At 73.3% G+C, this 114538-nt stretch carries 100 protein-coding genes and 1 pseudogene (1 of these 101 cut by a window edge); 55 read left to right on the plus strand and 46 right to left on the minus strand.

Features of this window, described 5'->3' with window-relative positions:
* On the minus strand, positions 1-518 hold a 518-nt coding region (locus F9B16_RS03405; RefSeq protein ID WP_151538331.1), incomplete at its 3' end, for a sigma-70 family RNA polymerase sigma factor.
* 101 nt (positions 519-619) lie between these two features.
* Here F9B16_RS03405 and F9B16_RS03410 point away from each other — a divergent pair.
* Complete coding sequence (locus F9B16_RS03410; RefSeq protein WP_151538332.1) at positions 620-1471, plus strand: SCO6745 family protein; 852 nt, start codon at positions 620-622, stop codon at positions 1469-1471.
* On the opposite strand, the gene ftsH is transcribed toward F9B16_RS03410, so the two are convergent.
* Together ftsH and modA are read right to left on the minus strand one after the other, a co-directional pair.
* Positions 1468-3519, minus strand: a complete 2052-nt coding sequence (gene ftsH / locus F9B16_RS03415) for an ATP-dependent zinc metalloprotease FtsH (protein WP_225991316.1) — start codon at positions 3517-3519, stop codon at positions 1468-1470. The two genes, F9B16_RS03410 and ftsH, sit on opposite strands and share 4 nt — an antisense overlap.
* Before the next feature lie 159 nt (positions 3520-3678).
* Complete coding sequence (gene modA / locus F9B16_RS03420) at positions 3679-4476, minus strand: molybdate ABC transporter substrate-binding protein (protein WP_151538334.1); 798 nt, start codon at positions 4474-4476, stop codon at positions 3679-3681.
* 115 nt (positions 4477-4591) lie between these two features.
* Here modA and F9B16_RS03425 point away from each other — a divergent pair, with 115 nt between their 5' ends.
* Entirely contained in the window at positions 4592-5272 is a 681-nt protein-coding gene (locus F9B16_RS03425; RefSeq protein ID WP_151538335.1) for a uracil-DNA glycosylase, read from the plus strand.
* Between the two features lie 110 nt (positions 5273-5382).
* On the opposite strand, the gene F9B16_RS03430 is transcribed toward F9B16_RS03425, so the two are convergent.
* From F9B16_RS03430 to F9B16_RS03445, 4 genes are all read right to left on the minus strand, one after another.
* Positions 5383-6249 carry a 1,4-dihydroxy-2-naphthoate polyprenyltransferase gene (locus F9B16_RS03430; RefSeq protein ID WP_151538336.1) on the minus strand — a complete coding sequence of 289 codons (867 nt, stop codon included), beginning with the start codon at positions 6247-6249 and terminating at the stop codon, positions 5383-5385.
* Between the two features lie 43 nt (positions 6250-6292).
* Positions 6293-7957, minus strand: coding sequence for an MFS transporter (locus F9B16_RS03435; RefSeq protein WP_225991317.1), 1665 nt, complete (start codon positions 7955-7957; stop codon positions 6293-6295).
* 110 nt (positions 7958-8067) lie between these two features.
* Positions 8068-8622 (minus strand): GNAT family N-acetyltransferase, encoded by a 555-nt coding sequence (locus F9B16_RS03440; RefSeq protein WP_151538337.1) that lies wholly within the window; start codon positions 8620-8622, stop codon positions 8068-8070.
* 49 nt (positions 8623-8671) lie between these two features.
* Positions 8672-9217 (minus strand): CGNR zinc finger domain-containing protein, encoded by a 546-nt coding sequence (locus F9B16_RS03445; RefSeq protein ID WP_151538338.1) that lies wholly within the window; start codon positions 9215-9217, stop codon positions 8672-8674.
* A gap of 100 nt (positions 9218-9317) precedes the next feature.
* On the opposite strand from F9B16_RS03445, the gene F9B16_RS03450 reads away from it, so the two are divergent.
* Positions 9318-9596, plus strand: coding sequence for a hypothetical protein (locus F9B16_RS03450; protein ID WP_151538339.1), 279 nt, complete (start codon positions 9318-9320; stop codon positions 9594-9596).
* On the plus strand, positions 9593-9946 hold the full coding sequence (locus tag F9B16_RS03455) for a VOC family protein (RefSeq protein WP_151538340.1): 354 nt from the start codon (positions 9593-9595) through the stop codon (positions 9944-9946). The genes F9B16_RS03450 and F9B16_RS03455 overlap by 4 nt, the downstream gene beginning before the upstream one ends.
* A 33-nt stretch (positions 9947-9979) precedes the next feature.
* On the opposite strand, the gene F9B16_RS03460 is transcribed toward F9B16_RS03455, so the two are convergent.
* Positions 9980-11368 carry an aminotransferase-like domain-containing protein gene (locus tag F9B16_RS03460; RefSeq protein WP_151538341.1) on the minus strand — a complete coding sequence of 463 codons (1389 nt, stop codon included), beginning with the start codon at positions 11366-11368 and terminating at the stop codon, positions 9980-9982.
* Here F9B16_RS03460 and F9B16_RS03465 point away from each other — a divergent pair.
* Together F9B16_RS03465 and F9B16_RS03470 are read left to right on the plus strand one after the other, a co-directional pair.
* Entirely contained in the window at positions 11367-12419 is a 1053-nt protein-coding gene (locus F9B16_RS03465; RefSeq protein WP_151538342.1) for a DMT family transporter, read from the plus strand. The two genes, F9B16_RS03460 and F9B16_RS03465, sit on opposite strands and share 2 nt — an antisense overlap.
* Positions 12394-13419 (plus strand): hypothetical protein, encoded by a 1026-nt coding sequence (locus tag F9B16_RS03470; protein WP_151538343.1) that lies wholly within the window; start codon positions 12394-12396, stop codon positions 13417-13419. Before F9B16_RS03465 ends, F9B16_RS03470 begins: the two co-directional genes overlap by 26 nt.
* Positions 13420-13519: 100 nt before the next feature.
* On the opposite strand, the gene F9B16_RS03475 is transcribed toward F9B16_RS03470, so the two are convergent.
* Entirely contained in the window at positions 13520-13753 is a 234-nt protein-coding gene (locus F9B16_RS03475; protein WP_151538344.1) for a hypothetical protein, read from the minus strand.
* A 264-nt stretch (positions 13754-14017) separates the two neighbouring features.
* Between F9B16_RS03475 and F9B16_RS03480 the strand changes: the two genes are divergently transcribed.
* The 8 genes from F9B16_RS03480 (at position 14018) to F9B16_RS03515 (ending at position 24211) form a co-directional block, all read left to right on the plus strand.
* The gene (locus F9B16_RS03480; protein WP_225991318.1) at positions 14018-15082 is read left to right on the plus strand and encodes a glycoside hydrolase family 18 protein; all 1065 of its coding nucleotides are present in this window, start codon (positions 14018-14020) and stop codon (positions 15080-15082) included.
* A gap of 137 nt (positions 15083-15219) precedes the next feature.
* Positions 15220-15441 (plus strand): hypothetical protein, encoded by a 222-nt coding sequence (locus F9B16_RS03485; protein ID WP_151538345.1) that lies wholly within the window; start codon positions 15220-15222, stop codon positions 15439-15441.
* A gap of 270 nt (positions 15442-15711) precedes the next feature.
* The gene (gene dapA, locus F9B16_RS03490; RefSeq protein WP_151538346.1) at positions 15712-16650 is read left to right on the plus strand and encodes a 4-hydroxy-tetrahydrodipicolinate synthase; all 939 of its coding nucleotides are present in this window, start codon (positions 15712-15714) and stop codon (positions 16648-16650) included.
* Positions 16647-18332, plus strand: a complete 1686-nt coding sequence (locus tag F9B16_RS03495; RefSeq protein WP_151538347.1) for a ribonuclease J — start codon at positions 16647-16649, stop codon at positions 18330-18332. Before dapA ends, F9B16_RS03495 begins: the two co-directional genes overlap by 4 nt.
* Before the next feature lie 157 nt (positions 18333-18489).
* Positions 18490-21141, plus strand: coding sequence for an FtsK/SpoIIIE family DNA translocase (locus tag F9B16_RS03500; RefSeq protein ID WP_192808606.1), 2652 nt, complete (start codon positions 18490-18492; stop codon positions 21139-21141).
* A gap of 218 nt (positions 21142-21359) precedes the next feature.
* Positions 21360-22115 carry a helix-turn-helix domain-containing protein gene (locus tag F9B16_RS03505; protein ID WP_151538348.1) on the plus strand — a complete coding sequence of 252 codons (756 nt, stop codon included), beginning with the start codon at positions 21360-21362 and terminating at the stop codon, positions 22113-22115.
* A gap of 96 nt (positions 22116-22211) precedes the next feature.
* Entirely contained in the window at positions 22212-23627 is a 1416-nt protein-coding gene (gene rimO, locus F9B16_RS03510; protein WP_151538349.1) for a 30S ribosomal protein S12 methylthiotransferase RimO, read from the plus strand.
* Between the two features lie 8 nt (positions 23628-23635).
* Entirely contained in the window at positions 23636-24211 is a 576-nt protein-coding gene (locus tag F9B16_RS03515) for a CDP-alcohol phosphatidyltransferase family protein (protein ID WP_225991319.1), read from the plus strand.
* Between the two features lie 13 nt (positions 24212-24224).
* Here F9B16_RS03515 and F9B16_RS52400 read toward each other — a convergent pair whose 3' ends face one another.
* Complete coding sequence (locus F9B16_RS52400; RefSeq protein WP_264159681.1) at positions 24225-24572, minus strand: MOSC domain-containing protein; 348 nt, start codon at positions 24570-24572, stop codon at positions 24225-24227.
* Positions 24542-25006: an MOSC N-terminal beta barrel domain-containing protein gene (locus F9B16_RS52405; protein ID WP_225991321.1), complete on the minus strand. Its 465-nt coding sequence runs from the start codon at positions 25004-25006 to the stop codon at positions 24542-24544. Before F9B16_RS52405 ends, F9B16_RS52400 begins: the two co-directional genes overlap by 31 nt.
* Positions 25007-25094: 88 nt before the next feature.
* Between F9B16_RS52405 and F9B16_RS03525 the strand changes: the two genes are divergently transcribed.
* The 4 genes from F9B16_RS03525 to F9B16_RS03540 all read left to right on the plus strand — a co-directional run bounded on the left by F9B16_RS03525 (position 25095) and on the right by F9B16_RS03540 (position 28513).
* Positions 25095-25607, plus strand: coding sequence for a DUF1990 family protein (locus tag F9B16_RS03525; RefSeq protein ID WP_151538351.1), 513 nt, complete (start codon positions 25095-25097; stop codon positions 25605-25607).
* 522 nt (positions 25608-26129) lie between these two features.
* Complete coding sequence (locus F9B16_RS03530; protein WP_151538352.1) at positions 26130-27425, plus strand: CinA family nicotinamide mononucleotide deamidase-related protein; 1296 nt, start codon at positions 26130-26132, stop codon at positions 27423-27425.
* Between the two features lie 111 nt (positions 27426-27536).
* Positions 27537-27890, plus strand: coding sequence for a helix-turn-helix domain-containing protein (locus F9B16_RS03535; protein ID WP_151538353.1), 354 nt, complete (start codon positions 27537-27539; stop codon positions 27888-27890).
* Positions 27891-28045: 155 nt separating this feature from the next.
* Entirely contained in the window at positions 28046-28513 is a 468-nt protein-coding gene (locus F9B16_RS03540; protein ID WP_151538354.1) for a Dps family protein, read from the plus strand.
* Between the two features lie 199 nt (positions 28514-28712).
* Here F9B16_RS03540 and F9B16_RS03545 read toward each other — a convergent pair whose 3' ends face one another.
* On the minus strand, positions 28713-29597 hold the full coding sequence (locus F9B16_RS03545; protein ID WP_151538355.1) for a LysR family transcriptional regulator: 885 nt from the start codon (positions 29595-29597) through the stop codon (positions 28713-28715).
* 202 nt (positions 29598-29799) lie between these two features.
* Here F9B16_RS03545 and F9B16_RS03550 point away from each other — a divergent pair, with 202 nt between their 5' ends.
* On the plus strand, positions 29800-30378 hold the full coding sequence (locus F9B16_RS03550; protein ID WP_151538356.1) for a TetR/AcrR family transcriptional regulator: 579 nt from the start codon (positions 29800-29802) through the stop codon (positions 30376-30378).
* Positions 30375-30956, plus strand: coding sequence for a hypothetical protein (locus F9B16_RS03555; protein ID WP_151538357.1), 582 nt, complete (start codon positions 30375-30377; stop codon positions 30954-30956). The genes F9B16_RS03550 and F9B16_RS03555 overlap by 4 nt, the downstream gene beginning before the upstream one ends.
* Here the strand turns inward: F9B16_RS03555 and F9B16_RS03560 are convergent.
* From F9B16_RS03560 to F9B16_RS03585, 6 genes are all read right to left on the minus strand, one after another.
* Positions 30953-31741, minus strand: coding sequence for a DNA-formamidopyrimidine glycosylase family protein (locus tag F9B16_RS03560; RefSeq protein WP_151538358.1), 789 nt, complete (start codon positions 31739-31741; stop codon positions 30953-30955). The two genes, F9B16_RS03555 and F9B16_RS03560, sit on opposite strands and share 4 nt — an antisense overlap.
* Before the next feature lie 15 nt (positions 31742-31756).
* Entirely contained in the window at positions 31757-32221 is a 465-nt protein-coding gene (locus F9B16_RS03565; protein ID WP_151538359.1) for an RrF2 family transcriptional regulator, read from the minus strand.
* 462 nt (positions 32222-32683) lie between these two features.
* Positions 32684-34150, minus strand: a complete 1467-nt coding sequence (locus F9B16_RS03570; protein ID WP_151538360.1) for a glycoside hydrolase family 3 protein — start codon at positions 34148-34150, stop codon at positions 32684-32686.
* Positions 34147-35037, minus strand: coding sequence for a carbohydrate ABC transporter permease (locus F9B16_RS03575; protein ID WP_151538361.1), 891 nt, complete (start codon positions 35035-35037; stop codon positions 34147-34149). Before F9B16_RS03575 ends, F9B16_RS03570 begins: the two co-directional genes overlap by 4 nt.
* Complete coding sequence (locus F9B16_RS03580) at positions 35034-36005, minus strand: carbohydrate ABC transporter permease (RefSeq protein WP_151538362.1); 972 nt, start codon at positions 36003-36005, stop codon at positions 35034-35036. The genes F9B16_RS03575 and F9B16_RS03580 overlap by 4 nt, the downstream gene beginning before the upstream one ends.
* Before the next feature lie 90 nt (positions 36006-36095).
* On the minus strand, positions 36096-37370 hold the full coding sequence (locus F9B16_RS03585; protein WP_151538363.1) for an extracellular solute-binding protein: 1275 nt from the start codon (positions 37368-37370) through the stop codon (positions 36096-36098).
* Positions 37371-37622: 252 nt separating this feature from the next.
* Here F9B16_RS03585 and F9B16_RS03590 point away from each other — a divergent pair, with 252 nt between their 5' ends.
* Positions 37623-38846: an ROK family transcriptional regulator gene (locus F9B16_RS03590; protein ID WP_151538364.1), complete on the plus strand. Its 1224-nt coding sequence runs from the start codon at positions 37623-37625 to the stop codon at positions 38844-38846.
* Positions 38847-38978: 132 nt separating this feature from the next.
* On the opposite strand, the gene F9B16_RS53515 is transcribed toward F9B16_RS03590, so the two are convergent.
* The gene (locus tag F9B16_RS53515; RefSeq protein ID WP_264159682.1) at positions 38979-39113 is read right to left on the minus strand and encodes a hypothetical protein; all 135 of its coding nucleotides are present in this window, start codon (positions 39111-39113) and stop codon (positions 38979-38981) included.
* 232 nt (positions 39114-39345) lie between these two features.
* Here F9B16_RS53515 and secA2 point away from each other — a divergent pair, with 232 nt between their 5' ends.
* Positions 39346-41676 (plus strand): accessory Sec system translocase SecA2, encoded by a 2331-nt coding sequence (gene secA2 / locus F9B16_RS03595; RefSeq protein ID WP_192808607.1) that lies wholly within the window; start codon positions 39346-39348, stop codon positions 41674-41676.
* A 7-nt stretch (positions 41677-41683) separates the two neighbouring features.
* Here the strand turns inward: secA2 and F9B16_RS03600 are convergent, their stop codons facing one another.
* On the minus strand, positions 41684-46357 hold the full coding sequence (locus F9B16_RS03600; protein ID WP_151538365.1) for an ATP-dependent helicase: 4674 nt from the start codon (positions 46355-46357) through the stop codon (positions 41684-41686).
* 99 nt (positions 46358-46456) lie between these two features.
* Between F9B16_RS03600 and F9B16_RS03605 the strand changes: the two genes are divergently transcribed.
* Both F9B16_RS03605 and F9B16_RS03610 read left to right on the plus strand, forming a co-directional pair.
* Positions 46457-47764, plus strand: coding sequence for an alpha/beta hydrolase (locus tag F9B16_RS03605; RefSeq protein ID WP_225991322.1), 1308 nt, complete (start codon positions 46457-46459; stop codon positions 47762-47764).
* A gap of 9 nt (positions 47765-47773) precedes the next feature.
* Positions 47774-47968 carry a DUF3046 domain-containing protein gene (locus tag F9B16_RS03610; protein WP_151538366.1) on the plus strand — a complete coding sequence of 65 codons (195 nt, stop codon included), beginning with the start codon at positions 47774-47776 and terminating at the stop codon, positions 47966-47968.
* A 33-nt stretch (positions 47969-48001) separates the two neighbouring features.
* Here the strand turns inward: F9B16_RS03610 and F9B16_RS03615 are convergent, their stop codons facing one another.
* From F9B16_RS03615 to F9B16_RS03625, 3 genes are all read right to left on the minus strand, one after another.
* Complete coding sequence (locus tag F9B16_RS03615) at positions 48002-49159, minus strand: glutathionylspermidine synthase family protein (protein WP_151538367.1); 1158 nt, start codon at positions 49157-49159, stop codon at positions 48002-48004.
* A 2-nt stretch (positions 49160-49161) separates the two neighbouring features.
* A complete protein-coding gene (locus F9B16_RS03620; protein ID WP_192808608.1) occupies positions 49162-49479 on the minus strand; it encodes a hypothetical protein in 318 nt (105 codons plus the stop codon).
* A gap of 185 nt (positions 49480-49664) precedes the next feature.
* Positions 49665-50534 carry an ATP-grasp domain-containing protein gene (locus F9B16_RS03625; RefSeq protein ID WP_151538368.1) on the minus strand — a complete coding sequence of 290 codons (870 nt, stop codon included), beginning with the start codon at positions 50532-50534 and terminating at the stop codon, positions 49665-49667.
* Between the two features lie 244 nt (positions 50535-50778).
* Here F9B16_RS03625 and recA point away from each other — a divergent pair, with 244 nt between their 5' ends.
* The 4 genes from recA (at position 50779) to F9B16_RS03645 (ending at position 56119) form a co-directional block, all read left to right on the plus strand.
* Positions 50779-51921, plus strand: a complete 1143-nt coding sequence (gene recA / locus F9B16_RS03630; protein WP_151538369.1) for a recombinase RecA — start codon at positions 50779-50781, stop codon at positions 51919-51921.
* Positions 51922-52526: 605 nt separating this feature from the next.
* A complete protein-coding gene (locus tag F9B16_RS03635) occupies positions 52527-53117 on the plus strand; it encodes a regulatory protein RecX (protein ID WP_225991323.1) in 591 nt (196 codons plus the stop codon).
* A 438-nt stretch (positions 53118-53555) separates the two neighbouring features.
* A complete protein-coding gene (rny, locus tag F9B16_RS03640; protein WP_151538371.1) occupies positions 53556-55127 on the plus strand; it encodes a ribonuclease Y in 1572 nt (523 codons plus the stop codon).
* 53 nt (positions 55128-55180) lie between these two features.
* On the plus strand, positions 55181-56119 hold the full coding sequence (locus F9B16_RS03645; RefSeq protein WP_151538372.1) for a trypsin-like serine peptidase: 939 nt from the start codon (positions 55181-55183) through the stop codon (positions 56117-56119).
* A gap of 163 nt (positions 56120-56282) precedes the next feature.
* On the opposite strand, the gene F9B16_RS03650 is transcribed toward F9B16_RS03645, so the two are convergent.
* From F9B16_RS03650 to F9B16_RS03670, 5 genes are all read right to left on the minus strand, one after another.
* A complete protein-coding gene (locus tag F9B16_RS03650; protein ID WP_151538373.1) occupies positions 56283-58274 on the minus strand; it encodes a S9 family peptidase in 1992 nt (663 codons plus the stop codon).
* Between the two features lie 178 nt (positions 58275-58452).
* Positions 58453-59463 (minus strand): amino acid ABC transporter permease, encoded by a 1011-nt coding sequence (locus tag F9B16_RS03655; RefSeq protein WP_225991324.1) that lies wholly within the window; start codon positions 59461-59463, stop codon positions 58453-58455.
* Positions 59460-60143 carry an amino acid ABC transporter permease gene (locus tag F9B16_RS03660; RefSeq protein WP_151538374.1) on the minus strand — a complete coding sequence of 228 codons (684 nt, stop codon included), beginning with the start codon at positions 60141-60143 and terminating at the stop codon, positions 59460-59462. The genes F9B16_RS03655 and F9B16_RS03660 overlap by 4 nt, the downstream gene beginning before the upstream one ends.
* A gap of 106 nt (positions 60144-60249) precedes the next feature.
* Complete coding sequence (locus tag F9B16_RS03665; protein WP_151538375.1) at positions 60250-61119, minus strand: glutamate ABC transporter substrate-binding protein; 870 nt, start codon at positions 61117-61119, stop codon at positions 60250-60252.
* Between the two features lie 39 nt (positions 61120-61158).
* Positions 61159-61881 carry an amino acid ABC transporter ATP-binding protein gene (locus tag F9B16_RS03670; protein ID WP_225991328.1) on the minus strand — a complete coding sequence of 241 codons (723 nt, stop codon included), beginning with the start codon at positions 61879-61881 and terminating at the stop codon, positions 61159-61161.
* A 248-nt stretch (positions 61882-62129) separates the two neighbouring features.
* Here F9B16_RS03670 and miaB point away from each other — a divergent pair, with 248 nt between their 5' ends.
* Both miaB and F9B16_RS03680 read left to right on the plus strand, forming a co-directional pair.
* Positions 62130-63677 carry a tRNA (N6-isopentenyl adenosine(37)-C2)-methylthiotransferase MiaB gene (gene miaB / locus F9B16_RS03675; RefSeq protein WP_151538377.1) on the plus strand — a complete coding sequence of 516 codons (1548 nt, stop codon included), beginning with the start codon at positions 62130-62132 and terminating at the stop codon, positions 63675-63677.
* Positions 63678-63684: 7 nt separating this feature from the next.
* Entirely contained in the window at positions 63685-64437 is a 753-nt protein-coding gene (locus tag F9B16_RS03680) for a class III extradiol ring-cleavage dioxygenase family protein (RefSeq protein ID WP_151538378.1), read from the plus strand.
* On the opposite strand, the gene F9B16_RS03685 is transcribed toward F9B16_RS03680, so the two are convergent.
* Positions 64434-64646: an antitoxin gene (locus F9B16_RS03685; RefSeq protein WP_151538379.1), complete on the minus strand. Its 213-nt coding sequence runs from the start codon at positions 64644-64646 to the stop codon at positions 64434-64436. The genes F9B16_RS03680 and F9B16_RS03685 overlap by 4 nt on opposite strands.
* Before the next feature lie 126 nt (positions 64647-64772).
* Here F9B16_RS03685 and miaA point away from each other — a divergent pair, with 126 nt between their 5' ends.
* Both miaA and dapF read left to right on the plus strand, forming a co-directional pair.
* Entirely contained in the window at positions 64773-65663 is an 891-nt protein-coding gene (miaA, locus tag F9B16_RS03690; RefSeq protein WP_151538422.1) for a tRNA (adenosine(37)-N6)-dimethylallyltransferase MiaA, read from the plus strand.
* A gap of 30 nt (positions 65664-65693) precedes the next feature.
* Entirely contained in the window at positions 65694-66518 is an 825-nt protein-coding gene (dapF, locus tag F9B16_RS03695) for a diaminopimelate epimerase (RefSeq protein ID WP_151538380.1), read from the plus strand.
* Between the two features lie 268 nt (positions 66519-66786).
* Here the strand turns inward: dapF and F9B16_RS03700 are convergent, their stop codons facing one another.
* A complete protein-coding gene (locus F9B16_RS03700) occupies positions 66787-68751 on the minus strand; it encodes a sensor histidine kinase (protein WP_151538381.1) in 1965 nt (654 codons plus the stop codon).
* A 327-nt stretch (positions 68752-69078) separates the two neighbouring features.
* On the opposite strand from F9B16_RS03700, the gene F9B16_RS03705 reads away from it, so the two are divergent.
* The 4 genes from F9B16_RS03705 to F9B16_RS03720 are packed head-to-tail and all read left to right on the plus strand — an operon-like array spanning position 69079 to position 74703.
* Positions 69079-70080, plus strand: a complete 1002-nt coding sequence (locus F9B16_RS03705; protein ID WP_151538382.1) for an ABC transporter permease — start codon at positions 69079-69081, stop codon at positions 70078-70080.
* Positions 70077-70982, plus strand: a complete 906-nt coding sequence (locus tag F9B16_RS03710) for an ABC transporter permease (protein WP_225991325.1) — start codon at positions 70077-70079, stop codon at positions 70980-70982. The genes F9B16_RS03705 and F9B16_RS03710 overlap by 4 nt, the downstream gene beginning before the upstream one ends.
* Positions 70979-73024, plus strand: a complete 2046-nt coding sequence (locus tag F9B16_RS03715) for a dipeptide ABC transporter ATP-binding protein (RefSeq protein WP_151538383.1) — start codon at positions 70979-70981, stop codon at positions 73022-73024. The genes F9B16_RS03710 and F9B16_RS03715 overlap by 4 nt, the downstream gene beginning before the upstream one ends.
* Positions 73021-74703, plus strand: coding sequence for an ABC transporter family substrate-binding protein (locus tag F9B16_RS03720; RefSeq protein ID WP_225991326.1), 1683 nt, complete (start codon positions 73021-73023; stop codon positions 74701-74703). The genes F9B16_RS03715 and F9B16_RS03720 overlap by 4 nt, the downstream gene beginning before the upstream one ends.
* A gap of 13 nt (positions 74704-74716) precedes the next feature.
* On the opposite strand, the gene F9B16_RS03725 is transcribed toward F9B16_RS03720, so the two are convergent.
* The 5 genes from F9B16_RS03725 to aceB form a co-directional block, all read right to left on the minus strand.
* Complete coding sequence (locus F9B16_RS03725) at positions 74717-75421, minus strand: hypothetical protein (RefSeq protein WP_151538385.1); 705 nt, start codon at positions 75419-75421, stop codon at positions 74717-74719.
* 141 nt (positions 75422-75562) lie between these two features.
* Entirely contained in the window at positions 75563-76849 is a 1287-nt protein-coding gene (locus tag F9B16_RS03730; protein WP_151538386.1) for a (Fe-S)-binding protein, read from the minus strand.
* Positions 76850-78055 carry an FAD-binding oxidoreductase gene (locus F9B16_RS03735; RefSeq protein WP_151538387.1) on the minus strand — a complete coding sequence of 402 codons (1206 nt, stop codon included), beginning with the start codon at positions 78053-78055 and terminating at the stop codon, positions 76850-76852. It lies immediately after the preceding gene.
* Positions 78055-79503, minus strand: a complete 1449-nt coding sequence (locus F9B16_RS03740) for an FAD-linked oxidase C-terminal domain-containing protein (RefSeq protein ID WP_192808609.1) — start codon at positions 79501-79503, stop codon at positions 78055-78057. Before F9B16_RS03740 ends, F9B16_RS03735 begins: the two co-directional genes overlap by 1 nt.
* 80 nt (positions 79504-79583) lie before the next feature.
* Positions 79584-81191: a malate synthase A gene (gene aceB, locus F9B16_RS03745; protein ID WP_151538389.1), complete on the minus strand. Its 1608-nt coding sequence runs from the start codon at positions 81189-81191 to the stop codon at positions 79584-79586.
* A 234-nt stretch (positions 81192-81425) separates the two neighbouring features.
* On the opposite strand from aceB, the gene hflX reads away from it, so the two are divergent.
* The 6 genes and pseudogenes from hflX (at position 81426) to holA (ending at position 90434) form a co-directional block, all read left to right on the plus strand.
* A complete protein-coding gene (hflX, locus tag F9B16_RS03750) occupies positions 81426-82871 on the plus strand; it encodes a GTPase HflX (RefSeq protein ID WP_404800475.1) in 1446 nt (481 codons plus the stop codon).
* 572 nt (positions 82872-83443) lie between these two features.
* A pseudogene (gene hutI, locus F9B16_RS03755) lies at positions 83444-84657 on the plus strand (imidazolonepropionase).
* Between the two features lie 72 nt (positions 84658-84729).
* Positions 84730-85575, plus strand: a complete 846-nt coding sequence (locus F9B16_RS03760) for a DegV family protein (protein WP_151538390.1) — start codon at positions 84730-84732, stop codon at positions 85573-85575.
* A gap of 94 nt (positions 85576-85669) precedes the next feature.
* Positions 85670-86434 (plus strand): ComEA family DNA-binding protein, encoded by a 765-nt coding sequence (locus F9B16_RS03765; protein WP_151538391.1) that lies wholly within the window; start codon positions 85670-85672, stop codon positions 86432-86434.
* 860 nt (positions 86435-87294) lie between these two features.
* Positions 87295-89388: a ComEC/Rec2 family competence protein gene (locus F9B16_RS03770; protein WP_225991329.1), complete on the plus strand. Its 2094-nt coding sequence runs from the start codon at positions 87295-87297 to the stop codon at positions 89386-89388.
* Positions 89389-89483: 95 nt separating this feature from the next.
* Positions 89484-90434, plus strand: coding sequence for a DNA polymerase III subunit delta (gene holA / locus F9B16_RS03775; RefSeq protein ID WP_225991327.1), 951 nt, complete (start codon positions 89484-89486; stop codon positions 90432-90434).
* Positions 90435-91045: 611 nt separating this feature from the next.
* On the opposite strand, the gene F9B16_RS03780 is transcribed toward holA, so the two are convergent.
* Both F9B16_RS03780 and F9B16_RS03785 read right to left on the minus strand, forming a co-directional pair.
* A complete protein-coding gene (locus tag F9B16_RS03780) occupies positions 91046-91465 on the minus strand; it encodes an SRPBCC family protein (protein WP_151538393.1) in 420 nt (139 codons plus the stop codon).
* Positions 91405-92331, minus strand: coding sequence for a LysR family transcriptional regulator (locus F9B16_RS03785; RefSeq protein ID WP_151538394.1), 927 nt, complete (start codon positions 92329-92331; stop codon positions 91405-91407). The genes F9B16_RS03780 and F9B16_RS03785 overlap by 61 nt, the downstream gene beginning before the upstream one ends.
* A gap of 70 nt (positions 92332-92401) precedes the next feature.
* Between F9B16_RS03785 and F9B16_RS03790 the strand changes: the two genes are divergently transcribed.
* Positions 92402-92926, plus strand: a complete 525-nt coding sequence (locus tag F9B16_RS03790) for a hypothetical protein (RefSeq protein ID WP_151538395.1) — start codon at positions 92402-92404, stop codon at positions 92924-92926.
* On the opposite strand, the gene F9B16_RS03795 is transcribed toward F9B16_RS03790, so the two are convergent.
* Both F9B16_RS03795 and rpsT read right to left on the minus strand, forming a co-directional pair.
* The gene (locus F9B16_RS03795) at positions 92871-93404 is read right to left on the minus strand and encodes an RNA 2'-phosphotransferase (protein WP_151538396.1); all 534 of its coding nucleotides are present in this window, start codon (positions 93402-93404) and stop codon (positions 92871-92873) included. The genes F9B16_RS03790 and F9B16_RS03795 overlap by 56 nt on opposite strands.
* A 79-nt stretch (positions 93405-93483) precedes the next feature.
* Positions 93484-93753: a 30S ribosomal protein S20 gene (gene rpsT, locus F9B16_RS03800; RefSeq protein WP_151538397.1), complete on the minus strand. Its 270-nt coding sequence runs from the start codon at positions 93751-93753 to the stop codon at positions 93484-93486.
* A 287-nt stretch (positions 93754-94040) separates the two neighbouring features.
* Between rpsT and lepA the strand changes: the two genes are divergently transcribed.
* Entirely contained in the window at positions 94041-95882 is a 1842-nt protein-coding gene (lepA, locus tag F9B16_RS03805; protein ID WP_151538398.1) for a translation elongation factor 4, read from the plus strand.
* Positions 95883-95934: 52 nt separating this feature from the next.
* Here lepA and F9B16_RS03810 read toward each other — a convergent pair whose 3' ends face one another.
* The 3 genes from F9B16_RS03810 to F9B16_RS03825 all read right to left on the minus strand — a co-directional run bounded on the left by F9B16_RS03810 (position 95935) and on the right by F9B16_RS03825 (position 99095).
* Complete coding sequence (locus F9B16_RS03810) at positions 95935-96498, minus strand: DUF4870 domain-containing protein (protein ID WP_151538399.1); 564 nt, start codon at positions 96496-96498, stop codon at positions 95935-95937.
* Positions 96499-96627: 129 nt separating this feature from the next.
* The gene (locus F9B16_RS03815; RefSeq protein WP_192808610.1) at positions 96628-98070 is read right to left on the minus strand and encodes a hypothetical protein; all 1443 of its coding nucleotides are present in this window, start codon (positions 98068-98070) and stop codon (positions 96628-96630) included.
* 113 nt (positions 98071-98183) lie between these two features.
* Positions 98184-99095, minus strand: a complete 912-nt coding sequence (locus F9B16_RS03825) for a hypothetical protein (protein WP_151538401.1) — start codon at positions 99093-99095, stop codon at positions 98184-98186.
* A gap of 205 nt (positions 99096-99300) precedes the next feature.
* Here F9B16_RS03825 and F9B16_RS03830 point away from each other — a divergent pair, with 205 nt between their 5' ends.
* Together F9B16_RS03830 and hemW are read left to right on the plus strand one after the other, a co-directional pair.
* The gene (locus F9B16_RS03830) at positions 99301-99741 is read left to right on the plus strand and encodes an antitoxin YezG family protein (RefSeq protein WP_151538402.1); all 441 of its coding nucleotides are present in this window, start codon (positions 99301-99303) and stop codon (positions 99739-99741) included.
* A gap of 40 nt (positions 99742-99781) precedes the next feature.
* Positions 99782-100990: a radical SAM family heme chaperone HemW gene (gene hemW / locus F9B16_RS03835; RefSeq protein ID WP_151538403.1), complete on the plus strand. Its 1209-nt coding sequence runs from the start codon at positions 99782-99784 to the stop codon at positions 100988-100990.
* Positions 100991-101076: 86 nt separating this feature from the next.
* Here the strand turns inward: hemW and F9B16_RS03840 are convergent, their stop codons facing one another.
* Positions 101077-101889 (minus strand): DUF3097 domain-containing protein, encoded by an 813-nt coding sequence (locus tag F9B16_RS03840; RefSeq protein WP_151538404.1) that lies wholly within the window; start codon positions 101887-101889, stop codon positions 101077-101079.
* 187 nt (positions 101890-102076) lie between these two features.
* Here F9B16_RS03840 and hrcA point away from each other — a divergent pair, with 187 nt between their 5' ends.
* The 3 genes from hrcA (at position 102077) to F9B16_RS03855 (ending at position 105045) form a co-directional block, all read left to right on the plus strand.
* Positions 102077-103087 carry a heat-inducible transcriptional repressor HrcA gene (gene hrcA / locus F9B16_RS03845; protein ID WP_151538405.1) on the plus strand — a complete coding sequence of 337 codons (1011 nt, stop codon included), beginning with the start codon at positions 102077-102079 and terminating at the stop codon, positions 103085-103087.
* On the plus strand, positions 103088-104224 hold the full coding sequence (gene dnaJ / locus F9B16_RS03850; RefSeq protein ID WP_151538406.1) for a molecular chaperone DnaJ: 1137 nt from the start codon (positions 103088-103090) through the stop codon (positions 104222-104224).
* An 89-nt stretch (positions 104225-104313) separates the two neighbouring features.
* Positions 104314-105045 carry a 16S rRNA (uracil(1498)-N(3))-methyltransferase gene (locus F9B16_RS03855; RefSeq protein ID WP_151538407.1) on the plus strand — a complete coding sequence of 244 codons (732 nt, stop codon included), beginning with the start codon at positions 104314-104316 and terminating at the stop codon, positions 105043-105045.
* A 37-nt stretch (positions 105046-105082) separates the two neighbouring features.
* On the opposite strand, the gene F9B16_RS03860 is transcribed toward F9B16_RS03855, so the two are convergent.
* Together F9B16_RS03860 and F9B16_RS03865 are read right to left on the minus strand one after the other, a co-directional pair.
* Entirely contained in the window at positions 105083-105784 is a 702-nt protein-coding gene (locus F9B16_RS03860) for a hypothetical protein (protein ID WP_151538408.1), read from the minus strand.
* Positions 105781-106368 carry a SigE family RNA polymerase sigma factor gene (locus tag F9B16_RS03865; protein ID WP_151538426.1) on the minus strand — a complete coding sequence of 196 codons (588 nt, stop codon included), beginning with the start codon at positions 106366-106368 and terminating at the stop codon, positions 105781-105783. Before F9B16_RS03865 ends, F9B16_RS03860 begins: the two co-directional genes overlap by 4 nt.
* A 300-nt stretch (positions 106369-106668) precedes the next feature.
* Here F9B16_RS03865 and F9B16_RS03870 point away from each other — a divergent pair, with 300 nt between their 5' ends.
* The 5 genes from F9B16_RS03870 (at position 106669) to F9B16_RS03890 (ending at position 113847) form a co-directional block, all read left to right on the plus strand.
* The gene (locus tag F9B16_RS03870) at positions 106669-107013 is read left to right on the plus strand and encodes a histidine triad nucleotide-binding protein (protein WP_151538409.1); all 345 of its coding nucleotides are present in this window, start codon (positions 106669-106671) and stop codon (positions 107011-107013) included.
* Between the two features lie 196 nt (positions 107014-107209).
* Positions 107210-108283 carry a PhoH family protein gene (locus tag F9B16_RS03875; RefSeq protein ID WP_151538410.1) on the plus strand — a complete coding sequence of 358 codons (1074 nt, stop codon included), beginning with the start codon at positions 107210-107212 and terminating at the stop codon, positions 108281-108283.
* Complete coding sequence (gene ybeY, locus F9B16_RS03880) at positions 108280-108759, plus strand: rRNA maturation RNase YbeY (protein WP_151538411.1); 480 nt, start codon at positions 108280-108282, stop codon at positions 108757-108759. Before F9B16_RS03875 ends, ybeY begins: the two co-directional genes overlap by 4 nt.
* Positions 108756-110042: a hemolysin family protein gene (locus F9B16_RS03885; protein WP_192808611.1), complete on the plus strand. Its 1287-nt coding sequence runs from the start codon at positions 108756-108758 to the stop codon at positions 110040-110042. Before ybeY ends, F9B16_RS03885 begins: the two co-directional genes overlap by 4 nt.
* Before the next feature lie 163 nt (positions 110043-110205).
* Complete coding sequence (locus F9B16_RS03890; RefSeq protein ID WP_151538412.1) at positions 110206-113847, plus strand: protein kinase domain-containing protein; 3642 nt, start codon at positions 110206-110208, stop codon at positions 113845-113847.
* 35 nt (positions 113848-113882) lie between these two features.
* Here the strand turns inward: F9B16_RS03890 and F9B16_RS03895 are convergent, their stop codons facing one another.
* Positions 113883-114215, minus strand: coding sequence for a cytidine/deoxycytidylate deaminase family protein (locus F9B16_RS03895; protein WP_151538413.1), 333 nt, complete (start codon positions 114213-114215; stop codon positions 113883-113885).
* A gap of 109 nt (positions 114216-114324) precedes the next feature.
* On the opposite strand from F9B16_RS03895, the gene F9B16_RS03900 reads away from it, so the two are divergent.
* Positions 114325-114538: the beginning of an MMPL family transporter gene (locus F9B16_RS03900; RefSeq protein ID WP_151538414.1), read on the plus strand. Its footprint extends 1919 nt past the window's final position; 214 of the gene's 2133 nt are visible here — the first part of the coding sequence; its start codon is at positions 114325-114327; its stop codon lies beyond the right edge, outside the window.

Raw genomic sequence — 114538 nt, forward strand, 5'->3', positions numbered from 1 at the left:
CGGTCGCGCTCCGGGACGGGCGCCGCGCCCCGGACCCGGCGGCGGGCCCGGCTGGCGAGCTGGCGCGCCGCCTCCGGGGACCGGCCCACGATCGGCGCGATGTCCTCGAAGGGCACCGCGAACGTGTCGTGCAGCACGAACGCGAGCCGCTCGGCGGGCGACAGCGACTCCAGCACGACCAGCAGCGCGAGCCCGACGGAGTCGGCGAGCAGCGCCTCCTGCTCGGGGTCGGTGCCGGACGCCGGCGCGATCACCGGGTCGGGCAGGCGCTCGTCGATGGGGTCCTCGCGGCGGGACGTGCGGGACCGCAGCATGTCCAGGCACACCCGCCCGACGACGGTCGTGAGCCATCCGCCGAGGTTGGCGACCGCGCCGGCATCGGACCTGCTCAGCCGCAGCCACGCCTCTTGGACGGCGTCGTCCGCCTCCGTCAGCGATCCGAGCATCCGGTAGGCGACGGCCTTCAGATGCGTCCGGTGCTCCTCGAACCGGTGCGCCAGGAAGTCGCGCTCGTCCATCGTTCCCCCCTCGTCGGCCACGTTCCACAACACTGACGGATCAGCCGCGCCGGATGTGACCGGGTTGTCGCGCGCGGAACCGTGGCCTTAACGTTCGTCGGGTGGACGACTCGATCGCGCGCGACCTGTGGACGGTCCTGGAGCCGCTGCACGCGGTGACGTACTTCTCCCCGGAGTGCCTGGAGGCGAACAAGGACGTGGGGCTGAAGGGCTTCTGGATGGGGTACTTCGGCAGCCGCGGCGCCCCGCTCGGCGCGGTGCCGGCGGGCGTGGTGGAGGCGACGTTCTTCGGGTTCCATCCGTCGCGGGTGCGGCGGGCCGTCCCGGACGCGTGGCGCTTCGCCTCGCCGGAGAGCATCCTCGCGGTGCGGGGCGTGGCGGCGGCGCGGGCCCTCCGCAGGATCGTCCCGGGCATCGAACGGGCCGCCGCCGAGGCGGCGCCGCTGCTGCGCCGGGCGGTCGAGGAGGCGGACGCGGCGGGCCGCCCCCTGTTCGGCGCCAACCGCGACCTGGACGTCCCCGATGACCCCGTCGAGGCGCTCTGGCAGGCCGCCACGGCGCTGCGCGAGCACCGCGGCGACGGTCACGTGGCCGTCCTGACGGGCGAGGGCCTCGACGGCCTGACCTCGAACGTCCTCGCCGCCGCCGTCGGCGCGGTCGTCCCCGACCAGATGCTGGCGGCCCGGGGCTGGACGCGCGAGCAGTGGGACGAGGCGGCGGACGCCCTCGCGGCCCGCGGCCTCGTGGACGGCGGAACCGCGACCGGCGAGGGACGCGCCCTCAAGGCCCGCATCGAGGAGCGCACCGACGCGCTCGCCGCACCGCCCTACCGCGTCCTGGACGACCCGAAGGCCCTCTACGACCGCCTCGTCCCCGCGGCGCGGGCCGTGGCCGACGCGGGCGAGATGCCCTTCCCCAACCCGATCGGCCTGCCCCGCGTCGGCGCGGCCTAGCCGCGCGTGGGGGTCTTGGAGAGGTCGACCTCGGTGATGCTGCGGGTGATGCCTGCGGCGGAGTAGGCGGCCTCCTCGTCGAGGGTCTCGGCCTCCAGCAGCGCGGCGGCGAGCGAGTCGAGCTGGTCGCGGTGCGCGCGCAGGGTCTCGAGGGCCTCGGCGTAGCACTCGTCGACGATCCGGCGGGCCTCCAGGTCCACGGCGTCCAGGGTGCCCTGGGCGGCGTACTGGCCCATCGGCTCCATCCCGTCGGACGGCAGGATCGACAGCGGGCCGACCTTCGGCGACATGCCCCAGCGGCCCACCATCCCGCGGGCGATCTTGGTGACCTGCTCCAGGTCGCTCTCCGACCCCGTGGTGATCACGCCGAACACCAGCTCCTCGGCGGCCATCCCGCCGAGCGCGCCGATGATCCGGCCGCGCAGGTACCGCTCGTCGTAGGCGTAGCGGTCGCTGTCGGGCGTGGACACGGTGACGCCGAGCGCGCGGCCGTGCGGCACGATCGTGATCTTGCGGACGGGGTCGGCGCCCGGCTGCAGCATGCCGAGCAGCCCGTGCCCGGACTCGTGGTAGGACGTGCGGCGCCGCTCCTCGTACGGCATGACCAGCGCGCGCCGGGTACCGAGCTGCACCTTCTCCAGCGCGGTCTGGAAGTCGTCCATGTCGACCGCGCCCTTCTCCCGCTTGACGGCGAGCAGCGCGGCCTCGTTGACGAGGTTGGCCAGCTCGGCGCCCGTCATGCCGGGGGTCATCCGCGCGACCGAGAGGATGTCGGCGTCGCCGCCGAGCGGCACCTCGCGGGTGTGCACGCGCAGGATCGCGACGCGGCCGTCCAGGTCGGGCGGCGACACCGCGACCTGCCGGTCGAAGCGGCCCGGCCGCATCAGCGCCGGGTCGAGGATGTCGGGGCGGTTCGTGGCGGCGATGACCACGACGCCCTCGGAGCCGGAGAACCCGTCCATCTCGGTGAGGATCTGGTTCAGCGTCTGCTCGCGCTCGTCGTGGCCGCCGAGGCTGGCGCCGCTGCCGCGGGCCCGGCCGATCGTGTCGATCTCGTCGATGAAGATGATCGACGGGGCGGTCTTGCGGGCCTCGGTGAACAGCTCGCGGACGCGGGCGGCGCCGACGCCGACGACCATCTCGATGAACTCCGACGCGGCGGCGGAGTAGAACGGCACGTTCGCCTCGCCGGCGACGGCGCGGGCCAGCAGCGTCTTGCCGGTGCCGGGCGCGCCGGTGAGCAGCACGCCGCGCGGGACGCGGGCGCCCATCCGGCGGTACTTGCCGGGGTCCTTGAGGAAGTCGACGACCTCGCTGAGCTCCGCCTCGACCTCGTCGATGCCGGCGACGTCGGCGAACGTGGCGCGCTTCTCGTCGGGCGCGACGGGCTTCGGCGAGCGGCCGAAGCCGCCCATGAGGCCGCCGCCACCGCCGCCGGTCATCCGGCGCTGCAGCCACACCATGACGCCGATCCACAGGCCGACGAACAGCAGGGTCGGCAGCAGGGACAGCGCCAGGTTCGCGAGCAGGCCGCGGTCCTCGTTGACGGGCTTCGCCTCGACCTCGACGCCCTTGTTCACCATCTCGGTGTAGATCTTGTCGTCGGCGAACGCCGGGCGCAGCGTCTCGAACGCGGTGTAGGTCTTCTTCGGGTCCTTCTGCCCGGGCACCTGCTGCGCGCTCTTCAGCTTGCCCTGGATCTGGTAGCCCTTGGTGTAGACGTCCTTGACGTTCCCGGCCTGCACCTGCTGGGTGAAGGCGGTGTACGGGACGCTCACCTTGTCCTGCTGCCCGGTGTAGTGCATCGAGACGTAGCTCAGCCCGAACACCACGAGCAGCAGCAGCCAGAACAGGGACGTGTTGCGGCGGGGACGCCAGCCGCCGAAGCCGCCGCCGGCCTTCTTCGGCCGCTCGGGCACGCCCTCGGCGCGCCAGGGCCGGTCGGGGTCGTTGCGCGGCGGCACCGACTCGCGCCGGTCGCGCTCCGCGGAACCTGCACGCTGCGCCGCCGCCTCGCTCGGCTGTGGCGCGGGTTGCTTGGACGGCACGTCTGGCATCTCCCGGTACGCATCGCCCGCGGGTGGGCGGGCGATCTGCTTCAACGGAATCCCGGTTCGGGGCTCCGGGGAGGTAAACGGGATTCCCCTACGAGACGTTCCCGTGCCGTATCAGCGGTGGGCGAACGCACAGTCCGGGTGTGGCGCGGGTCACTGCGGCCCGGTGGGGGTGGTGAACCCGTACTTGTTGAAGAGCCGCTGCGCCTCGGGCGTGAGCAGCCAGGACACGAACTCCTCGGCGTCGCGGAGGTGGGGGCCGTCCTTGACGGCCGCCGCGGAGAAGGTCGCGGTGACGTTCTCGTCGGCCGGGATCGGCACGCTGCTGACCGCGACCCCGGCGGACCGCAGGTCGGTGACGTAGACCACGCCCGCGTCGGCGTCGCCGATCCGGATCTGGTCCAGCACGGCCCGGGAGCTGATCTCCTCGGCGCTCGTCCGGACGCTCACCCCCGCCTTCGCGAACGCCTGGCGGGTGTAGCGGCCGATCGGCACCGACGCGGCGCCGGCGACGACCCGCAGCCCGCGCCGCTCCAGGTCGTCCAGGCCGCGGACGCGCTTGGGGTTGCCGGGGCCGACGGCGATCGTGAGCGCGGTCGCGGCGATGGCGCGGCGGGGGCCGTCCAGGTACCGGCCGGCCGGGTCCAGGCCGGCGGTGTCCGCGGTCGCCAGCACGTCGCCGGGGTCGCGTTCGGAGAGCCGCTCGGCCATCTCCGTCGAGCCGCCGAACTCCGCCCGCACCCGGACGTCCGGGTGCGACTGGCGGTAGGCCGCGCCCATCTCGCCGAGCACCTCCGTGAGCGAGGAGGACGCCAGCACCGTCAGCGTCACCGGCCCGGACGACCCGCCGCACCCGGCGGCGAGGCCGAGCAGCAGGACCGGGACGAGCAGGGCGGACGCGCGGGCACGCCCGACGGCGCCGGTGAGGCGCGCTCGGGGGGAGTCGGGCATATCGCAGAATCCTAGGGAGGGGCCCGGTCCGTCCCTCGCATTCGGCCCCCAGCGTGTCGGTGCCCGGCGCTACTGTTCCCTCAACTGGAGATCACCTTCCCCGGAGGCACGGACGATGTCCCTCGACCTGATGGAACTGCTCCCCGCCGACTGGCGGCAGCGGCTCGACCCGCTGCTCGACCCGGTCGCCACCGCCGCGCTGGGCGCCTTCGTGGCGGGGGAGTACGACGGGCAGACCGTGTACCCGCCGCGCGAGGACCTGTTCAACGCGTTCCGGCACTGCCCGTTCGACCGGGCCCGCGTGCTGATCCTCGGACAGGACCCCTACCACGGCCCGGGCCAGGCGCACGGGCTCAGCTTCAGCGTCCGCGACGGCGTCCGGCTGCCCCCGTCGCTGCGCAACATCTACAAGGAGATGGCGTCCGACCTGGAGATCCCGCCCGCCGTGTCCGGCGACCTCACCCCGTGGGCCGACCAGGGCGTCCTGCTGCTGAACGCGGTGCTGACCGTGCGCGGCGGGGACGCCGGGTCGCACGCGGGCAAGGGCTGGGAGGACTTCACCGACGCCGCGATCCGCGCGCTGAACGACAAGACCGACCGCGTGGTGTTCGTGCTGTGGGGCGCGTACGCGCGCAAGAAGGCGCGGCTCGTCACCGGCCCGCAGCACACCGTGATCGAGTCCGCGCACCCGAGCCCGCTGAGCGCGAAGAAGTTCTTCGGGACGCGCCCGTTCAGCGCCGTGAACAAGGCGCTGGTCGACGCCGGCCAGCCCGAGATCGACTGGCGCCTCGCCTGACCGGCGCCCCCTGACCGCGTCCTGAGCCCGCCGTCCGCGCGTCCGCCTTTCGCGGGGACGGCGGGTTCCGGCGTGGCCGCTGCCGCCGATCCGGGCCGCGACGGGGCGGTTCAGAGCGCCAGGCCGACGGCGAGCAGCACGCCGTAGGCGATCTGGAGGCGGCCGGTCTCGCCCAGCACCGGGATCAGCGCGGGACCGGACGCGCCGCCGAGCACCTTCTGCGTCGGCGGGATCGACAGCGGCGCCGCGAGCAGCGCGATCAGCGCCCACGGGTGCGGCGCGGCCAGCACCAGCACGAACATGAACGGCAGCGCCGCGCACGCGGCGTACAGGATCCGGGTCCGGCGGTCGCCGAGCACGACCGCGAGGGTCCGCTTGCCGGACTCGCGGTCGGTGGGGATGTCGCGCAGGTTGTTGGCGACCAGCAGCGCGCAGGCGAGCAGGCCGACCGGGACCGCCGCCAGCCAGCCCTCCCACGGCAGCTCCTCGGCCTGCACGTACACGGTGCCGACGACGGCGACGAGGCCGAAGAACACGAAGACCGACACCTCGCCGAGGGCCCGGTACCCGTACGGGGTCTTGCCGCCGGTGTAGAACCACGCGGCGAGGATCGCGACCGCGCCGACCAGCAGCAGCCACCAGGTCGTGACGGCGGCGAGCACGAGCCCGGCCACGGCGGCGGCCAGGAAGCAGCCGAGCGCGGCGGCGAGGACCTGCTTGGGCGGCGCGACCTTCGACCCGACGAGGCGCAGCGGCCCGACGCGGTCCTCGTCGGTGCCGCGGACGCCGTCGCTGTAGTCGTTGGAGTAGTTCACGCCGATCTGCAGGACGAGCGCGACGAACGCCGCCAGCAGCGCCCGCCACCAGATGGCGTGGTCCGCGCCGATGGCGACGCCGGTGCCGACGACGACGGGAACGAGGGACGCGGGCAGGGTGCGGGGCCGGGATCCGGCGACCCATTGGTTCAGCGTGGCCACAGTTACCGCTCGATCTCGTGGGACGACAGGGGTGCAGGGGGTGTCAGCCGCCCTGGCGCTTCGATTCTTCCCGATGTCGATCAGTGCTCGGGCGCAGCCGCAGCGACAGGGCCAGCCCGGCGGCGAGGATCGCGGCGGTCGTCAGCGCGGCGTGCCTGGTCGCGACGGCGAGGCTCGCGTCCGCGGCGTGCGCCTCGACCGTCCGGCCCGGACTGTCGTGAAGATCACGTCCGTAGGTCCCGGCGCTCTCGCGCAGGTGCCGGGTCACCGACGCCTGCTCCGCCGGGCTCAGCGACGTCCCGGCGAGCCGGTCGCTCATCGCGTGCCCGAGGCTCGTGGCGAACACCGTCCCGATCAGCGCGATGCCGAGGGCCGCGCCGACCTGCCGCGCGGTGGACTGCGTGCCGGACGCCTGGCCGGCCTGCCCGGGCGGGACGTCCGCGAGCGAGACGTTCGTCAGCTGCGCCGACGTCAGGCCGAGGCCGAGGCCGTACAGCAGCATCCAGGGCGCGAGCCCGAACCCGCCGGTGGTCGCCGACACGGTGACGCCGAGGGCGAGGACGGCCGCGACCTCCAGCACCATGCCGATCTGCACGACGCGGTGCGCGCCGCGCTTGTTGGCGAGCCTGCCCGCGTACCCGCCGGTGAGGAACGCCCCGGCGGCCAGCGGCAGGATCGCGACGCTGATCTGCAGCGGGTTCGTGCCGTGCACGCCGAGGAGGAACAGCGGCAGGATGAACAGCAGCCCGAGCTCGCCGACGTTGATCAGGGACGAGGCGAGGTTGCCGTGCCGGAAGTTCGGGATCCGGAACAGCTCGAGGTCCAGCATCACCGGGCGGCCCGCCGCCGCCCGCGACCGCTCGACCACGATCAGCGCCGCGATCAGCACGGCGCCGAGCGCGATCACCACCGGGACGGGCGACAGCGCGGTGCCCGGCCAGTCGAACCCCGCCACCGAGAACCGCCGGGTGGCCGCCCACCAGCCGTACGTCTGGCCCTCGATGAGCCCGCACACCAGGGCGGCGAGCCCGAGCGCGGACAGCCCCGCGCCCGGCCAGTCGATCTCGCGCAGCGCCCCGTGCGCGGCGGCGCCCGCCGCGCGGGTCTCCGGCATCAGCCGGAACGCGCCGGCGATGAGCGCCGCGCCGAGCGGCAGGTTGATCCCGAACGCCCAGCGCCAGCCGCCGCCGGTCGCGACGGCGCCGCCGATCAGCGGCCCGAGCGCGGCCATCCCGCTGATCATCGAGCCCCAGATCCCGAACGCGATGGCACGGTCCCGCCCGGTGAACACCGCGTTCACCGTGGACAGCGTCGCGGGCAGGATCATCGACGCGCCGACGCCCTGCAGCGCCCGCGCCGCGACGAGTGCGCCTCCGCCGCCCGCCGCCGCGGCGGCCAGGCTGGCGAGCGCGAACACCGTCACGCCGAGCACGAACATCCGGCGCCGCCCGAACAGGTCGCCGGCCCGGCCGAACGGGATCAGCAGCGCCGCGAAGACCAGCGCGTACACCGAGGTGATCCACTCCGCGCCGGTGGTCGTCAGGTCCAGGTCGGACACGATCCGCGGCAGCAGCACGCCGACGATGGTGGCGTCCACCACGACCAGGGACACGCCCAGGCTGATGACGACCATGCCGAGCCAGCGGCGGTGGTCGGCGCGCGGCGGCGTCGCCGGGGCATGCGGCGTCAGGGAGGTGGACTCGGGCACGGCCTCCACGATATGGCCGGACGGCCCGTGCCCCTCACCGACCCCTCCCGAACAGCGCCGCCATCGAACGGCGCCCCGCCGTCGAACGGTCCGTGCCTTGGACGGTGCCGCTACCCGGCGGTGATGTCGGTGTGCAGCCTGACCTGCCGGACGGGCTCGCCCATGTCGAGGGTGCGGGCCGTCCCGTCGGGCGCCCAGCCGGCGCCGCCGAGGAACGCCCGGGTGACCTCGTCCTTCTCGAACGTCCAGGTGATCAGGGTGGTGAAGCCGTCGTCGCGGAGCAGGTCGGCGGTGGCGGCGAGCAGCCGGCTGCCGTGCCCGGCGCGGGCGTGCAGCGGGTCGACCAGCAGCGTGATCAGCTCCGCGGTGGTCGCCGCGTCCAGGTCGGGGTCCTCGGCGGGGGCGTGCGCGGCGAACCCCACGACCAGGTCGGACGCGACCGCGACGAGCAGCCGGTGCCGGGGGCTCGGCGGGTTCGCCGCCGCGTCCGCCCAGCGCTCCCGCCACGCCTCCAGCGCGTCGGGGCCGGTCACCCGGTCCAGGACGGCGGCGGGGAGCAGGTCGCGGTAGCCGTGCCGCCAGGCGCGCACCTGGATGTCGGCGACCGCGGCCGCGTCCGCGCGCCGCGCGCCGCGCACTCCCGCATCGGGCCCGCTGGCGGTCATGGGCGTCCCCTCCTGACGATCACCGCACAGCCTAGGGCCCGGGGCCGGCTCAGGCGCGGTTGCGGGCCCGGTAGGCGCGGGTCTTGGTGCGGTTGCCGCAGGTGCGCATCGAGCACCAGGACCGCGACCGGTTCTTGGACGTGTCGAGGAACGCCCAGCGGCAGGTGCCTTCCTGGCAGGCCTTGAGGCGCGGCCAGGTCCCGGCGGCGGCCGCGTCCATGATCGCGGCGGCGATGCGGGCGAGCCCGGCGGCGGCGGTCGCGGGCGGGTCGAGCGGGACGAGCGCGGGCCGCGGCCCGGCGAGGACGACCCGCAGCGGCAGCGCCGACAGCGCGTCGTCCAGCTCGCCAGGGAGGTCGGCGTCCTGCGGGCCGTGGTGGGCGGCCATGGCCTCGCGCAGCCCCTCGCGCAGGGTGATCGCGGTGCTCAGGTCGGCGGGGCCGGCGGGCGTCCCGGACGGGACGAGCCCGTGCCCGGCGAGCCATCCGGCCAGCGCCTCCGGCGTGGGGAGGCCGTCGGTGCCGGCGTCGATGTTCAGCGTGTTGACGAAGTCCTGCAGCAGCAGCGCGGGGTCGTCGTTCTGCGCGTCGGCCATCGGTCCCTCCACCCGTCCGTGAGCAGCGTACCAACCGTCGACACCAGTGAACGGGTTTTAGTGGTTGCATGATTCCGACACCATCGTTACGGTTTCACTGGTGTCAACGAAGGGAGGCGCGATGAACGCGCTGCCGTACCTGGCGGGTCTCGCGACCCGGCACGCCTGGGCCGAGCGGGAGTACGCGCGGCTGCACTCCGACCTCGTCGAGGCGCGGCTCGCCGCCGGCGTCCGGGCGAGGGAGCGCGCGGCGCGCGGGCGCGCCCGGCTCCGCGCCCTGCGTCCGGTGCGCCCGCTTCGCCGTCCCGAGCCTGTCCACTGCCGGCGCGCCGCCGCGCGCTCGGCCCGCATCGCCCGTCCCCTGGGAGGAACCCGATGACGCAGCTGAAGATCGGTGTCGTGGTCGACTGTGCCGACCCGAAGGCCCTGGCCGCGTTCTGGGGCGGGCTCCTCGGCGTGGGGACGGCCGCCGCCGAGGACGGCTGGCTCGACCTGGAGCCCGCCGGCGAGGGCGGCCCGGTCCTGTCGTTCCAGCGGGTCCCGGAGCGCAAGACGATCAAGAACCGGATCCACTTCGACCTGGACGTCCCCGACATCCACGCCGCAGGCGAGCGCGCCGCGCGCCTCGGCGCGACCCCGGCCGGCGAGCCGATGGGCGACCCGCGCGCCCCGTTCCGGGTGTGGCGCGACCCGGAGGGCAACGAGTTCTGCTTCTGCACCGCGCCCTGAGCACCGTGCGCGGCGCCGTCCTGGCCCGCGACGTCAGCGCAGCACGGTCGCGAGGCGCCGGACGCCCTCCGCCAGCTCCGCCTCCGACGCCGCGCTGCCGTAGCTCAGCCGCAGGAACGGCGCCGGGGCCTCGGCGGGGAAGAACGGCCGCCCGGCGCTGACCAGCACGCCCGCGCGCAGGGCGGCCTCGGCGACCGCGACGTCGTCGAGGCCGTCCGGCAGCCGGGCCCACAGGTGCAGGCCGCCCGCGGGACGGTTCGTCCGGAGCTCCGGCAGGTCCCGGGCGAGCGCGGCGCGCAGCGCGTCGCGGCGCGCCGGCAGCGCCGTCCGGAGCGCCCGCAGGTGCCGCGGCCAGCCGGGCGAGCTGACGAGCTCGAGCAGCGTCTCCTGCAGCGGACGGGCCGGGAAGAACTCCTCGACGAGCTGCGTCGCCCGGATCCGCTCGGCGACCGGGCCGCGCGCGATCACCGCGGCGATCCGCAGGCTCGGCGCGGTCGCCTTGGTGAGCGAGGCGATGTGCACGACCCGGCCGTCGGCGTCCTGCGCGATCAGCGGCGGCGGGGGCGGGTCGATGCCGAGGTGCCGCGCGTAGTCGTCCTCGACGACGAAGGCGCCGGCGGCGCGCGCGACGTCGAGGACCCGCCCGCGCCGCTCGGCGCTCAGCACCGCCCCGGTCGGGTTGTGGAACGCGGGCTGGCAGTAGAACGCCCGCGCGCCGCTCATCGCGAACGCCTCCGCCAGCAGGTCGGGGCGGACGCCGTCCTCGTCCACCGGAACCGGGACGGGCCGCAGCCCGCTCGCCCGCGCGACGGCGAGCACGCCGAGGTAAGTCGGCGACTCGACCAGGATCGGGGCGCCGGGCGGGAGCAGCGCCCGCAGCACGGTCGTCAGCGACTGCTGCCCGCCGTTGGCGATGGTCACGTCGGCGGGGGACACGCCGCCGCCGACGCCGCGGGCGAACCAGGCGCGCAGCTCGGGGATCCCGCCGATCCGGGGCATGTCCCAGGCGTTCGGCCGCCGGGCCGCTCGCGCCGCCGCGTCCGCCAGGGCGCGGACCGGCTGCAGGCTCGGGTGCGGGTAGCCGCCGCTCAGCGGGACGGTGCCGTCCGGCGGCGGGGTGAGCAGCCAGGACACGCCCGCCGCGTCCACCGCGCGGCCGGCGAGCGTCACCGCCTGCCAGCCGAAGTCGGCGGGCTCGGACGCGGGGGACGGCCGGCGCGCGGCGAACGCGCCCGCGCCCGGCCGCGTGACGACCAGCCCCTCGGCGGCGAGCAGCCCGATCGCCCGCGACACCGTGACGGGGCTGACGCGGTGCCGCTCGACCAGCGCCCGGCTCGACGGCAGCCGCTCGCCCGGGCTCAGCCGGCCGACCTCGGTGCGCAGCGCGTCGGCGAGCGCCGCCACACTGCTATCGTTTTTCATGAGGAACAAAGATAGCGCTACTGTCACCGGACCGGTAGCGGGCAGGCGACCGGGGATCGGCATCTGGTTCGCCGCGCTGGGCGTGCTGATCTTCTCTTTCACCCTCCCCGGCACCGAGTACGGGCTCGAAGGGCTCGACCCCTACCTGATCGGCGTCGGCCGGTCGGCCGCCGCGGCCGTGCTCGCCGCGGCCGCACTGCTATCGGTCCGGGCCCGCCGGCCGCGCGGCCGGGAGTGGGGCGCGCTCGCCGTCGCGGCCGCCGGGGTGGTCTTCGGCTTCCCGGTGCTGTCCACGCTCGCGCTCGACCAGGGCGCGTCATCCGCCCACTCGGCCGTCGTGGTCGGGCTGCTGCCGGCGGCGACCGCCGTCCTCGGCGTGCTGCGCGCGGGCGAGCGCCCGTCCCGCGCCTTCTGGCTGGCGAGCGCCGCCGGGGCCGCCTGCGTCACCGGCTTCGCGCTGGTCCGGGGCGCCGGCCGGTTCAGCGCCGCCGACCTGCTGCTGTTCGGCGCGCTGCTGGCGGCCGCCGCGGGCTACGCCGAGGGCGGCCGGCTCGCCCGCGACATGCCCGGCTGGCGGGTGATCTCCTGGGCGCTCCTGCTGGCCGCGCCGATCACCGTCCCGGTGACCGGCTGGCTGCTCGCCACGACGCACCCGCACTGGACGGGCCATGCCGTGCTCGGCTTCGGTTACGTGACCGTCCTGTCCGCCTACCTCGGCTTCTTCGCCTGGTACGAGGGCCTGGCGCGGGCCGGGATCGCCCGCGCGAGCCAGGTGCAGCTCGCCCAGCCGGTGATGACGCTCGCCTGGTCGTGGCTGCTGCTGGGCGAGCCGATCGACGCGGTGACCGTGCTGGGGGCCGCGGGCGTCCTCGTTTGCGTGGCCCTGACGCAGCGGACGCGGGTCCGCCGCGCCCCCGCCGCCCCCGCCGCCGTCCCCGCGGGGACCGGGCCGCGCGCGGACGTGACGGGGATGAGCACAATGGACGGTAGGGCGTCACAATACGGTGACCATCGAGGAGCCTTCCATGGCCGACAAGCCGACCGTTCCTGAGGGCGGGTTCTGGCCCGCCCCGGACATCCCGCAGCCGAACATCTACCCGATGGAATGGCGGGTCGAGACCGACAAGCTCGCCGCCATCTACGAGAAGTCGAAGCGCACGGTGTGGAACCCGGCCGACCTGCCGTGGGACGAGTTGCGCCCGGACGGCTTCACCCCGGAGCAGCGCCTCGGGCTCATGTACTGGTTCGCGGTGCTGGCGAATTTCGACGCCTCCGGGCCCGCGGTGTTCGCCCGCGCGACCATCCACGCGTTCGAGCAGCACGAGGAGGACCCGGTCCGCAAGTGCTTCTTCTCGATCACCCGCGACGAGATGAACCACGAGGAGTGCTGCCAGCGGTCGATCGCGCGGATCTGGCCCGGCGGCCCGCTGGACTGGACCCCGGGCACGGACCTGGAGAAGGCCGCGCACAACAACATCGGCTGGCTCTACCACAACGGCGGCCGCTACTGGCAGGGCTACAACACCGCCGTCCGCAAGTACTCGCTCGCCGTGCTGTTCACCAGCTTCATGATGGGGGAGATGGCCGCGTCGACGCTGTTCCGCGGCATGGCGTCCGGGACCCGGCACCCGCTGTTCGGCGAGATGTTCAAGCGGATCGGCCGGGACGAGTCGCGGCACCTGCAGATCTGCATGACGATCCTGGAGAACGAGTGGCCCGGCCTCACCGAGGACGTCAAGGGCCAGATCACCAAGCAGCTGCGGGCCGGCTTCGTGTTCCTGTCGATGATCCTCTGGGAGCCGCCCGAGGGCTTCTGGGATCTGCCGCCGTACTTCCTGCACAACCACCGCGTGCTGATGGACCACGCCCGCGACGCGGGGCTCGGCGTGCTGTCGTTCGACGAGCAGGCGGAGAACTGGCGGGTCGCGATCGCCCGCGTCCGCGCGATCGTGGAGCGCTGGGGGATCGAGTTCCCCGCGATCCCCGAGCTGGACATCTCCGGCGTCGACGTCACCGGCATCGAGGCGGAGGACATCATCCCGGTCTTCTGACCCCGTCTTCCGGCTCTTCGTCTTCCGGTTCTTCGTCGAGTTGCGGCGAGACGTCGCTTTGGAGCGGTCCATAACGGCGGATCGCCGCAACCCGGCGCCCTCAATCCTTGACGATCTGGGCCAGCAGGGTGACCACGCCGACGCCGACCCCGATCGGGATCGCGGCCTGCGGGGCCATCGCGGTCAGGGCGCCGGCGCCGATCGCCACGAGGACGATCAGCAGCGCCCGGGTGCTGACCAGCGCTTCCCGCGGGGGTACGGCCCCCCGCGCCCCGCGGGCCGGCTTCGCTGGAAGCAGGGGTGTCGGTTCGGCCTGGTCCGGTCGTGCTCGCATGTCCGTTCGACCTCCATCCCGGAATTCGGAACAGGATCGGGGCGGCCCCCATGCGAGACCCCGTGAAGACCAGGGGCCCGGCACCGCTGAGCCGCCTCGTCACCCAAGGGTTCCCCCGGTGTCAACGCTTGCCGCGCGCGACGCGCGGTCCCGGCGCAATCATGATCGACTCATGGCCGGCGCGTGGCCTCCGGCATGCCGCACGCGGAAGCGGGGGGACCGTGGCGCGCCCGATGTGCCGGGCCGATACGCGATCATTGCTGGATGACGGGGATGAGGCGTTCTGTGGGGATCCGGCGCGGGATCCGGCGCGGCGCGCGATGGGCGGGCTGGACGGCGGCGTACGCGCTCGGGCTCGTCGCGATCACCCTCGCCGGCGCCTGGACGTGGTGGCAGCCCGAGCCGGAGGCGCGCGGCACCGAGGCGAACGCGCTGTGGGCCAGGCACCAGTGGGTGGGAGAGCCGCACACCGACGCCGAATACCGCGGCCTCGCGGCGCTCCTCCAGGAGAACCGCATCACCGACGTGTTCTTCCACGCCGGGCCGTTCGAGGCGGACGGGACGGTCCCCGCGGCGAAGTACCGGTACGCGGGGGCCCTTGCCAAGGCGGTTCACCGGTACGCGCCGGGCGTGCGGGTCCAGGCGTACCTCGGCCAGATCCGCAAGGTCGAGGGGAAGGGGGGCATCGACCTGGACGACCCCGCCGTCCGGGACCGGGTGCTGCGGACCGACGCGGCCCTGCTCGACCTCGGGTTCGACGGCGTCCACTACGACTTCGAGCCGATCTACCCCGACGACGGCGCGTTCCTGACCCTGCTGGACGCGACCCGCGCGCTGACCCGCTCCCGTGGCCGCGTGCTGTCGGTGGCGCTGGAGCAGCCGACGCTGGTGGACGCGGCGCAGCCCGTCTACAAGGCGCTGCTCCCGCGCACCGGGCCGTGGCACTATCCGCCGCGTCCCACCGACGCGTTCCTGCGGAAGGTCGCCGCGCGCGTCGACCAGGTGGCGGTCATGGCCTACGACGTGTCGCTGCCGACGCAGTCGCTCGCCGGCTGGCACTTCGCCCGGCACACCCGCCGCACCCTGGAACTCATCGGCGATCAGGTCACGGTTTTCATGGGCGTTCCCACATACCGGCCCACGATGGACTGGGCTGAGAATCTCACCGTCGCGCTCCGTGGTGTAAGGCGCGGAATAGGCGAGCTCAAACGGCCGCCGAAGCGTCCGTACGGCGTCGGCGTGTACGCGGACTGGACCACCACACCGGCCGAATGGGCCCGATATCGCGCGACATGGCTGCCCCCGGCGACAGAAAAAGTTGGCCGCTGAGAAACCCGGCCGACTACGTACCGATTTCTTCGTATGCCCAGGTGGAAAGGGGTGTATAGCGCGGCACGCCCGGGGTAGGGACGGGTGCGGAGACCGGGTGGTACCGGCGGATGGCGAGGGAAGTGGGGACGAGGCCGATGCGCATTCAGCAGACCGCGTGGCATGACGCCGACAGGCTCGGCGAGCTGTCAGCCGAGTTCACCGGCTGGCGGATCGGGCGCGGCGGGTCCGGCCACTGGTGGGCCGTCCGGGGCAATGATCTCGTGCGCACGCCGGACGTCGAGGAACTGCGCGGCCGGCTGCGCGAACTGACCGGAGGGTCACGTTATCCAACCGAGTCCGGGAAGTGGCCGGACTGACCCCGTAACGAGGCATTTGCGTGCCACGATGTCGGGTGTGGGAGCCGCCGCCACGCGTACCCCCGAGCGTGTGGCGGCGGCTTCTTCCATGCCCGCTCCCGGCCCGCTGGAGGGCCGCTCCGCGGACGTCCGGCCCCCCGTCCGGGCACCCGCCCGGACCCCGGTGCGCGGGGCCCCGCGCGGGCCCGCCGGCACGCCCGTCCCGACCCGGCCGCGAAACCCCTCGACCTGCGGCTCCAAGCCGGCGGCCGGAACGGTACCGTTCGATACATGGCACCCAGCACAACGACCGACGCCCCGTTCGGGCGGATGCTGACCGCGATGGTCACGCCGTTCCTGCCGGACGGCGGAGTCGACTACGACGGCGCCGCGCGCCTCGCGACCCACCTGGTCGACGAGCGGCGCCACGACGGCCTGGTCGTCAACGGGACGACCGGCGAGTCGCCGACGACGAGCGACGACGAGAAGAGCACGCTGCTGCGCGCGGTCATCGAGGCGGTCGGCGACCGCGCCGTGATCGTGGCCGGTGCCGGGACCAACCACACCGAGCACACCCTGAAACTCGCGCGGCAGGCCGAGGCCGCCGGCGCGCACGGCCTGCTCGTGGTCACCCCGTACTACAACAAGCCCCCGCAGGAGGGCCTGCTCCGCCACTTCACGGCGGTGGCCGATGCGACGGGCCTGCCGAACATGCTGTACGACATCCCGGGGCGCGCCGGGGTGCCGATCCAGAACGACACGCTGATGCAGCTCGCCGAGCACCCGCGGATCATCGCCGTCAAGGACGCCAAGGGCGACCTGTTCGGCGCCTCCCGGGTGATGGCGCAGACCGACCTGGTCTGGTACTCCGGCGACGACGTGCTGAACCTGCCCTGGCTGTCGGTCGGCGCCGCCGGGTTCGTCAGCGTGGTCGGCCATGTCGTGGGGACCGAACTCCATGAGATGATCGACGCATACCGCGCCGGTGAGCATGGGCGGGCGCTGGAGATCCACCGGCGCCTGCTGCCCGTGGTCGCCGCGATCATGACCCGTACGCAGGGCGCCATCGCCGTCAAGGCAGCGCTGAACCTGCTGGGCCTTCCCGGGGGCGGCCCGCTGCGCGCCCCGCTGGTGGAGGCCACGCCTGAGTTCGCGGCGCGCCTGCGCGAAGACCTCACGATAGGGGGAGTCAAAGTGCCGGAGGTCGTCATTCCGGAGGTCGCCCGGTGAGTCATCCTCACCCGGAGCTCTCGGACCCGCCCGCGCCGCCCGAGGGCGGTCTGCGCATCGTCGCGCTCGGCGGGCTCGGGGAGATCGGCCGCAACATGACGGTCTACGAGTACGGCGGTCGCCTGCTCGTCGTCGACTGCGGTGTGCTCTTCCCCGAGACCGAGCAGCCCGGCGTCGATCTGATACTGCCGGACTTCGAGTACATCAGGGACCGCCTCGACGACATCGAGGCCGTCGTCCTCACGCACGGGCACGAGGACCACATCGGCGCCGTCCCGTACCTGCTGCGCGAGCGCCGCGACATCCCGCTGATCGGCTCGAAGCTCACGCTGGCCCTGCTGGAGGCCAAGCTCACCGAGCACCGCATCAAACCGGTCACCGACGTGGTGGCCGAGGGCGAGCGGCGCGCGTTCGGGCCGTTCGACTGCGAGTTCTTCGCGGTCAACCACTCGATCCCGGACGCGCTCGCGCTCGCCGTCCGCACGCCCGCCGGGCTCGTCCTGCACACCGGCGACTTCAAGATGGACCAGCTGCCGCTGGACGGCCGGCTCACCGACCTGCCCGGGTTCGCCCGGCTCGGCGGCGAGGGCATCGACCTGCTGCTGTCGGACTCGACCAACGCCGAGGTCCCCGGCTTCGTCACCAGCGAGCGCAACATCGGCCCGGTCATCGACGAGGTGTTCCGCACCGCGCAGGAGCGGCTCATCGTCGCCTGCTTCGCCTCGCACATCCACCGCGTCCAGCAGGTGCTGGACGCCGCGGTCGCCAACGGCCGCAAGGTGTGCTTCGTCGGCCGCTCGATGGTCCGCAACATGGGCGTCGCCCGCGAGCTGGGGTACCTGAACGTCCCCGAGGACGTGATGGTCGACCAGAAGGAGCTGGACGACATCCCCGGCGACCGGCTGGTGCTGGTGTGCACCGGCTCGCAGGGCGAGCCGATGTCGGCGCTGTCGCGGATGGCCAACCGCGACCACTCGATCCGCATCACCGACCGCGACACCGTGATGCTTGCGTCCTCGCTCATCCCGGGCAACGAGAACGCGGTGAACCGCGTCATCAACGGCCTCACCAGGTGGGGCGCGCGGGTCGTGCACAAGGGCAACGCGCTGGTACACGTGTCGGGGCACGCGTCGGCGGGCGAGCTGCTGTACGTGCTGAACGTGACCAAGCCGGGCAACTTCATGCCGATCCACGGCGAGTGGCGGCACCTGCGGGCGCACGCCAAGCTCGCCGCGCTCACCGGCGTGCCGGACGACAACATCGTCATCGCCGAGGACGGCGTGGTCGTCGACCTGGTCGACGGCCGGGCCAAGATCGTCGGCGCGGTCCCGGCCGGGTACGTGTACGTGGACGGCCTGTCGGTCGGCGAGGTCACCGAGACCTCGCTGAAGGACCGGCGGATCCTCGGCGAGGAGGGCTTCGTCTCCATCGTCGTCGGCATCGACTCGACCTCCGGCAAGCTGGTGGCCGGGCCCGAGGTGCACGCCCGCGGCGCCGGCATCGTCAACGAGGACTTCGACGAGGTCATCGAGCGGATCGAGGGCGTGCTGGCGGGCGCGGCCGGCGACGCCGTCAACGACCTGCACCAGATCAACCAGCTGATCCGCCGCACGGTCGGCAAGTGGGTGAGCGACAACTACCGCCGCCGCCCCATGATCATCCCGGTGGTCGTCGAGGTGTAGCCGCCGCCCGGGGCGGCCGTGCGCGCACCGCGCGCGGTCGTCCGGGCGGCGTCGTGCCCGGTCGTCCGGGTGGCGGTCGTGCCCGGTCGTCCGGTATGGGCAACACGCCCGTTCGCCGTCCCGGGAACCCCGGCGCTCCTTGGTTACTCTCATAACCATGGCCACACGTGCGTCCGGGGGAGCGAAGACCACCTCCTCGCGTACCGGGGGCAGCGCGGCTCGCAAACCCGCAGGGTCGGCCCCCCGGAAGCGAACGAGCGGCGGCGCGAAGGGCGGTGGAGCGCGCGGCGGCGCGAAGGGCGGCGGAGGCCGGGGATCCGGCCGGGGCCGCCCGCAGCAGAAGCCGGACCCGATCTCGCAGGCCGTCCTCGGCTTCTTCAAGCTGCTGTTCAAGCTGTACCTGCTCGCGGCGGTCGCCGTCGGCTCCATCTTCCGCGCCTACGGCAACGGCGCCCGCAGCCTCGACCCCGAGCACCGGCGCGACGGCCTCGGGCTCGCGCTGCTCGGGTCGTCGATCGTGCTCGCCTCGGTGACCTGGTTCCGGCCGGACGGGGTCGTCACGATCGCGCTGGAGAAGGTCGTGCGCGGCGGCATCGGCATCGTGGCGATGGCGCTGCCGGTGGTGCTGGCGCTGCTGGCGTGGCGGACGCTGCGCCACCCCGAGCAGAACGAGGAGACCGGGCGCGTCGTCATCGGCCTGACCGCGCTGACCGTCGGGGTGCTCGGCATCCTGCACATCGCGGCGGGCGTCCCGTCGCCGTCCAGGGACATGCCCGGCGTGCGCGACGCCGGAGGCGTCGTCGGCTGGCTCGTGTCGGCGCCGCTGGACGCCGCGCTCAGCGGCTGGGTGGCGGTGCCGCTGCTGCTCCTGCTGTCGGGGTTCGGGCTGCTGGTCATCACCGCCACCCCGATCGCGAAGGTGCCCGAGCGGGTCGGCGAACTGTGGGCCGTCGCGACGCTGCAGGGCCGCCCGGAGCGCCCGTCCGACGCGGCGGAGGAGGAGCGGGAGGCGCCGAAGAAGCGCCGCCGCAAGAAGAAGGCCGACGAGGCCGACGACGAGCTGGAGGTCGGCGAGCACTCCCGGCCGTACGACACGCCGCTGCTGGAGGACGAGCCGAAGCGCCGGGAGCGGCCGAGCCGCGACCTCGCCGACGAGCTGTTCGAGCCGGACCCGTTCGGCGGGGACGTCCCGCCGCCGGCGCCGCCCATCGACGACGTGCCGCCGCCGCCCGACCCGGTCCTGGAGGAGCCCGCGCCGCCCGACGAGCCCGTCCACGGCGACGTCCCCGACCCGACGCCGGCACCGCGCAGCTCCGAGCAGCTGCCGCTGTCGTCGTCGGGGGAGATCTACGTCCTGCCGGACCCGTCGGCGCTGCGGCCGGGCAGCGTGGCCAAGCCGCGCACGAAGGCCAACGACACGGTGGTGAACGCGCTCACCGGCGTGCTGGAGCAGTTCGACATCGACGCGCAGGTCACCGGGTTCACCCGGGGGCCGACGATCACCCGGTACGAGATCGAGCTCGGCCCGGCGGTGAAGGTGGAGAAGGTCACCGCGCTGACCAAGAACATCGCGTACGCGGTGAAGAGCGCCGACGTGCGGATCATCTCCCCGATCCCCGGCAAGTCGGCGATCGGCGTGGAGATCCCGAACACCGACAAGGACATCGTCAGCCTCGGCGACGTGCTGCGGTCCCCGGCGGCGACCAACGAGCACCATCCGATGGTGGTGGGGCTCGGCAAGGACGTCGAGGGCCGCACGGTGGTGGCGAACCTGGCGAAGATGCCGCACATCCTCATCGCGGGCGCGACCGGCGCGGGCAAGTCGACCTGCATCAACGGGCTGATCACGTCGGTGCTGATGCGGGCGACGCCGGACGAGGTGCGGATGATCCTCGTCGACCCGAAACGGGTCGAGCTGACCATGTACCAGGGCATTCCCCACCTGATCACCCCGATCATCACCAACCCCAAGAAAGCGGCGGAAGCCCTCGAATGGGTCGTCGGTGAAATGGACCGCCGGTACGACGACCTCGCCGCGTCCGGGTTCCGGCACATCGACGACTTCAACAAGGCGGTGAAGGCGGGCAAGCTCACCGCGCCGCCCGGCAGCGAGCGCGTCTACACGCCCTACCCCTACATGCTGGTGATCGTCGACGAGCTCGCCGACCTGATGATGGTCGCGCCCCGCGACGTCGAGGACTCGGTCGTGCGCATCACCCAGCTCGCCCGCGCCGCCGGCATCCACCTGGTGCTCGCGACGCAGCGCCCGTCCGTCGACGTCGTCACCGGCCTCATCAAGGCCAACGTGCCGTCCCGGCTGGCGTTCGCGACCTCGTCGCTGTCCGACAGCCGCGTCATCCTCGACCAGCCCGGCGCGGAGAAGCTGGTCGGGCAGGGCGACGCGCTGTTCCTGCCGATGGGCGCCAGCAAGCCGATGCGCATCCAGAACGCCTACGTGTCGGAGAAGGAGATCCACGGGATCGTCGACCACTGCAAGGGGCAGATGGAGGCGAACTACCGGGAGGACGTCGCCGAGTCCGCCGCGCCGAAGAAGGAGATCGACGAGGAGATCGGCGACGACATGGACCTGCTCGTCCAGGCGATCGAGCTGGTGGTGTCGACGCAGTTCGGGTCCACCTCGATGCTGCAGCGCAAGCTGCGCGTCGGCTTCGCCAAGGCGGGCCGGCTGATGGACCTGATGGAGAGCCGCGACATCGTCGGGCCGAGCGAGGGCTCCAAGGCGCGCGACGTGCTCGCCAAGCCCGACGACCTGCCCGGGATGCTCGCGGAACTGCGCGGCGGCGGCTGACCGGGCGTTCCCCCGCGACACTTACCGCGGGGGAACAACGGAATGTCCGCGCCGTTACCGTCATATGGCCACCGGACACCGGGAAGGGCATGGCGGAATGATGCGAAATCTTGCCCTGTTTCGAACGTGTTGGCGCTCGCCGAGCGGGCATTCCCGTTTCTAGACTGGTGTCGCATCAGCGTGGAACCAGCCGCGAACGCGCTCGAAGGAGGCCCGGCGTGAGCATCGGTGAGACCTTGGCCCAGGAGCGTCGGCAGGCGGGTCTCTCGGTGACGCAGGTCAGTCTTCAGACGCGGATCCGCGAGACGGTGATCCGCGGCATGGAGTCCGACGACTTCTCCGCCTGCGGCGGCAACTTCTACGCGCGCGGCCACATCCGCAGCGTCGCGCGGGTCATCGGCATCGACCCGGAGCCGCTGGTCAGCGAGTTCGACGCCGCGCACGGCGGCGCCCCGCAGCCGGTGTCGGCGACGGCGGCGTTCGAGCCGGAGCGCGCGATCCCGTTCCGCGAGCGCCGCTCGGCGAACTGGAGCGCGGCGATGGCGCTCGCCCTCGCCGTCGTGGTGATCGCCGGGGTGTTCCAGGCCGTCCGGCACGACGGCGGCCGCGAGCAGCACACCGCGCGGCAGGTCGCCGGGACGCCCGCGCCGCGCCCCTCGAAGCCGGCCCCCTCCGCGCCGCCCAAGTCCACCGACCCGGTGGCGGCGGCGCCGCGCACCACGGTCGAGGTCGCGGTCGTCGCCAAGCGGACGGTCTGGGTGAACGTCCGCGGCGACAAGGGCAAGGCGCTGTACTCCGGCGTGCTGCGCAGCGGCGACCAGAAGAAGTGGACCGCCAAGAAGAAGATCAGCATGGTGATCGGCATCGGCGGCGGCGTCCGGCTCACCGTGAACGGCAAGGACATCGGCACGCCCGGGAAGGGCAAGGGCGTCCAGCGGCTCACCTTCGACCGCAACGATCCCGCCGCGGCCTGAACCCCCCGGCCCGCCGGGCCCGGCGGCGGCTGACCGCTCGGTCACAGGGGCGGGGCGGCGGTCCGCGGCGCTGCCGGCGCCCATTACCTTAGGGGCATGTCGACTCGCCGCAAGGTCTCGCTCATCACCCTCGGGTGCGCCCGCAACGAGGTGGACTCCGAGGAGCTCGCCGCGCGCATGGAGGACGCCGGCTGGGACCTGGCGGACGGTGCGGACGGCGCCGACGTCGTGGTCGTCAACACCTGCGGCTTCATCGAGGCGGCCAAGAAGGACTCCATCGACACGCTGCTGGCGGCGCACGACTCCGGCGCAAAGGTCGTCGCGGCCGGCTGCATGGCCGAGCGGTACGGCAAGGAGCTGGCGGAGGCGCTGCCGGAGGCCGACGCGGTGATCGGCTTCGACGACTACCTGTCGATCGGGGAGCGGCTCGACGACGTGATGGAGGGTCGCGCGCGCGAGGCGCACACCCCGCGCGACCGCCGCACGCTGCTGCCGATCAGCCCGGTCGAGCGGTCCGCGTCCGCCGACGGCGTGGCGATCCCGGGGCACGGCGGTCCCGGTGATCTGCCGGACGGCGTGGCGCCCGCGTCAGGCCCGCGGGTGCTGCGGCGGCGCCTCGGCGGCGGCCCCGTCGCGCCGCTCAAGCTGGCGTCCGGCTGCGACCGGCGCTGCACGTTCTGCGCGATCCCGGCGTTCCGCGGCGCGTACGTGTCGCGCCCCCCGGCGGAGGTGCTGGAGGAGGCCCGCTGGCTCGCCGGGCACGGCGTCCGGGAACTGGTCCTCGTCAGCGAGAACTCGACGTCCTACGGCAAGGACCTCGGCGACCTGCGGGCGCTGGAGAAGCTGCTGCCCGGCCTCGCCGCGGTGGACGGCATCGAGCGCGTCCGGGTCAGCTACCTGCAGCCCGCCGAGACCCGGCCGGGGCTGATCGAGGCGATCTGCGGCACGCCCGGCGTCGCGCCCTACTTCGACCTGTCGTTCCAGCACGCCAGCGGCCCGGTGCTGCGTTCGATGCGGCGGTTCGGCGACCGCGTCCGGTTCCTGGAGCTGCTCGACCAGATCCGCGCGCAGGCGCCGGAGGCGGGCGTGCGGTCGAACTTCATCGTCGGGTTCCCCGGCGAGACCGAGGACGACTTCGAGGAGCTGGCGGAGTTCCTGTCCGCCGCGCGGCTGGACGCGATCGGCGTGTTCGGGTACTCCGACGAGGACGGCACCGAGGCCGCGAACCTCGACGGCAAGGTCGACCCGGACGAGATCGCCCGCCGCGTCGAGGAGCTGTCGGGGCTGGCCGAGGAGCTGACCGCGCAGCGCGCCGAGGACCGCGTCGGCTCGCGGGTCGACGTGCTGCTGGAGGACAAGGCGGACGGCGGGTTCGAGGGCCGCGCCGCGCACCAGGCGCCCGAGGTCGACGGGACGGTGCTGGTCCGCGGCGAGGGCCTGGCCCTCGGCGAGATCGTCGCCGCCCGGGTCACCGGGAGCGACGGGGTGGACCTCGTCGCGGACGTGTCATGATCGCGGGCATGCCCGAACCGGTCGCCGGGGCGCCCGATCCGCCGCCCGCGAGCGTCTACAACATCGCCAACGCGCTGACGCTGCTGCGCATCGCGCTGGTGCCGCTGTTCGTGTGGCTGCTGTTCATGGACGGCACCGGCTGGCGGATCGGCGCGTTCGCGGTGTTCGCCGCCGCGTCCGTCACCGACAAGATCGACGGTGATCTGGCCCGGTCCCGCGGGCTGGTCACCGACTTCGGCAAGATCGCCGATCCGATCGCCGACAAGGCGCTGACCGGCGCGGCGCTGGTCAGCCTGTCGGCGCTCGGCGAGCTGTGGTGGTGGGTGACCATCGTCATCATGGTCCGCGAGATCGGCATCACGCTGATGCGGTTCGTCGTCATCCGGTACGGGGTGATCCCGGCCAGCAAGGGCGGCAAGCTGAAGACGATGCTGCAGGTCTTCGCGATCGGCTTCTACATCCTGCCCGGCCCGCTCGACTACCTGCGCTGGGTGACGATGGGCGCCGCGCTGATCGTCACCGTGGTGACCGGCGCCGACTACGTCGTCCAGGCGTGGCGCCTGCGGCGTGCTCCCCGTAGCTGACCCTGGTCGCGGATCAGGACGCGGTCAACTCGTCGCCGACGCGGAGCGTGCCGAGCGCGCGCGGGATGCCGAGGCGTCCGAACACGATCTCGCGGGCGCCGTCGAAGCGCCCGGTGCGGTACCCGGCGAGCGCGCGCAGGGGAGCGGGGGACCGCTCGGCCGTCTCCTGGTCGGTGTTGATGATGACGCAGCGCCCGCACGGCTTGACGAGCTCGATCTCGGCGGCGCCGCGCAGCCGGGTCACCGCGTCCTCGCCGTAGGGGCCGAGGCCGCTCAGGACGATGTTGGGGCGGAACCGGTTCATCGGCAGCGGCCCGTCCATCCGGCGGTTCAGGTCGTCGAGCGACTCCCGCGACAGCACCGAGACCGGTAGCCGTCGGCGTACGCGAGCGTCCCGCCGCCGCGTCGCGTGGGGCGCGTCCCGGTGAAGCGGACGAGGCGGCACGGGATCCCGAGCGCGTCGGAGAACCAGGCGGCGGCGTCGTCGCCCTGGTCGATTCCCTGGCAGGGGCGCCGGTGCACGGTGACGTCGCGGGCCGGGCCGTCGGCCGCCGCGCAGACCAGCGGCGCGTCCGCGAGCGGCGAGGTGACGGTGAGCTTCGTCCCGTCGTAGGCGGGGTGGACCAGCGCGAGGCCGGGCACCTCCCGCTGCGACAGGTGCCGCCCGTCCGGGCGGACGAGCATGAACGCCCGGTCGTGGCGCAGCCCGTCCGGCGTCATCTCCGCCTCGGCGAGCGGGACGCCGGCCGCGCTCTTGACCGGGTACATGTGCAGTGCGGCGATGACGGCGATCATGAGGCGACGGTAGAGCGGCACCCGCGCGGGTGACCAGGAGAACCGGTGGTACCTGACACCGATTCGTCAGTTTGGAGGCCGGACGGCTATGAGCGGGCGGGACTTCACCTATCCGGAGGTCGGCGCGACGTGGGACGCCGAGCGTCCGGCGGGCTACCGGCACCTGCGGGTGCGGACGCTCGTCGGCGCGGGTCCGGCGGCGATGCGCAACGCCTCGGACGCGCTGATGGAGTTCTGGATGCACCGCGCGCTCCCCGCGCGCGTGCGGGCGTCGGCCCCGCGGGCGGAACCCGGCGTCAGCGTGGAGATGGGCGTCGGGCTCGGGCCGTTCCGGCTGCTGGCGCCGTGCCGGGTCGTGTGGACGCGCGAGGACGACCGCCGCGCCGGATGGGCGTACGGGACGCTGCAGGGCCACCCGATGGCGGGAGAGGAGGCGTTCGTCGTGCATCTGGACGACGAGGGCGAGGTGTGGCTGACCGTCACCTCGTTCAGCCGCCCGGCGACGGCGGCGGCGCGGCTGGCCGGTCCGCTCGCGCCGGTGGCCCAGCGCGCGTACGCGCGCCGCTGCGGGGCCGTCCTGCGGCGCCTGGCGCGTCCCTGACCACCGGGACGGCCCGCGACCGGGCGGGGACGAGCACGGCCGCCATGGCGGGCTGCGGGAGCACGCCCACCCCGGTCGTGCCCCGCAGCCCCGTTCATGGCGGCCGCACCGACAATTATCCCCGTGAATGGGGAGTGGTCGCGACATGGCAAATGAGTTCTGACTCACAAAATGACGGCGCGGTTGGCCGATGGTGGACCGTCGCCGCAATGGCGCAGGTCGGGGGCGGTGCGACGATGCGCGCCCTGGTCGCGTTCCCACTCGCGCGCAGTGTGCGGGGCCCCGCGGGTGTGTGACACAATGCACGGCTCACGTTTTTCCCGGCGAACGAAATGCGATATGCGGGACCGATCGGACGAGCGGGTGTAAGTCGAGCAAAGAGCTGTTCGTCCTGATTCGGCCACGCGTGCGGTCAACCCGGCGCCCCGTGCCGCCGTCGCCCGCAACCGCCCGCGCCGCGCCGCGCGGACCGTCGTCCCCCGCCGGTAGATTCGGGGGACCGGCGACGGGGAGGCGGAAGCGATGCGGGTCGAACTGCTCACCGTCGGGGACGAACTGCTCCTCGGCGACACGATCAACGGGAACGCGGCCTGGCTCGGCAGGCGGCTCGCCGAGCACGGCGTCGAGGTGACCCGCAGCGTCGTCGTCGGCGACGAGATGGACGTCATCGTCGCGGCGGTGCGGTCCGCGCTGGAGCGCGCCGACGCGGTCATCACCACCGGCGGGCTCGGCCCCACCTACGACGACGTGACCCGCGACGCGCTCGCCGAGGCCGCGGGCGTCGTGCTCGTCCGCGACCCGGCGCTGGAGCTGCGCCTGCACGAGCGGGCCGAGGCGGCGGGCCGCGAGCTCCAGCCGATGGCGTTCCGCATGGCCGAGGTCCCGAAGGGCGCCGGCCTGCTGCGCAACTCCGCCGGCACCGCGCCCGGCCTGCGCGTCGAGCTGGACGGCGGGATCGTCTACGCGCTGCCCGGCGTCCCGTTCGAGATGCGCACGATCATGGACGAGGTGGTGCTGCCGGAGCTGGCCGGGATCGCCGGGCTGCCCGCGGTCGCCCGCCGGACGCTGCGCACCGCCGGGATCTGGGAGTCGGTCGTCGCGACGCGGCTCGCCGAGGTCGAGGCGATGGACGGGGTGAAGCTCGCCTACCTGCCCGATCCGGCCGAGGTCAAGATCCGGATCACGGTGGCCGGCGCGGACCCCGAGGGCCGTCTCGCGGAGGTGGACAAGCGCGTCCGCGAGCTGCTCGGCCCCGTCGTCTACGGCGTGGAGGACGAGACGCTGGACCGCGTCGTCCACCGGCTGCTCGCCGAGCGGTCCGCGACCGTCGCGGTCGCCGAGTCGCTGACCGGCGGCCTCATCGGCGCCGAGCTGACCGCGATGCCTGGTTCGTCGGCGACCTACGCGGGCGGGATGGTGACGTACGCGACGGAGCTGAAGCACCGCCTGCTCGGCGTCTCCGACGTGCTGCTCGCCGAGCACGGCGCCGTCCACCCGGACGTGGCCGCGGCGATGGCGGAGGGCGTCCGGGACCGGCTCGGCGCGACGTACGGGCTGGCCGTGACCGGCGTCGCGGGCCCCGAGCCACAGGACGGCACCCCGGTGGGAACGGTCTATATCGGCGTGACCGGACCCGGGAATACGCGCACCGTGGTCAGGCCGAAACTCCCCGTGCCCGGCACCGGCCCGGAGATCCGCGCGGTGCTCCGCCGGATGACCGTCGTGCACGCGCTTGAGCTGCTCAGACGCGAGCTGCTGGGACTTGACGCCGAGGTCGAGACCGGGGACGCTCGGGAAGATCGGGAAGTTAGGGGCTGATTACAGCGTTACGTTCCGAGCGAACACGAAATCAACGGTCTGCCATGGCCACCGTCAAGCCGGGTACGGTGGAACCGGCAGATGGTCCGAACTGAGGGAGGGAGCGAGACGATGGTCCTGCTTCGCCAGCTGCTCGGTGACGTACTGCGGCAGCTGCGGCTGCGCCAGGGACGCACCCTCCGTGAGGTGTCCGCGGCCGCGCGGGTTTCCCTCGGCTACCTGTCCGAGGTCGAACGAGGGCAGAAGGAGGCCTCCTCCGAGCTGCTCTCGTCGATCTGCAAGGCGCTGGGCGTTCCGCTGTCGCACGTGCTCAGGGAGGTGGCCGACTCGCTGGCCCTCGCCGAGCTGCAGCACGAGCCCGTCATGGCGGGCGCGCCCGAGCACGAGCGGATCCCCGCCGAACGCATTCCGGAGACCCCCGAGGAGATCACCGGCGAGTTCCGCGGCGACATGGTCGCCGCCTAGTCGCCGGTACCGGCCCGCGGTGCGCGCCGCGGCGCCGGGTTCATGCCCCGACCGGGGCCGCGGGTGTGCGCGGTCTCACGCATGAGCTCGGCATAGGCGGGCAGCCTTCCCCGTTGTAACGGACATCCCGTAACGACGCGGAAGGAGCCCGAATCATGGCGGCCGTCAAGAGCCCGCTCTCGGACGAGGCACTGAAGGTCACCGGGCAGGCCCTGCAGGGCGCCCTCGTGGACCTCATCGATCTTTCGCTCGTGGCCAAGCAGGCGCACTGGAACCTGACCGGCCGTAACTTCAAGGTCGTGCACGAACACCTGGACGAGGTCGTGGACCTCGCCCGCGCCGGCCAGGACGACGTCGCCGAGCGCGCCGTCGCGATCGGCGTGAACCCCGACGGCCGTGCCCGCACGCTCGCCGACCGCACCGAGATCCCGCAGCTGGAGGCCGGATACCTGGCCGACGACAAGGTCGTCGCGGCGGTGACCGACGTGCTGGCGCAGATCATCGCGCGGTTCCGCGAGCGGATCGCGGCGACCGACGAGCCGGACCCCGTCACGCAGGACCTGCTCATCGGCATCGCGGCCCAGCTGGAGAAGCAGCACTGGATGTTCCAGGCGCAGACCTGATCGGCATAGATCGCGGATCCCCGCGCCGCCGCGATCCTCGGCGCGGACCCGGATCCGAGCGGAAAAGGCCCGGCCCCTCTCCTGGGGCCGGGCCTTTCCCTGTCCTGGGCGCGCTCTGCCGGCGGCGCGCGCTCTCTGGGCGCGCTCTCTGGGCGCGCTCTGCCGGTGGCGCGTGCTCTCCGGGGGCGTCCCGGCGGGGTCAGCGGCGCAGGTGCTCCAGGACGGTGTCGGCGAACTCGATGGCCAGCGGGCTCAGCGCGTCCCAGCGCCGGGCCGCCCAGCCCGCGGTGAGCGGCGGCAGGTCCGGGATCGGGATCAGCCGCACCTCGCCCCGGCCGCCGCCCCAGCCGGGCAGCGCCGGCAGGATCGCGTGGCCGAGGCCGAGCTCGGCGAGCAGCAGCGCGGTGTCCCAGTCGGCGACGCTGGTCGTGGACGTCAGCCGCACCCCGTGCCGTTCGAGATGCATCTCCAGGTGGACGCGGGACGTCGAGTGCGCGGGCAGCTCGATGTGCCGGATGCCCGCCAGATCGTCGAGGGCGATCGTCTCGCGGGCGGCCAGCGGGTCGCCGGTGTGGACGGCGAGCATCCACGGCAGCTCGCAGGACGCCCGCTGCTCGACGCCGTCGAGGGGCGGGCCGATCGTGACCCACGCCAGGTCCGCGGTGTGCGCCCGCACCGCCTCCAGGCAGCTGCGGCTGGACGCGGCGGTCTCGAACTGCAGCGCCGCCTCGGGATGGCGGGCACGGAACGCGGCCACCCCGGCGGCCATGAAATGCCGGACGGTGGTGGCGCCCGTCGCGATCCGGACCGTGCCGCCGACGCCGCGGCGCAGGTCGTCCAGGTGCCGCAGGGCCGCGTCGATCCCGGCGATGCCCTCGGTGGCGGCCTGGTGCAGGATCCGGCCGGCGCGGGTGGGCAGCACGCCGCGCGGGCGCCGCTCCAGCAGCACCAGCCCGGTCTCCCGTTCGAGCCGCTTGACGTGCTGGCTGACCGCGGACTGGCTGCACGACAGGTCGCGCGCGACGGCGCTCAGGTTGCCGGCCGCGCAGACGGCCACGAACACGCGGAGGTCGTCGAGGGTCACGCGCCCAAAGGTAGACCTGGGGGATCGATAAGAAAACCCGAGAATTGACTTGGAACGATCGCAATCGGAGGATGCTTCTGCGGGCGCAGGATCCGGCGACCCGCGATCCGGCGGCGACCCGTCCGCGACCTCGAGGCGCGGGACGGGCGCCGACCACTCCGATTTCATTTACGGATCGATCCGTTTCGTTTATGCTCGGGCCATGAACCGAGGCCGCCCCCGCTCCGGGCACGTGGACCAGGCCGTCGCGGACGCGGTGCGCGCGCTGCTGGCGGAGTCCGGCTATCAGGCGCTGAGCATCGACGGCGTCGCCGCGCGAGCCGGGGTCGGCAAGGCGGGCATCTACCGCCGCTGGCGGTCCAAGGCCGAGATGGTCTTCGCCGTCACCGTGCACGGCCCGCATCCCGTCGCGCCCGCCGACTCCGGTTCGCTGCGCGGCGACCTGGCCGCGCTCGCCGAGCACATCATCGACCTGCTGTCCGCCCCGCACGCGCGGCTCGTCCTGCCGGGCCTGGCGGCCGACCTGTCGGCCGACCCGGCGCTGGCCGCGCGCTTCCAGGCCGGAGTCATCGACGCCGAGCGCGCGCTCGTCGCCGAGATCCTCGACCGGGCCCGCGCGCGCGGCGAGCCGGCCGGCGGCGACCCCGCCTTCGTTCACGCGCTGCTGCTCGGCCCGATCTACACCTACCTGTTCCTGGCGGGCGGCGAAGCGCCGCCCGGCCTCGCCGACCGGCTGGCGAACGCGGCGGTCGCCGCGCTCGCCACGAAGGAGAGCCCGTGAAGCACCCGACCCCGCCCGCCACGCCCGCGTCCGCCGGGTCCCCGCTGCTGCTCGACCGCGTCCTGCCCGAGGCCGACTTCCGCTCCCGCTACACCCGCCGCGTCCGGGCCGAACCCGCCGCCGTCTGGGACGCCCTGACCACCCTGGCCGCCGAGGACCTGCCCGTGTCGCGCCGCCTCATGGCGCTCCGCTCCGCCGGGCGCACCCGGCTCAGCGGCCCCCTCGTCGAGACGTTCCCGACCCCGACCCTGCTCCGGGACGAGGGCACGGAGCTGGTCAAAGGCAAGATCGCCAAGTTCTGGCGGGTCCGCCCCGAGACGGCGCCGGTGGAACCGGGCGACCCCGCCGCGTTCACCGCCTTCGAGGACCCCGGCTGGGCGAAGGTCGCGATGTCGCTGCGCGTGGCGCCCGACGGCCCCGGCTCCCTCCTGGCGTTCGAGACGCGGGTACGCGGCACGGACGCGTTCGCGCGCCGCGTTTTCGGGCCGTACTGGCTGCTCATCCGGGCCGGCGGCGCCGGCTTCATCCGGCTGGAGATCCTCGGCGCCGCCGCCCGCCGCGCCGAACGTGCGTCCTAACGGGCCGGCTGGCAGCGAGGGCACCAGAAGGCCGTCCGGTCGCCCACCCCGGACGTCTGCGGAGCGCGCTCGATCCGGGTGCCGCAGCGGCGGCACGGACGCCCCGCGCGGCCGTACACCCAGTGCTCCTGACCACGTCCCATGTTCCCCGTGGTGACATGGCCGTGCCGCGCCTTGTTGACGTCCAGGAGCCGGTGAGCGAGCTCCACGAGAGCGGGGAGGTCGGGGACCCCGGCCACAGGCGTCCAGGGGTGAACACCGCGCAGGAACAGAACCTCGGCCTTGTAGACGTTGCCGATCCCCGCGAGCCGCGTCTGGTCGAGCAGCGCCTCGCCGACCGCCCGGTCCGGCTGCTCCTCGAGCCGCGCGACGGCCCGCGCGGCGAGATCGTCGTCCCAGCCGGGATCGAGGAGGTCCGGGCCGAGATGCCCGACGGCCGCGTCCTCCTCGGCGGTGCGCAGCAGCTCGACCAGGCCGAGCGACTGCCCCACCGCCTGCCGTTCCGCGTTCGCCAGCACCAGCCGGACCCGATGATCGCGCGGCAACGGCCCGGCCGCCCGGATCTGCCAGCGGCCCTCCATGAGCAGATGCGTGTGGATCGTCAGGCCGCCCTCCACACGGATCAGCAGATGCTTGCCGCGCGACACGACCTCCAGCACCCTCCGGCCCCGCAGATCCGCGGTGGCGAGGCGCGGCACCCGGAACTGGGCACGCGTCAGCGGCCGCCCGGCGAGCGCCTCGTGCAGGCGCCGGGCGGTCAGCCAGACGACATCGCCTTCCGGCACGGTCCCGACCCGCCGCTAGATCAGGGAGGGGCTCTCCCAAGCGGACGGGTCCTCGGTGAGCTTGCGGACCCCCTCAGGCAGCTCGCCGGCGGCGATGTGCGCGAGAGTCACCCGCTCGAGGATGGCGCGCTCGCTCGCACGCAACGCGATCCACACCTCCTGCAGGGACCGGGCAGGGCCCTCGTAGCCGACGTGCTCGGGGCGCTCGCCCCGCACGCCGAGCAGCGGCCCGTCGATGGCGCGGATGATGTCGGCGAGGGAGATCTGCTCGGCCGGACGCGCCAGCCAGTAGCCCCCCTCAGGGCCGCGCTGGCTCCGGACGAGCCCCGACCGGCGCAGCTGACCGAGGATGTTCTCCAGGAATTTGGGCGGAATCTGCTGGGCCTCCGCGAGCTGGACCGCGGTCACCGGGTGACTCCCGGCCACCGCCAGCTCCGCGGCGGCACGCAACGCGTAGTCGACCCGGGCGGACAATCGCATGTAGGTATTATCCCTTGCCGATCGGACTGGTCGGGCTCTGCTTATGGCATTGCCCTTGGCGGTCGGGCGCTGGGCGCCCTCCCTTCGGCGGGCAATGCGTGCGATCGCTGCATCGCTCCGGCTCGGCCCTGGGGGCCTCGCTGCGCGATCAAGTTCTCGCAAGCTCGAACTTGGCTTCGCTCGCGATCGCGACGGTCGGGGTCGTCGCGTGGCTGGGCAAGGACGGCTAAGCTCCGTCTATCGCATTACCCCTGGCGGTCGGTTCTGGGGGCCCGCTGGGCGAAGCCGGATTCTCGCTTTGCTCGAATCCGGCTTCGCTCGGCGATCGCGAACGGTCTCGGTCGGTGCGTCGTTGGGCGAGATCAGTGCGGGGCTGTCTGGTCTTCCGGGTGTGTGGAACGTGGCGCGCCCGCTGGTACCGGGCCTTTGACCGGCGGGCGCGCCACGGCTCTCGGGCCGCGCTCAGGCGGCGGACACCAGCCCCAGGAGCTCGGCGGCGGCCTGGGCGTTGGCGGCGGCGGCGCCGTAGGTGGCCAGGTAGACGGCCGCGCCGGGCCGCCAGACCGGCAGGCCCATCTCCACGACCACCGCGTCCGGGCGGGCGGTGAGCAGGGCGTTCGCGAGCGCCCGCTGCGCCGCGTGCCGGTGGGCGTCCCGCAGCACGACCACCAGACCCCGCCCCCTGGCACGTTCCAGGACACCTTCCGCCTCTCCGGGCGCCCCCGCGGCCCGGACGGCGTCGGGCGCCCAGGGGTGCAGGCCCCAGGGCGTCGGCCCCACCGCGATGTTGCCGGTGGCCTCCGCCTCGACGACCAGCGGCGCCCCGTTCCAGCCGGGCAGCGCGCCGGTCACGCGGACGGCCCGGCGGGCCGCCTCCAGGCCGGCGGCGCGGTCCACTGCGGCGGGGCTGCTGCCGGCAAGCCAGTCGCGCAGCCGCCGGGTGCGCTCCGCCGCGTCGTGCAGCCGAGCCGCCGGCAGCCGCCCGGTCCGCACCGCCTCGTCGATCGCCGCCAGCGTCGCCCGGAGCGTCTCGGCGTGCTCGTTCGGGCCGAGGCACAGCAGGTCCGCGCCCGCGATCAGGGCCCGCACCGACGCCTCCGGGATGCCGATCTTCCCGCTCGCCCCCTGCATGTCCAGCGCGTCGGTGACGATCACGCCGTCGTAGCCGAGGTGCTCGCGCAGCAGCCCGGTGATCGCGGCACGGGACAGCGTCGCCGGCACCCCGCCGGTGATCGCGGGCAGGTTCAGGTGCCCGGTCATCACCGCGCGGGTGCCGGCCGCGATCGCCGCCCGGAACGGGACCAGCTCGCGGCGGTCCAGCAGCTCCAGGTCGGCGTCGACGATCGGGACGCCGAGATGCGAGTCGTCCACGGTCGCGCCGTGCCCCGGGAAGTGCTTGCAGCAGGCGGCGACGCCCGCCTCCTGCGTGCCGGTCACCGCCGCCGCCGCGTGCCGGGCGACGAGGTCCGGGTCCGCGCCGAACGAGCGCGTCCCGATCACCGGGTTGTCGTCGGCGGTGTTGACGTCCACCGACGGCGCGAAGTTGAGGTTGACGCCGACCTCGGCGAGCTCCGCGCCCAGCGAGCGGTAGATCCGCCGGGTCAGCTCCGGGTCGTCGACCGCGCCGAGCGCGGCGTTGCCCGGGTACGGGCTGCCGGTGGCGTGCCCGCCGAGCCGGGTGACGTCGCCGCCCTCCTCGTCGATCGTGATGAACGGGTCGCCCGCCTTGCGCATCTGCGCGGTCAGCGCGGCGAGGGACTCCGGGCTCGGCACGTTGCCGGTCAGCGCGAACAGCGTCACGCCGCCGAGGCCCGCCTCCAGCTCGTCCAGCACCCAGCGCGGCGCCGCCGCGCCCGGGAAGGAGGGCAGCAGGGTGCCCCGCGCCAGCCGGGCGATCTCGCCGGTGGTCGCGGTGTCGTCGGCGGTCACCCCTTCACCGCCCCGGCGGTCAGCCCGGACACCATGCGGCGCTGGACGAGCAGGAAGAAGGCGATGACGGGAATGGTGAGCAGCGTCGACGCTGCCATGATGGGCCCCCAGGCGGTGCTGCTGCGGCCGAAGAAGAACTGCAGCATGATCGGCAGGGTGTACTTGTCCTGGTCGTCCAGGAACGTGAAGGCGAAGATGAACTCGTTCCACGCGGTGATGAACGAGAAGATGCTGGTCGCGACCAGGCCGGGCGCGACGAGCGGGAGCATGACGGTGAAGAAGGTGCGGATGGGGCCGGCGCCGTCGATCGCGGCGGCCTCCTCCAGTTCCTTTGGGACGGCCGCGACGAAGCCGCGCAGCATCCAGATCGCGAACGGCACCGCGAACCCGATGTAGACGACCGCGAGGCCCGGCAGCGTGTTCAGCATGTCGAGCCGCTTGAGGTCCAGGAACAGCGGGATGACCAGCGACTCGCACGGCACCATCTGCACCACCAGCAGCATGACCAGGAACGTGGTGCGGAACCGGAAGCGGAACCGCGCCACCGCCGTCGCCGCCAGCAGCGCCAGCAGGCTCGACGCCACGACGGTGATCAGGGCCAGCAGGATGCTGTTGCGGAAGTAGGTCCAGAACGACACCTGCGCGATGCCGCCGTTCAGGACGAAGTCGAAGTGCGTCAGCGTCGGGTGCGTCGGCAGCGGCTTCGGCGTGGTGCTGAAGATCTCGCTGTTCGGCTTGAACGCGGTGGACGCCATCCAGAAGACGGGGAACACCGCCAGCACGAACACCAGCACGCCGAGCCCGTTGAGGCCGATCTTGCGGGCCCGCTTCCGCGCGGCCGGCCGGCCGCGCCGGGACCGTCCCGCCTTGAGGGTTGCCTGGGTCATCGGGTCTCCCCCTGACGCACCATGACCCGCACGTACAGCGCGGTGACGACGAGCAGGATCAGCGTGAGCACCGCCGCGATGGCCGAGCCCATCCCGAGCTTGGGGTTGAGCGCGCCGAACGCCTCGGAGTAGCCGTACAGCGACAGGTTGAACGCGTCGCGGTTGGCCATCCCGGACATGATGAACAGCTGGGTGAACACCTTGAAGTCCCAGATGATCGACATCACCAGGACGACGAGGAAGATCGGCTTGAGCATCGGGTAGGTGAGGCTCCAGAACGTCCGCCACGGGCCGGAGCCGTCCACCCGCGCCGCCTCGTACAGCTCGCTCGGGACGCTCTTCAGCCCGGCGAGCACCGACACCGCCACGAACGGGCACGCCTGCCACACCACGCAGACCGTCAGCACCGTGTAGGTGGACAGCGGCGTGGAGAACCAGTTGTAGTCGTTCCAGCCGCCGCCGACCAGCGCGTCCGGCAGCTTGTCGAGGAACCAGTTGACCAGGCCGCCGGTGGAGCCGAACAGCCAGCTGAAGATGATCGCGGCGGTGACCGGCGGGGTCGCCCAGGCGACCATCACGCCGCCGGAGACGAAGCTCGACATCCGCTTGCCGAGCTTGTTGAGCAGCAGCCCGACCAGCGTGCCGATCACCATGGTCAGGCTGACGGCGACGATCGCGAACAGCACGGTGTGCCGGAACGCCGCCCAGAAGAGCGGGTCCTTGAGGATGGTGTCGAAGTTCTGGGTGCCGACCGACTCGGCCGGCTCGCCGCGCAGCTGGCGGTTGCCGACCTTCTGGAACGACATGATCCCGATCTGGATCATCGGCCAGAACATCAGCACGGCGATCACGACGACGGTCGGCGCGATCAGCAGGTAGGGCCCGAATCGGGGCCGGCGGCGCGGGCGCCCGCGGCCGGACGGTCTGCGGCCCGGCGGCCTGCGCACCGCGGGAGCGGTGTCGAGCATGAACGCTTCCGATCAGCGGGGACGGGTGGCCTCACCGAGTCCGGCGGGCCCGCGGGGGACATGCGGCGCGGGCCCGCCGGACGCTCGGTGCTACTGGTTGAGCAGCTCGTTGGCCTGCTCGTTGGCCTTCTTCATCTCGTCGTCGGCCGACTTGCCCTGCATGATCGCCTTCACCGCGTTCGGCAGCACCTTCTTGGACTGCTCGAAGTCGCCCCAGCCGGCGCTGATCGGGGTGAACTTGGTGTTGGTCGCGATCTGCGTGAACGGCGCCAGCGCCGGGTCGGAGAACTGGACGTCCGACCGCATCGACGAGAAGCCGCTGATGTCGGCCCACTTCTTGGCGTTCGCGGCGTTGTTGAGGATCGTGATGTAGTCGAACGCGGCCTTCTTGGCCTTGCTGTCCTTCCAGACGGCGAGGTCGGAGCCGCCCGCCATGACCGGCGCGTTCCCGCCCGTCTTGGCCGGGATCGGGAAGACCGCCCACTTGTCGGCGTTCTTCGGGGAGATCTTCTTCATCTGCGCCAGCGCCCAGCTGCCGTCGATGTACATGCCGAGCTTGCCGAGCGCGAAGTCGCGCTGCGGGCCGTCCAGCTCGTTCTTGCCGACGTACTTCTCCGGCGCGACCTTCTCCTTGCTGACGAGGCCGGCGTAGAAGTTCACCGCCTCGACGGCCTGCGGCTGGTCGAGCTTGCCGGTCCACTTGCCGCCGTCCTTGACGGCGACCTCGCCGCCGTTGCCCCAGATGAAGCTGACCAGGGCGTTGGTCTGGTCGCTCGGGGCGCCGATGCCGGGCACCTTCTTGGCGTCCTGGACCTTCTTGGCGGCGGCGACCAGGTCGGCCCAGTTCGCGGGCGGCTGGATCTTCAGCTCGTCGAACCAGTCCTTGCGGTACCAGATGGCGCGGACGCCGCCGTACCACGGCACGGCGTAGGTCTTGCCGTCCGCCTGGTCGTTGGCGATGGCGGTCTTGTTCAGGGTCTTGTTGTCCGCCCAGCCCGACATCTCGTCGGTGACGTCGGCGAGGTTGCCCTGCTCGATGTGCGACTGGACGTCGGTGTTGCCGAGCTCGGTCACGTCCGGGCCCTCGCCGCCGGCGGCGGCCTTCTGGAAGGTGGTGGCGACCTGCGGCCACGGCACGTACTTGATCTGCACGGCCGTGTTCGGGTGCTTCTGCTTGAACTCCGTCTCGACGCCCTTGAGGAAGTTCGTCTGCTCGGTGGTCCCGTCGCCCATCATCCAGACCTTGAGCTGCGCCGGGTCCTTGCCCGCGCCGGAGTCGTCGTCCTTCTTGCCGTCTCCGCCGCCGCAGGCCGTGGCGGCCAGGGCGATCGCGGCCGCCGTGGCCGCAACCTTGATGTACTTCACTGGGGGTTCCTTTCCGGCATCGCCTCGCGGGGCCTTGTGGCCTGCGGTGCGAGTGGAGCACGCCCCGACCCTTTAGGGTCCGGGACATGCCCCGCTCGCCGTCGCGTCGCTCGCGGGCGCCCTGCTCGCCAGTCGGCGCTCTGCACGCCCCTCCCCGGATGAGGGGTCGGTCGGCGCTTGCGGGTAAACTAACAAGAAACTTTCCTAAACAAAACCGCCCGTTAGCGGATTGAGACATCGAGGGGTACCAGCATGGCCAGACGCCCGGGAACACCGCGGCTGCTGCGTGAGCTGAACGACCGCGCGGCGCTGGACCTGCTCGTCGAGCACGGCCCGCTGACGCGCGCGCAGATCGGCGAGCACACCGGGCTCTCCAAGGTCACCGCCTCCCAACTGCTGTCCCGGCTCGAGGAGCGCGGACTGGTGGCGGTCGTCGGGGAACAGGCCGGGGGCCGCGGGCCGAACGCCGCCCTGTACGCCGTGGTGCCGTCGAGCGCCTACGTCGCGGGTCTGGAGGTGGGGCCGGACGGTGTCACCGCGGGCGTCGCCGACATCACCGGACGCATGGTCGCCCAGGTTACCGTCGATCCGAACGGCGCTGACGAGCCCGTCAAGATGGTCCACAACGCGGTTGTCAAGGCGTGCCGCTCCGCCAAGGTCGCGCTGAACCGGCTGAGCGCCTTCGTCATCGGCACCCCCGGCGTCGTCGACCCGCGCTCCGGCGACGTGCAGTTCTCCTTCGACCTTCCCGCCTGGCACGAGGGCGTGCTCGCCGCCCTGCGCACCGACCTGCGCCGTCCGGTGACGATCGAGAACGACGTGAACCTCGCCGCGGTCGCCGAGCGCGCCTACGGCGCCGCGCGCGACACCGACGACTTCGCGCTGATGTGGTTCGACCGCGGCATGGGCCTTTCGGTGATGCTCGGCGGCCGGCTGCACCGCGGCCGGTCCGGCGGCGCGGGGGAGATCGGGTACCTGCCCGTCCCGGGGGCGCCGCTGCCGCTGAGCACCGCCCGCCGTGTCCCCGAGGAGGAGGGCGGCGTCACCGAGTCGACCTCGTGGGGCATCCCGACCCTCGCCGGCGGCTACGGCGCCCTGGTCGGCGCGGACGGGGTCCGCGCCCTCGCGCACGAGCACGGCATCACCGAGGCGACCGCGGTGGAGTGCGTCCAGGCGGCGGCGGCCGACGAGTCCCGCGGCGGGGCGTTCCTGGACGAGCTCGCCAACCGGTTCTCCTACGGCGTGACCTCGGTCAACATCGTCCTGGACCCGGGGCTGGTGGTGCTGTCGGGCAGCCTCGGACGGGCCGGCGGGGCGCCCCTCGCCACCCGCATCGAACGGGCCGTGGGGCGGATCAGCCCCACCCGTCCCACCGTCGCGGTGACGGAGGTGGAGGGCAACCCGGTGCTGCGCGGCGCCCTGCACGCCGCCCTGGAGCGCGCCCGCGACGAGGTCTTCTCCGCGGGCGAGGACTGACCCCGCCCCGCGCCGCGCCGGACCCGGCCGGGCGGCGGGACCTCATGTGGGCATGGCGAAGCGCCCCCGCCTGAAACGGGGGCGCTCACTCGTGTCCGGTCACCCGGCGCGCGCCGGGTGACCGGTCGGTTCTTACTTCCCCTGCGCGGCGACGGCCGCGGGCTGGTCATGGCGCCGCGGGTCGTTGAGCGCGCGGTCGATGACCGTCTGGCTGATGATCTGGCGCTTGCGCCGCTGCGCGGCGGCCCACCGTGCCGTAGGTGTCATGGCGAAACCCCGTTCCGCGGTGACGCTCTCCCCGTGGCCACCGCAACCCCGTAATGACTTCATGGTCTCAAACAAGGGGCTCGCGGGGATCCATCTTGGGGATGAATTCGAGGTCAGACCTCGTGCGGAGACCTCCCGGAGATCTTCCGGAGACCTTCCGCGGTGATCATGTGGAACGAGGGATCCGACCCGGCCGTTGGGGGGACCGTGACCGAGCCATCGAGGGGGCGTTATGGCGCTGCGTGACCGATTCCGGCGGCTCGTCCAGAAGCCCGGAAGCGTCGACCTCGCACCCTTCCGCGCCGTCGCCGAGGAGGCCGGACGGCGCGAGGAGCGGGTGCGCGGCCTCACCGACGCGGAGCTGACCGCCGCCGCGTCCGCCCCGGACCTGATCGCCGACCTGCCGGAGTTCTGCGCGGTCGGCCGCGAGGCCGCCCGCCGCGCGATCGGCGAGCGGCCCTTCGACGTCCAGCTCACCGGCACCCTGGCGCTGCTCGCCGGGCACGTCGCCGAGATGGCCACCGGCGAGGGCAAGACCCTCGCCGGCGCCCTCGCCGCCGCCGGATACGCGCTGCGCGGCGAACGCGTCCACGTCATGTCGGTGAACGACTACCTCGCCCGCCGCGACGCCGCCTGGATGGGACCGCTCTACGCCATGCTCGGGGTGACGGCCGCCTCGATCGGCCAGTCCTCCACGCCCGACGAACGGCGCGCCGCGTACCGCGCCGACGTCGTGTACGGGCCCGTCAGCGAGATCGGCTTCGACCTGCTCCGCGACCGCCTCGTCACCGACCCCGCCGACGCCGTGCAGGCCGCGGCGTCCGTCGCGCTGATCGATGAGGCCGACTCGGTGCTGGTGGACGAGGCGATGGTCCCGCTGGTGCTGGCCGGCGCCGCCGACCGCGACCCCGCCGACCCCCGGTACGCCGACCTCGTCCGGCGGCTGCGGCCCGGCCTGCACTACGCCACCGACGAGGAGGCCCGCAACGTCCAGCTAACCGCGGCGGGCACCCGCGAGGTCGAGCGCGTCCTCGGCCTCGACCTGTACGCCCCCGAGAACCTCGCGACCCTGACCGCCGTGAACGTCGCGCTGCACGCCGAGGTGCTGCTGCACCGCGACGTCGACTACATCGTCCGCGACGGCGCCGTGAAGCTGATCAGCGAGTCGCGCGGCCGGGTCGCGCTGCTCCAGCGCTGGCCGGACGGCCTGCAGGCGGCCGTCGAGGCGAAGGAGGAGCTGGCGGCGTCGCCGTCCGGGGAGATCCTCGACTCGATCACCGTGCAGGAGCTGGTCGGCCGCTACCCGGTCCGCTGCGGGATGACCGGCACCGCGATGGCCGTCGCGGGGCAGCTCACCGAGTTCTACGGGCTGCAGATCGCCGTCGTCCCGCCGAACCGGCCCTGCGTCCGCGACGACGAGCCCGACCGCCTGTACGCCACCACCGCCGACAAGGAGGTCGCGGTCGTCGAGGAGATCGTCGCGGCGCACGCCGCCGGGCGGCCCGTCCTCGTCGGCACCGGCGACGTCGCCGAGTCCGAGCGGCTCGCCCGCCGGCTCGTCCGCGCGGGCGTCGACCCCGTCGTCCTCAACGCCAAGAACGACGCCGAGGAGGCCGCGATCATCGCCGAGGCCGGCGCGCCCGGCGCGGTCACCGTCTCCACCCAGATGGCGGGCCGCGGCACCGACATCCGGCTCGGCGGCGGCCCCGGCGTACCCGTCCCCGGCACCGCGCCCGCCGACCGGGACGCGGCGCGCCGCGACCAGGTCGCCGACGCGGGCGGCCTGCTCGTGATCGGCACCGGCCGCTACCACAGCAGCCGCCTGGACGACCAGCTCCGCGGCCGCGCCGGCCGCCAGGGCGACCCCGGCGGGTCGGTGTTCTTCACCAGCCTCCAGGACGACCTCGTCACCCGCTACGCGCCCGACGAGACCTACAAGGGGCCCGCCGCGGACGACGGCCGCGTCGACGACAAGGGCGCGCACTGGATCGTCGGCCACGCCCAGCGCGTCGCCGAGGGCGTCGACCTCGAACTGCACCGCAACACCTGGCGCTACAACCAGCTGATCGGGCTGCAGCGCCGCGAGGTGCTCACCGAGCGCGACGCCGTCCTGACCGGCGACGCCGCCGACAAGGCCATGGCCGCCGACGCCCCCGGAAAGCACGCCGAGCTGGTGAAGATCGCCGGTGCGGACGCGGTCGCGGAGGCCGCCCGGCAGGTCGTCCTCTACCAGCTGGACCGCTGCTGGGCCGAGCACCTGGCCTTCCTCGCCGACCTGCGCGAGGGCATCCACCTGCGCTCCCTCGGCCGCGGCCTGGACCCGCTGGTCGAGTTCAACCGGGAGGCCGTCCCGGCGGGCAAGCGCCTCCTCGGCGACGCCCGGCGGCGGGCGGCGGCCGCGTTCGCGGACCTCACCGCGACCGAGGCCGGCGTCGACCTCGACGCCGCCGGCCTCAAGCGGCCGTCCGCGACCTGGACGTACCTCGTCCACGACAACCCGTTCGGCTCCCTCGACGAGCGCGCCCTCCGCGGCCTGATCTCCATGTTCAAGGGCCGCCGCTGAACCCCCGTCACGCGCGCAGGCGCAGGCCCCGGGGGGTGGGGTGGAAGCCCGCCGACTCCAGCGCGGCGGCGAGCGGCGAGTCGTTGATCGCCGCGCCGTCGGCGCGCTCGACGGTCAGCTTGCCGAGCGCGCCCTCGCGCACGGCGAGCGCGAGCGCGTCGACCGCGGGCTGCAGCACGTCCGGGTCGTCGTCCCAGGTCAGCAGCGTCTTGCCGCCGCGCTCCACGTAGAGGACGAGGCGCCCCTCGACCAGCACGACGAGGGCGCCCGCCTTGCGGCCCGGCTTGTGGCCGCTCGCGACCTCGTCGTCGCGGCCGGGCCACGGCAGCGCGGCGCCGTACGGGTTCGCGGGGTCGGCGGCGGCGAGCACCAGCGCCCGGACGTCCGGTTTGCGGGGCGTCTCCCAGAGCGCGGAGATGTCGTCGGGCGCCGCGGCCGCCGGACGCAGCGCGCGGAGCCGGTCGACCGCCCCGGGCAGCGCGAACTGCGCGGCGCCCAGGCCCTCGACGAAGTACCCGCGCCGGCACCGGCCGCTCTCCTCGAACGCGCGCAGCACCGGGTACACCGCGGAGAACCCGCCGGGCGTGCGCTCGGCCGCCACCGCGCCCCGGATGACGATGCCGTACCGCTCCAGCAGCGCCTCCGCCAGCGCGTGCGAGCGCAGCGTCGCGGTGGTCTCGCGCCCCGGCAGCGGCCACCAGCGGCCCGCGACCGTCGGCGGGCCCGTCCTGGACGGCAGGACGGGACGGCCGCGCCGGGTCGTCCGCGACCGGTGCGTGGGCCGGCCCGAGCCGAGCGCCGCCCGCAGCGGGGCGAGGGTGTCGTTGGTCAGGTGCCCCGCCCAGACCAGGTCCCACACGGCCGTGGCGAGGTCGGCGTCGGAGGTGGTGACCTGCGCGTTCACCCGGTCGGAGAGGGTGCGGAAGAACAGCGCGCCGCCGCCGTCGAGGGCGTCCAGCACGGCCTGGTGCGCGGGCGTGAGGGTGATCTCCGCGGGCTCCGGCATGAGCAGCGGCGCGGTGTCGGCCAGGTACAGCGCGACCCAGCCGTCGCCGCCGGGCAGCCCGCCCTGACCCGCCCAGACCACCTCGCCGGCGGACGTCAGCTCGTCCAGCATGGCGGGGGAGTAGCCCGCGACCCGCGACGGCAGCACCAGCGACTCCAGCGCCGACGCCGGGACCGCCGCGCCCTGGAGCTGCTCGATCGCCTGGACGAGCGCGTCGATGCCGCGCAGCCGCGACCCGCCCGCGATGCCGTGCCAGACGGGCAGGAACCGGCCGAGCGACTCCGGCGGCGACGGCTCCACCTCGGCGCGCAGCCGCGCCAGCGACCGGCGCCGCAGCGTCCGCAGCACCCCGGTGTCGCACCATTCGCTGGTCAGCGGGCCCGCGACGGCCTCGACGGGCAGGAACTCGCCCTCGACGACCCGGCCCGCGCCCGCCAGCCGGCGGAGCGTCTCGGCGACCACGGCCGCGCCGAGCCCGAAGCGCACCGCGACCTCGCCGGTCCGGAACGGCCCGTGTGTGCGCGCGTAGCGGGACACCAGGTCGCCGAGCGGGTCGTCCACTGGTTCCAGGAACGCCTCGGGGACGCCGACGGGCAGCGGCGCGCCGAGCGCGTCCCGGAGCCGCGCCGCGTCCTCGATCGCGGCCCACCGCTCCTCCCCGGCGACGCGGACGCGGATCGCCCGGCGGGTGGCCTCGAGCTCCTCCAGCCACCGCGACGCGTGGACAAGAACGTCCGGCGCCGCGGCGTCGGCATCGAGGGGGCCGGGTTCGCGATCCGGATCCGGGGCGGTGTCGGGTGCCAGGGTCGTTCGCAGAGCGACCTCGGTGGTCGTGAGCGGGCCGAGGGTGCGCAGCAGGTCGGCGACGCCTTCGAGGTCGCGGGCGCGGCGGTCGGGCGCCAGGCGCTGGAGTTCGCGCTCGATGTCGGCGACGGCGTCCGGGTCGAGCAGCTCGCGCAGGTCGGCCTGGCCGAGCAGCTCGGCGAGCAGCGCCGAGTCGAGCGCCAGCGCCTGGGCGCGGCGCTCCGCCAGCGGCGAGTCGCCCTCGTACATGAACGCGCCGACGTAGTGGAACAGCAGGGAGCGCGCGTAGGGCGACGGCTCGGGCGTCTCCACCTCGACGAGCCGGACCTTGCGGCCGGACATGTCGCGCATCAGCTGCACGAGGCCCGGGACGTCGAACACGTCCTGCAGGCACTCGCGCATCGTCTCCAGCGTGATCGGGAACGACGGGTACTTGCTCGCGACCGCCAGCAGTTGCGCGGCGCGCTGGCGCTGCTGCCACAGCGGCATCCGCTTGTCGGGGCGGCGGCGCGGCAGCAGCAGGGAGCGCGCGGCGCACTCGCGGAACCGCGCCGCGAACAGCGCGGAGCCGCCCAGCTCGTCCACCACGATCCGCTCGATGTCGTCGGCGTCGAACACCGCGAGGTCGAGGCTCGGGGGCTCGTCCATGTCGGGGATGCGGATGACGATGCCGTCGTCGGCGTGCATGGCCTGCGCGTCGACGCCGTACCGTTCGCGCAGCCGGCCCGCGATGGCCAGCGCCCACGGGGCGTGCACGCGCGCGCCCAGCGGAGAGTGGACGACCATACGCCAGTCGCCGAGCTCGTCGCGGAACCGTTCGACGACCATCGTGCGGTCGTCGGGGACGTGCCCGGTGGCCTCCCGCTGCTCGCCCAGGTACGACACGAGGTTCCCGGCGGCCCAGGCGTCCAGCCCGGCGGACGTGACGCGCTCGTGGGCCTCCTCGGCGGGCAGCCCCGCCAGCTCGCGGGTGAACGCGCCCAGCGCGCGCCCCAGCTCGGCGGGGCGGCCGAGCGCGTCGCCGTGCCAGAAGGGCAGCTTGCCGGGCTGCCCAGGCGCGGGCGAGACCAGGACGCGGTCGGGGGTGATGTCCTCGATCCGCCACGAGCTTGCGCCCAGGACGAACACGTCGCCCACCCGCGACTCGTAGACCATCTCCTCGTCGAGCTCGCCTACCCGGGACGACTTCTCCCCGACGAGGAACACACCGAACAGGCCGCGGTCGGGGATGGTGCCGCCGCTGGTCACGGCGAGGCGCTGCGCGCCCGGCCGGTCGTGCAGGACGCCGGTGACGCGGTCCCAGACCAGGCGCGGGCGCAGCTCCCCGAACTCGTCGCTGGGATAGCGCCCGGCGAGCATGTCGAGGGTCGCCTCCAGCGCCGACCTCGGCAGCGTCGCGTACGGGGCGGCGCGCTTGACGAGGGACTCCAGGTCGTCGACGGTCCACTCGTCCATGGAGACCATCGCGACGATCTGCTGCGCGAGCACGTCGAGGGGGTTGCGCGGGTAGTGCAGCTCCTCGATCTCGCCGCCGCGCATCCGCTCGGCCACCACGGCCGTCTGGACGAGGTCGCCGCGGTACTTGGGGAAGATGACGCCCTTGGACACCGCGCCGACCTGGTGCCCGGCGCGGCCGACCCGCTGCAGGCCGCTCGCCACCGACGGCGGCGACTCCACCTGGACGACCAGGTCGACCGCGCCCATGTCGATGCCCAGCTCCAGGCTGGACGTGGCGACGACCGCCGGGAGGCGGCCCTCCTTGAGCGCGTTCTCGATCCCGGCCCGCTCCTCCTTGGAGACGGACCCGTGGTGCGCGCGCGCGATCTCCTGCGGCGCGCCCCGGGCCGAGCCCGCCTCGGCCATCAGCTCGGCGGGGGAGTGGTTCTCCGGGAGAGGCTCGCCCGTCACGCGCTCATAGGCGAGCTCGTTGAGGCGGCCGCAGAGCCGTTCGGCCAGGCGCCGCGAGTTGGCGAACACCAGCGTCGAGCGGTGCGCCTGGATCAGGTCGAGGAGCCGGTCCTCCACGTGGGGCCAGATGCTGCGCTGCCGCGGGTCGGCCGTGCCGGACTCCGCGACGAACTGCCCCACCTCGCCCATGTCCTCGACGGGGACGACGATGTCGAGGTCGAACACCTTGTCCGAGCCCGGCTGCACGACCGACGCGGGCCGCGTCCCGCCGAGGAACGCCGCGACCTCCTCCGGCGGGCGCACGGTCGCCGACAGGCCGATCCGCTGGGCGGGCCGCTCCAGCAGGGCGTCCAGCCGCTCCAGGGACAGCGCCAGGTGCGCGCCGCGCTTGGTGCCCGCGACGGCGTGCACCTCGTCGACGATCACCGTCTCGACGCCGCGCAGCGACTCGCGGGCGCGCGAGGTGAGGATCAGGAACAGCGACTCCGGCGTGGTGATCAGGATGTCGGGCGGCTTCACGGCGAGCCGGCGGCGCTCGTCGGCCGGGGTGTCGCCCGACCGCATCCCGACCCGGACGTCGGGTTCGGGCAGGCCGAGCCGGCGGGCGGCGTGCCGGATGCCGGTGAGCGGTGCGCGCAGGTTGCGCTCCACGTCCACGGCCAGGGCCTTCAGCGGTGAGACGTACAGGACGCGGCAGCGGCGCAGCGGATCGGGCTTCGCCGCGGCGTCGGGCTCCCCGGGGCCCGGCGAGCCCGTGCTCGGCCGGGCCGCGGTGAGGCGGTCCAGCGACCACAGGAACGCGGCCAGGGTCTTGCCGGACCCGGTCGGCGCCACGACCAGGGTGTTGTCGCCGCCGGCGATCGACTCCCACGCCCCCGCCTGCGCGGGGGTGGGCGCGGCGAACGCCCCGGTGAACCATTCGCGGGTCGCCGGGGAGAAGCGTTCGAGCACGTCACCGCCCATGGCGCCATACTGCCTCGCGGGTCCGACAGAATGCGAAGGCGTGGCGCGCGTCACGTTGTAAGCAAGCGCTTGTATGGGCATGGTCTACCGGTAGGACGCATGCCGCCGAGAAGACTGCTGAGAGTCGCGATGCCCTACCTGCTGCTCGCCTTCGGGATCATCTTCGCCCTTCTGGCGGCCAACGCGCACGCCCCCAGGCGCAGCGCCCTCCTGCTGGTACCGAGCTTCTTCTCCGGCTGGCTCACCATCGAGATGGCCCCGCACCTGCTCGTCACCGAGATCGCCGCGCTCGCCCTCACCGCCGCGTACGGCGGGCTGGACGGCTGGGCCGGCTGGGCGGGCCTCGTCCTCGGCGTCCTCGCCGCCGCCGGGACCGCCGCCATCATCCTGGCGTCCCGCCGCACCGTCGTCACGCTCCGGGAGAGCGGAGCCCCCCTCGACCTCGACCCGGACGGCGCACCGCGCTTCCCGCTGGCGCCCCTGTTCGTCCCGCCCCTGTGCCTGATCCCGCGCAAGGGCGTGAAGGTGCAGCGCAACGTCGTCTACCACCAGGACGGCCGGCTCCGCCTGAAGCTGGACGTCTACAGCCCGGCGAAGGACGGCCCCGCCGACGGGCTGCGGCCGGGGCTCATGCAGATCCACGGCGGCGCATGGGTCATCGGCGACAAGCGCGAACAAGGGCTGCCCCTGCTCAACCACATGGCAGTCCAGGGATGGGTCGGATTCAACGTCAACTACCGGCTCAGCCCGCGCGCCACCTGGCCGGAGCACCTGATCGACCTCAAGCGGTTCCTGGCCTGGTACAAGGAGCACGCCGAGGAGTACGGCGCCGACCCCGACTTCCTGTGCGTGACGGGCGGCTCCGCGGGCGGCCACCTCACCGCCATGGTCGCGCTCACGGCGAACGTGCCCGACTTCCAGCCCGGCTTCGAGGACGTGGACACCACCGTCCAGGGCGCCGTCCCCTTCTACGGCGTCTACAACTTCGTGGACGCCGGCCCATGGCCCGTCCCCATGGGATCCACCCGGCTGGTGGAGAAGATGGTCGTCAAACTGCCGTTCGAGGAGAACCGCGAGGCGTACGCAAAGGCGTCACCCGTCACCTACATCCGCAAGGACGCGCCGCCCTTCTTCGTCATCCACGGAAGCCACGACTCGCTCATCCCCGTCCCGGAGGCGCGCCGCTTCGTCGAACGGCTGCGCGACGTCTCCGAGGCGCCCGTCATCTACGCCGAGATGAAGGGCGGGCAGCACGCCTTCGACGTCTTCCCCTCCTACCGGACGGCCCGCGTCGTCGAAGGCGTCGAACGCTACCTGACCGGCCTGCACCGCCAGTACCGCCAAGGGACCGGCCCCGCCGTCCCCGGCGAGGTCGCGCAGTCCTTGGACGGGCCGTCCGTCGGATAGCGTGGACGCGTGCGCCTAACAGTCTTCTGGGACCGGATGAACCAGCAATTCGGCGAGGCCTACGCCCAGAGCGTGGCCAAGGACTACGTCATGGCCGAACTGGGCGGGCGCACCATCGAGCAGGCCCTCGCGGACGGCGAGCCCGCCAAGCAGGTCTGGCAGGCCGTCGTCGCCACCTTCGACGTCCCCTCCAGGCTCCAGTAGCACCGCCGCTTCATCGCGCTACAGTTCACCGCGCTACAGCGCGATGCGGTGCGGGACGAACGACGACGTGTCATCGGTGATGAGCCCCGACGTCTCGCGGATGCCCACGCCCGCCGGCTCGTCCTCGATCACCCACGCGCCGAGCACCGGATGCTCGCCGTCGAACTCCGGCAGCGCGCAGAACTCCTGGAAGACGAAGCCCTCCGCGCCGTAGTCGCCCTGGGTCCGCTGCTCGCTGCCGTCCGGCGCGACGATCCGCATGCTCGCGCCCTCCCGGCCCAGGAGCGGCTTCTGCACGTAGGAGGTCAGGCCCGACGGCGTGTTCAGATACGTCGGCAGCAGGTTGGGATGCCCCGGGAACAGCTCCCACAGCAGCACGAGCAGCGCCTTGTTCGACAGGACCATCTTCCAGATCGGCTCTATCCAGGACGTCGGAGCACCCGGGATCTCCCGCCCGAACGGCTCCGCCACGATCCATTCCCACGGGTAGAGCTTGCAGAGCGTGCGGATCTCCTGCTCGTCCATGTCGACGAACCGGCGCCGCACCGGATCCCAGCCGATGTCCTCCATCGCGATCGCCACGCCCGGCAGGCCCGCCTCCTCGGCAGTCTCCTGCATGTAGGCGATCGTCATGACCTCCTCGCCGGTCTCGTCGTCCGTCGTCCATGCGAAGTGCGCCGGCCCGCCGCCGAGACGCGGCACGAGGTCCTTCCACCGGGCGACCATCCGCTCGTGGATGGAGTTCCACTGGTCGTCGTTCGGATACACGTCCTGCAGCCAGTACCACTGCACTACCGAACTCTCGACGAGCGCGGTCGGCGTATCGGCGTTGTACTCCAGCAGCTTGGCGGGACCATGGCCGTCGTAACGCAGGTCGAACCGCCCGTACAGGTGCGGGTCGCGCCGCCGCCACGACTCCTCGATGAGGGGCGCCACCCAGTCGGGTATGCCGAGCACGTGGTACCGGCCCGTGCTGACGACGTGCTCCACCACCTGCAGGCACATCCCGTGCAGCTCCTCGACGACCGCCTCGAGCGCCAGCACCTCGTCTATGTCGAAGACGTAGTGCACGGACTCGTCCCAGTAGGGGCGCGTCAGATGCTCGGGGTGCGCGGTCCGGTGGAACGCCAGCCCGTGCGCCTCGACCTTCTCGGCCCAGCCGTCCCTCGGCGTCGAACGCGTCCGGCGCACGGTCAGCCCCCGCTCTTGCCGCTGCCGCCGAAGCCGCCCCGGCTCAGCGTCTTCCCGCTCCCGGACTTGATCTTCCCGTCGCTCGGCCGGTACTGGCTGCCGCCCGAGACGAAACCGTTCGATCCCCGCTTGCCGCCGTAGTACCAGAAGTACCGGTTGTAGGAGCCGGTGCTTCCGTTGTCGATGTCGTCGACATCGCAGTAGCTGTCGGAGACCACCTTGTAGCCGCCCTTGCCCGACGGCGCGTTGCGGTCGACGCACCGCGCCGTGGTGGAGCTGGAACCGCAGGCGACCAGGGTCAGCGACAGGGCGCTCACCATCCCTACCTTGACGCTGCGGGAACTGAGCCGGCGACCGGGCTCCTGAGGAGGCAAGGCGAACACGTCCTTCGCAAGGGGGCTGAACAGCGGCCACAGCCTAGGGGCGGCCCAACATGGGACGGAAGAGGGCATATGCCGGTTCCGTCACGCCTCGGGCACATGCCGTGCGGAGCCCCGGCCGTACGTCAGTCCGGGACGGGCAGGTGCGCGTACAGGTCCATCGCGTCCACCGACGCGGGCAGGTCGCTGACCTGGCCGTCGCCGACCTCCACCACCCGCCACTCGCCGTCGGTGCGGCGCGCCAGATCGGTCGTGATGAAGCGGCAGCCCAGCGCCCGGACCGCGTGCGCGACCGCGTCCAGCTCCGGATCGGGCTCCACGCCCGGCGTGTCCGGATGCGGCCCCACCAGGGCGGGCTCCCCGTCCACCCACCACACGCGCGCCTCGCCCTCGCCGTCATAGGACTCGAACTCGCGCACCACCAGGCCGCCCGCCAGGTACTCGTCCTGCAGGGCGATCATCTTGGCGGCGATGTCGCGCAGCTGCGCGAGGTTCTTCACGTCCGGGACGAAGCACGCCTCGTCCCACTCGTGCTTGCGCGACTTCACGTAGTCCTTGACCACACCGGGGCCGGGCCGCAGCGGCCGGACGAGCTCGGCGAGCGCGTTCAGGTCCCCCGGATCCTGCCCGGGGGAGAGGGGGCGCCACACGCTCTGCGGTGTCAGCCCCGCGAACGTGTCGTGCCAGCCGGGCAGCTCGTGCGCGCGCGTGTAGTCGTCGGGATGCGTCAGCAGCACCGTCCCGCGCCGCTTCAGGACACCGGCCATCGCGGCGTACTCCGGGCCGGTGACCATCCAGCCGCGATACCAGACGGGACCCAGGTCCGCCGGCACCGCGCGCACCGCGGCCTCCACGTCCCCGCGCCGCAGCGCGTCGTGGTCCAGCAGCGCCGTCTCGCCGTAGTGGTCCCGCACGGCCGCGGCCTCGCGTGCATAGTGGGGGTCAACGCGCCGGGGGTGGATCGGATCGACGCAGAAGAGGACGGTCAGCGTCATGATGGAACCCTCCGTTGACGGCGCCAGCGTACGGGGTCCGGACCAAGGCGCGCACGGTGATTCCCACCCGAATCGGCACACCGGGCGATGATCGAACGAGTGTTCGGTAAGCTGGCCCCGGCCGGTGTCGTCGTCCACAACCGCGCCCGCATCTCGAAAGTGTCGGTGGCCCGCCGTAACGTCGCCCTCGACATCGCAACCAGCGGCCGAGAGCCGACAAGTCACAACGCGAAGGACATCTCACATGGCAGCGAACGACCGGGAGAAGGCTCTCGAGACCGCACTCGCCCAGATCGAGCGGCAGTTCGGCAAGGGCTCCGTCATGCGGATGGGCGAGGAGGCGCGGGCACCGGTCGAGGTGATCCCGACCGGCGCGATCTCCCTCGACATCGCGCTCGGCATCGGCGGCCTGCCCCGCGGCCGGGTCGTCGAGGTGTACGGCCCCGAGGGCTCCGGCAAGACCTCCATCGCCCTGCACGCCGTCGCCAGCGTGCAGAAGAAGGGCGGCATCGCCGCGTTCGTCGACGCCGAGCACGCCCTCGACCCCGAGTACGCCAGCAAGCTCGGCGTCGACATCGACGCCCTGCTCGTCTCCCAGCCCGACACCGGCGAGCAGGCCCTGGAGATCACCGACATGCTGATCCGCTCCGGCGCGATCGACATCGTCGTCATCGACTCCGTCGCCGCGCTCGTCCCCCGCGCCGAGATCGAGGGCGAGATGGGCGACAGCCACGTCGGCCTGCAGGCCCGCCTCATGTCGCAGGCGCTGCGCAAGCTCACCGGCGCCATCAACCAGACCAAGACCACCGCCATCTTCATCAACCAGCTGCGCGAGAAGGTCGGCGTCATGTTCGGCTCGCCGGAGACCACCACCGGCGGCCGCGCGCTGAAGTTCTACGCCTCCGTCCGGCTGGACGTCCGCCGCATCGAGACCCTCAAGGACGGCACCGAGGCCGTCGGCAACCGCGTCCGCGTCAAGGTCGTCAAGAACAAGATGGCCCCGCCGTTCCGGGTCGCCGACTTCGACCTGCTCTACGGCCAGGGCATCAGCCGCGAGGGCGGCCTCATCGACCTCGGCGTGGAGCACGGCTTCGTCCGCAAGTCCGGCGCCTGGTACACCTACGACGGCGACCAGCTCGGCCAGGGCAAGGAGAACGCCCGCAACTTCCTCAAGGCCAACCCCGACATGGCCGACGGCATCGAGAAGAAGATCAAGGAGAAGCTCGGTATCGGGCCGAAGGTCGACAAGGAGGCCGAGCCGGCCGCCGTGCCGGTCGACGGCGCCGCCGACCCCGCCCCGGCCCCCGTCGCCGCCCCGGCCCCCGCCACCGGCCGGGCCACCGCGGCGAAGAAGGCCAAGGCGGGCAAGGCCACGGGTGATTCCTGACGGCGAATCCCCCGTTCCGGGTGACTCCTGACGAAGAGTGAGCGATGATCTCGTATGCAGGGCGGCGGCGCCCCACCGCGCACCGGCACGCCGATGCGCGGACCTTCCCCGACGGCGCCGTCGCTCTAGTTTTCTTGTATTGCCCTTGGCGGTCGGGCCTTGGGGGCCCTCCCTTCGGCGGGCAATACGTGCGATCGCTGCATCGCTCCGACTCGCCCAGGGGGCTCGCTGCGCGATCAAGTTCTCGCAAGCTCGAACTTGGCTTCGCTCGCGATCGCGACGGTCGGGGTCGTCGCGTGGCCGGGCACAAACATGCGCGTCCGTTGCGGTCCGCGGTCCTCGCTCGATCGTGAGTGCGCTGCTTCGCGGTGGCGTGTTGCGGGCGGGGCAGGTCGGCGCGTGGCTGGGCACGAACCTGCGTGTCCGTTGCGGTCCCTGATCCCTGCTCGGTCGTGAATGCGCCAGTCGAGTTCGGCGCATGGCCAGCTATGAACCACGGCGTCGGTCGCGGTGGCTGATTCTTGCTCGCTTGCGGGCGGGGTGCGGGGGCGGGTGTGGGCTTGCCTTGGGCACGGCGGCTTGGCTGGATGCGGGAGGTGAGGGGTGTGGAGGAGCGTAGGGCTGAGCGACGGCGGGGCCGCGGGGCTCGTGAGAAGGGCGGTGCGGGGTCCGGCGGGCGGGAGCCCGGGGATCCCGAGGCCGCGGCCCGGGAGGTGTGCCTGCGGCTGCTGGCGTCCTCACCGCGCACCCGCGCGCAACTCGCGGACGCCCTGCGGCGCAAGGACATCCCCGACGAGGTGGCGGAGAAGGTCCTCGGCCGGTTCACCGACGTCGGCCTCATCGACGACGAGGCGTTCGCACGGGCGTGGGTGCAGTCCCGGCATGCCGGACGGGGGCTGGCCCGGCGGGCGCTGGCCGCCGAGCTGCGCCGTCGCGGCGTCGCGGACGAGACCGTCAGCGACGCGGTGGAGGCTCTCGAACCCGACCAGGAGGAGCGGACCGCGCGCGCACTGGTCGACCGCAAGCTCCGCGGCACCAGGGGAGTCGACCCCGCCAAGCGCATGCGCCGGCTCGTCGGCATGCTCGCCCGCAAGGGCTACCCGCCGGGCCTGTCCTACCGGGTCGTCAAGGAGGCCCTCGCCGACGAGGGCACCGACCCGGACGCCTTCCCCGACGAGCCGCCGCCGTTCGACTGACCCGGCGTTCCGGTCGGGGCGACACGCCGGGAATGACGGGCAGGCTGACGGCGCGCCGTTCCTTCCCTGACTCCGGCGCCGGACGATCGGGCAGGTGGCGCGGGGTGCGGGCGGTCAGGGGAAGCGGTAAGGAAGGACTCACGCGCACGTTCGGTTAGTCCGGAATGCCCGGGGTTTGCTTGCTCATTACCTCCATGCCGCTTACCGTTACGGCAGTGAGGAGTTACTCCGCGTCTCGCGGATTGCCATACGACCGAGCACGTTCCAGCAGCTGAGAGGCATACAGGACACGTTCGTCGACCGGAACCGGCCGGAACTCCCGGGGCGCGCCCGCGGCCCGGCGGTGCCGTGTACCCGGCCGTCCGCCTGGCGCGAGTAAATCCTCGCTAGTCAGGGCCCCGATCCCGGGCGGGCCCGCGGCGAGGAAGGATCTGCCTCATGGAGAGCGTCCTGCTGGGTGCAGCGCTGCTGGTGACCCTGGTCGCTCTCGTCATCGTCATACTGTGGCGGCCCGGCGTGCCCGGGAAGGCGGCGGCGGAGATGGCCCGCGCGCAGAGCGAGGCCGACGGGATCCGGAGCCGGGCCAAGCAGGAGGCCCGGGAGGCGCGCGAGCAGGCCGAGGCGCAGGCGGACCGGATCGCCGCGTCGGCGCGCGCGGACGCCGAGGAGGAGGCCCGGGCCCTCCGGGAGGACCTGCGGACCGCCAGAGAGGATCTGGAGCGCAGGGAGACCCGGCTCGCGGAGCGGGAGCAGCGCCTGGACGGCGAGATGCGCCGGCTCCAGGAGTGGGCGGACCGGCTCGCCGAGACCAAGCGGTCCCTGGAGGCGCGCAAGAAGGAGCTCGCCGAGGTCGAGGACGAGCGCCGCAAGGTGCTGGAGCGCGCGGCCGGCCTGACCGCCGAGCAGGCCAAGGGCGAGCTCGTCGCGGCGATCGAGAACCAGGCCAAGCGGGAGGCCATCCCGATCACCCGGGAGATCGAGAACGCGGCGCGGGCGGAGGGCGACAAGCGCGCCCGCAAGATCGTGACGCTGGCGATCCAGCGGGTCGCCAGCGAGCAGACCGCCGAGTCGGTCGTGTCGGTGCTGCACCTGCCGAGCGACGAGATGAAGGGCCGGATCATCGGGCGCGAGGGCCGCAACATCCGCGCGTTCGAGACCACCACCGGCGTGAACCTCATCATCGACGACACGCCGGAGGCGGTGCTGCTGAGCTGCTTCGACCCGGTGCGCAGGGAGGTCGGGCGGCTGACCCTGGAGAAGCTCGTGCTGGACGGGCGGATCCACCCGCAGCGGATCGAGGAGGTCTACGACCGCAGCCGCAGCGACGTCGAGCAGCGGTGCGTGCGGGCCGGCGAGGACGCGCTCGTGGAGGTCGGCATCGCCGACATGCACCCGGAGCTGATCGCGCTGCTCGGCCGGCTGCGGTACCGGACGTCCTACGGGCAGAACGTGCTGAAGCACCTCATCGAGTCCGCGCACATCGCCGGGATCATGGCGAGCGAGCTGCGGCTGCCGGTGGAGGTCGCCAAGCGGTGCACGCTGCTGCACGACATCGGCAAGGCGCTCACGCACGAGGTGGAGGGCAGCCACGCGCTCATCGGGGCGGAGATAGCGCGCCGGTACGGCGAGGACGAGGACGTGGTGCACGCGATCGAGGCGCACCACAACGAGGTCGAGGTCCGCACGGTCGAGGCGGTGCTCACGCAGGCGGCGGACGCGGTGAGCGGCAGCCGCCCCGGGGCGCGCAGGGAGTCGCTGGAGGCCTACGTCAAGCGGCTGGAGCGGCTGGAGCAGATCGCCCGGGAGAAGCACGAGGGCGTGGAGAAGGTCTTCGCGATGCAGGCGGGCCGGGAGATCCGGGTGATGGTGAAGCCGGACTCGGTGGACGACATCCAGGCGCAGGTCATCGCCCGCGACATCGCCAAGCAGGTGGAGGACGAGCTGACCTATCCCGGGCAGATCCGGGTGACCGTGGTGCGCGAGTCCCGGGCGATCGAGTTCGCGCGCTGACGGGTGTGATCGTTCTCGTTGTGCGGGGGCGTGGAGATCGGTAGTTTTGCGCGATGCGCAATCGGTGGATGCGGTGGACGGCCGCGGGCGGGGCCTGCGCCGGCATCGTCGCGGCGGGGGCCGCGACGGTTTGGTACACGGAGGGCGACGCCCAGGGCCGCACGGTGGCCGACACGTCCGCGAGCATGCGGATCAGCGCGGCCGACGCCGGCGACGCGTCCCGCTACTGGACGGCGAAGCGGATGGCCGCGGCGACGCCCATCGACCGGCCGGGCGGCGCGGCGTCCGGGCGGACGCTGACCGCGCAGTCGATCGCGCAGTCCAAGGCGTTCGGCGGCGTGCCGACGATCGGCGCGCTGTTCTTCAACAACGGCCAGGGCGACCACTTCTGCACGGCGAGCGTCGTGCAGAGCTCGTCGCAGCGGCTGCTGATCACGGCCGCGCACTGCATCCACGGCGGCAAGGGCAAGCAGTACGCGACGAAGGTGGCGTTCGTCCCGAAGTACGACCAGGGGAAGCGCCCCTACGGCACGTGGACGGCCAAGATGCTGCTGGTCGACCAGCGCTGGATCACCAGCACCGACCCCGACCTGGACTTCGGGTTCATCGCGCTGAACGACCGGAGCGGCAAGACCATCCAGAAGGCGGTCGGCTACAACCGGCTCGCGATCAACCAGGGCGTCGGCAAGACGGTGAACGTGGCCGGCTACCCGAAGATCGCCTTCGACCCGCGCGACCGGCCCATCTACTGCCGGACGACGACGGCGCGGCAGTCCACGTACCAGATCCGGATGGACTGCACCGGCTTCTACGGCGGCACGAGCGGCAGCCCGTGGCTGCTGAACTACAGCTACACGACGCAGAAGGGCGACATCAACGGCGTGATCGGCGGCTTCCACGGCGGCGGCTGGACGGCGGACCGGTCGTTCTCGGCGTACTTCGACAAGGACGTCTACAACCTGCGCGCCGCCGCCGACAAGCGCGCCGCCTGACCCGCACCCGCCTGACCCGCACCCCGCCCGGCTCGCACTCGCTTGGCCTGCGCCCGCACGGCCCGGGCCCGCTGGGCCCGGCCTGCGCCCGTCCGGCCCGGTGTTCCGGAGCGCCTGTGCCGTCCGCCGAGGCCCGGAGGCCGCCGGCGGACGGGACGGGGGCTCAGGCCACCGTCAGGTCGATGGGAGCGACGCCCCGCGGCTCGAACCCGAGGGTCTGGCCGTAGAACGCCAGCTCGGCCTCCAGGCACCGGATGACGGTGTCGGCGCGGCGGAAGCCGTGCGACTCGCCCTCGAACGTCAGGTAGGCGTACGGCATCTTCTTGGCGGCCAGCGCGACCGCGAACCGCTCGGACTGGTCCGGCGGCACCACGGGGTCGTTGAGGCCCTGTAGGAGCAGCACGGGGCACGCCGTCCGGTCGGCCCGGTTGAGCGGCGAGCGCTCCTCGTAGGCCCGCTCGAAGCCGGGCAGCGGGCCGATCAGCCCGAACAGGTAGTGCGACTCGAAGTCGTGCGTGGCCGCGGCGAAGCTCTGCAGGTCGCTGATCCCGAAGTAGGACGTGGCGGCCTTGAACAGGCCGGTCTGGGTGGCGGCGGCGAGCGTCGTCCAGCCGCCCGCGGAGCCGCCGCGGATGGCGAGCCGCGCCGGGTCCGCTATGCCGCCGTCGACGAGCGCCTGGGCGGCGGCCATGGCGTCCTCTACGTCCACCACGCCCCACTGGCGGCGCAGCCGCTCGCGGTAGGCGCGCCCGTACCCGGTGGACCCGCCGTAGTTGACGTCGATGACGCCGATACCGCGGCTGGTGAAGTAGCACCGCTCCAGGTCGAGGTCCTTGGAGACGCGGCCGGTCGGGCCGCCGTGCACGAACACCACGTAGGGCGGCAGCTCCCCTTCCGGTGCGGCGGCCTCCGGGTTGGTCGGCGGGAACACGTACGCGTGGACGGGCCGCCCGAACGGGCCTTCGAGGCGCTCGGTGCGCGGCTTCGACAGGTACGCCACGTCGGGCAGTTCGGCGAGCTCGCGGCGGAGCCCCTCGACGCGGCCCGTGGTGGTGTCGACGCGGACCACCGACGTCGGCAGGTCCGGGCCGCCCGCGATGCCGACGATCGTGGTCCCGTCGGCGGACAGCTGCGGGTGCCAGTCCTCGTAGGGCACTTCCAGGTCGACGAGGTCGAGCGTCTCGGGGTCGTAGATGCCGAGCCGCATGTCGCCCTCGCCGTGCAGGACGGCGAGGCGCCCGTCCTCCAGCAGCGCGTACGGCATGCCGCCGAGCTGCCAGAGCGCCCCGGTGAACTCCTCCTCGGCCGGGTACAGCGCCTGCGGGGACTCGCCGTGCAGGCCGACCTGGTAGATGTTCCACCAGCCGGGCCAGTCGGAGATGACGTAGAGGGACTCGTCGTCGCGCCACAGCGGCGCGACGGCGGACTCGGTGAGGCCGCCCTTGACGGTGCGGGGCGCGACCGTCGTGCCGTCCTCGATGGCCGCCACGCGCAGCTCCGTGCCGTCCCACGGCATGCGGGGGTGGTTCCACTGCACCCAGGCGAGGTGCCCGCCGCTCGGGGACGGCGCCGGCGAGGCGTAGAAGTGCGCACCGGTCACGAGCTCGCGGATGGCCCCGGCGTCGTCGGCGGCGCTGCCGTCCAGGGGGACGGCGACGATCGCGCGGCGGATCCCGGCGGCGGTGTCCCCGCCCTCGGGCGGCTCGGCGATGTGCCCCTCGCACACGCACCAGATCTCAGTGCCGTCTGGGGACAGCACGTAGTCGGCGTAGCGCAGCCCCGCCTGGACGGCCGGTTCCGGGGTGAGCGGGTACGGCTTGGGGTCGCCCTCGTCCAGCCTGTGGAGGCGCTGGTCCTCGTAGTTGGAGAACACCAGGGACACGCCGTCAGCGGTGCGGACCGGCAGGTACGACCGCCCGCCGTACTCGTGCACGCGCGTACGGGCGTCCCAGGGAGCCTGGAGGACCTCGGTACGGTGACCGCCCTTCAGATGGATGACCGTCGTACGCCCGCCCTCCTCGGGACGGGTCTCCTGCCACCACACGTCATCACCCGCGACGGTGGGGAAACTGAGGCGCAGCCGGGCGCGGGCCACATCGGCCGCGGAGATGGGGGAAGGCCAGGAGCCGTAGGGGAGGGTCGCACGAGCGGTCATACCAGGAATCGTCCCGCATACGGGGATCGGTTGGGGCCATGACGGGCGCTTTGACTTCGGAAAGATATGTGCCGGTCACGGGTGATCGCCGACCCTCCGCCGCGCGCGCGGCGGCCGCCGGGAAAGCGGAGGGCGCCACCGGTGACCGGTGGCGCCCCGCGCCCTGCTGCGGCGCTGGTCAGATCGAGGCGGACCCCGTCCCGCCCGCCGTCCGGTCCTTGACCGACATCCCGGGCGCCGGCGGCGTGCCGACCCCGGTGCCGAGCGTCGTCCCGCCGGTCTTGCGGTTGCGGCGGCCGCGGCCCTCGAGCCACGTCGCGAACCGGCTCACCGCCATGTTGATCGCGATGTAGATGATCGCGATGACGATCCCGGCCTGGATCTTGTTGTTGTGGTAGTTCGCCGGGATCAGGTTGAAGCCCGCGTTGAGCAGCTCGCCGTAGGCGATGATGAACCCGAGCGCGGTGTCCTTGAGCAGGACGACGAGCTGGCTCACGATCGCCGGCATCATCACCCGGATGGCCTGCGGCAGCAGCACCAGCCGCATGACGCCGTTCTTGCGCAGGCCGATGGAGTAGGCGGCCTCCGCCTGCCCCTTCGGGATGGACAGCACGCCCGCACGCACGACCTCCGCCAGCACCGAGCCGTTGTACAGCACCAGGCCGAACACGACCGCGGCGAACGCCGGCACGATGATCGTCCCGGCGTTGATCTCCACGCCGAACAGCGAGAAGAAGTCGTCCACCAGCACCCGCTGCAGGGTGCCGAACTGCGAGTCGGCGATCGACGGGCTGATCTTGTTCGGCACGAAGAACATCAGGAAGATCAGGATCAGCAGCGGGATCGCCCGGAAGAACTCGACCACCGCGCCCGCCGGGATCCGGATCCACCGGTGGTCCGACAGCCGGCCGAGGCCGAACACGATCCCGAACAGCATCGCCAGCACGGCGGCGACCGCGGCGGCCTTCAGCGTGTTGCCGAGGCCGGGAAGGATCAGCTCTTTCCAGACCGTCCACTTCACGAACGGGCTCCACAGCTCGCCCGCGAACTGGCCCTTGTCGTTGAAGCGCCAGACCAGGGCCGCGAAGATCGCCAGGAGGACGACCGCCGACACGACGGTCATCACCCGGTTGCGCGCCTGCGCCCGCGGGCCGGGGGCGTCGAAGAGGACCGTCGCTTCCTTGCTCACCGCGCCACCGCCATCCGCTTGGCCAGCCAGCCGAAGAAGAACCCGGTCGGCAGGATGAGGATCATGAAGCCCACGGCCACCCCGATGAACAGCGGGATCGCGCCGCCGGTGAAGGTCGGCGCGTCCAGCAGCGTCTTGCTCACCAGCGCCACCTCGGCGTAGCTGGCCGCCGCCGCGACCGTCGTGTTCTTGATCATCGCGATGAGGATGCTGCCCATCGGCGCGATCACCGAGCGGAACGCCTGCGGCAGGATGATCATCCGCAGCGACTGGGTGAAGGTCAGCCCGATCGACCGCGCCGCCTCGGCCTGGCCGAGCGGCACCGTGTTGATGCCCGAGCGCAGCGTCTCGCAGACGAACGCGCCGGTGTAGCCCGACAGGCCCAGGACCGCCCACCAGTAGTACGTCGTCGAGGAGTTCGACGAGAACGTCAGGTGCAGCGTGTCGTTGAGCCCCTGGGCGCACAGCAGCAGCACCAGGGTCAGCGGCGTGTTGCGCACGATGTTGACGTAGCCCGTGCCGAAGGACCGCAGCACCGGCACCGGGGAGACCCGGAAGCTCGCGAGGAGCGTGCCGATGATCAGCGACAGCACCGCCGACGCCGCGGCCAGGCGGATCGTCGCCCAGAACCCCTGGAGGATCTCGTCGAAGTGGTCGAAGAAGGCGCTGAAGTCAAACATTGCTTAGCTGTTCCATAGCGTTCCAGCCGGTCGAGTCCACGCCGGTGCCTCCCCGGGGAGCGCGTCCCCGGGGAGGCACCGGCCGAGGGGGAGCCTCAGCCTGGGATCAGGCGCAGCCTTCCATCTGCGGGACGGTCGTGTTGAGCTTCAGGCCCGTGCCCGTGAAGTTCTTCTCCAGGTAGGTCTTGGCGCTGCCGTCCTGGTACATCTTCTGGATGGCGGCGTTGACCGCCTCGCAGGTCTCCTTGTCGCCCTTCTTGATGCCGACGCCGTACTTCTCGTCGGTGAAGGGGTCGTTGATGACCTTGAACTGGCCGGGCTGCTGCGCGGCGAAGCCGGCGAGGATCAGGTCGTCGGTGCTGACCGCGTCCAGCGCGCCCGACTTCAGCTTGCTGACGCAGTCGGAGTAGCTGTTCGCGTCGACCAGCGTGACGCCCTTGATGTTGAGCTTGCCGTCCGGCGGCGGCTCGGTGACGCGGCGGAAGGAGTTCGACCCGGCCGCGCGGCACAGCTTCTTGCCCTTGAGGTCCTGGGCCTTCTTGATGGAGGTGTTCTTGGCCTGGACCATCGTGTCCTGGTGCGCGACGTAGTAGGGGCCGCCGAAGGTGACCTGCTGCTTGCGCGCGTCGGTGATGGAGTAGGTCGCCACCACCAGGTCGACCTGGCCGCCGCCGAGGAACGACTCGCGGTTGGCGGAGGTCGTCTCCTTGAAGGTGATGCCGCTCTCGGGGACGCCGAGCTGCTTGGCGATGTACCGGGCGACGTCGACGTCGAAGCCGGCGAACGTGCCGTCCGGCTTCTTCAGCCCGAGGGCGGGCTGGTCGAACTTGATGCCGATCGTCAGCTTCTTGTCTTCCTTGGCCTTCTGGACGACCGTCTTCGCCTCGGTCTTCTCCTTGTCGCTGCCGCAGGCCGACACGGCCAGCGACAGGGCCAGGCCCGCGCCGATCAGAGCGCCGAAACGCTTGAATCGCATTACTCGTCACACCTCTGCTTCTCTGAGGAGCCCCGCGGCTCAGTGCGTGAGGATCTTGGAAAGGAAGTCCTTCGCGCGGTCCGTGCGCGCGTTGGTGAAGAACTCGTCGGGCGTGTTCTCCTCGACGATCTGGCCGTCGGCCATGAACACGACCTTCTGCGCGGCCCGGCGGGCGAAGCCCATCTCGTGGGTCACCACGATCATCGTCATGCCCTCCCTGGCCAGGCCGGTCATGACGTCGAGGACCTCGTTGACCATCTCGGGGTCGAGCGCCGAGGTGGGCTCGTCGAAGAGCATCACCTTCGGCTTCATGGCGAGGGAGCGGGCGATCGCGGCGCGCTGCTGCTGCCCGCCGGAGAGCTGGGCGGGGTACTTGGCCGCCTGGTTCGCGATGCCGACGCGCTCGAGGAGCTCCATCGCGTGCTTCTCCGACTCCTGCTTGCCCTGCTTGCGGACCTTCACCGGCCCCAGCGTGACGTTCTCGAGGATCGTCTTGTGGGCGAACAGGTTGAACGACTGGAACACCATGCCGACGTCCGCGCGGAGCCGTGCCAGCTCCTTGCCCTCCTTGGGCAGCTCCTTGCCGTCGACCAGGATCCGGCCTCCGTCGATGGGCTCCAGCCGGTTGATCGACCGGCACAGGGTCGACTTGCCGCCGCCCGACGGGCCGATGACGACGACGACCTCGCCGCGGTCCACGGTGAGGTTGATGTCCTTGAGCACGTGCAGCTCGCCGAAGTGCTTGTGGACGTGCTCGACCACGACGAGCGGTCCCGTGCCGGTTGCGGCGGCCTGCGTGATGGCGTCCTCCGGCCCTTGCCCCTTGGTCAGGTCGGGCCCGCCTTCGCTGTCCGTCATGCGGTCGGACTCTACGTCATGCGGTTGTACGCGTTGGTCCCGTCGCGGTACCGATCCGATCACGACTGCGCAGTTCGGCGGGTGGATCGGGCACCGCAGCGTGATCATCCGTGCCCGGCGCGCACCCTCCGGCGCGTACGCTTGGGACCGTCATGAGTGCGCCTATGGAGACGAGCCCCCGCACGTACGAGATCCGTACCTACGGGTGCCAGATGAACGTCCACGACTCCGAGCGGCTGTCCGGCCTGCTGGAGGCGGCCGGCTACGTGCGCGCGGGCGAGGCGGAGCCCGACGTGGTGGTGTTCAACACCTGCGCCGTGCGGGAGAACGCCGACAACCGGCTCTACGGGAACCTGGGGCATCTGCGGCCCGTCAAGGACGGTCATCCGGGCATGCAGATCGCCGTGGGCGGCTGCCTGGCGCAGAAGGACCGCGACACGATCGTGAAGCGCGCCCCCTGGGTGGACGTGGTGTTCGGCACCCACAACATCGGGGCGCTTCCCGCGCTTCTGGAGCGGTCGCGGGTGCAGAGCGAGGCGCAGGTCGAGATCGAAGAGTCGCTGGTGACCTTCCCGTCGACGCTGCCGACGCGCCGCGAGTCCCCCTACGCCGCGTGGGTGTCGATCTCCGTCGGCTGCAACAACACCTGCACGTTCTGCATCGTCCCGTCGCTGCGCGGCAAGGAGAGGGACCGCCGGCCGGGCGAGATCCTCGCCGAGGTCGAGGCGCTGGTGGCCGAGGGCGTCCTGGAGATCACGCTGCTGGGGCAGAACGTCAACGCCTACGGCTCGGGCTTCGGCGCGCTGTCCGCCGCGCCGGACGAGGTGCGCGCGATGACGGCGGACGGGTCCTCCGCTTTCGCGGGCCTGCTGCGCGCGTGCGGCAACGTGGACGGCCTGGAGCGCGTCCGGTTCACCTCGCCGCACCCCAAGGACTTCACCGACGACGTGATCGCGGCGATGGCCGAGACGCCGAACGTCATGCCGTCGCTGCACATGCCGCTGCAGTCCGGGTCGGACGCGGTGCTGCGGGCGATGCGCCGGTCGTACCGGCAGGAGCGCTACCTCGGCATCATCGAGAAGGTGCGCGCCGCCATCCCGGACGCCGCGATCACCACCGACATCATCGTCGGCTTCCCGGGCGAGACCGAGGCCGACTTCGAGCAGACCCTGCACGTGGTGCGCGAGGCGCGGTTCTCGTCGGCGTTCACGTTCCAGTACTCCAAGCGCCCCGGGACGCCCGCCGCCACCATGGACGGCCAGCTGCCCAAGGAGGTCGTGCAGGAGCGGTACGAGCGGCTGGTCGGGCTGCAGGAGGAGATCTCCTGGGCGGAGAACAAGAAGCAGCTCGGTCGCACCCTTGAGGTGCTCGTGGCCGAGGGCGAGGGGCGCAAGGACGAGGAGACCCGGCGCCTGTCGGGCCGCGCGCCCGACAACCGCCTGGTGCATTTCCAGGCGCCGGACGAGCCCGTCCGTCCCGGCGACATGGTCACCGTAGAGGTGACCTATGCGGCGCCCCACCACCTGGTGGCCGACAAGCCGGTCCAGAACGTCCGCCGTACGCGGGCGGGCGACGCGTGGGAGGCGCGCCAGGGCGAGGGCCCGAAGGGCGTCTCGCTGGGCATGCCGACCATCGGCCGTCCCGCGCAGAGCCAGGCCGCCGTGTCCGGATGCGCCGCCCCCGCTCCGACCCAGGCATGATCGTCCGGTGCTGATCTCGGCGGCGGTGTGCCCGCATCCGCCCATCCTCGTGCCCGCTCTCGCGGCGGGGGCCGCCCCGGAACTGGACGGCCTGCGCGCGGCCTGTGACGAGGCCGTCGGCCGGCTCGGGGCGCGCGACGCGGACGCGCTGATCGTCGTCGGCGGGGCCGCGGAAACGCGCGCCTACGGGGCCGGCGCCTACGCGACCCTCCGCCCGTACGGGCTGGACTGGACGAGCCCGGTCGACCTGGCGGACGGGTACGGCGGCGAGGCGCTGCCGCTGTCCCTCACCATCGGGTACTGGCTTCTCGAACGGCACGGCTTCGCCGCGGACGCGCGCTACCAGTCCGTCGCGTCCGACGCGGATCCGGACGCGTGCCTGCGGCTGGGCGCGGAACTCGCCGGTTCGGCGGCGCGGGTCGCGCTGCTGGTGATGGGCGACGGATCCGCGTGCCGGACGGAGAAGGCGCCCGGGTATCTCGACACGCGCGCGCAGGGCTACGACGAGGGCGTCGCGCGCGCGCTCGGCAAAGCCGACGCCACCGCCCTCGCCGCGCTGGATCCCGGCGTCTCCGCGGAACTCCAGGCGGCCGGACGCGCGGCGTGGCAGGTGCTCGCAGGCGCCGCCATGGCCATGGACGCCGAAGGCGCTCCGCCCGCCACGGCCGCGACGGCGGCCGCTTTACTGGCGGACGAGGCGCCCTACGGGGTCGGTTACTTCGTCGCTAGCTGGTCCATGGAAGGCCTCAGGACGTCCTAGCGGGGCTCGTTCGGGCCGGCCTCGCCACCGGTACCGCCCTCGCTGCTGCGGTCGATGTAGTCGTTCCCCTTGTCCTGGACCTTGTCGACCTTGTCGGCGTACTTGCCGCCGGTCTTCTGGTCGAACATGTCCCCGGCCTTGTCCACGCCCTTCTTGGCCTGGTCGGAGTGCTGGCCCAGCATTTCCTTGACCTTGTCGACGAAGGACATCGCGATTCCCCCCCGGATCCCTCGGCTCGGCGGCTCCCCGCGGCCTCGAGCGGCCTCGCGCGGAGCCCGTACAAGCAGGGCCATACCCAATCTGTTGCCACAATTGCAGGCGTGACCTCTCCAGATGTGATCGCGGTCGTGGGGGCGACGGCCGCGGGCAAGTCCGACCTCGCCGTGGAACTGGCGCTCCGCCTCGGCGGTGAGGCCGTCAACGCCGACTCGATGCAGCTCTACCGCGGCATGGACATCGGCACGGCGAAGCTGACGCCCGCCGAGATGCGCGGGGTCCCGCACCATCTGCTGGACGTCTGGGACGTCACCGAGACCGCGAGCGTCGCCGAGTACCAGCGGCTCAGCGCCGGCGCGATCACCGGGATCCGCGCCCGCGGGCGCGTCCCCGTCCTGGTCGGCGGGTCCGGCCTCTACGTGCGGGCCGCGCTGGACCGGATGGAGTTCCCCGGGACCGACCCGTCCGTCCGGGCGCGTCTCGAAGCCGAGCTGGAACGGGACGGGAGCGCCGCCCTGCACGCCCGCCTCCGCGAGCGGGACCCGGCGGCGGCCGAGGCGATCCTGCCGAGCAACGGCCGCCGGATCGTCCGCGCGCTGGAGGTCATCGAGATCTCCGGCCGCCCGTTCACCGCCACGCTGCCCGAGCACGCCTACCGCTACGGCTCCGTCGTCCAGGTGGGGCTGAGCGTCCCGCGCGAGCGGCTGGACGAGCGCATCGCGCTGCGCGTCGAGCGGATGTGGGACGCGGGGCTGGTGGACGAGGTCCGCGCCCTGGAGAAGCGGGGGCTGCGCGACGGCCTGACCGCCGGCCGCGCCCTCGGCTACGCGCAGGTCCTCCGGTTCCTCGCCGGGGAGTGGACGGAGGAGCAGGCCAAGGAGGAGACCGTCCGGACGACGCGGCGCTTCGCCCGCCGCCAGGAGTCGTGGTTCCGCCGCGACCCCCGCGTCCACTGGCTGCCCCACGACGCCCCCGACCTGCTGGAGCGGGCCCTCGGCCTCGTCGGATGAGCCGCCCGGCCGAGACCGTACGATCGGGGAATGCGGTTTGTTAAGGGGCACGGCACCGAGAACGACTTCGTGATCCTGCCCGACCCGGACGGCGCGCTGGAACTCACGGCGGAGGCGGTGGCGCGGCTGTGCGACCGCCGCGCCGGCATCGGGGCGGACGGCGTGCTGCGGGTCGTCCGGACGAAGGCGATGGACCTCGACGGCGCGGGACCCGACGATGCATTGCTCAGCGGCGCGGAGTGGTTCATGGACTACCGCAACGCCGACGGCAGCATCGCCGAGATGTGCGGCAACGGCACCCGCGTGTTCGCCCGCTACCTCGTCGACGCGGGCCTCGCCGCCCCGGGCGAGTGGGACATCGCCACGCGGGCCGGCCTCAAGCGGGTGACGCTCGGCGCGTCCGGCGAGGTGAGCGTCGACATGGGCGCGCCCGTGGCGCTCGGCCCGGGGGAGGCCTCGATCGGCGGCGCCGTCTTCCGCGGCGAGCGCGTGTCCATGGGGAACCCGCACCTCGCGTGCCGCACCGACCGGCCCGTCGCCGCGCTGGACCTCTCCCGCGCTCCGGACTTCGACCCCGCGGTCTACCCGGACGGCGTGAACGTCGAGTTCTACCGCCCTGTCGGGGACCGGCACCTGGAGATGCGCGTGTTCGAGCGGGGCTCCGGCGAGACCCGCTCCTGCGGCACCGGGACGGTGGCCGCCGCGGTGGCCGCCGCCGGCGAGTCCGGGCCCGGCGAGTGGACCGTGGACGTCCCCGGCGGGCGGCTGACCGTCACCCTCGACGGCCGCACCAGCCACCTGCGGGGCCCGGCCGTCCTGGTCGCCGAAGGCGAGACCCGGCCCGGCTGGATCTGACGAACTCGGCCCTGACCAGGGCAGACGGTGCTTCCGTCGCGGTCCCGGATCGATCGGGACAAGTGTCCCTCCGCAACGGGACCGCGCACCGCGTAAGTTCTCTCTTGCACACCCTCTGGTGAATGGCCCGTATGGACCGGGATGGGAGCCCCGGCGCCGTACGGAGCCCGAGGGCCGGTGGCGACCTTCTTGGCGGGGGGCGGTCACCGGCCCTCCCACCAGGAGAGGTACGGGACGTGGGAGAGGCACGGGACGGCCGGCGGGGGACTCAGCCGCGGGCGCCGTTGACCGGCAGCCGCGCGCGGACCAGCGTCCCGCCCTTCGGGCCGGGACCCACCGTGCAGGAGCCGCCGAGTTCCGCCGCGCGCTCGCGCATCGACGACATGCCGATCCCCGAACGCATCTGCGGGGGAAGCCCCACGCCGTCGTCGTCGACGGTCACGTGCAGATCGCCGTTCAGGTAAAGCCGCACCACCGCCGAGTCGGCCCTGGCGTGCCGGTGTACGTTCGTCAGGGCCTCCTGGACGATCCGGTACGCGGCGACCTCGGCGGCGGCGGGCAGCCGCTCCAGATCGCCCTCGACGTGGACGTCCACCCGGGGGCCGTCGCCCGTCGCGACGACGCCGCCGAGCGCCTGGATCGCGCCCGCGAGCCCGAGGTCGTCCAGCGCGGGCGGGCGCAGCCCGTACACCAGCTCGCGGATGTCGCCGATGGTGCGGCCCATCATCGTCCGCAGGTTCTCCAGCAGCGCGTCGGCGGCCTCGGGGTCGGTCTTCAGGGTGATGCGTGCCGCGTCCACCGTCATCGCGAGGCTGGCGAGCGTCGGGCCGAGGCCGTCGTGCAGGTCGCGGCGCAGGCGGCGGCGCTCCTCCTCCCGGGTGCGCAGGATGCGCTCGCGGGAGCGCGCCACGTCCGCGGTGAGCCGGGCGGCGTTCGCCAGCTCGGCGAGGTTGCGCGCCAGGATGCCCGACATCCGGGCGTCCGGCGGCCGGGAGACGCCGAACAGCAGCCGGCCCACCGGCTCGCCGTGCCACACCAGCGGGACGAGCTGCGGGCGGTCGCCGAGCACGCCGTCCTCCGCGGAGACCGTCCGGCCCTCGCGGTCGAGCACCTCGATCACGACGCCGGTGGCGTGCAGCGCGGAGCGGGCCACCTCGGCGGCGACCGCGAGCGCGGCGGCCGGGTCGACGGCGGTCTGGAGCCGCCGGTTCAGCCGGTCCGCGATCCGGTACGGGTCGCGCTCGCCGTGGATGAGCCCGTCCACGGCGCGCTGGAGCCGCCGCCGGACCGGCTCGAACACCGCGCCGGCGACGATCGCGCCCGCGAGCCCGGCGAGCGTCCCGTATCCGTGCGCGAGCAGGCCGGCCGCCCCGACCAGGGCGAAGTACACGCCGGTGATCACCACGACCAGCCCGGCGTAGACCAGCGTCCGGCTGACCACGAGGTCGATGTCGTACAGCCGGTAGCGGCGGATGGCGATCCCGATGCAGATCGGCACGGCCGCGATGCTGAGGTCGCGCAGCGGGTCGCCGATCGCGCTGTTCTCCCCGACGAAGATCACGGCCTGCGCGATCACGCCGGGGTAGACGACCCACGCGATCTGCCGCCGCACGTCCGGAGCGGACCGGGCGAACCGGACCACGAGCGACAGCAGGCCCCCGGCGAGCGTCCCGAGGATCAGGACGCTGATCGGGACCGGGATCTCCTCGAACGGGTACACCGACACGCCGTTGTGGAACCGGCGGGCGCCCGGGTCGACCGTCAGGTGGACGCACACGACGACCGGCACCAGCCAGGCGAGCCACAGCACGGGGCGGAACCAGCGCGTCACCACCCGCCCGTCCGGGAAGATCAGCGGCAGGACCAGCGTGAGCGCGTAGGTGTCGACGGCCCACAGCCACGTGCCGAGCCACCGCAGGAACGCGGCACCGGCCCAGCCGTGCAGCGTGAACCACGGCGCGAGGTTGAGGACCAGGACGTACACGGCCGCGCTGAACCCGGAGCCGAGCATCAGCCAGCCGACCCGCAGCCCGGCCCGCTTGCGCAGCAGCGCGGCGGCCACCGGCGTCCAGAACAGCGCGATGACGATCTCGGGGTGCCACCAGACCAGCCGCGTGCCGGCGGGCAGGCGGGTGCCGAGCAGCAGCGTCGCGGCGACGGCCAGGACCGCCGCCAGGGCGAGCGGGACCGCCGCGCGTGCCGCGTGCCCGCGGCCGTGCCCGGCGGTGTCCATGGCGGCTCCCCGAATCAAAAGTAATGGAATGTTAAAACGTCCGGCGCACCGTCCTGCACTGATGGCGGCGTCCGCCTCAGGACAGCGGGTCCGGCGCGCCGCGCGGCGGGGGCGCGCGTGCCGTGATGGTAGCCGCGGAACCCGGCACAGGGAACAGATGTCCCAGCTCAGGACACTCCGGACGGTCACGGGCGCGAGGGGGCGGCTCCGCGCCGGCGCCCGCGGCGGCGTCCGGTAACGGAAACGGGAACCGTCGGCGTTTCTCCCACGCTTCGCGTGATCGATCCATGACAGTGTGTGATCGGCGCGTGCGGCGGGAGGAGGGACATGGCGGCGTTCCTGCTGCGGCGGCTCGCGAACTACGCGGTGCTCGCCGTGGCGGCCACGAGCCTGGCCTACCTGCTCGCCGCCGTCGCGCTCGACCCGCGGTCCAACTTCGACGACCGCGCGCCCCGCCCGCCCGAGTCGGTCGTGGACGCGCGCCTCACCCGCCTCAACCTGAACGACCGCACGGCACTGGCCGTGCGGTACGGCACCTGGGCCGCGGGCGTCCTGCACGGCGACTTCGGCCGCACGTGGGAAGGGCGGCCCGTCAACGCGGAACTGTGGCGGCGGCTGGGAGTGAGCGTGCGGCTGATGTCTCCGGGCGCGGTGCTGGGGTCGGCCCTAGGGATCCTGCTCGGCGCCTACGCCGCGATACGGCAAGGACGTGCGGCGGACCGGTTCATCACGTTCGGCTCGTACCTGCTACTGGCCGTGCCGGTGTTCGTGCTGGCCGTGCTGCTGCAGATCGTCGCGGCCAAGGCCAACGACGCGATGGGGATGCACCTGTTCGCCTGGGTGGGGGAGACCAGTCCGGGAGCGGCCTACGGACCGTTCGGCGCGCTCGGCGGACTGGCGGACCGCGCACGCCACCTGTTCCTTCCGACCGTCACCATCGCCATGACGCAGATCGCCTTCTACAGCCGCTACCAGCGCGGCCTGATGCTGGACGTCCTGCACGCCGATTTCGTGCGGACGGCGAGGGCGAAAGGGCTGCGGCACCGCACGGCCCTGCTGCGGCACGGCCTGCGGACCGCGCTGATACCGATGACGACCTACTTCGCCTACTCGTTCGGGTTCCTCGTCCTGGGCGGCATGTTCTGCGAGCAGGCCTTCGGCTGGCACGGCATGGGCGAATGGCTGGTCGAGGCGGTCTCGCGCGGCGACGTCAACGTGGTCGCGGCGATCAGCTGCCTCGCGGCGTGCGGGGTCCTGGCCGCGGGGCTGGCGTCGGACGTCCTGCACGGCGTCCTCGACCCGCGCGTCCGGTCCGGGGCCGCCGCGTGACCACCGGACTCGCCGCCCGCACGGCACCCGGGCGACCGGCCGGGACGCCGTCGCCCGCCGGCCCGCCCCGGCTGCCGCGCCGCATCGCGCGCAGCAGGCGGGCCGTCGCGGGACTCGTCCTGCTCGCGGCCCTGTTCGCGGTCGCGTTCGCCGGGCCGCTGCTGTCCCGCTGGGGCTGGGACGACACCGACTTCACCGCGTTCCGGCAGGGGCCGTCCGCGCGGCACTGGCTCGGCACCACGCAGAGCGGCCGCGACGTCCTCGCCCTCACCCTGCGCGGGACCCGCCGGTCGCTGGTCATCGGCCTGTCCGTGGCCGTGCTGTCGACCGGGCTGGCGGGGCTGGTCGGCACCGTCGCCGGGTTCGCCGGCGGCCGGCTCGACCGGATCCTGATGTGGGGCACCGACCTGCTGCTCGTCGTGCCGTCGTTCCTGCTCGTCGCCGTGCTGGCGCCGCTGCTCGGCGGCGGGGCGCTGGTGCCGCTGCTCGCGGCGGTGCTGTGGATGGTCGGCGCGCGGTCGGTGCGGGCCATGACGGTCTCGCTGCGCGAGCGCGAGTACGTGCTCGCCGCCCGGTTCCTCGGCGCGGGCCCGGCGCGGGTGATCGTCCGGCACGTGCTGCCGCAGCTGGCGTCGCTGCTGGTCGTGGACGCGAGCGTGAACGTCAGCGTCGCGGTCGTCGCCGAGAGCGGGCTGTCCTACCTCGGCTTCGGCGTGCGGCCGCCGGACGTCTCGCTCGGCACGCTGGTCGCCGCGGGGCAGGGCGCCGCGCCCGCCTGCCCGTGGCCGTTCGCGGCGGCCGCGGCGATGCTCGTGCTGATCGTCCTGGCGGTGAACCTGCTCGGGGACGGGCTGCGCGACGTCCTGGACCCGGAGGCCGGCCCGCGGCGGGGGGACCGGTGACGCTCCTCGTGGTGCGGGACCTGACGGTCCGGTACGCACCGGGCGTGCCCGCCGTCCGCGGGGTGGGCTTCGACGTCGGCGCGGGCGAGGTCCTCGGCGTCGTCGGCGAGTCCGGGTCGGGCAAGACGGCGCTGGCGCTGGCGATGGTGGGGCTGCTGCCGCCGGACGCGCGCGTCACGGGCTCGGTCCGGCTGCGCGGCGAGGAGCTGGTCGGACGGTCCGACGCCGAGCTGTCCCGGATCCGCGGCAGGGACCTGGCGATGGTGTTCCAGGACCCGCTGTCCGCGCTGACGCCCGTCCACCCGGTCGGCGACCAGATCGCGGAGGCGGTCCGCATCCACTCGGGCGCGACGTGGCCGGCGGCGCGGGCCCGGGCCGTGGAGCTGCTCGACCTCGTCGGGATCCCCGGCGCCGCGCGGCGGGCCCGCGCCTGCCCGCACGAGTTCTCCGGCGGGATGCGGCAGCGCGTGATGATCGCGATGGCGATCGCCAACGACCCGGTCGCGATCGTCGCGGACGAGCCGACGACGGCGCTGGACGTGACCGTGCAGGCGCAGGTCCTGGACGTGCTGAAGGCCGCGAAGGAGGCCACCGGCGCCGCGATCGTGCTGATCACCCACGACCTCGGCGTCGTCGCCGGGTTCGCCGACCGGATCATGGTGATGCACGCGGGCCGGGCGGTGGAGTCGGGGCCGGTGGAGGAGGTGTACCGGCGCCCGCGGATGCCGTACACGATCGGGCTGCTGCAGTCGCTGCCGCGGATGGGCGCGGCCGGGGCCGCCCGCCCGGCGCCGGTCGACGGGGCCTCGCCCGAGGCGCCGGCGGCGGGCGGCGGGTGCGCCTTCCGGCCGCGCTGCCCCGTCGCGGTGGACGCGTGCGGCGGCCGGGACCCGGAGCCGGTCCTGGTCGGGCCGTCCGGGCACACGGCCGCGTGCGTCAACACCGAGGCGACCGCCGACCCGGACGCGGTGTTCCCGCTGCCCGACGCCGTGCCGCGGCCCGCGCGCCCGCCCCGGCGCGAGCGGCCCGTCGTCCTGGAGGTGGACGGCCTGGTCCGCCACCATCCGCTGTACCGGGGGACGCTGCTCAGGCGGCGCGCGGGCACCGTCCACGCTGTGGACGGCATCGGGTTCGACGTCCGGGAGGCCGAGACGCTCGCGCTCGTGGGGGAGTCGGGCTGCGGCAAGACGACGGCGCTGATGGAGATCCTGCGGCTGGCGCGCCCGCAGCGCGGAAGCGTCGCCGTGCTCGGGCAGGACACCGCCGCGCTGCGCCCGGCGCGCCGCAAGGCGCTGCGACGCGACGTCCAGGTCGTCTTCCAGGACCCGTTCACGTCCCTCGATCCCCGGATGCGCGTCGCCGACATCATCGCCGAGCCGTTCGCGGCGCACGGCCTGCGGGCACCGCGCGGGCGCGTCCGGGAGCTGCTCGACCTGGTGGGGCTGGAGCCGGCCCATGCCGGGCGGTACCCGCACGGGCTGTCCGGCGGGCAGCGGCAGCGCGTCGGCATCGCGCGGGCGCTCGCGCTGGAGCCGCGGCTCCTGCTGCTGGACGAGCCCGTCGCGGCGCTGGACGTGTCGGTCCAGGCGGGCGTCATGGACCTGCTCGAAGGCCTGCGCAACCGCCTCGGCATCGCGTACCTGTTCGTGGCGCACGATCTGGCGGTCGTACACCGCATCGCCGACCGCGTCGCCGTCATGTACATGGGACGCATTGTGGAGATCGGTTCCGTGGACGAGGTGTACGGACGGCCCGCCCACCCGTACACGCGCGCGCTGCTGGACGCGGTGCCGCTACCGGATCCCCGTCTGGAGCGCCGCCGACGTCGCGTCCCGCTGAGGGGAGACCTCCCCGACCCCACGGCTCCGCCCGCGGGCTGCCGTTTCCGGTCGCGCTGCCCCCGTTACGCGGCCTTGGGCGCGGTGGACGCCCGCCGATGCGAAGAGCACGACCCCATGCCCCGCCCTATGAGCACCGACCGAGAAAGCGATCAATGGGCCGCCTGCCATCACCCCCTCGCCGAAGCCGGAGCCGGTTCGTGAAACGCCCCTTGGGCGCCCTTCTGCTCGCCGCCGCGACCGCGGTCGCCGCCGGATGCGGCGGACCGGGCCCCGGAGAGGCGACGACCCGCGCGGCCGGCGGGCTGCCCGCGTCGGACGTCAACCCGACGCCGCGCGACCACGTCCGCAACGGCGGCACGCTCCGCTGGCCGCTCCCCGAGTTCCCGTCGCAGTGGAACTTCAACGATGTCAACGGGACGAAAGGCTCGGTCGAGCAGGTGATCCAGGGCGCGCTGCCCCACCTCATGCGCGCCGACGAGAAGGCCGTCCCGCACCCCGTGCCCGAGTACCTCCGCTCGGCGGAACTGCGGCGCAGCGGTCGCGGCCAGGTCGTCACCTACCGGCTCAACCCCGACGCGCACTGGTCCGACGGCCGGCCCCTCAGCTATCGCGACTTCGCCGCGCAGGCGCGCGCGCTGTCCGGCCGCGACCCCGGCTACGAGGTCTCCACCATCACCGGATACAAGGAGATCCAGCGCATCGAGCAAGGCGCGGACCCCCACACCGTCAAGGTGACCTTCGCGGGGACGTACGCGGACTGGCGGAGCCTGTTCAGCCCCCTCTATCCGGCGGTGGCCTACTCGACGCCCGCCGCGTTCAACACGGGCTGGATCGACCGCATGCCGGTCACCGCGGGCCCGTTCCGTCTCGAGAGGATCGACCAGACGGCCGAGACCGTCACGATGGTCCGCGATTCAGGCTGGTGGGGCCCGCCCGCCAAGCTCGACCGGATCGTCTACCGGGCGATGGACACCAGCGCGATGCCCGGCGCGTTCGCCGCCAACGAGATCGACCTGATGGACGTCGGCATGGACGCGGGCGCCCTGCGCCGCGCCGAGTCCGTCCCCGGGGCGGTCGTGCGCAGGGCCGGCGGCCCCGACTGGCGGCACTTCACGTTCAACGCCGCCGGGCCGATCCTGTCCGACCCGCGGGTCCGGCGCGCCGTCATGCTCGGCATCGACCGCCGCGCCATCGCCCGCTCCGACCTGTCCGGGCTGGGCGTGCCGATCCAGACGCTCGGCAACCACTTCTACGTCAACACCCAGGACGGCTACCAGGACGACTCGGGGGACCTGGGCGGCTACGACCCGGCGGCCGCGCGGCGGCTCCTCGACCAGGCCGGCTGGACCCGGCACGGCCGGTACCGCGCGAAGGGCGGCCGGACGCTCGCGCTGCGGTTCGTCATCCCCTCCGGCGTCCCGATCAGCGAGCAGGAAGGGGAGCTCACGCGCGCGCTACTGCGGCGCATAGGCGTCCGGGTGGACATCGACGCCGTCCCCGCCGACGACGTGTTCGACCACTACGTCACCCCCGGGAACTTCGACATCGTCCCGTTCTCCTGGCTGGGCACGTCGTTCCCCGTGTCGCCCATGAAAGCGGTCTTCGCGCGGCCGCACGGGGACCGCGTCCAGCAGAACTATTCGCGCACGGGAACGGCCGCCATCGACGCGGCCATGGACCGCGCGATCGCGGAGGTCGATCCTGCGAGGATTCACGTCCTTGTGAACGAGGCGGATCGGCTGGTCTGGCAGCAGGCCACCGTCCTGCCCCTGTACCAGCGTCCCCAGCTCGTCGCGGTGCGCGCCGACCTGGCCAACATGGGCGCCCGCGGCTTCTACGAGCCCGGCTACCAGGACATCGGCTTCACGAGCCCGGGGTGAGCGCGGCGCCCGGCTAGGGGAAGCCGATCTCGACGCCCTTGCGGTCGCTGGTGTAGCGGGCGTTCCACACGTACATCTTCAGGTCGCCGGCGGACAGCGCGTCCTTGACCGGCAGGTCCGTCGCGATCCGCACCAGGTAGGAGGCGCCCGCGGGCATCATCTGGTCGCCGTCGTCGTTGACCGGCGCCTTCGACCCGCCGAGCCGGGCGGTGATCTTGCTGTGGTTGGGCAGGGTGCACAGGTCGTCGGGGATGCCCGGCTGCGGCATGCAGCGGCCCTGCGCGTCCGCCGGGACCTGCGACTTCGGCATGAACAGGTCCGCCGGGAAGTCCAGCAGGACGGGCCTGCGCTGGCTGTTGGTGAGGACGTAGTCGGCGTAGGCGTACGTCGTGCCGGACGGCGGCGCCTCGGTCGCGCCGAGCGGCTGCCGGTCCGTCCCGGCCTTCACGGCGGCGAGGCTGTAGCCGTAGCCCTCGGGGGTGGTGAAGTTGACGGGCGGCCCGGTCTTCGGCAGCGGGGCGGCGCTCTGCGACCCGGTCTCGCCCTGGCTGGCGAGCGACGGCCGGCCGGTGCCGCCCGCGTCGCCGGACGGCCGGAAGTAGACGATCCCGGCGGCGACGGCGGCGATGCCCACGACGCCCGTGAGGGCGCCGGCGAGGCCGAGCCGGCCCGCGCCGCTCTTCCTTCTTCGGCGGTGTGAGTGGTAGCTGTTCGACACGTTCCTCGTGCTCCCTCGGGCCCGTTTCCTGCCCAGTAAGCGCGTCCTGCCTGCAGGGGCCAGTCACGATACAGGACGGCCGGAACCGTGGCGGCCGGGCCTCCCCGGCCGGGGAAGCGGCGGAACCACCTGGTCAGGACCTTACGAAGTGCGTCCGACAAGGGCGTCACGGCCGAGCCCGCGCAGCGAGGCGTCGAGCACCTGCGCGGTGTGCGCGACCGCGATGTGCGCGCCGCGGCGTTGCAGCGCTGTGGCGATCTGCATGGAGCAGCCGGGGTTGGCGGCGACGAGTAGTTCGGCTCCGGTGGCGTCCACGTTCACCGCCTTGCGGTCGCCCAATGCGGAGGCGGCCTCCGGCTGGAGGAGATTGTAGGTGCCGGCGGATCCGCAGCAGAGGTCCGGTTCGGCTATCTCCATGACGGTCAGCTCCGGGATGCCGCCCAGCAGGGCCCGCGGCTGGGCGCGGACGCCCTGCGCATGGGACAGATGGCACGCGTCGTGGTAGGCGAGCGTGACCGGAAGTGGCCGACGTTCCGCGCGGGGCCCGAGTTCCACGAGGAACTCGGCGAGGTCCCTGGTCTTGGCCGACAGCGCCTCGGCTCGGGCGGCCCACGCCGGGTCGTCGGCGAGCAGCGCCCGGTACTCCTTCATCGCCGAGCCGCAGCCCGCGGAGTTCACCACGATGACGTCGGCGGACTCGAAGGTCTCGACCGTCCGGCGGGCGAAGGCGCGGGCCTCGTCCTCGCGGCCGGAGTGCAGCGACAGTGCGCCGCAGCACCCCTGGTTCCCGGGGATGACCACGTCGCAGCCCTCTAGCGCGAGGACGCGCGCGGTGGCCGCGTTGACGCCGGGGAAGAACTCGCCCTGGACGCAGCCCGTCAGCATCCCGACCGTCGCGCGGCGCTTGCCGCGCGCGGCGACGAACTCGGGCAGGCGCGGCGCCTTGCCAAGGGGCGGCGCGAGACGTTCCATCGCCGCGACGGACGGCGAGATGCGTTCCAGGACGCCGCTGCGCCGCACCAGCCGGTCCAGACCCGACTTCTGGTAGGCACGCAGCGGTCCGCGGAGCGCGCGCAGACGCCGCCTGTACGGGAACAGGCGGAAGATCGCCTCGCGTATGGCCCGTTCCTTGAGCGAACGGGGATGCTCGCGTTCCACCTCCGCCCGCGTCGTCTCGATGAGCCGGTCGTACTGCACGCCGGACGGGCACGCCGTCACGCACGCCATGCATCCGAGGCACTGGTCGAAGTGCTGCACCATCGGCGCGTTGAGGGGCGCGCCCTCGGCGTGCTGCTGCATGAGGTGGATGCGTCCGCGCGGGGAGTCCATCTCCTCGCCCCACAGCACGTAGGTGGGGCACGTCGGCAGGCAGAAACCGCAGTGCACGCAGTCCCCGAGGAGTTTCGGGAGGTCGTCCTGGGCGCTCATTCAGATTCCTCCCACGAAGCGGCCGGGGGACAGCCGATGATCGGGATCGAACTGGTCCTTCACCCGGCGCATCAACGAGAGGGCCGGAACCGGCCCCCACGGATCGATTTCACTGCGCACATCCTGCGGCGCGTAGCGGACGACGGCGCCGCCCTTGTGGCGGCCTAGGACGTCGCGTAGTGCGCCGAGCGTTGCGGCCACTTCCTCGGCCGCCATCCCGGAGGGGAGACCGATCTGTCCGTGTCCGCTGCCGCTCCATGTCATCGCCACGTCGTGCTGTAGGCCGTCGACAAGGCCGATGAGTTCGCGGAGGGACGGCGGTGGTGCGGTCACGTCGATGAGGGTGGTGCCGTCCGGGTAAAGGCCCCAGCCGTCCGGCGCCTCCTCGGTGACCCGGGCATCGCCGCCGAGGAGCTTGACGAGCTGCCCAGCGCGCGCGGCGACACCGTCCGGGACGCCTTCCAGCAGCGCCGCGACCGTCCCAGGACCGATGTACTCGAGAGCACTCGGCGCAGTGGGGGAGTGCAGGACGGCCTGGACGGCCTCGTGCGCCTCCTCCGGGCCGCTCACCCGGCGCGTGACCCACGCCGCCGCGGCCGGCACCGGATGCAGGCGGAACGTCGCCTCCACGATGAGCCCGAGCGTCCCGTACGAGCCGGAGAACAGCCGCCCCAGGTCGTAGCCCGCGACGTTCTTGACGACCTTTCCGCCGGACCGTGCGATCTTCCCGTCGGCCCGGACGACCGTGAGCCCGATGACCAGGTTGCGCGGCGTCCCGAACAGCGTGCGTAGCGGGCCGGCGGCCCCGCTGGCGATCGTCCCGCCGACCGTGGAGCCGGGCAGCGGGACGTCCAGGGACAGCCGCTGCCCCTTCTCCGCGAGCAGCCCGGCCAGCGTCTCCAGCGGCAGGCCGGCCTCCGCGGTGGCGACGAGGTCGCCGGAGGCGTGCTCGACCAGCCTGTCCAGCCGGTGGGTGTCCACGAGCAGGTCGCAGCCCCGCGGAGGCGTCCCCCAGTCCAGCCGCGTCTCGGCGCCGCGCGGGACCACGGACAGGCCCTGCTCGGCGGCGACGCGCATCACCTCCGCGGCCTCCGCGACCGACGACGGCGCCGCCACCAGCGCGGGCTGCACGCCCAGCACGCCCTCCTCGGGCTCGCCGGCGCGGACGTCGTCGCAGACCTTCGCCAGAGCCTCCAACGGCCGCATCAGAAGATGTCCGCCTTTCCCTCGTACGGGTGCGGGCCCTTCCGCACGCCCGGGACCTCGCCGCACAGCCGCGGCGTGGGGAAGACCTTCCCCGGGTTGCACAGTCCCGCGGGATCGAACCCGCAGCGGACCATCTGCATCGTGTCCAGATCGGTGTCGGTGAACATCCGCGGCATGTAGCGGGACTTGTCGACGCCCACGCCGTGCTCGCCGGTGATGGACCCGCCGTGCTCGATGCACAGGTCGAGGATCGCGCCCGACACCTCCTCGGCGCGCTCCGCGGCGCCCGGCTCGGCGTCGTCGAACAGCACCAGCGGATGCAGGTTGCCGTCCCCGGCGTGGAACACGTTCGCGACCCGCACGCCCGACTCGGCCGACAGCGCGTCGATCCGCGCCAGCACCTTCGGCAGCGCGGTTCGCGGGATGACGCCGTCCTGCACGATGTAGGCGGGGCTGATCCGGCCGACCGCCGCGAACGCCGACTTGCGCCCCGTCCAGATCAGCGCGCGCTCCGCGTCGTCCGCCGCGATCCGGATCTCGAACGCGCCCGCGTCCCGGCACAGCCGCTCCACCTCGGCGAACTGCGCGGCGACCTCCGCGTCCGGGCCGTCCAGCTCCACGATCAGCACCGCGCCCGCGCCCGGCGGGTACTCGCAGCGCACCGCCGCCTCCGCCGCCTCGATCGACAGCGCGTCCATCATCTCGATCGCCGCCGGCACCATCCCCGCGCCGATGATCGCCGACACCGCCGTGCCGCCCGCCTCGATCGAGTCGAACGCCGCGAGCAGCGTCTGCACGGTCTCCGGCACCCGCGTCAGCCGCACCGTGATCTTGGTGGTGATGCCGAGCGTGCCCTCCGCCCCGACGAACACGCCGAGCAGGTCGTAGCCGGGGCCGTCCGCCGCCAGCTCCACCAGCTCGCCGTCCGGCGTGACGACCTCGCACGCGAGCACGTGGTGGGCGGTGAACCCGTACTTCAGGCAGTGCGCGCCGCCGGAGTTCTCCGCCACGTTCCCGCCGACCGAGCAGATCTGCTGGCTGGACGGGTCGGGCGCGAAGTAGTACCCGTACGGGCGGACGGCCCGCGTCACGTCCAGGTTGATCACGCCGGGCTCGACCACGGCCCGCTGCCCCGGGACGTCGATCTCCAGGATCCGCCGCATCCGGGACGTGACGATCAGCACCCCGTCCGCGCGGGGGAGCGCCCCGCCGGACAGGCCCGTCCCGGACCCGCGCGCCACGTAGGGGACGCCCGCGTCCGCGCACGCGCGCACGATCGCCGCGATCTCCTCGGCGGTGTCGGGCAGCACGACGATGCCGGGCGTCGACCGGTGGTTGGTGAGGCCGTCGCACTCGTAGGTGCGCAGCCGCACCGGGTCGGTGATCACCCGGTCGGGCCCGAGCAGCGCGTCCAGGCGCGGGCCCAGCGCCTTCAGTAGCGGTTCCATCCCCTCCACCATCCTCCCGGCCCCCCGCGAACGGCAAGATCGGACCGCCCGGTCCCGGGCGGCCCGATCGTCGCGTCAGATCACGGGAACTGCTGGTAGGCGGGGGTGGTGAGGAACTCGGAGTACTCGTCCGCGAGCGTGACCTCCTTGAAGAGGGTCACCGCCTGCGCGTAGCGCGGCTCGTTGTAGGCGTCGCCGAGCTCGGCGCGGATCTTGGCCAGCTCCTCGTCCAGGAGCTGCTCGACCCACTCCTTGGTGATCTTCTTGCCCTCGGCGGTGGAGACGCCGTTGTAGATCCACTGCCACACCTGCGAGCGGGAGATCTCCGCGGTGGCGGCGTCCTCCATGAGGTTGTGGATGGCGACGGCGCCGGAGCCGTTCAGCCAGGTGGCGAGGTAGCGCAGCGCGACGTCGACGTTGCCCCGCAGGCCCGCCTCGGTGATGTCGCCGGGGGTGGCCTTGACGTTGAGCAGGTCGGCGGCGGAGACGCTGACGTCCTCGCGGAGCCGGTCGCGCTGGTTCGGCTTGTCGCCCAGCACGCCGTCGAAGACCTCGCGGCAGACCGGGACGAGGTCGGGGTGGGCGACCCAGGAGCCGTCGAAGCCGTCGCCGGACTCGCGGGTCTTGTCGGCCCGGACCTTCTCCAGCGCGACCTTGTTGACCTCCTCGTCCTTGCGGGACGGGATGAACGCGGCCATGCCGCCGATCGCGTGCGCGCCGCGCTTGTGGCAGGTGCGGACGAGCAGCTCGGTGTAGGCGCGCATGAACGGCGCGGTCATGGTGATCGCGTTGCGCTCGGGCAGCACGAAGTCGGCGCCGCGGTCGCGGAACTTCTTGATCACCGAGAACAGGTAGTCCCAGCGGCCGGCGTTCAGGCCGGCGGAGTGGTCGCGCAGCTCGTAGAGGATCTCCTCCATCTCGAACGCGGCCGGGATCGTCTCGATCAGCACGGTCGCGCGGATCGTGCCGCGCGGGATCTCCAGGGCGTCCTGGGCGAGGTTGAAGGCGTCGTTCCAGAGCCGCGCCTCCAGGTGGCTCTCCATCTTCGGCAGGTAGAAGTAGGGGCCCTTGCCCTTGTCCAGCTGCCGGCGGGCGCTGTGGAAGAAGTACAGCCCGAAGTCGAACAGCGACCCCGACATCGGCTCGCCGTCGACGAGGAGGTGCTTCTCCTCCATGTGCCAGCCGCGGGGGCGCACGACGATGGTGGCCAGCTCGGCGTCGTCCTTGAGCGCGTAGGACTTGCCGGACTTGGCGTCGGTGAAGTCGATGGTGCGGTCGAGGGCGTCGCGCAGGTTCAGCTGCCCCTCGATCATGTTGTTCCACAGCGGGGTGTTGGCGTCCTCGAAGTCCGCCAGCCACACCTTCGCGCCCGAGTTCAGCGCGTTGATGGTCATCTTCCGGTCGGTCGGGCCGGTGATCTCGACGCGGCGGTCCTCCAGGCCCGGCGCCGGGTCGGCGACCCGCCAGGTCTCGTCCGCGCGGACGGACGCGGTCTCGGGCAGGAAGTCGAGCGTCCCGCCCTCCGACAGCTTGCGCTGGCGCTCCGCGCGGGCCGCCAGCAGCTCTTTGCGGCGCCCGCCCAGCTCGCGCTGCAGGGCGGCGAGCAGGCCGAGCGCCTCGGGCGTCAGGATCTCCTCGTACCGCTCCCCGAGAGGTCCGGCGACCTCGACACCTTCCAGTTCGGCCATCTGCTCGCCCTTTCGTCTGGTGAAATTCCACTTCTGTCTTATGGAGTAACGCTACTCGGCGGTACAGAGCCCGGTCAAAGCGGGGCCGCCCGCCCGCCGTGCCGTTGACCTCCCCGCGCGCGCGGCGGGTACGCACCTGTCTTGGCGTCCCTATAACCACGTGACCCGCGACGACGGCCCGTGAGACGATCCCGGGGAAGATACGGCCGCGCCGCGGCGTTCTACCGAGGACATATGACTCTTCCTTTCTCTGCAGACCAGACCCACGAGGACCGGACCTACGACGAGACCGACGCCGAGCCCATGACCGGCGAGCTCGACCTCGAGGACCGGCGGGCACTGCGCCGCGTCGCGGGACTGTCCACCGAGCTCACCGACGTCACCGAGGTCGAGTACCGCGCCCTGCGGCTGGAGCGGGTCGTCCTCGTCGGCGTGTGGACCGAGGGCACCGCGGCCGACGCCGAGAACTCCCTGCGCGAGCTGGCGCTGCTCGCCGAGACCGCGGGCTCCCAGGTGCTCGAGGGGCTCGTCCAGCGCCGGTCCCGGCCCGACCCGGCCACCTACATCGGCTCCGGCAAGGCCGCCGAGCTGCGCGACGTCGTCATCTCCACCGGCGCCGACACCGTCATCTGCGACGGCGAGCTGGCCCCGAGCCAGCTGCGGCACCTGGAGGAGACCGTCCAGGTCAAGGTCATCGACCGGACCGCGCTGATCCTCGACATCTTCGCCCAGCACGCCAAGAGTCGCGAGGGCAAGGCGCAGGTCGAGCTCGCGCAGCTCAACTACCTGCTGCCGCGCCTGCGCGGCTGGGGCGGCAACCTGTCCCGGCAGGTCGGCGGGCGCGCCGCCGGCGGCGTCGGCATCGGCGGCCGCGGCCCCGGCGAGACCAAGATCGAGCTGGACCGGCGGCGGATCCGCACCCGGATGGCCAAGCTGCGCCGGCAGATCGCCGAGATGTCCAAGGCCCGCGACACCAAGCGCGGCGAGCGGCGCCGCAACGAGGTGCCCGCCGTCGCCATCGCCGGCTACACCAACGCCGGCAAGTCGTCCCTGCTCAACGCGCTCACCGGCGCCGGGGTGCTGGTGGAGAACGCGCTGTTCGCCACCCTCGACCCCACCGTCCGGCGCGCCGAGACGCCCGGCGGCCGCGCCTACACCCTCGCCGACACCGTCGGGTTCGTCCGGCACCTGCCGCACCAGCTCGTCGAGGCGTTCCGCTCGACGCTGGAGGAGGTCACCGACGCCGGGCTGATCCTGCACGTCGTGGACGGCTCCGACGCCGACCCCGAGGCGCAGATCGACGCCGTCCGCGAGGTGCTCCGCGAGATCGGCGCCGACGCGATCCCGGAGATCGTCGTCATCAACAAGGCGGACGCGGCCGACGACCTGGCGATCGCCCGCCTGCAGCGGCGCGAGCCGCACAGCGTCGTCGTCTCCGCCCGCACCGGGTTCGGCATCGAGGACCTGCGGGAGGCCATCGAGGCCGACCTGCCCGGCCTGGACGCCGAGCTGCGCGCGCTCGTCCCGTACGAGCGCGGCGACCTGGTCGCGCGGGTACACGACCGCGGCGAGGTGCTCAAGCAGGAGCACGTCGCCGAGGGCACGCTGCTGCACGCGCGCGTCCCCGAGGACGTCGCCGGCGAGCTGGCCCGGTACGAGGTCGCGGCACAGATCGTCTGACCGTCCCGGTCTCCGGACCGCGATCCGCGCCGCGCCCACCGCGGGCGGCCGGACAGCACGATCGCCCGGGCTCGGGCCGTCCGAAAAGGACGGTCCGAGCCCGTCCGAATACCGGTCCCGGGCGGATCCTGGTCGCCGAACGGTGACAGCTTCCCCAATCGGCTTGACGGTTCGGTTGAAATCCGTACGGTCGAAGGGCTAGGGGGCGGGTGATGGCTGTCGATGGGCTGCGAACGCACACCACGGAGTGCGCGGACGGGCGTGCGGGCCGTGCCGGGCCGGCCGGCCGGCGCCGCGCAGAGCTTGTCGGCCGGGCCTTCAGTGCACTACCGTGACGAAACCGATATCTCCGGTCTCGTTGCCAGTGGTGGTCGCCCGATCACCCGGCCCTCCAACGGTGAATCGCCGGCACCCAGTCGGCGTTTCGGATCGAGAGCAGGTGGCCCCATCGATGGCAGGTGCGAACACCGGACGGCGCGCAGGCGGCCCGCTCCATCCCTCCCTGCTCCTCTCCCACACAGCGTCCGGTACCGCGCCGCGCGGCGCGTCGTCCCAAGCAGGTCGGTGACCCTATGACGGTACGGCTGTTGACGAACATCGGCAGGCTCTGGACGGGCACCGACGTCTGCAGCAACGCCGCCGTGCTGATCCACGACGACCGCATCGTGTGGGCCGGCCCCGCCTCGGACCTCCCGCAGAGCGTCCCCGGGATCATCGACGACATCGTCGACGTCGACCACGTGGAGAACCTCGGCGGCGGCCTCGTCACGCCCGGCCTCATCGACGCCCACTCCCACCCCGTCTACGCGGGCAACCGCTGGGCCGAGCTCGCGATGCGCACCAGCGGCTCCTCGCACTCCGCCATCGCGGCGGCGGCGGCGGCGTCAACTCCACCGTCACCGTGACCCGCGGCACCGACCCCTGGACGCTGTGCAACGGCGTCCGCGAGCGGCTCCGCCAGTGGATCCTCGCAGGCACCACCACCGTCGAGGCCAAGACCGGCTACCACCTCACCCGCGACGGCGAGCTCGCCGACATCCGGATGCTGCGCTCGCTGGAGGGCGAGCCGTCCATGCCGCGCATCCACGCGACGTTCCTCGCCGCCCACATCCTCCCGCCGGAGTTCTTCGGCCGCCGCCGCGACTACATCGAGGCCGTCCGCCTGTGGGCCGGCGACGCCGCCGTGGCCGGCGCCGACTCCATCGACGTCTACTGCGACGAAGGCCACTTCACCGCCGAAGAGGCCCGCGCCCTGCTGCTCACCGGCAAGCGCGCCGGGCTGAAGGCCCGCATGCACGCCTGCGCCAACGAGCGCATCGGCGCCGCGCAGGTCGCCGCCGAGGTCGGCTGCGCGTCCGCCGACCTGCTCACCCAGGCCAACGACGACGACATCAAGGCCCTCGCGCACGCCGGCGTCACCGCCACCGTCTGCCCCGGCAGCGCCCTCAACAGCAGCCGCGCCCCGGCACCCGTCCGGCAGATGCTCGACCGCGGCGTCACCGTCGCGCTCGGCACCGACCACAACCCCGGCCAGTGCGGCATCACGTCGATGCCGCTGGTCATCGGCCTGTCCGTGGCCATGTTCGGGCTGAGCGTCACCGAGGCGCTGCGCGCCGCCACCCTCGGCGGGGCCGCCGCCCTGCGCGTCGGCGACCGCGGCTCCCTCGCCCCGGGCATGCTCGCCGACATCGTGCTGTGGGACGCCGACCACGAAGGCGCGTTCGCATGGGCGTTCGGCCTGCGCGCGCTGCGCGTGTGGCGCGGCGGCGTCCCGGTCCAGCCCTGACGGGGCGTCTTCTTTACACGCCGATATGTCGCGGACATCCCCGAGTGGAGATCGGGGGGTAATGTCCCGTTCATGGGCAGCGCCGTCGCGGTCGTCACGGATTCCACCGCCTACCTCCCGCCGGGGCTCGCCGAACGGCACGGGCTGACCGTCGTCCCCCTGCAGATCTCCCTCGGCGGCGCCATGCGCGACGAAGGAGACATCAGCGGCGACGAAGCCGTCCGGGCGCTCCGGGACCGGCGGCCCGTCAGGACGTCCCGCCCCTCGCCCGGACGGTTCGCCCAGGCCTACGAGAGCGCCGCGGAGGCCGGCGCCGACGCCGTGGTGTCGGTGCACCTGTCCGCGGCCATGTCCGGGACGCTCGCCGCCGCCCGCCTCGCCGCCGCGGACGCGCCCGTTCCCGTCAGCGTCGTCGACAGCGGAACCATCGGCATGGGCCTCGGCCTCGCCGCCCTCTCCGCGGCCGCCGCCGCGATGGCGGGCGGGGACGCCGAGACCGTCGCGCGCGCCGCGGCACGCCGCGCCGGAATGTCCCGCTCCCTGCTCTACGTCGACACCCTCGAACACCTGCGGCGCGGCGGCCGGATCGGCGCCGCCGGGGCGCTCTTCGGCTCCGCCCTCATGGTCAAGCCGCTCCTGGACATCGCCGGCGGCCGGATCGTCCCGCTGGAGAAGGTCCGCACGTCCGCGCGGGCCCTGGCCCGGCTGGAGGAGATCGCCGTCGAGCAGGCGGGCTCCCGCCGCGTCGACCTCGGCGTCCAGCACCTCGCCGCCGCGTCCCGCGCCGACGCCCTCGCCGCCCGGCTCCGTGACCGCATCCCGCACGTCGAGGACGTCTACGTCGGCGAGGTCGGCCCCGTCATCGGCGCGCACGTCGGCCCCGGGATGCTCGGCGTGGTGATCGCCCCGCAACTCTGACGCGTATCCCCTGGTCAGAGGGGGTGTGGCGCGAGTTATCCACATTTTCCGCAGGCCCTGCTCGGGGCCGGGCGGCGCGCCTAACGTCGGCGTCATGACAGCCGACGACCGCCTCCACTCCCTCGCCGACCGGCTCAAGCCGCCGCCTGCACAGCCGCTGTCCGCGCAGCCGCCGTCTGCGCAGCCGCCGTCGGCGCGGCTGCGCTCTGTGCCCGAGAAGGCGAACGTCCGCGTCCTGGCCGTCATCGCGGTGATCGCCGCGCTGGTCGCCGGCGGCTACCTCTGGCTCGCCCGCCCCCGCCCCGACCCGGCGCCCGCCACCGCGGACGCCGCCGCGACCGAGGTCCCCGCCGCTTCCGCACCGTCCGGGCCGTCGCCTGCCGCCGTGCCCGCCGGCGCCTCCGGCCCCGCGTCCGTGGTCGTCCACGTCCTCGGCAAGGTCAGGCACCCCGGCGTCGTCACCCTGCCGTCCGGCTCCCGCGTCGAGGAGGCCATCAAGGCCGCGGGCGGCGTGCGTCCCGGCGCCGGCACCGGCACGCTCAACCTCGCCCGCAAGCTCGTCGACGGCGAGCAGATCCCGGTCGGCGTCCGCCTGCCCTCGCCCGCGCCCGGCGAGCCGCCACCAGGGCAGCCCCCGCCCGGGCCCGCGGCCTCCGGGGCGCCCGGCACGCCCGTCGACCTCAACACCGCGACCGCCGGCCAGCTCGACCAGCTCCCCGGCGTCGGCCCCGTCCTCGCCCAGCGCATCGTCGACTACCGCACGCAGCACGGCGGCTTCCGCTCCGTCGACCAGCTCCAGGACGTCGACGGCATCGGCGCCCGCCGCTTCGCCGACCTGAAGCCGATGGTGCGCGTATGACCCCCGACCTCCGCCTGGCCGCCCCGGCCCTCGCCGCCTGGATCACCGCCGCCCTGACGATCGGCTTCCCGCCCGCCCTCACCTGGACCGTGGCCGCCACCACGACCACCACCGCCCTCTACCTCCTCACCACCGCCCGCCGCACCCCACCCACCCCCGATGCCGCGCCCGCAGTGCTCGGAAGCCGAGAACCGACCGCCCGGGGTGAGCCTCTGCTGCCGGATGCGGCGCAGGGCCGAGCGCGGTTGGGGGACCAGTTCGCCGGGTCTTCGCTCGATAGCTGCCAGGGGCGAGACGGAGGAGTGCAGTGGGCGCCGTCAGGGCCCGGGTTCAGGCGCGGGCGTTCGACCTCTGCCCGGGATGAGCCTCTGCTGCCGGACGCGGCGCAGGGCCGAGCGCGGTCAGGGGACGAGTCCGCCGGGTCTTCGCTTGATACCTGCCAGGGGCGAGACGGAGCAGTGCAGTGGGCGCCGCCAGGACCGGGGTTCAGACGCGGGCGTTCGACCGCTGCCCGGGATGAGCCACTGCTGTCGGACGCGCCGGCGTGGAGATCGCAGGAGGCGGTCGGGGTCGGCGGGACTTCGATCGGGGCCGGTTTGGAGTCTGGTGGTGACGCGCGGCGCGCTTCGGCGGGACGGGCGGGTGCGCGGCGGACGCTCGCGGGACGGGCGGTTGCGCGGCGGACGCTCACGGGAGGGGCGGGTGCGGGGCGGACGTTGCTGAGACGGGCGGCCGAGCAGCGGGGGTTAACGGAAGCGCTCGTGGGGGGTGGGCGGCTCGCCATCGCCCGCATGACCGCGTCCCGGGCGAGAGGCGGCGCACGCGGGATCTCGGGGACGGTCAATCGGCGGTTGCTGGGGATGGTGCTGGTCTGCGTGGCCGCGTCCGCGACCGGGGTGGCGTTCCGGGCGACCGCCGTCGGCACGGGGCCGGTGTGGACGCTCGCACGGACGGGAGGGGCGTCGTCGGCCGAGGCGGTGCTGACCGGGGACCCGCAGGCCAGGAAGGCCGGCGGGCGGCCCCTGGTGATCGTCCGGGCGCGGGTCGAGGCGGTCGCGCGGGCCCGGGTGCGCGTGCCGGTGCTGCTGATCGCGCACGACCCGCGGTGGCTCGGGCTGCTGCCGAGCCAGCGGGTGCGGCTGCGCGGCCGGTTCGAGAAGCCGCGCGGCGCCGAACTGCTCGCCGCCGTGGTGATCGTCCGGGGCCCGCCCGTGCTCCTCGGCGGCCCGTCCGACGTCCAGCGGGCCGCCGAGGCCGTGCGGGCGCGGCTGCGCGCGGCGGTCGACCGGCTCCCGCCCGACCAGCGGGGCGTCCTGCCCGGCATGGTCGACGGCGACACCTCCCGGCTCGACCCGGCCCTCGCCGACGACTTCCGCACCGCGGGCCTCAGCCACCTGCTGGTCGTCTCCGGCGCCAACCTCGCGATCGTCATCGGCGCGGTCCTGTGGCTGTGCCGCGTCGCGGGGCTGGGCCGCCGCCGCGCCCCGCCCGTCGCTGCCGTCGCGGTGGTCGCGTTCGTGCTGGTCGCCCGGCCGGACCCGAGCGTCCTGCGGGCCACCGTCATGGGCCTGGTGGCGCTGCTTGCCCTGTTCACCGGACGCTCCCGGCAGGGCGTTCCCGCGCTGTGCGCGGCGGTGCTCCTGCTCGTCCTGATCGACCCGGAACTGGCGCGCTCGTACGGCTTCGCGCTGTCCGTGCTGGCGACGGCGGGCCTGCTCGTCCTCGCGCCGCCCTGGCGGGAGCGGCTCGCGCGCCGCCTGCCCGGCCCGCTCGCCGACGCCCTCGCCGTCGCGGCCGCCGCCGAGGTCGCCGTCGCCCCGGTCCTCGTGATGCTCTCCGGAGAGGTCGGTGTGGTGTCCCTGCTGGCGAACCTGCTCGCGGCGCCGGCCGTGGCGCCCGCGACGTTGCTCGGCGCGCTCGCCACCGCGATCGCGCCCGTGTCGCTGCCGCTCGCCCGCCTGACGGTCCGTCCCGCCGGCCTCGCCGTGGGCTGGATCATCTGGATCGCCCGCACCGCCGCCGCGCTTCCGTACGCCACCATCCCGTGGACGGGCGGCGGGCTCGGCGCGGTGACCCTGCTGCTGGCAGGCGGCGTCGCCGTCCTGATCCTGCGCCACCCCGGGCTGCGCATGGCGGCGGTCGCAGCGATGGCCGGGGTGCTGATCGCCGTCGTGGTGCTGCGGGTCACGGCTCCGGGCTGGCCGCCGCCGGGCTGGCAACTGGTCGCCTGCGACGTCGGCCAAGGTGACGCGCTCGCGCTCGCCGCCGGACCCGGGCGCGCCGTCGTCGTGGACACCGGCCCCACCCCCGCCCCGGTCGACCGCTGCCTCTCCCGCCTGCGCGTGAAGGACGTGCCACTGCTCGTTCTGACCCACCCGCATGCCGACCACATCGGCGGGACGTCCGGCGTCCGGCACGGACGCACCGTCCACGAGGTCGTGAGGACGCCCCTCACCGACGGCGCCGAGAACCGCTTCATCGCCGGGCTTCCGTCGCGTCCCGCGCTCGCCGGACGGGAATGGCGCGTCGGCGACCTGACCCTGGCGATCCTCGCGCCCCTCGGCACCGGCCCCGCCCTGTCACCACGGGACGACGGCACCACGATCAACAACGCCAGCGTCGTCCTCGTGGCCCGCCGACCCGGATTCAGCGCCCTGCTCGCCGGCGACGTCGAGACCGACGCGCAGCGCGCCCTGGAGACGAGCGTCCCGCGCGTCCAGGTCCTCAAGGTCCCGCATCACGGCTCCCGCAGCCAGGACCCCCGCTTCCTGGCCGCCGCCCACGCGTCGATCTCCCTGGTCTCCGTCGGCCGGGACAACGACTACGGCCACCCGGCCCCGTCCACCCTCGGCCTGCTGCGCCGCCTCCACACCCAGGTCCACCGCACCGATCAGGACGGAGACATCGCCATTGTCCGCACCAGAACCGGCATCGCCGCCGTCCCGCGCCATTGACCCGCGCTGCCGATCGGGAGGGGTGCCGGGTGCAGTGGCGTGGCGGGGCGGGCGACGTGGCGCGGGGACGGTGTCGGGCGTGGCATGCTGCAAGGGTGTCCGAGGCCATCACCCTGATCGTGGGAGACGAAGAGCTGCTCGTGGAGCGGGCGATCGGCGAGGTCGCCGCCTCCGTGCGGGCGCGGGACCCGGACGCCGAGGTGATCGACCTCGCGCCGGGCGGGCTGGAGCCCGGGCGGATCTCGGAGCTCACGTCGCCGTCGCTGTTCGGCGGCGGGAAGGTGCTCGTGATCCGGTCCGCGCAGGACCTCGGCAAGGACCTCACCGCCGAGGTGCTCAAGTACGCCAGGGACCCGGCGGACGACGTGGTCCTCGTGGCCGTCCACCACGGCGGCGCCAAGGGCAAGGCGCTGGTGGACGGGCTGACCAAGCTGAAGGCGCGCAAGATCGCCTGCCCCAAGGTGACCAAGATGGGGGAGCGCGTCGACTTCGTGCGCGCCGAGATCCGCCGGTCCGGCGGGAAGATCTCGCCGGACGCGGCGCGCGGGCTGCTGGACGCGGTCGGCAACGACCTGCGCGAGCTGGCGGCCGCGTGCAGCCAGCTCGTCGCCGACACCGGAGGGAAGGTCGACGACGCGGCCGTCGCCCGCTACTACCGCGGCCGCGCCGAGGTCAGCGGGTTCACCGTCGCGGACAAGGCGATCGACGGGCACCTCGCGGAGGCGCTGGAGCAGCTGCGGTGGGCCCTCGCGACCGGCGTGGCACCGGTGCTCATCGTCAGCGCGCTGGCCCAGGGCGTCCGGGGACTGGCCAAGGTCGGCGGCGCACCGCGCGGAGCCCGTGGCGCCGCGCTCGCCAAGGACCTGGGGATGCCGCCGTGGAAGATCGAGCGCGTGCAGAAGCAGCTGCGCGGCTGGTCGGGCGACGGGGTGGCGCGCGCCCTCACCGCGGTGGCGGAGGCCGACGCGCAGGTCAAGGGCGGCGCAGCCGACCCCGCCTACGCGCTGGAGAAGACCGTAGCCGACATCGTCGCCGCCCGCGGCTGACCCCCGCCCCCAACCGCCGCCCTGCGCTCAGCCGCGGCCCTGCGTTCGACCGCGGCCCTGCGTTCGACCGCGGCCCTGCGTTCGACCGCGGCCCTGCGTTCGACCGCGGCCCTGCGTTCGACCGCGGCCCTGCGTTCGACCGCGGCCCTGCGTTCGACCGCGGCCCTGCGTTCGACCGCGGCCCTGCGTTCGACCGCGGCCCTGCGTTCGACCGCGGCCCTGCGTTCGACCGCGGCGCGGTGCTCGACTGCGGCGCGGTGGCCAGCCGCGGCCCGGTGCTCAGGCGCGGCGCGGTGCTTGGCCGCGCGGTGCTTGGCCGCGGCCCTCTGTCCGGTGGACGTTCCGTGCTTGGTTGCGATCTTCTGCGCGGCCGTCGTTCTGTGCGCGGCGCCGGCCCCTGGTCGGCGGAAGTCCGTGGTCGGCCGCCCTGTGCTTGGCCGCCGCCCCTGTCCGGCGCGCGTCCCGTGTGCGGGGGCTGGCTCCTGTGTGGACGCTGGCCGCTGCGTGGGGGCGGCCGGGGGTTTGGAGGCTGGCCCGTGCTTGGTGAGTGTGCTGTGTCTGGGGGTGACGGCCTTTGGTGTTGTGGGTCGCGGCGTGTTTCTGGGGTGGGGTCAGGGGGATTCGGCTTTGGTTTTCAGGCCGTTGGCTTCCATGGTGACGTAGCGGCGGGTTCGGGAGCCCATGAGGAGGGCGAGTAGCGGGGCCAGGGGGCCGGTCTGGTCGAGGGTGAGGCGGACGGTGCTGCCGCCCGACGCGCCGGGGCGGACCTCGTGGCCGCCGGTCGTGGTGACGCCGGGGGAGCGGGACCGCCAGGTGAAGTTCTCGTTCTCGGTGAACGCGGTGACCGTCCAGACCGCGGCGGGCATGCCGGGCTGGTGGACGCGGGCGCGGGCGCCCTCGCGGAGGGGCCCGTCGAGCAGCTCGACGCGGTTGATCGAGGCGGTCATGTCCGGCCAGCGCTCGACGTCCGTCAGGAGGTTCCAGACGGTGTCGGGGGCGGCGTCGATGTCGACGGTGATCTCGAGGTGCACGGTGGGCTCCCGGTGGTCAGGGCGGTGCGGATCCTGGTCAGCAGGCCGGCGACGAGGGGATCGGTGTCGCGGCCCGGCAGGTGGACGGCGTAGTAGGGGACGGCGGGCAGGTCGGTGATCTCGCGGAGGACGACCCCCGGCGGCGGGACGACGCAGCCGTTCACGACGGCGAGCCCGGCGCGCAGGGACACGAAGTGCAGCAGCAGCGGCCAGCCCTCCGCCTCGACGGCGGCGGTCCACGGCACGCCGGCGGCGCGGAGGGCGCGTTCGAGGGCGACGCGGTGCGGACCGGCGGGCGGCGGGACGACCAGGGACGCGCCGGCGAGGTCGGCGAGGGTCAGGGTCCGGCGGGCGGCGAGCGGGTGGTCGTCCGGGACGGCGAGGGCCTGCGGGTACGCGGCCAGCGGGACGGTCGCGAGGTCGGCGGGCAGCACGTCGAGGACGGCGACGCCGAGGTCGGCGCGGCCGGTGCGGACGGCGGTGAGGGTGCGGGCGCGGTCGCCGTTGACGAGCCGGACGCCGTGCCGGACGGCGTCGCCGAGCAGGTACAGGTAGGCGCCCTCGCCGGCGGCGAGGACGGGCAGGCGGGCCGGGGCGGTGCCGTCGAGGTCGGCGAGGAAGGCGGCGACGCGGGCGTCGAGGTCGCGGGCGAGGCGGGCGACGGCCTCGCCCGCGGGGGTGAGGGCGAGGCGGCGGCCGTGCCGGGTGTAGAGGGGGCGGCCGAGGGTCTCGGCGAGCTTGCGGATCTTGACGTGCAGGGCCGGCTGGGAGATGTGCAGGTCCTCGGCGGCACGGGTGAAGTTGAGGTGGTCCGCGAACGCGGCGAAGGAGGCGAGCGCGTCGGTGGACAGGCGGCTCAGCTCCATAATCTGAAACTATAGACCGCCGGTCGATCGATAGTTCAGTTCTAGCCGTGGTGCGGTCAGGCTCAGAGGCATGGAACCTCGTCTCGGCATCGATTTCGGCCGCGTCATCCAGGGCGTCTCGGCTCCGGGGACGGCGGACACGGCGTTCCTCGGCGGCTCTTTCGCTGAGGCGCTGGCGTCGCCGGCGGCGGACGGCGTGTACGACGTGCTGCCCGGGCTGGTGGAGGCGTTCGGCGGCCGCGCGTGGATCATCTCCAAGTGCGGGGAGCGGGTCCGCGAGCGGACGCTGGCGTGGCTCGACCACCACGACTTCTACGGCCGGACCGGGCTGGCCAGGGGGAACGTGCGGTTCTGCCGGAAGCGGCCGGAGAAGGCGCTGCACTGCGCGGAGCTCGGGATCACGCACATGATCGACGACCGGCTGGACGTGCACCGGGCGATCCGCGACGTCGTCCCGTACCGGTACCTGTTCGGCCCGCAGAAGGGCGAGGTCCCCGACTGGGTGCGGCACGTCCCGGCGTGGGCGGACGCCGCCGTGATCAGCGCAGATATTCCGGCGGGACGGCGTCGGCCAGCCACACGCCGTTCGCGCTGACGCGGAACGCGTGCCCGTCGGCGGCCATCCGCCCCGCCTCGACGACGAGGACGACGGGCCGGCCGCGGCGGGCGCCGACGCGCCGCGCGGTCTCGGGGTCGGCGGACAGGTGGACGGCGTGCCGGTCCATGCGCAGCAGGCCCTCACGGCGGATCGCGGGTGCGGTGGCCTCGGTGGTGCCGTGGTACAGCAGCTCCGGCGGCGGGACGGCGGGCAGGCCGAGGTCGACGTCGATGCTGTGGCCCTGGACGGCGCGGATCCGGTCGCCGTCGAGGGCGTAGCGCCGCTTGTCGTTGACGGCGACGACGTGCTCCAGCTCGGCGCGCGTGATGGGGAAGCCGTGCCGGGCGGCGGCGTCGAGGAGGTCGTCGACGCGGGCCCAGCCGCCGGCGTCGAGGGTGAGGCCGATGCGCTCGGGGCGGTGCCGCAGGTGCTTGGCGAGGTACTTGGAGATCTTCACCGTGCGCCGTGCGTCCATGGATCCCCTGCCCGGGCATGCGTCAGGGCCGGTCGCGATGGACCGGCCCCGGGCGTGCGCGTCTAGCTGAGCGCCGTGCTCACTTCGCCTGCAGCGCGGCGGCCTGCTTGGCGATGGCCGACTTGCGGTTGGCGGCCTGGTTCTTGTGGATGACGCCCTTGCTGACGGCCTTGTCCAGCTTGCGGGCGGCGGCCTGCTGCGCCGCGACGGCGGCCTCGACCTCGCCGGACTCCGCGGCCTCGCGGAACTTGCGGATCGCGGTCTTCAGCTCCGACTTGACGGCCTTGTTGCGCAGCCGCGCCTTCTCGTTCTGCTTGTTCCGCTTGATCTGGGACTTGATGTTAGCCACGTCGTAGTGCCTCAGCCTTGGTTGCGATCATGGCCTGCCATGCCGGCAGGCGCGAACAGGATGTCTGACGGGGGCGGACGGTGCCCCCGGGGCACGACGCTACGCCACACGCAGTCGCACAGCCTACCAATCGGGCCCGTCCGCCGCGAACCGGCCTGGTGCGGGCGGGGGCGGGCCCGCGCCGCGGGGCCCGCACGCCGCAGGGCCTGCACGGAGCATCGCGTCCGGCATGGGACTATGGGACGTACAGATCCATTGTCCACCTGTGAGTTTGCGAACGGACCCCGGTGCCAGCGCCTGAGCCTGACAAGACCGATCCCGCGATCATCCGCAACTTCTGCATCATCGCGCACATCGACCATGGCAAGTCGACGCTCGCGGACCGCATGCTGCAGCTGACCGGCGTGGTCGAGGAGCGCCAGATGCGCGCCCAGTACCTCGACCGGATGGACATCGAGCGCGAGCGCGGCATCACGATCAAGAGCCAGGCGGTCCGGCTGCCGTGGAGCTCCGGCGGCACCGACTACGTCCTGAACCTGATCGACACCCCCGGCCACGTCGACTTCTCCTACGAGGTGTCGCGGTCGCTGGCGGCGTGCGAGGGCGCCGTGCTGCTGGTGGACGCGGCGCAGGGCATCGAGGCGCAGACGCTCGCGAACCTGTACCTGGCGCTCGAGGCGGACCTGCACCTGATCCCGGTGCTGAACAAGATCGACCTGCCCGCGGCGCAGCCGGAGAAGTACGCCGAGGAGCTCGCCGGGATCATCGGCTGCGACCCGTCCGAGGTGCTGCGGGTGTCCGGCAAGACCGGCGAGGGCGTGCGCGAGCTGCTCGACAAGATCGTGCGGGACGTCCCGGCGCCGGTCGGCGACCCGGACGGCCCGGCGCGCGCGCTGATCTTCGACTCGGTGTACGACACCTACCGCGGCGTGGTCACCTACGTCCGGATCGTGGACGGGCACCTGTCGCGCCGCGAGAAGAGCCTGATGATGTCGACGGGCGCCGCGCACGACACCCTGGAGGTCGGCGTCATCTCCCCGGAGCCGAAGCCCGTCCAGGGGCTCGGCGTCGGCGAGGTCGGCTACCTGATCACCGGGGTGAAGGACGTCCGGCAGGCGCGGGTCGGCGACACGGTGACCGGCGCGGGACGCCCGGCGCCCGAGGCGCTCGGCGGCTACCAGGACCCGAAGCCGATGGTGTTCTCCGGCCTGTACCCGGTGGACGGCGACGAGTACCCCGAGCTGCGCGACGCGCTCGACAAGCTGCGGCTGAACGACGCGGCGCTGATCTACGAGCCGGAGACGTCCGCGGCGCTGGGGTTCGGGTTCCGCTGCGGGTTCCTCGGCCTGCTGCACATGGAGATCGTCCGTGAGCGGCTGGAGCGCGAGTTCGGCCTGTCGCTGATCTCGACGGCGCCGAACGTGGTGTACCGGGTGGTCATGGAGGACGGGTCGGAGCACACCGTCACCAACCCGAGCGAGTTCCCCGAGGGCAAGATCGGCGCGGTGTACGAGCCGGTCGTGAAGGCGACGCTGCTGTCCCCGTCCGACCACATCGGCGCGATCATGGAGCTGTGCCAGGGGCGCCGCGGGGTGCTGCTCGGCATGGACTACCTGTCGGAGGACCGGGTCGAGATCCGCTACACGCTGCCCCTCGCCGAGATCATCTTCGACTTCTTCGACCAGCTGAAGTCGCGGACCCGCGGGTACGCGTCGCTGGACTACGAGCCGAGCGGCGAGCAGGAGTCCGACCTGGTGAAGGTCGACATCCTGCTGCAGGGCGAGTCGGTGGACGCGTTCAGCCAGATCGTGCACCGCGACAAGTCGCGCGAGTACGGGCTGATGATGACCGCGAAGCTCAAGGAGCTGATCCCGCGGCAGCAGTACGAGGTGCCCATCCAGGCCGCGATCGGGGCGCGCATCATCGCGCGCGAGAACATCCGCGCCATCCGCAAGGACGTCCTCGCCAAGTGCTACGGCGGCGACATCTCCCGCAAGCGCAAGCTGCTGGAGAAGCAGAAGGAGGGCAAGAAGCGGATGAAGACGATCGGCCGGGTCGACGTCCCGCAGGAGGCCTTCGTCGCCGCGCTGTCCACCGGCGGCGAGTCCACCGACAAGGGCCGCAAGTAGCGACGCCGGGGCCGGGCGGACGCACCGCCCGGCCTGGTTGTTCGACGGTCGGCTATTTGACGATCGGCCAGGCGACGACGACCGGGACCGTGCGGAACTCGCCGCGGTTCGCGGCCCGCGCCGCGTAGACGAGGAAGAACAGCACGGCCGCGGTGAACAGCAGCGGCACCCAGATCAGGACGTCGACGGCGAGCGCGAGCAGGCCCCCGACGATCCAGACGGCGATCGCCGCGAGGCCCATGTTCAGGCCCTGCGCGGCGTGCCGGCGGACGAACGGCGAGCGCGCCTTGCCGAGGTAGACGATGGCGGGCGCGATGGCGCCGACGAGGAACTGGCCGAGGTAGGCCATCAGCGACCACGTCTTCTCGTCGTCGCTGACCGGGCCGTAGTGGCCGGGCATCGGTGTGGTGCCGCGTCCCTGGGCCGGCTGCTGCCAGGCCTGGCCCGGGCCGTCCTGCTGGGGCGGCTGCTGCCACGCGCCACCGGGCTGCGGGGGCTGCTGCGGCTGCTGCCAGGCCGAACCGGGCTGCTGCCACGGGCTCTGCTGCTGGGGCGGCTGCTGCTGCCATCCGGGCTGCTGTCCCTGGCCGGGCGACGGGGGAGGCCCGTAGGCCATGGCGGGTGTCCTCTCCGGGTTCGCTGAGCGAGCTTTGGCGAAGTGTACGACTCCTAGGACGCACCCGGAGTTCGCCCGGTTTCCCGCCTTTCCTTCCCGCGCCGCCCGGCGTGCGGCGGGTACGGGCCGTCAGGGACGCCAGAGGACGCCCGATGGGTCGCCCGGCGTGAGCGTGACCGACCCCTTCCAGGTCAGGAACGACGGCTGCGGAAGGTACGCGGCGTCCAGGAAGAAGCCCCGGTTGAGCGAGGTGACGGTGGCGGGCGCGCCGTTGTCGCCGAGCCCGATGGGACGCCGGATCGCCTCGACGCTCGCGATGTCGGACGCCTGCGTGCCCGCGGGCAGCTCGACCGTCGTCGCGACGGGCCCGTCCCGGTCGATGGACCAGGTCGGCTGGTCATGGTCGGACCGGTAGAGCCGCGACGGGTCGGACTTCAGCCGCACCCCGAGCGCCACGCCCGGCACGGACCCCGTCCCGGTGGCGGCGCCGGTGGTCTTCGCGAACTCGACGAACAGGTAGGTGCGCTGGTCGCCGACCGCCGTCGTCGCGGGATCGGACGGGTTCTCGATCTTGCCTTCGCGGAGCATCTCCTGCGCCATGACCCGGTACGTCCACGGCTGCTGGTCCATGACGTACTCGCGGGTGCGGTCCTGCGGGCGCGTGGCGGTGACGTCCGGCATGAACCGCAGCGGCGAGTCAGGGGGCGTGACGGTGTCGCACATGTTGTTGTTCACCGTGCACGTCTGCAGCACCGGGTGGTCGGCCTCGTACTTGCCGGTGAACTGCAGCGTCGCGTGGTTGGGCGCCTGGTAGACGCCGGTGCCGTCGACCCGGTTCCCCTTGGCGTCGACCTCGACGCGGTAGATCCACTCGATGTCGGTGGTGCGGCCCCAGCGGGCCATGAGGGCGGGCGTGTCCGTCCCGCCGTCCTCGTTGCTCCAGACGACCGAGTATTCGAGGATCTGGTGGCCGGGGGTGGCGGCGGGCTTGGTCTCGTGCCACGCGATCAGCGGGGTGTCGGTCGTGGCGTTCTGGTAGGCGTCGCCGGTCACCGGGAGGGTCCGTCCCACCACGACGGGCGCGTAGCGCAGGACGAGCTGGTCGGCGGACGGCATCCGGACGCCGGTCCGCGTGAGCCGCACGCGCTGGGCGGCGGGGGCGCTGCCCTTGGCGAACCGGAAGGTGACCTTGTGGCGGCCCCGGTCGACGCGGCCGAGGGCGAGGCTGCGGGGCGTCGGGTCGGACGACGGGACGACGAGGTCGGTGACGTGCCGGCCGTCCACCGCGATGGACACCACGGCGGACTCGGCGCCCTTCTCCGCCCACGACACGCCGGGCGCGGACGCGGTGAAGCCGATCAGCGCCTCCCCGGCGCGGCCGGCGGTGAAGGTGAGCGTGCGGGCGGGCCCGCCCCGGCGGACGCTGATCGTCCGCCCGGCGGCGGTGGAGGCTTCGGAGGGAGCGGCTTGGGCGGGAGCGGCTTCGGCGGGGGCGGCGGCGAGGGCGAGGGGAGCGGCGGCGAGGGCGGCGGCGGACAGGGCGAGTGCTGTGTGACGCGCACGGCTTCTCATGATCGGGAAACCTAGGGCGGCCGGATTGCGCGCCGGTGACGGGCCGGTCCCCGGTGGGTGTCGGGATCGTTGCCGAGAGGACGATCTTCCGGACGCCCAGCGACCGCGGGGGTTCAGGCGTTGGTCCGGTGCGGGACGGACGGCGCCGGAGGCTGCATCGACACCGCCGCGAACCGCTCCTCCCCGCCGACCGACCGCCGCGCCGGGGCCGGCGACCGGCCGTCCGGCTCGTACAGGGTGAGGCCGAGCGCGGGCAGCCGCACCGCCCGTCCCCGCCGCACCACCTCGTGCCCCAGCTCGGTGAGGAGCGCGGTCACGTCGCCGGCCGGCTCGTCCAGCAGGTCGATCCCGTCGAGCCGGAACCGCATCTCCGGGTTGCCGCTCCAGCCGGGCCGCCGCGTCCCGCAGATCTCCGCGACCCGCTCCGCGCCCGTCCCGGACCGGTCCGTCGACAGCGACAGCACCCCGCGCCCCACCTGCACGCTGCGGTGATCGGCCCACCCGCACAGGAACTGCGCCCTCGGCGGCGGCGTCCCGCACCGCTCGGCGACCGCGGCGAGCGTCGCCCAGGCGTCCGACGCCGGCGTGCTGAACAGCAGGTGGGCGTCCGGGAGCAGCGCACCCCGCCCCGGCTCCAGCGTGACCACGAACGGCGCGACCCGGCCGGGGAACCGCGCCGGATCCGCCTCCCGCAGCGTGACGAGGCCCTCCCACTCCACCGGGTCGTCCACCGCGAACCAGGTGATCGCGGCCTCCGCGCCGAGGTCGCCGAAGGTCGCGTCGGTGAGCCGCTCGCCGATCACGGCGCGCAGCCCCTCGGCGGTCTCGCCGAGCCTGCGCCGCCACCACGGCGGCTCCGGGTCGGAGCGCCCGCCGGTCTGCCAGAGGGTGCCGGGACCGTCGAACGCGGTGCGCCGCTCCGCGCCCTTGTCGTCGACGACGACGTAGTGCCAACCGCCGGGGCCGCCGCGCAGCAGCACGCGCGCGGGCACACGCCCCCAGTCCACCGGCCCCTCGTTCCGCATTCGGACGACCCTATCCGCCCAAGAGGGGCGGCACGCATCATTGCGGCCCGTGCCGCCCGCCTTCCGCCCGGCTCGACCAAGATCGTCCCGGCTGGGCGGCGATCGCGGCCGGCGGTTTCGCCGCGACACGGCCGGCGCTCCTCGATCCGGGCCCGGATGTCGGTACGGTCGGGGGCAGTGCGTCGACGGTACCGGAGGTTCCAGCGTGACCCACTCCGAGCAGGTCCTGCGCTCCCCGCGGGAGCGCGAGACCGTGAACGGCGCCGTGCGCGCCCTGCGCTCGGCCGCGCCCCTGGGCTGGGAGCGGCTCGGCTTCGAGTTCCGCGCCACCGTCGGCATCGACAGCGCGTCCTTCGAGGTGGAGGACGCCGCCGGCGAGCGCCGCAAGGCGACGCCGCCGGGCCAGGCCGTCGGCAAGATGGACGAGCTGCGCCGCGTGATGTACCGGCGCGGCAAGGGCGCGTGGTTCACCGCCCGCCTGGAGATCGAGCGCTCCGGGCGGTTCAGCGCCGAGTTCGACTACGACGGCGAGCCCGAGTTCACGCCGCCGCTGACGCCGTCCGCCTACGCGCTGGACCTCGACCGCTTCCCCCGCACCGACGCGCACATCCCCGCCTGGCTCCGCCGCAAGCTCGACGAGGCCTGACCGGGCCGGACCATCCCGTTGCGGGCGGCAGACTGTGAGGGTGCCCTCTACGCTGCCCGATGGTGACCCCGTACCCGCCGACGGTGCGCTGCCCGGCAGCGCGCTGGAGGGCCTGGGCGCACGGCCGTTCGCGTTCTACGTACACGTGCCCTTCTGCGTGACCCGGTGCGGGTACTGCGACTTCAACACCTACACGGCCACCGAGCTCGGCCCGGGCGCGAGCCGCGACTCCTATGCGGACACCGCGATCGCCGAGGTCCGGATGGCCCGCAAGGTGCTCGGTGACGCGGACCTCCCCGTCCAGACGGTCTTCGTGGGCGGCGGCACACCGACCCTCCTAGCGCCCGACGATCTCGGACGCGTCCTCGCGGCCATCGACGCCGAGTTCGGGCTCGCCCCTGGCGCCGAGGTCACGACGGAGGCCAATCCCGAATCGGTGGACGAGGCCTACGTGGCGAAGCTCCGCGAGGTCGGTTTCACACGGGTCTCCTACGGCATGCAGAGCGCGCGCGAGCACGTCCTGGCCGTCCTAGAGCGGACGCATACGCCGGGCCGCGTTCCCCAGGTCGTCGAGTGGACGCGCAAGGCGGGCTTCGAGCACGTCAACCTCGACTTGATCTACGGGACGCCGGGGGAGACCGACGACGACTGGCGCGCGTCCCTGGAGGCGGCCCTCGCCTGCGAGCCCGACCACGTGTCCGCGTACGCGCTGATCGTCGAGGAGGGCACCCGCCTGGCGGCGCAGGTGCGGCGCGGTGAGCTCGCCGCCCCCGACGACGACGCCATGGCCGACCGCTACCTGATCGCCGACGAGCTCCTCAGCGCGCACGGCCTGCGCTGGTACGAGATCTCGAACTGGGCCTCCTCGCCCGAGGCCGCCTGCCGCCACAACCTCCTGTACTGGACGGGCGCGGACTGGTGGGGCGTCGGCCCCGGCGCCCACAGCCACGTCGGCGGGACCCGCTGGTGGAACGTCAAGCACCCCGCCGCCTACGCCGCGCGCCTCGCCGAGGGCACCACGCCCGCCTACGCGCGCGAGGTCCTCGACGCCGGCGACCGCCGCATCGAGCGGATCATGCTCGAACTCCGCCTCGCGGACGGCTGCCCAGCCGATCTCCTGGACGACGCCGCCGTCCGCCGCGCGATCGCCGCCGGCCTCATCGACCCGGCCGCCTACGAGCGGAGCCGCGCCGTCCTCACCCGCCGCGGCCGCCTCCTGGCCGACGCCGTCACCCGAGACCTGACCTGACCAACCTCAGCCACCGCCATACCTGACCGACCTCAACCGCCGCCTCGTCCGTCGTGACGGGGGTTCCAGGGGGTCGCCCCCCTGGGCTAACACGTGACGAAGTCGATGAGTTCTTCGACGCGGCCGAGGAGGGCCGGTTCGAGGTCGGTGTAGGTGGTGACGGAGCCGAGGATGCGCTTCCAGGCCGCGCCCGTCTCGCAGTTCCAGCCGAGCGCCTCGACGACGCCCTCCTTCCACGGGACGCCGCGGGGGACGCGGGGCCAGGCGGGGATGCCGACGGCGGCGGGCTTGACGGCCTCCCAGATGTCGATGAACGGGTGGCCCGTCACGAGCACGTGCGGGGACGAGACCCGCGCGGCGATCCGGCTCTCCTTGGAGCCCTCAACCAGGTGGTCGACCAGCACGCCGAGGCGGCGGCCCTCCTCGGGCGCGAACTCGTCGACGATCGCGGGCAGGTCGTCCACGCCCTCGAGGTACTCGACGACGACGCCCTCGACGCGCAGGTCGTGCCCCCAGATCTTCTCGACCAGCTCGGCGTCGTGGAGGCCCTCCACGTAGATGCGGCTCTCCTTGGCGACCTGGGCGCGCAGCCCCCGCACGGCGATGGACCCGGACGCCGAGCGGGCCGGCGCGGCGGGCGCCGCGGCGGGCCGGACGAGCGTGACCGGCTTGCCGTCGATCAGGAACCCGGCCTTGGTCAGGGGGAAGACGCGGCGCTTGCCGAACCGGTCCTCGAGGGTCACGCCGAACTTGTCGCAGGCCACCACGGCGCCGCAGAAGCCGCTGTCGGGATCCTCGGCGACCAGGCCCGGCTCGGCCGGGATCTCCGGGATCTGCCCCTTGCGGGGTCGGCGCCAGTCGCCGGCGAGGACGTCGTCTCCGTAGTTCTTGCTCCGCACGGTTCCGCACACTAACGGCCGGGATAAGATCGCGCAGCCGCGCGCGGCCCGGCGCCCTGCCGCGGCCCCCGGAACGTCCCCTCGGGGCCGTACACTTGGCACTCGGAAGTACGGAGTGCCAGCAAGGCCCTGTCGGCGGTATATCTGGACGTGAGGACCTGTGGAAGGTGCAGAAGGAGGTGACCGGGTGCTGGACGACCGGAAGCTCGCGGTGCTGCGCGCCATAGTCGAGGACTACGTCTCCACGAACGAGCCGGTGGGCTCCAAGGCGCTCGTGGACCGGCACAACCTCGGAGTGTCCTCGGCCACCATCCGCAACGACATGGCGGTGCTGGAGGAGCAGGGGTACATCGCCCAGCCGCACACCAGCGCCGGGCGGGTCCCCACCGACAAGGGGTACCGGCTGTTCGTCGACCGGCTGTCGACGATCAAGCCGCTGTCGGTCGCCGAGCGCCGGGCGATCGAGACGTTCCTGTCCGGCGCGTACGACCTCGACGACATCGTCGGCCGCACCGTCCGGCTGCTCGCGCAGCTGACCCGGCAGGTGGCGGTGGTGCAGTACCCGTCGCTGACCCGCTCGTCGGTGCGGCACGTGGAGCTGGTCCCGGTCGCCGAGGGCCGGCTGCTGCTGGTGCTGATCACCAACACCGGGCGGGTGGAGCAGCGGGTCATCGAGACGGGGAAGATCTCCGAGGAATCCGTGGGGCACCTGCGGGCGTTGCTCAATACATGCCTGGACGGGCTGGGCTTCGGCGACGTGCCGTCCGCCGTCGCGGACCTGCCGGACAAGGTGGGCCCGGACGAGCGGCCGGTGGCCGCCGCGGTCCTGTCGGTCCTGCTGGAGACCCTCGTCGAGAACCACGAGGAGAAGATCGTCTTCGCCGGCGCGGCGAACCTGGCCGCCGTCGACTTCTCGCCGAGCCTGCGGGAGGTGCTGGTGGCACTGGAGGAACAGGTGGTCCTCATGCGGCTGCTCGGCGAGACCGGCGACTCCTCTACTCTTACGGTGCGGATCGGTACCGAGAACCCCGATGAGGGGCTCCGTTCGACCTCGGTCGTCGCAGCCGACTACGGCGTCGGCGACCTCACGCTGGCCCGGCTGGGCGTACTCGGGCCGACACGCATGGATTACCCCGGCACGATGGGAGCGGTACGGGCAGTGGCACGCTACGTGGGACAGATCCTGGCGGGGTCGTAAGTGGCCAACGACTACTACGCGACCCTCGGCGTCCGCCGGGACGCCAGCGCCGACGAGGTCAAGAAGGCGTACCGGCGGCTCGCGCGCGAGCTGCACCCGGACGTCAACCCGGACCCGGAGACGCAGGAGAAGTTCAAGGAGATCACCCAGGCCTACGAGGTGCTCTCCGACCCGAAGAAGCGCGAGATGTACGACCTCGGCGCGGATCCGTTCGCGCCGGGCGGCGCGGGCGCGGGCGCCGGCGGGTTCGGCGGCGCCGGGTTCCCGTTCAGCGACATCATGGACGCCTTCTTCGGCACCGCGACGTCCCGGGGCCCCCGCTCGCGCGCGCGCCGGGGCCGGAACGCGACGCTGCGCGTCGAGCTGGACCTGGCGGAGACCGCGTTCGGCACGACCCGCGAGCTGTCCATCGACACCGCGGTCGCCTGCACGACCTGCGAGGGGACGGGCTGCGCGCCCGGCACGCACCCGGAGACCTGCGAGACCTGCCACGGCCGCGGCGAGGTGCAGCAGGTGCAGCGCTCGTTCCTCGGCCAGGTGATGACGGCCCGGCCGTGCCCCGCCTGCGGCGGTTTCGGCTCGGTGATCCGGCACCCGTGCACCGAGTGCTCCGGCGACGGCCGGGTCCGCACCCGGCGCACCGTCAAGGTCAAGATCCCGGCGGGCGTGGAGAACGGCATCCACATCCAGCTGGCCGGCGAGGGCGAGGTCGGCCCGGGCGGCGGCCCGCCCGGCGACCTGTTCCTGGAGATCGCCGAGAAGCCGCACCCGATCTTCGAGCGGGAGGGCGACGACCTGCACTGCACGGTCGAGATCCCGATGACCGCCGCCGCGCTCGGCACCAGCGTCACGATCGAGACGCTGGACGCCGCCGAGGAGGTCGACATCAAGCCCGGCACCCAGTCCGGCCAGGTGATCACGCTCTACAACCGGGGCGTGCGGCACCTCAACGAGAGCGGCCGCGGCGACCTGATGATCCACGTGAACGTGGAGACGCCGGGCAGGCTCGACGAGGAGCAGGAGGAACTGCTGCGGCGGCTCGCCGCGCTGCGCGGCGAGGAGCGCCCGCCCGGCAAGTTCGCGCCGGGCCAGCGCGGCATGTTCTCCCGCCTCCGGGACGTTTTCAACCAGCACTGAAGAGCCACCGCGGCGGCCTACCGCGAGGGCCGCGACGGCACGCCGCCGGCCCCGGGCGGGCCCGCCGCGGGTGGTCCGGGGGGAGGGCCATGAGTCCGCCGGTGTTCCTCGCCGACCCGGGCCGGCTGCGCGCCGACCGGGTCGTCCTGGACGGCGCCGAGGGGCGGCACGCCGCGACCGTGCGGCGGCTGCGGCCCGGCGAGCGGGTCGACCTGACCGACGGCGCCGGGCTGCTCGCCGAGTGCGTCGTCGCGGCGGCTGACAAGGCGTCCCTGACCCTGGACGTGCTGTCTCGCCGCACGGACCCGGCGCCCGCGCCGCGGCTCGTGGTCGTCCAGGCGCTGCCGAAGGGCGACCGCGGCGAGCTGGCCGTGGAGACCATGACCGAGGCCGGCGTCGACGAGATCGTCCCGTGGGCGGCGGCCCGGTGCGTGACGCAGTGGCGCCCGGAGCGCCGCGAGAAGGCCCTCGGGCGGTGGCGCAACGCCGCCCGCGAGGCGGCGAAGCAGGCGCGCCGCAGCCGGCTGCCGGACGTGCCGGACCTCGCGTCCACCGCCGACGTCGCCGCCCGGATCGCCGCCGCGTCGCTCGCGCTCGTCCTGCACGAGGACGCCGAGGAGCCGCTGAGCGGCGTGCGGCCGCCCGGAGCCGGGGACATCGTCCTGGTGGTCGGCCCCGAGGGCGGGATCGCCGGCGAGGAGCTGGAGCGGTTCGCCGCGGCGGGCGGGCGCCTCACCCGGCTCGGCCCGACCGTGCTGCGGACCTCGACGGCCGGGGTGGCCGCCGCAGCCGTGCTGCTGGCCGCCACCGGCCGCTGGTGACCCGCCGCCGGCGGGGCCGGGCGGCGGGCCGGAGGGACTAGGGCGCGGAGGCGCCGGTGCCCTGGTCGGCGGTGGTGGCGGGAGCGCTCGTGGCGGGCGGCGTCGGCTGCTCGGTCGGCTGCGTGGGCGTGGTCGGCGGCGGCGTCGTCGGGGTCTGCGTCGGCGTGGGGCTCGTCGTGGGGCTGCCGCTCGGGCACGGCGAGGCGGACGCCTTCGCCGGCTTCTTCGACGCCCCGGACGACGTGGACGTCTTCGCGCCGCCGGCGGCGGATCCGCACGGGGTGGGGCTGGACGAGGCCGACGGGGACGACGACGCCGACGCGGACGCCGAACCGGAGGTGCCGAGCTGCGACGGCGTCGGCGCCCCGGGCTGTATCGGACGGCCCTGCGAGTCGACGTGGTCGCCGGTGTGGTCGTCGTGGTCGCTCCCGGACGGCCCGTTGTTGCCGACCGAGTGCTGGATGAGGTCGATCGTCTGCGGCGCGGTCACGCCGAGCCCGGCGATCGCCACGGCCGCGGCCACGGCGAGCGCGGGCCGCGCCCAGGTGAGGGCGAACCGGTCCAGCCCGTACCAGGCGGTGCCGAACCGTTCCAGGCCGAACCAGCGCCGGCGGCGCGGATCGGCGATCCGGGCCCGGATGCGCTCCAGGCCGTCGTCGGCGGGTGTGACCGAGTCCGCCTCCGCGTGCAGGGCGCGGCGGAGGATCTCGCCGTGCTCGTCGTGGGGGTCGGTGGTCATGAGAACTGCTCCAGGACGTTGCGTAGCGCGGTCATGCCGCGCGCCGTATGGCTCTTCACGGCGCCTCGGGAGATCCCCATCGCGTTGGCGATCTCCGCTTCGGACAGATCGGCGTAGTAGCGCAGGACGAGCGCCTCCCGCTGGCGAGCGGGGAGCCGGGAGAGCGCGTCGATCACCGCCGAGCGTTCCAGTTCGCCGATCGCCCCGGCCTCCGCGCTCGGCGCGTCCGGCAGCCCCTTCGGGGCGTACTTCTCCACGACGGCGCGGTGCCGCAGCACCGATCGCGACCGGTTGACCACGGACTGGCGCAGGTACGACAGGGCCTTGTCGGGGTCGCGCAGGCGGCGCCAGCCGCCGTGCATCGCCACGAACGCGTCCTGGACGACCTCTTCGGCGGTCCCGGAGTCGCGCACGAGCATGGCGGCGAGACGCACGAGCGAGCGGTAGTTGGCGCTGTAGAGCGCGGTCACCGCCTGATCGGCGTCCCAGGCGACGGCCACGGCCCCCGCCGTTCCCCTGGCCACGAGGGTCTCGGTCACGTCAGTGGGACGCGCACCCTCGCCGTTGGGTTTACGAAAGGGCATGTTCTTGAGGACCTCGGTCACCTATCCGCCGCCTTCACCGTCCCCCGGCCGCCTTTCGGACGGGCCTTGCGGACCGGCATCGAATCGGGTGTCCCCCACCCGCGCGAAGACGCGGCAACGCCCTCGGACCGGGGGGTACGCCCTGAGTTGACAACCTTAACCAGTGGCCGGTCGGAATGCGGCTCGACAACCGGAGATCGACGCCGGAAACATTAGCGATCTTGGGGCGTCGCGGACCATCCCCGCACCGGTCTCGATAGGATCTCGGAACGCGGCCGCGGCCGCCGTGAGGGGAGACAGATGACCGACTGCCTGTTCTGCAAGATCGTTTCCGGGGACGTGCCCGCCAAGGTCGTCCGGGACTCCGCGCGCGTCATGGCGTTCCGCGACATCAACCCGCAGGCGCCCACGCACGTGCTGGTCATCCCCAAGGACCACCACCCCACGGCCGCCGAGCTCGCCGCCGCCGACCCGGAGCTGCTGGCCGAGGTGCTCGGCGAGGCGCACCGGGTCGCCGTGGACGAGGGCATCGACGGCACCGGCTACCGGATCGTGTTCAACACCGGCGCGCAGGCCGGCCAGACGGTCTTCCACGTGCACGCGCACGTGCTCGGCGGGCGTGGCCTGAACTGGCCGCCCGGCTGACCGGACCGGACGGCACCGGACGCCGCCGGACGCCGCCGGGCCGAGGGGCGGCCGCCCGGGCCGTCCCGGCGGCGCGGAGACCGGGTGCGGGGAAAAGCGGCGGCGTTCCGTCGGGGCCGCCCAGTACCATGGAAACGCAACCCAGGACACCCGGAGCGAACAGAAGGCAGGTCGGAGAGGCCGCAAGGCCCGGCTGATGGTCGAATCAACTCACACGAGGTCAACTCGGACGGGGCGTGACGACGGCGCGCGCTCCCAGATCAAGATCGTGGTGCCGGACGACCATTCGATGGTGAGCCTGCTCGGCTCCCGGGACGAGCTCCTGCACGCGGTCGAGCGCGCGTTCGGCAGCGCCGTCGACGTGCACGTCCGCGGCAACGAGATCACCGTGACCGGCCCGGAGGGCGAGACCGACCTCGCGTCCCGGCTGTTCACCGAGATGCTGGAGCTGCTCAAGAACGGCACCCAGCTCACGCCCGACGCGGTCGAGCGCAGCCTCGCGATGCTGCGCGGCGAGGGCGGCGAGCGCCCGGCGGAGGTCCTCACCCTGGACGTGCTGTCCAGCCGGGGCCGCACCATCCGGCCGAAGACGCTGAACCAGCGCCGCTACGTCGACGCGATCGACAAGCACACGATCGTGTTCGGCATCGGCCCGGCGGGCACCGGCAAGACCTACCTGGCGATGGCCAAGGCCGTCCGCGCGCTGCAGGACAAGAAGGTCAACCGGATCATCCTGACGCGCCCGGCGGTCGAGGCGGGCGAGCGGCTCGGCTTCCTGCCCGGCACGCTCTACGAGAAGATCGACCCGTACCTGCGGCCGCTGTACGACGCGCTGCACGACATGGTCGACCCCGACTCGATCCCGCGCCTGATGGCCGCCGGCACCATCGAGGTCGCCCCCCTCGCCTACATGCGGGGCCGCACCCTGAACGACTCGTTCATCATCCTCGACGAGGCGCAGAACACCTCGCCCGAGCAGATGAAGATGTTCCTCACCCGGCTCGGGTTCGGGTCGAAGGTCGTCGTGACCGGCGACGTCACCCAGGTCGACCTGCCGAACGGGCAGCTCAGCGGGCTCCGCGTCGTCCAGGACATCCTGGAGGGCGTCGAGGACATCCACTTCTCGCGGCTGGACAGCCGCGACGTCGTCCGGCACAAGCTGGTCACCGACATCGTCGACGCCTACAACCGGTACGACGAGACGCGGGTGCCGGAGTTCAAGCAGGGTGCGAACGGCCGCGGCGCGCAGCGCAAGCGGGGCCGGCAGTGAGCATCGAGGTGCTGAACGAGTCGGGCGCCGCGGTCGACGAGAAGGGCATCGCCGCCCTCGCCCGGCACGTCCTCGACGGCATGCGCGTCCACCCCCTCGCCGAGCTGTCGATCCTGTTCGTCGACGAGGCCGCGATGACCGAGCTGCACGAGAAGTGGATGGACGAGCCCGGCCCCACCGACGTGCTGTCGTTCCCGATGGACGAGCTGCGCCCCGGCCACATGTCCGGCGGCGCCGACGAGGACGGCGAGACCGACCCGGGCCTGCTCGGCGACGTCGTGCTGTGCCCGTCGGTCGCCGAGAAGCAGGCGAAGGAGGCGGGGCACGCCACCGAGGACGAGCTGGAACTGCTGTGCACGCACGGCATCCTGCACCTCCTCGGCTACGACCACGCCGAGCCGGAGGAGCACAAGGAGATGTTCGGCCTGCAGGCCGGGCTGCTCGCCTCCTGGCGGGAGGAACGCGGCCGCCGATGAGCACCGCCCAGGGGTGGCTGTCCGCCCTGGCGGTGGGCCTGGTCCTGATGGCGGGCCTGCTGGCCGGCGCGGAGACCGCGCTCGCCCGCGTCTCCCGGGTCACCGTCGAGGAGCTCGTCCGGGAGAACCGGCGCGGCGCCGGCAAGCTCGCCGAGGTCGTCGCCGACCCGGCCAGGTACGTCAACATGGTCCTGCTGCTGCGGATCGGCTGCGAGCTCGTCGCGACCGTGATCGTCGCGGACCTGTGCATCTCCTGGCTGGACGAGACGTGGCGCGCCTACGTCGTCGCCGCCGCGATCATGATCGTGGTCAGCTACGTCGTGATCGGGGTCGGGCCCCGCACGCTCGGCATCCAGCACGCCGGCCGGATCGCGCTGGCCGGCGCCGCCGTGATCCACCCGGTCACCCGGGTGCTCGGGCCGCTGCCCCGGCTGCTGATCGCCCTCGGCAACGCCCTCACTCCCGGCCGCGGCTTCCGCGAGGGCCCGTTCGCGTCCGAGGCGGAGCTGCGCGACCTCGTCGACCTCGCCGAGCAGCGCAGCCTCATCGAGCCCGACGAGCGGCAGATGATCCACTCGGTGTTCGAGCTGGGCGACACCCTCGTCCGCGAGGTGATGGTGCCCCGCACCGACATCGTGTTCATCGAGCGCGGCAAGACCCTGCGGCAGGCGATGTCCCTCGCCCTGCGCAGCGGCTTCTCCCGCATCCCCGTCGTCGGCGAGAACGAGGACGACGTCGTCGGCATCGCCTACCTGAAGGACGTCGTCCGCCGCAGCCAGGAGAACCCGGCCGGCGAGGCCGTCGAGACCGTCGGCTCGGTCATGCGGGACGCGACGTACGTCCCCGACAGCAAGCCGATCGACGAGCTGCTGCGCGAGATGCAGGCCCGCCAGATCCACCTCGCCGTGGTGATCGACGAGTACGGCGGCACCGCCGGCCTCGTCACCATCGAGGACATCCTGGAGGAGATCGTCGGCGAGATCACCGACGAGTACGACCGGGAGATCCCGCCGGTGTCCTGGCTCGACGACGGCGCCGCCCGCGTCACCGCCCGGCTCCCCGTGGAGGATCTCGCCGAGCTGTTCGACGTCGAGCTGGACGCCGAGGAGGTCGAGACGGTCGGCGGCCTGCTCGCGCACGCCCTCGGCCGCGTCCCGATCGAGGGCTCCACCGCCGAGGTCGGCCCCGCCGACGGCGAGCCCCCCGTCCTGTCCCTGAAGGCCGAGACGATCGCCGGCCGCCGCAACCGCGTCGGCACCGTCCTCGTCCGCCGGCTGGGCTGATCCAGGGGGCGCCCCCCGGAACCCCCGCTGCGCTCGCTTCTGGGGTGTCTGACCTCTGAATCTCGTTTCGGGTGACCGGGTCAGTGTGCTTTTTCCTGGATTCGGCAGGGGTGCAGGCTGTTGGGTGGTCGGGTGACGGCTTCGGCGGGAGGGGTGCGGTCCGGTGGCGGATGAGGACGTTGCGCTGGTCTGGCGGCCCGGTGAGGTGATCCTGGGGCTGTACGAGGTCCGCGACGTGATCACCAGCGGCGGGATGGGGGTGGTCTACCGGGTCCTGCACCGCGGGTGGAACGTCGAGCTGGCGGTGAAGGTGCCCCGCCCCGATCTCGTGGCGGCGGGACGGGGGCTGCGGGAGTTCGAAGCCGAGGCGGCGACGTGGGTGGGGCTGGGCGCGCATCCGAACACGGTGAAATGCGTCTACGTGCGGACCCTCGGAGGCGTTCCGCGGGTGTTCGCCGAGTGGCTGGACGGGGGCAGCCTCGCCGACGCGGTGCGGGACGGGCGCCTGTACGCCGGCGGCGGGCGGGCGGCCCTGCGCCGCGTCCTGGACGTCGCGGCCCAGACCGCGCGGGGGCTCGAGCACGCGCACCGGGCCGGGCACGTCCATCAGGACGTCAAGCCAGCGAACGTGCTGCTGGACGGGGACGGGACGGCCAAGGTGACCGACTTCGGGCTGGCCGGGGCGCGTGCCGCCGCGGGGGAGGACGTCACCGTTCCGCCCGGCGCGAGCCTGCTGGCCGGGTACGGGGGGATGACCCCGGCGTACTGCTCGCCGGAGCAGGCCGAGGCGGCCGAGCGGATGCGGGAGTCCGGCGGGCCCCGGCCGAGGCTGACGCGGGCGACCGACACGTGGTCGTGGGCGCTGACCGTGCTGGAGATGTTCGTCGGGCATCCCCCGTGCCCGGCCGGGCAGGTCGGCGCCGAGGTGTTCGCCGCGTTCGCCGAGGCCGGCGCCGAGGCTGCGGCGTTCGCCGGGGAGACCGACGAACGGCTCGCCGCCATCCCCGCGATGCCCGGCGGCCTGGTCGCCCTGCTGCGGGACTGCCTGGCTCCGGCGCCGGAGGATCGGCCCAGGGACATGGGCCGGATCGCCGACGCCGTCGCGAAGGTCTACGCCGAGGCCGTCGGCGAGCCGTACCCCCGGCCGGAGCCGCTGACGGCCGTACGGCTGGCCGACGAGCTGTCGAACCAGGCCCTGTCGATGCTGGACCTGGGACGCGGCGACGAGGCCGAGGCGCTGTGGCGGCGCGCCGCCGAGGCCGATCCGCGCAACCCGCACGTGGCCTACAACCGCGGCCTGCACCTCTGGCGCACCGGCGAGCGGACCGACGCGGAGGTGGTCGCCGATCTGGAGGAGGTCCGCGCGGCGCATCCCGGGGAATGGGAGCCGGCTTACCTGCTGGGCCTGCTGCACCTGGAGCGCGGTGATCCGGAGGCCGCCGAGGAGGCGCTGCTGGCCGCCGGACGGGCCGCCCCGGACGTCCCGGAGGTCACCGCCGCGCTGGAGCGGGCGGGCGCCGTGCCCCGGCCCGGCGCGCCCCGGGTCCTGAAGCGGCACGACGGGCCGGTGAACGCCGTGGCGTTCAGCGGGGACGGCCGGTTCGGCCTATCGGCGGGCGAGGACGAGAAGGTACACGTGTGGGATCTCGCCGGGCGCCGGTTCCTGATGCCGGGCAGGGGCGGGCCGCGCCGCGTCCGGACCCTGAGGACGCCGGGAGCCGAGTACGGCGTGCGGGCGATCTCGGTCGACGCGCAGGGCGGCCGCGCGGTGTTCGGCGGGCACGATGGCCCCGCGCAGATCTGGGACCTGCGCGCCGGACGGCTCTCCCACGAGCTGACCGCCGGTCCGGGAATGGACGTCAGCGGTCCCGGGGGCCTCATCGGGGCGCTCATCGGTGGCTCCCTGCCGTACGTGCCCACCGTGGACGTGGCGATGAGCGCGGACGCTCGCCTTGTGGCGACCGTGCACGGCGATGGGGCCGTCCGGGTATGGGATGCGTCCACCGGCCGGTGCCTGCGGCGGCTGGCGGAAGGGCACGGCACGTCCTACGCCCACTTCGCCTCGGTGGACGTCGACCGGGACGGCGAGGTCGCCTTCGGCCGCGACGCGGAGACCGGTGTCGCGCACACGTGGGACACCCGGACGGGCGGGGTGCTGCGCACGTTCGGCGAACCGTCCTTCATGGCCGCGATGAGCGCCGACGGCGGGACCGTCGTCACCCAGGAGGGGACGGACCACCGGGCGCGGGTGCGGATCTGGGATCGGGAGTCGGGCCGGGAGGTCCGCACCGTGAACCGTCCGGGCGGCCTCGGGGACGAGTTCGCCGTGAGCGGCGACGGGCGGTTCGCGATCTGCTGCGACCAGAACGCCATGGAGCTGTGGGAGCTCGGCACCGGGCGGCGCCTGCGCTCCTGGCCGACACCGGAGCGGGCGATGGTGGCGGCGCTGAGTCCCGACGGACGCCGCGCCCTCATCGGCGACGACGAGGGCGAGGTCGCCCTGTGGGACATGCCGGTGCCGGGCCCGGCGGCGCCCTGGAGCTACCCGCTCCCGCGCGAGGCCGCCGACCGGCTCCGCGAGGACGGGGTGGTGGACCGGGCGCTCGACCGGACGGCGGAGCTGATGGCCGAGGGCCGGTTCGCCGCGGCAGCCGACGAGATCCGCCGGGCCCGGGCTGTTCCCGGCTATCGGCGGCACCGCGTGCTGCTCGATCGCTGGCAGGATGTGGCGCGGGACGGGCGGCGCGCCGCGCTGTCGGACGCGTGGGTCCGCGACGTCCCGGCGATCGTGGGCGAACCCCGCGTCCCACCTGCGACGAGTCACGGCGGCCACCTTGTGCTGACCGGAGGCGAGGACGGGACGGTGCAGGTCTGGGACCTGGCGCGGGGCGAGCGGCGCCACGCGCTGGCGGGACACGAGGGTCCGGTCCACAGCCTCGCCCTCGTGGGTGATGGGCCGCTGGCGCTGTCGGGCGGCCGGGACGGCACCGTCCGCGTCTGGGACGTGGAGTCGGGTGCCGTCCTGCACGTGCTCGACGGCCATGGCGGCGAGGTCACCGTGGCGGTGAGCGCCGACGGCCGGGTCGCCGCTTCAGGCGGGGAGGACGGCGCCGTCCGCGTGTGGAACCCGGAGACGGGCGAAATCGTCTGCCGGCTCGCCGAACGGCACAGCACCGTGATCAGCCGGCTCCTCCTGAGCGGAGACGGAAGCCGCGTCGTGTCGACCGCGTCGGGCGACCACTGGGCCCCGCACATCTGGGACGCCCGGACGGGAAACCGCCTGCACGTCCTGCCGCCGGATCTCGGCGGCGGATGGGGCGCCGACGCGCTGGCGCTGAGCGGCCACGGTGACGTGCTGCTGTCGGGCCATCAGGACGGGACCGTGCAATTGTGGGACGTCCGGACCGGCAAGGCGCTCCACACGATGACCGGCCACGGCGGATCCGTGCGGAAGGTCGCGGTCTGCGCCGACGGCACGCGGGGCTTGTCGCTGGGCGCCGACGCGACGGCGTGGATCTGGGACCTGCGCTCGGGCGAGGGCCTGCCCGTCCCCGGCGCCGGAGGCGTGGACGCCTGGTTCGCCGCGATCGCCGCCGACGGTCGCTTCGCCGTCACCGACGGCCGGGACGACCAGGTGAGGGTGTGGGACCTCCGTACCGGCGAGTGCCTGCGCGTGCTGGGCCGCCACGACGCCTCCGTGGAGGGCCTCGGCCTCAGCGGGAACGGCCGCGTCGTGACCTCGCTGGACCACAACGGCGTCGTCCGCGTGTGGGAACTGGACTGGGAGTTCGACTTCTCCCGCTAGCGGCCGTCAGACCGCACCCGCCGGGCCGGGCGCGTTCAGACGGTGGTGCGCAGGTCGCCGTTGGGGGCGGCCACGAGGACGGGGGCCTTCGGGCCGAGGTCGCGGACGGCGGCGACGTCGGCCGGGTCGGCGGTGCCGGCGGCGGTGACGACGGCGGCGGCCTCGAGGTCCTCGGCGCCGCTGGACACGGCCATCGCGACGGCGACCTTGAGGGCCGACAGCTTCAGCGACGGCAGGTCCACGCTCGTGGCGGAGTAGGTGCGGCCCGTCTCGTCCCGGACGGCGGCGCCCTCGGCGGAGCCCGCGCGCGCCCGGGCGGACCGGGCCAGGGTGATGATCTTCGCGTCCTCGGCGTTCAGCTCGCTCACGCCCCCAGCGTACGGGCTCGCCGGTGACCGCAAGTCACCGGCAACCGGGCGGCAAGCGGGCCGGGCGAGCCTGGGCGGTGTCGGATTCACACCGTTCTGGGGGAGGGCCATGTCCCGCCTGCTCTACCGCCTCGGCAAGGCAGCGGCCATGCGGCCGTGGCGGTCCGTCGCCGTCTGGGTGGTCCTCGTCGGCGCGATGGCCGGTCTCGCGGGCGTCGCCGGGGGCGCGCTGCACGACGACTACACGCAGTCCGGGAGCGGCTCGCAGAAGGCGAGGGACCTGCTGGAGGAGCGGTTCCCCGCGCTGTCGGGCGCGGACGCGC

The organism is Actinomadura montaniterrae (assembly GCF_008923365.1).
Classification (GTDB): domain Bacteria; phylum Actinomycetota; class Actinomycetes; order Streptosporangiales; family Streptosporangiaceae; genus Spirillospora; species Spirillospora montaniterrae.

What these genes read in the sequence shown, in the direction of transcription:
- F9B16_RS03795 (WP_151538396.1), bottom strand. Translation starts at nt 93,404, where the DNA reads ATGGACGCACGGCGCACGGTGAAGATCTCCAAGTACCTCGCCAAGCAC.
- F9B16_RS03700 (WP_151538381.1), bottom strand. Translation starts at nt 68,751, where the DNA reads ATGGACACCGCCGGGCACGGCCGCGGGCACGCGGCACGCGCGGCGGTC.
- F9B16_RS52405 (WP_225991321.1), bottom strand. Translation starts at nt 25,006, where the DNA reads ATGATCGCCGTCATCGCCGCACTGCACATGTACCCGGTCAAGAGCGCG.
- F9B16_RS03515 (WP_225991319.1), top strand. Translation starts at nt 23,636, where the DNA reads ATGCCCGAACCGGTCGCCGGGGCGCCCGATCCGCCGCCCGCGAGCGTC.
- F9B16_RS03550 (WP_151538356.1), top strand. Translation starts at nt 29,800, where the DNA reads ATGAACCGAGGCCGCCCCCGCTCCGGGCACGTGGACCAGGCCGTCGCG.
- dapF (WP_151538380.1), top strand. Translation starts at nt 65,694, where the DNA reads ATGCGGTTTGTTAAGGGGCACGGCACCGAGAACGACTTCGTGATCCTG.
- F9B16_RS03580 (WP_151538362.1), bottom strand. Translation starts at nt 36,005, where the DNA reads ATGCTCGACACCGCTCCCGCGGTGCGCAGGCCGCCGGGCCGCAGACCG.
- F9B16_RS03625 (WP_151538368.1), bottom strand. Translation starts at nt 50,534, where the DNA reads ATGACGCTGACCGTCCTCTTCTGCGTCGATCCGATCCACCCCCGGCGC.
- F9B16_RS03790 (WP_151538395.1), top strand. Translation starts at nt 92,402, where the DNA reads ATGGAACCTCGTCTCGGCATCGATTTCGGCCGCGTCATCCAGGGCGTC.
- F9B16_RS03665 (WP_151538375.1), bottom strand. Translation starts at nt 61,119, where the DNA reads ATGCGATTCAAGCGTTTCGGCGCTCTGATCGGCGCGGGCCTGGCCCTG.
- F9B16_RS03590 (WP_151538364.1), top strand. Translation starts at nt 37,623, where the DNA reads ATGGCCAGACGCCCGGGAACACCGCGGCTGCTGCGTGAGCTGAACGAC.
- F9B16_RS03765 (WP_151538391.1), top strand. Translation starts at nt 85,670, where the DNA reads ATGACAGCCGACGACCGCCTCCACTCCCTCGCCGACCGGCTCAAGCCG.
- F9B16_RS03770 (WP_225991329.1), top strand. Translation starts at nt 87,295, where the DNA reads ATGGTGCTGGTCTGCGTGGCCGCGTCCGCGACCGGGGTGGCGTTCCGG.
- F9B16_RS03485 (WP_151538345.1), top strand. Translation starts at nt 15,220, where the DNA reads ATGCGCATTCAGCAGACCGCGTGGCATGACGCCGACAGGCTCGGCGAG.
- rimO (WP_151538349.1), top strand. Translation starts at nt 22,212, where the DNA reads ATGTCGACTCGCCGCAAGGTCTCGCTCATCACCCTCGGGTGCGCCCGC.
- F9B16_RS03815 (WP_192808610.1), bottom strand. Translation starts at nt 98,070, where the DNA reads ATGAGAAGCCGTGCGCGTCACACAGCACTCGCCCTGTCCGCCGCCGCC.
- F9B16_RS03525 (WP_151538351.1), top strand. Translation starts at nt 25,095, where the DNA reads ATGAGCGGGCGGGACTTCACCTATCCGGAGGTCGGCGCGACGTGGGAC.
- F9B16_RS03465 (WP_151538342.1), top strand. Translation starts at nt 11,367, where the DNA reads ATGAGGAACAAAGATAGCGCTACTGTCACCGGACCGGTAGCGGGCAGG.
- F9B16_RS03685 (WP_151538379.1), bottom strand. Translation starts at nt 64,646, where the DNA reads ATGTCCTTCGTCGACAAGGTCAAGGAAATGCTGGGCCAGCACTCCGAC.
- dapA (WP_151538346.1), top strand. Translation starts at nt 15,712, where the DNA reads ATGGCACCCAGCACAACGACCGACGCCCCGTTCGGGCGGATGCTGACC.
- F9B16_RS03470 (WP_151538343.1), top strand. Translation starts at nt 12,394, where the DNA reads ATGGCCGACAAGCCGACCGTTCCTGAGGGCGGGTTCTGGCCCGCCCCG.
- F9B16_RS03620 (WP_192808608.1), bottom strand. Translation starts at nt 49,479, where the DNA reads ATGGTGAGCGCCCTGTCGCTGACCCTGGTCGCCTGCGGTTCCAGCTCC.
- F9B16_RS03705 (WP_151538382.1), top strand. Translation starts at nt 69,079, where the DNA reads ATGGCGGCGTTCCTGCTGCGGCGGCTCGCGAACTACGCGGTGCTCGCC.
- F9B16_RS03865 (WP_151538426.1), bottom strand. Translation starts at nt 106,368, where the DNA reads ATGCCCTTTCGTAAACCCAACGGCGAGGGTGCGCGTCCCACTGACGTG.
- F9B16_RS03785 (WP_151538394.1), bottom strand. Translation starts at nt 92,331, where the DNA reads ATGGAGCTGAGCCGCCTGTCCACCGACGCGCTCGCCTCCTTCGCCGCG.
- F9B16_RS03445 (WP_151538338.1), bottom strand. Translation starts at nt 9,217, where the DNA reads ATGGCCGACGCGCAGAACGACGACCCCGCGCTGCTGCTGCAGGACTTC.
- F9B16_RS03660 (WP_151538374.1), bottom strand. Translation starts at nt 60,143, where the DNA reads ATGTTTGACTTCAGCGCCTTCTTCGACCACTTCGACGAGATCCTCCAG.
- F9B16_RS03455 (WP_151538340.1), top strand. Translation starts at nt 9,593, where the DNA reads ATGACGCAGCTGAAGATCGGTGTCGTGGTCGACTGTGCCGACCCGAAG.
- F9B16_RS53515 (WP_264159682.1), bottom strand. Translation starts at nt 39,113, where the DNA reads ATGACACCTACGGCACGGTGGGCCGCCGCGCAGCGGCGCAAGCGCCAG.
- F9B16_RS03650 (WP_151538373.1), bottom strand. Translation starts at nt 58,274, where the DNA reads ATGACCGCTCGTGCGACCCTCCCCTACGGCTCCTGGCCTTCCCCCATC.
- F9B16_RS03810 (WP_151538399.1), bottom strand. Translation starts at nt 96,498, where the DNA reads ATGGCCTACGGGCCTCCCCCGTCGCCCGGCCAGGGACAGCAGCCCGGA.
- F9B16_RS03425 (WP_151538335.1), top strand. Translation starts at nt 4,592, where the DNA reads ATGTCCCTCGACCTGATGGAACTGCTCCCCGCCGACTGGCGGCAGCGG.
- F9B16_RS03870 (WP_151538409.1), top strand. Translation starts at nt 106,669, where the DNA reads ATGACCGACTGCCTGTTCTGCAAGATCGTTTCCGGGGACGTGCCCGCC.
- modA (WP_151538334.1), bottom strand. Translation starts at nt 4,476, where the DNA reads ATGCCCGACTCCCCCCGAGCGCGCCTCACCGGCGCCGTCGGGCGTGCC.
- F9B16_RS03875 (WP_151538410.1), top strand. Translation starts at nt 107,210, where the DNA reads ATGGTCGAATCAACTCACACGAGGTCAACTCGGACGGGGCGTGACGAC.
- F9B16_RS03460 (WP_151538341.1), bottom strand. Translation starts at nt 11,368, where the DNA reads ATGAAAAACGATAGCAGTGTGGCGGCGCTCGCCGACGCGCTGCGCACC.
- F9B16_RS03540 (WP_151538354.1), top strand. Translation starts at nt 28,046, where the DNA reads ATGGCGGCCGTCAAGAGCCCGCTCTCGGACGAGGCACTGAAGGTCACC.
- F9B16_RS03600 (WP_151538365.1), bottom strand. Translation starts at nt 46,357, where the DNA reads ATGGGCGGTGACGTGCTCGAACGCTTCTCCCCGGCGACCCGCGAATGG.
- aceB (WP_151538389.1), bottom strand. Translation starts at nt 81,191, where the DNA reads ATGGCCGAACTGGAAGGTGTCGAGGTCGCCGGACCTCTCGGGGAGCGG.
- F9B16_RS03735 (WP_151538387.1), bottom strand. Translation starts at nt 78,055, where the DNA reads ATGCGGCCGTTGGAGGCTCTGGCGAAGGTCTGCGACGACGTCCGCGCC.
- F9B16_RS03535 (WP_151538353.1), top strand. Translation starts at nt 27,537, where the DNA reads ATGGTCCTGCTTCGCCAGCTGCTCGGTGACGTACTGCGGCAGCTGCGG.
- F9B16_RS03860 (WP_151538408.1), bottom strand. Translation starts at nt 105,784, where the DNA reads ATGACCACCGACCCCCACGACGAGCACGGCGAGATCCTCCGCCGCGCC.
- F9B16_RS03645 (WP_151538372.1), top strand. Translation starts at nt 55,181, where the DNA reads ATGCGCAATCGGTGGATGCGGTGGACGGCCGCGGGCGGGGCCTGCGCC.
- F9B16_RS03740 (WP_192808609.1), bottom strand. Translation starts at nt 79,503, where the DNA reads ATGGAACCGCTACTGAAGGCGCTGGGCCCGCGCCTGGACGCGCTGCTC.
- miaB (WP_151538377.1), top strand. Translation starts at nt 62,130, where the DNA reads ATGAGTGCGCCTATGGAGACGAGCCCCCGCACGTACGAGATCCGTACC.
- F9B16_RS03575 (WP_151538361.1), bottom strand. Translation starts at nt 35,037, where the DNA reads ATGACCCAGGCAACCCTCAAGGCGGGACGGTCCCGGCGCGGCCGGCCG.
- F9B16_RS03760 (WP_151538390.1), top strand. Translation starts at nt 84,730, where the DNA reads ATGGGCAGCGCCGTCGCGGTCGTCACGGATTCCACCGCCTACCTCCCG.
- F9B16_RS03500 (WP_192808606.1), top strand. Translation starts at nt 18,490, where the DNA reads ATGGCCACACGTGCGTCCGGGGGAGCGAAGACCACCTCCTCGCGTACC.
- F9B16_RS03605 (WP_225991322.1), top strand. Translation starts at nt 46,457, where the DNA reads ATGCCGCCGAGAAGACTGCTGAGAGTCGCGATGCCCTACCTGCTGCTC.
- F9B16_RS03530 (WP_151538352.1), top strand. Translation starts at nt 26,130, where the DNA reads ATGCGGGTCGAACTGCTCACCGTCGGGGACGAACTGCTCCTCGGCGAC.
- rny (WP_151538371.1), top strand. Translation starts at nt 53,556, where the DNA reads ATGGAGAGCGTCCTGCTGGGTGCAGCGCTGCTGGTGACCCTGGTCGCT.
- F9B16_RS03730 (WP_151538386.1), bottom strand. Translation starts at nt 76,849, where the DNA reads ATGAGCGCCCAGGACGACCTCCCGAAACTCCTCGGGGACTGCGTGCAC.
- F9B16_RS03475 (WP_151538344.1), bottom strand. Translation starts at nt 13,753, where the DNA reads ATGCGAGCACGACCGGACCAGGCCGAACCGACACCCCTGCTTCCAGCG.
- F9B16_RS03825 (WP_151538401.1), bottom strand. Translation starts at nt 99,095, where the DNA reads ATGCGGAACGAGGGGCCGGTGGACTGGGGGCGTGTGCCCGCGCGCGTG.
- secA2 (WP_192808607.1), top strand. Translation starts at nt 39,346, where the DNA reads ATGGCGCTGCGTGACCGATTCCGGCGGCTCGTCCAGAAGCCCGGAAGC.
- F9B16_RS03440 (WP_151538337.1), bottom strand. Translation starts at nt 8,622, where the DNA reads ATGACCGCCAGCGGGCCCGATGCGGGAGTGCGCGGCGCGCGGCGCGCG.
- F9B16_RS03885 (WP_192808611.1), top strand. Translation starts at nt 108,756, where the DNA reads ATGAGCACCGCCCAGGGGTGGCTGTCCGCCCTGGCGGTGGGCCTGGTC.
- F9B16_RS03480 (WP_225991318.1), top strand. Translation starts at nt 14,018, where the DNA reads ATGACGGGGATGAGGCGTTCTGTGGGGATCCGGCGCGGGATCCGGCGC.
- hflX (WP_404800475.1), top strand. Translation starts at nt 81,426, where the DNA reads ATGACTCTTCCTTTCTCTGCAGACCAGACCCACGAGGACCGGACCTAC.
- F9B16_RS03565 (WP_151538359.1), bottom strand. Translation starts at nt 32,221, where the DNA reads ATGCGATTGTCCGCCCGGGTCGACTACGCGTTGCGTGCCGCCGCGGAG.
- F9B16_RS03855 (WP_151538407.1), top strand. Translation starts at nt 104,314, where the DNA reads ATGAGTCCGCCGGTGTTCCTCGCCGACCCGGGCCGGCTGCGCGCCGAC.
- recA (WP_151538369.1), top strand. Translation starts at nt 50,779, where the DNA reads ATGGCAGCGAACGACCGGGAGAAGGCTCTCGAGACCGCACTCGCCCAG.